Source organism: Rhodovulum visakhapatnamense, assembly GCF_004365965.1.
Lineage (GTDB): Bacteria > Pseudomonadota > Alphaproteobacteria > Rhodobacterales > Rhodobacteraceae > Rhodovulum > Rhodovulum visakhapatnamense.
The window spans coordinates 222,223-335,050 of sequence record NZ_SOEB01000001.1; the positions used below are offsets into that span (position 1 = coordinate 222,223).

Sequence of the window (112,828 nt, forward strand, 5' to 3'; positions counted from 1 at the left end):
AATGGTCGGTGAGGATTTCGGAATAGTCCAGCATCTCTCTCTCCGGGGGCATCAGCAGAAGGATTTGCCGCACCCGCAGCCGCTTTTGGCATTGGGATTGTCGAAGACGAAGCCCGAGCCCTCGAGCCCCGAGACGAAGTCGATGGTGGTGCCGAGCAGGTAGCCCTGGCTGTCCGGATCGATCAGCACGGTGACGCCGCCCGCGGCCTCGACCACGGCATCGGTCTCTTCGCGGGTCAGTTCGAGCGCCATGGCATATTGCAGCCCGGCGCAGCCGCCCGACTGCACCATCAGGCGCAATCCGGCGATCGGGCGTCCGGCGCCCTCGATTGCGCTGGCCATGGCGTCTCTGGCGGCTTCGGTGATCTGGATCATGGCTGTCTCCTGTCGGTCTCGGTCCCTGACAGGAATGAAGCAACGAGCGTGCCAAGATTTCATGGCATTGCTTTAAAAGAGATTTCCTGCCCCGCCTTTTACAGTGTCGGCTTTGTCGGTGGTGTCTTTGGCGGATATGCGACACGAGGGCTGCGACAGATTGTCAGAACCGGGAAGGCTCCCGCGCCCGGCCTGCGCGGGGCTTTCGCCCCGCTTGTCCGGCCTTGGGCCGGGCCGCGCCCCTGCGGGACGCGGCCGCTGCGCGGAGGGTATTTGCACCAAGAAGAACGGGACGTTTCGCATCTTCTTCTTGGCCGAAATACCCCGGGGGTCCGGGGGCAGCGCCCCCGGTTGGCGCGGTTCAGATGGTTTGATGTCGAGAAGAAAAATATCACGCCTTTTCAGTTGTTTGCAATAGGTGGGGGGGTCGCAGGGCTTGATGCCGATGGGGCCGATTTGGGAAGGAAACGCCGCAAGACACCCAAAAGTGCACTGAAAAATGCAATGATATCAATGAGGGCTTGCAAGGATCGTCAAGCAGACCCTCCTGCGCCACGTCCACCTCTACAACACCCGGCTCCCGCACTCAGCCCCGAAGCGGCGCCCCCCCCGTCGCAACCCTCAAGGACTGGCAACGTCACAGACCCGAGCTGTTCAGGCCGCGCGTCCACAATCTCGCGGGATGTGACAGCCAGGCGTCGTCCGCGTCGCGGTCGCGGGCGAATTGCGCGGCATCCGCGACGGTCCGCACCCAGCTTTCGCGGCGAATAGTCCAGGTCTCGTAGCTTGAACGAAAACACCGGGGGTATCGAGCGTGCCCAGATGCACCTCGATCTCATCGCCGCCTATCGCGCAGACCGATGCGCCGCAAACCGGGCAGAAATACCGCCCCCGGTCGTGGCTTGGGTCGCCCTGGATCGCGACTGCCGCCTCGGGAAAGATCGCCGCTGCGTAGAAGACGGCGCCATGATGCCTGCGGCAGTCCGGACAATGGCAGATGCCCACCCGCAGCGGCGGGCCGGAGGCCACAAGGCGGATCGCGCCGCAAAGGCAGCTGCCGGTGATCGGGGGCATGGCCTGTCTCCGTCGGTCCGGTTGCCCTGCGCCCGGGCAGGGGCAGGGGGCAGGGGCTTGAACAGATGGCCGGCCCTGCCGCCGATTGACATCGGGTCCGGGCGGCCTGCCCGAAACCGGCCCCCGGGACCGGCGTCCGGGGGACCAGCGGGGAACCCGCGCCCACGCCCGAACGTTGGCCGCCCGTAAGGGAATAATCGGGAAAGCGAGGGTCATGTCCGTCATCATTGCGATCAGTCTTTATCTTGTCACGGCGCTGGTGTTTCTCGCGCTCGATGCGCTGATGCTGCGCAAGGTCATGCAGCCGCTTTTCGCGCGCTATCTCGGCGACTGGATGCGGGACCGTCCGCGCATGGGGGCGGCGGCGGTCTTCTATCTGGCCTATGTGCTGGGGCTGGTCTGGCTGGTGTCCTGGCCTGCGCTGGTGCGCGGCAATCCGGGGCAGGCGCTGATCGAGGGCATGGTGGTCGGTGCGATGGCTTACGGCACCTATGAAGTCACCAACTATGCCACGCTGCGGCGCTGGTCGCCGGTTCAGGTGGCGCTCGATACCTGCTGGGGAACCTTGCTGACCGGGGTCTCGGCCTGCATCGGGGTCTATGTGGCGCGGATCTTCGTCTGACGCGCCGCCTTCCTCCGGCTCTTCCTCAGGTCAGGTTGTCGGGTAACGGTGGCAGCCGGCGCTGCCACCGCCCACAGGAGCGATCACAGGGCCCTGAGATCCCCGGCCGACTTGCGTCCGTCGCGGCCTTCGATCATTTCATAGGCAATCTTCTGGTTGTCCGTCAGGCCGGTCATGCCGGCCCGTTCGACGGCGGAAATGTGCACGAAAACGTCCTTGCCGCCATCGTCGGGCGCGATGAAGCCGTAGCCTTTGGTGGTATTGAACCATTTCACGGTGCCGGTGGGCATCGTCTGTCTCCTCGGTCGTTTCCGCGCCCGCGGGATTGCGGCGCGGCAGGTCACAGCCAGGTCTTCCAGTCTCCCGGCTGCCCCTGAAGGAGGAGCGGTCGTCCAGGTCGTCTGCCGTCACACAAGAAACAATGCAGTAAGATTCGTGAAAAAATCAAGAGCCCTGTAGATTGCGCCGTAATCTCGGCTAGGTTGCGCCCGGAAACAATCGAGGTTTGGAATGGTAATTTACGGTTTAAAAACCTGCGACACTTGCCGGAAAGCAAAGGCGGCGCTGGAGCGGACGGGCAAGCCGGTCGTATTTCACGACGTGCGCGACGCGCCATTGCCGCGGGCCGACATCGCGCGGTTTCTCCAGACGCTGGGGCCGGGGCTCGTGAACCGGCGGTCGACCACCTGGCGCGAGCTGGACGCGGCGGCGCGGGCGGCCGATCCGCTCGATCTGCTCTGCGCGCATCCGACGCTGATGAAACGCCCGGTGATTGAAGCCGAGGGTCGGCTTTTTCTGGGCTGGGACGCCGCGACCGCGCTGACGCTGGCAAGCTGACGCGGACCGTCCGCGTCCCTGGGCAAGCTGACGCGGACCGTCCGCGTCCCTGAACAGCAAAAAGGCGCCGGTCGTCCGGCGCCTTTCTCAGTGGTATGCCGCGCGGCTCAGGCCAGATCGGGCGCGCGCGCCTCGGCGGCCAGGTGCGCCAGCAGGCCGTCGAAGGCGGCGGTTTCGGTCCGGGTGTCGCCCAGACGGCGCACCGAGACGGTCCGCTCCTCGACCTCGCGCTGGCCGATGGCCAGGATCACCGGCACCTTCGCCAGCGAATGCTCGCGGACCTTGTAGTTGATCTTCTCGTTGCGGATATCGGCCTCGGCCCGCACGCCTGCCGCGCGCAGGGCCGCGACCACCTCCTGCACATAGGCATCGGCATCCGACACGATCGAGGCAACGACCACCTGCCGCGGCGCCAGCCAGAAGGGTAGCTTGCCGGCGTAGTTCTCGATCAATATGCCGATGAAGCGTTCGAACGAGCCCACGACCGCGCGGTGCAGCATGATGGGCCGGTGCTTTTCGCCATCGGCGCCGATATAGGAGGCATCCAGCCGTTCGGGCAGGTTCGGGTCGACCTGCAGCGTGCCGCATTGCCAGTCGCGCCCGATGGCATCGCGCAGCACGAATTCCAGCTTCGGCCCGTAGAACGCGCCTTCGCCCTCGTTGATCTCGTACTCATACCCCGCAGCACGGCAGGCAGAGCCCAGCGCGGCTTCGGTGCGGTCCCAGCTTTCGTCGCTGCCGATGCGTTTCTCGGGCCGGGTCGACAGCTTGACCCGCCAGTTCTCGAAGCCGAGATCGGCATAGATCTTCGCCAGGAAGTCGATGAACTTCTTCGCTTCGGCCTCGATCTGGTCCTCGGTGCAGAAGATATGCGCGTCATCCTGGGTAAAGCCGCGCACCCGCATGATGCCATGCAGCGCGCCCGAGGGCTCATAGCGGTTGCAGGACCCGAATTCGGCCATCCGCAACGGCAGGTCGCGATAGGATTTGAGCCCCTGGTTGAAGATCTGCACATGGCAGGGGCAGTTCATCGGCTTGAGCGCGTTGACGGCCTTCTGGCGGGCATGGTCCTCGTCGACTTCGACGATGAACATGTTTTCCTGGTAATTGTCCCAGTGGCCCGATTTTTCCCACAGCTTGCGGTCGACGACCTGCGGGGTGTTGACCTCGACATAGCCGTCGCGCTCCTGCTGGCGGCGCATGTAATCCTGAAGCGTGGTGTAGATCTTCCAGCCGTTCGGGTGCCAGAAGATCTGGCCCGGGGCTTCTTCCTGCAGGTGGAACAGATCCATCTCGCGGCCCAGACGGCGGTGGTCGCGCTTTTCGGCCTCTTCGAGGAAGGTCAGGTAATCCTTCAGCTCCTGCCGGGTGCGGAAGCCCACGCCATAGATCCGCTGCAGCATCGGCCGGTTGGAATCGCCCCGCCAATAGGCGCCCGCGACCTTCATCAGCTTGAAGGCATCGCCCGGCACCTGGCCCGTATGTTGCAGATGCGGCCCGCGGCAGAGGTCCTGCCACTCGCCATGCCAGTACATGCGGATCTGCTGATCCTCGGGGATCATGCCGACGAGTTCGACCTTGTAGGGCTCGTCATTGTCCTCGTAATGCTTGATCGCGCGGGCGCGGTCCCAGATCTCGGTGCGGACCGGGTCGCGGGCGTTGATGATCTCTTTCATCTTCGCCTCGATCTGGCCCAGATCCTCGGGGGTGAAGGGCTCGGCGCGGTCGAAATCGTAATACCAGCCGTTTTCGATGACCGGGCCGATGGTGACCTTCACATCGGGCCACAGCGCCTGCACCGCGCGCGCCATAATATGCGCCAGATCGTGCCGGATCAGCTCCAGCGCCGGGGCGTCGTCCTTCATGGTGTTGATGGCGATCGAGGCATCTTCGGTGATCGGCCATTGCAGGTCGAAATGGCGGCCATTGACCTGCGCCGAAATCGCCTTCTTGGCCAGGGAGTTCGAGATGCTCGCGGCAATCTCGGCGGGGGTGGTCCCGGCCTCGACCGCACGCTGATTGCCATCTGGGAAAGTGAGAGTGATCTGGCCCATGATCGGCCTCCTCGTCGGTTTGGCGCCCACGGAACGCCCGGTTGCGGGTTATGTCGGTTGGTCTAGTGAACCTGCGCGGGGCTCAAGTCAAGCCGCCCGGGCTGCGGCAGGGCAGCCCGGGCGGCAGGGGAGCCGCATGCGGCTCGGATCAGGCGAGTTCGGCCAGCCTTTCGAGCGCGACGCGCAGTTTCGCGGCCTCTTCGGTCTTGGCGGCAGCCAGATCCTTCGTTTCCTCGACCACGTCCTCGGGGGCGCTTTCGACGAATTTCGGGTTCTTCAGGCGGCCTTCGAGCCCCTTGAGGTCCTTTTCGAGCTTCGACAGCGTCTTTTCCAGCCGTGCCTTTTCCTCGGCCACGTCGATGATGCCCTCAAGCGGCAGCGCGAATGCGCCGCCCTCGACGGCGATGGTCACGCAGCCCTTGGGCAGGGTCTTCGCCTCGGTCAGGCTTTCGATCCGGGCCATGCGCTGGATCATCGCCTCGTTGCGCGCCCAGGCGGTTTTGCCCGCCTCGTCCAGCTCGGTGTAAAGCATCGCGATCTTGGCGCCCGCGGGCACGTTCATCTGAGCCCGGGCCGAGCGGATTTCCTCGATCAGCGCGATCACCCAGTTCATTTCGCGGTCGGCGCCCGCGTCGATCAGATCGACGCCGTAGGCGGGCCAGTCGGCATGGACCAGCATCTTGCGCCGGTCGGCGGTCGTGCCCCAGAGCTCCTCGGTGATATAGGGCATGATCGGGTGCAGCAGGATCAGGCACTGGTCGATGACCCAGGCCATGGTCGCCCGCGTCTCGGCCTTCTGCGCCTCGGTGCCGTCCATCAGCAGCGGTTTCGAGAATTCGACATACCAGTCGCAGACCTTGCCCCAGACGAAGGCGTAAAGCGCATTGGCCGCGTCGTTGAAGCGATAGGCCGCCAGCGCCTCGTCGACCGCCTCGCGGACGCGCGCGACCTCGCCCACGATCCATTTGTTCACGGTCTCGCCGGGGGCGGGAATGTCCCCGGTCGGCGCATAGCCTTGGAAGACGCCGTTCATCTCGGCAAAGCGGGTGGCGTTCCAGATCTTGGTGCCGAAGTTGCGATAGCCCGCGATCCGGCTGGTCGACAGCTTCAGATCGCGCCCCATGGCGGCCATGGCGGTCAGGGTGAAACGCACCGCATCGGCGCCGTATTCGTCGATCAGCTCCAGCGGGTCGAGCACGTTGCCCAGGGATTTCGACATCTTCTTGCCCTTCTCGTCGCGGACGAGGGCATGGACATAGACGGTGTGGAACGGGATCTGATCGACCACGGCGAGCTGCATCATCATCATCCGGGCGACCCAGAAGAAGATGATGTCGAAGCCGGTGATCAGCACGTCGGTCGGGAAGTATTTCGCCAGTTCCGGCGTGGTCTCGGGCCAGCCCAGCGTGCCGATGGGCCAGAGCCCCGACGAGAACCAGGTGTCGAGCACGTCGGGGTCGCGCCAGATCGGATAGACCAGCCTGGTCGGGTCCTGGCTGAGATTGTAGTCCGCGAGGCTCTCGGCCAGCACCTCTTCGGCGGCGGTGCGGCCGGAGACTTCGACCACCCGCATCGCATGCAGCGGCGCCGGCAGACCGGCGAGCACATCCTGGAACTGCGCCGTGACCGTCTCGAAATCGGCGGCGCAGTGATGGCGCGCGCCCCGCTGGACGAAGCCCTCGTTGAGCAGGCGGTAGAGTTCCACGTCATCGAGCGCGTTGTCGCCCTCGTCGTCGGCAAAATGGGACGCGTCGAGGTCGAGCCCGTACCAGACCGGGATCTGATGCCCCCACCAGAGCTGGCGGCTGATGCACCAGGGCTCGATATTCTCCAGCCAGTGGAAGTACGTCTTGGCGTCGCGTTCGGGCAGGATGCGGGTATATCCGGCCGTCTCGTCGAATGCGCCCGCTTCCTGGGCCGCCATTCCCTTGCGGACGGCGTCAAGCGCCGGGCCGACGATCTTCTGGGTATCGACGAACCACTGGTCGGTCAGCATCGGCTCGATCACCTGCTTCGAACGGTCGCCGAAGGGCTGCATGATCGGTTTCGCCTCGACCAGCGGCACAAGCGCGTCCGCGCCCTCCGCACCGGGCTCGAGGGCCGCCTTGCCCAGCCGGGGATCGTCGGCGCGGGTCATCACCGCCAGCATCTCGGCCGTGATCTCGTCGATCACGCGCTTGCGGGCCTCGAACCGGTCGAGCCCGCGCAGATGGTCGGGCACGAGGTTGATCGCGTCGATTTCCGCCTCGCTCGCCTCGGCGCCGCCGAGGATCGCCTGGGCCTGCCGCGCACAGTCGGCATAGGGGGCGCCGTCCTCGCGCAGATGCGCCCGGGTGTCCATCAGCCGGTATTTCGGGATGCCGTTGCGCTGCGCGACGCCGTAGTCGTTGAAGTCATGCGCCCCGGTGATCTTGACCGCGCCCGACCCGAAGGCGGGGTCGGGATAGTCGTCGGTGATGATCGGGATCAGGCGGCGGTGCTCCTTCGGCCCCACCGGGATCTCGCAGAGCTTGCCGACGATGGGCGCATAACGCTCGTCCGAGGGGTGCACGGCCACGGCGCCATCGCCCAGCATGGTCTCGGGCCGGGTCGTGGCGATCGAGATGTAGTCGCGTTCCTCCTCAAGGATAACGGTCCCGTTCTCGTCCTTCTCGACATAGGTATAGGTTTCGCCGCCGGCCAGCGGGTACTTGAAGTGCCACATGTGGCCGGGAACCTCGATGTTCTCGACCTCGAGGTCGGAAATCGCGGTCTCGAAATGCGGGTCCCAGTTCACCAGCCGCTTGCCGCGGTAGATGAGCCCATTGTTGTACATGTCCACGAAGACCTTGATGACGGCGTCGTGGAAATTGCCGTCCTCGCCCTCGGGCGCGCCGGGGGCGCCGGACATGGTGAAGGCGTTGCGCGACCAGTCGCAGGAGGCGCCCAGGCGCTTGAGCTGATTGACGATGGTGCCGCCCGACTGGCCCTTCCAGTCCCAGACCTTTTCAAGGAATTTCTCGCGGCCCATCTCGCGGCGGCCGGGATTGCCTTCCTTCGCCAGTTGCCGTTCCACGACCATCTGGGTGGCGATGCCCGCATGGTCCTGACCCGGCTGCCACAGCGTGTCGAAGCCGCGCATCCGGTGCCAGCGCACCAGGATGTCCTGCAGGGTGTTGTTGAAGGCGTGACCCATATGCAGGCTGCCGGTCACGTTCGGCGGCGGGATCATGATGCAGAAGGTCTCGGGGCGCGAGGCGTTCGCCCCGGCGGTAAAGCAGCCGGCCTTTTCCCAGGCCTCGTAGAGGCGCTGTTCGGCTTCGGCGGCGTCGAAAGTCTTTTCCATGGGCATCGGAGATCCCTTGCATCGAATTGGGCTGCGGCGTGATTAGCGAAAGGCGGCGCCAAGGCCAAGCCCTCTGGACAGATGCCCCGCCGCCGCTACCCTCGCCGCAACAGGGAGGACAGGACGGATGGACAGCAAATTCGGCAAGAGCCAGACCGGCGCGCGGTTCGAGGATCTGCGCTTTCTGACGGGGCAGGGGCGCTATGTGGACGATATCGCACCGGCCTCGGCATTGCATGCGGTGTTTCTGCGCAGCCCCGTCGCCCATGCCGAGATCCGCGCGCTGGATGTCGGCGCCGCGGCCGCAGCGCCCGGGGTCGTGGCGGTGCTGACTGCGGCCGATCTGACGGCGGCGGGGGTCGATCTGTCGATGCGCGCGACCGTGGTCACCAATCGCGACGGCAGCAAGGGGGCGGCGCCCGCGCGGCCCGTGCTGGCCCGGGACCGCGTGCGCTTCGTCGGCGAGGCGATGGCGGTGGTGATCGCCGAGACCCCGCTGGCCGCGAAGGACGCCGCCGAAGAGATCGAGTTCGATCTGCACGACCTCGATCCGCATCTGGCGCTGACCGTGGGCGGGCCGCAGATCCATCCCGAGGCGCCGCTGAACCTTGCCTATGACTGGGCCATGGGCGACGAGGCGGCGGTGCATGAGGCGTTTCGCGCGGCGGCGCGGACGGTGCGGCTGGAGGTCTCGGACCATCGCGTGATCGTCAATTCCATGGAACCGCGCGGGGCCTGGGCCGAGTGGTCGGACGGGCGGCTCCATCTTTGCGTGAACGGGCAGGGGGTCTGGGGCCAGAAGGCCAAGCTGGCCCGGATGCTGGGGCTGCCCGAAGACGCGGTGCGGGTGACCAACCCCGATGTCGGGGGCGGCTTCGGCATGAAGGCGATGAGCTATCCCGAGTATTACGTCATCGCCCATGCCGCGCGGGCGCTGGGCCGGCCGGTGCGCTGGATGTCGGACCGGACCGAGGCGATGCTGACCGACAATGCCGGCCGCGATCTCGTCTCGATGGTCGAGATGGCCTTCGATGCCGGCCACCGGATCACCGGCTACCGGGTCGAGACCCTCTCGAACCTTGGCGCCTACAATTCCGAATACGCCCAGCCGATCCAGTCAGAGCTGTTCTCGAAGGTGCTGACCGGCGTCTACGACATTCCGGCGGCCTATCTCGCGGTGAAAGGCGTCTATACAAACACCACCCAGGTCGATGCCTATCGCGGCGCCGGGCGGCCCGAGGCGATCTATGCGCTCGAACGCATGATGGATGTCGCGGCCCGCGAGCTGGGCGTCGATCCGTGGGATCTGCGGCGGCGGAACTTCATCGCGCCTGCAGCCTTCCCCTACCGCACCCCCACGGGCGAGACCTATGACGTGGGCGATTTCGCCCGGGTTCTGGCGCGGGTCGAGGCGGTCGCCGACCGGGCGGGCTTTGCCGCGCGAAAGGCTGAAAGTGCGGCGCGCGGGCGGCTTCGGGGGCTTGGGCTATGCTGTTACATCGAGGCGATCCTCGGCGATCCGACCGAAGGGGCCGAGATCGAGTTCTGCGCGGAAGGCACGGTCAATCTCTATGTCGGCACCCAGTCGAACGGGCAGGGGCACGAGACGGTCTATGCCCGCTTCCTGGCCGAACGGACCGGGCTTCCGGTCGCGGCGATCCGGGTGATCCAGGGCGACAGCGACCGCATCGCCTCGGGCGGCGGCACCGGCGGCTCGCGCTCGGTCACCACCCAGGCCAGCGCGACGCTGGCGGCGGTCGAGGTCATGGTCGCGGCCTTCACGCCCTTCCTGGCCGCCGAGATGGGGGTCGATCCCGGAGCCCTCGGCTTCGACGAGGGCCGGTTCCGGGCGCCGGGTTCGAACCTGACGCCGGGGCTGATCGAGGCGGCGGCGATGGCGCGGGCGGCGGGGCGGACGGATCTGTTGCGCCATCGCGCGGATTATACGCTGCCGGGACGCTCCTATCCCAACGGCGCCCATGTCGCCGAGGTCGAGATCGACCCCGAGACCGGCGAGACGCGGGTGCTGCGCTATGCGGTGACCGACGATTTCGGCAATCTGGTCAATCCGCGTCTGGCCGAGGGCCAGGTCCATGGCGGGGTGGCGCAGGGGCTTGGGCAGGCGATCTGCGAACGAGTGGTGCATGATGATTACGGCCAGCTTCTGACCGCGAGTTTCATGGATTATGCCATGCCGCGTGCCGCCGACTTGCCTTTCGTGACCTTCACGACCGAACCCGTGCCTTCGACGACGAATCGCCTGGGCATGAAGGGCTGCGGCGAGGCCGGGACGGTGGGGTCGATGGCGGCGGTCGGCAATGCGGTGCTGGACGCGCTCTGGGAAAAGGGGGTGCGCCGGGCCGACATGCCGTTCACCCCGGAACGGGTCTGGCGCCTGCTGCAGCCCGCAGCCTGACGCCCTCCCCGCGGGGCCACGAATTTTCGCAGAAAATTCGGACCGGTCGTCCGTGCCGGACGCCCGGTACAGCCACGCTCAGGCGACCTTTTCCAGATGCGCCTCGGGCAGCACACCCAGCGCGTGACAGATGTCGCGCGTCAGGTGCGGCTTGTTCAGCGTGTAGAAATGGAAATCCCGCACCCCCCCCTCCATCAGCTCGGTGCAAAGCTCGGTCGCCATCGCCTTGCCCAGAAGCTCTTCCCGGCCGTCGCGGATCGCGGTCTGGAAGGCCGCGTCGATGCCCGGCGGCACATGCGCCCCGCAGCGCTCGGCAAAGCGGCGCACGCCCGCCCATTTCTCGATCGGCAGGATGCCGGGGATGATCTTCGCGCCGTCGATCCCCTGCTTCTCGCAGGCATCGCGGAACCGGAAGAAGGTCTCGGCCTCGAAGAAGAACTGGGTGATGGCCGAATCCGCGCCCGCCTCGAACTTGCGTTTCAGCCAGAGCACATCGGCGTCGGCCGATCCCGCCTCGGGATGCGGGTCGGGATAGGCGCCGACGCGCAACCGGAAACTGCCGGTCGCGGCCAGCGCCTCGATCAGCTCGCAGGAATTGGCAAAGCCCTCGGGATGCGGACGGAACGCGCCCTGGTCCTTCGGCGGGTCGCCCCGCAGCGCGACGATCTCGGTAACGCCCGCCGCCGCATAGGCCTCGGCGATCTCCAGCGTTTCGGCCCGGGTCGCGTCAACGCAGGTCAGATGCGCCGCCACGTTCAGCTTGTAATGCGTATGGATCGTCTGCACCGCCTCATGGGTCAGCTTGCGGGTGGTCCCGCCCGCCCCGTAGGTCACCGACACGAAGGCGGGTTTCAGCGGCGCCAGCGCCTGAGCGGCCTCCCAGAGGCGAAAGCTCGCCTCCAGCGACTGGGGCGGAAAGAACTCGAAGGATACGCGCGGGGCAGTCATCGGCAGGCACTCCGTGGGGTCTCGAAGGGTGCAGCCTTGTCGCATGGCCGGGACTGTGAAACAAACTCATAGTTCTCAAGATCAATATGAGCCGGGCAACAGGATGTATCTGGAACTGCGCCATCTCAGGACCATCAAGGCCATCCATGACGCGGGCGGGCTGGCGCGTGCGGCCGACCGCCTGAACATCACCCAATCGGCCCTCAGCCACCAGGTGAAGGGCCTTGAAGAGCAGGTGGGCATGGAGCTTTTCGTGCGCCGCACCAAACCCTTGCGGCTGTCCGCGGCGGGGCTGAAACTCCTGCGCACCGCCGAGCGCGTGCTGCCCGAGATCGCCGCCCTGCAGGCCGATTTCGCGGGCATGACCTCGGGCCGGTCCGGGCGGCTGCATATCGCGCTTGAATGCCATGCCTGCTATGACTGGCTGCTGCCGGTGCTCGATAGCTTCCGCAAGGCCTGGCCCGAGATCGATGTCGACATCCGCCCCGGCCTGTCCTTCGACGCGATGCCCGCCCTCGCGCGCGAGGAGGTCGATCTGGTGCTGTCCTCTGATCCCGAGGACATCGACGGCATCGGTTTCGTGCCGCTTTTCGACTATGAACCGGTCTTCCTCTGCGCCGCCGGCCATCCGCTGGCCGAGAAGGCCTTCATCGAGGCCGAGGATTTCCGCGGCGAGACGCTGATCACCTATCCGGTCGAACGCGCGCGGCTTGACATCTTCACCGGGCTCCTGACGCCCGCCCGGGTCGAGCCGCTGGCCCAGCGCCAGGTCGAGCTGACCGCCGTGATCCTGATGCTGGTCGCCTCGGGCCGGGGCGTCACCGTTCTGCCCGACTGGGTGGTGCGCGAGGCCCGCGCCAGCGCCGATTTCGCGGTGCGGCCGCTGACCGGGACCGGGCTGACCAAGCGGATGTATGCCGCGACCCGGGCCGAGGATGCGGCGCGGCCCTTCATGGCGCATTTCGTGCGGCTGGCGCGCAGCGAGCCGGTCAAGCTGCAACGCGGCACGGCCGGCTAGCGCCGCCTGACAGGGCCGGACGGGGCCGGACGGGAGGCAGGCGCTTGCCATTTTCCTTGGCACCGGGCGCGCCCGCGTGTATGGCCCGCGGCAAGACCGAAGGAGACCCCCATGCAAGGCAGTGCAAACCTCAACATCATGATCAAGGCCGCCCGCAAGGCGGGGCGCGCCCTGGTCAAGGACTTCCGCGAGGTCGAGAACCTGCAGGTCTCGATGAAGGGGGCGGGCGATTTCGTCAGCCGGGCCGATACCGCCGCCGAGGAAATCCTGCGTCAGGAGCTGCGCGGCGCGCGCCCGACCTATGGCTGGCTCGGCGAAGAGACCGGCGGCGAGGATGGCGACGACCCGACGCGCCGCTGGATCGTCGATCCGCTGGACGGCACGACCAACTTCCTGCACGGGCTGCCGCACTGGGCGGTGTCGATCGCGCTGGAACACAAGGGCGAGATCGTCTCGGGCGTGGTCTTCGATGCCGCCAAGGACGAGCTTTTCTTCGCCGAGAAGGGCGCGGGCGCCTGGATGAACGACCGCCGCCTGCGGGTCTCGTCGCGCGCGCGGATGATCGAGGCGATCTTTGCCACCGGCGTCCCCTTCGCCGCCAAGCGCACGTTGCCCGCGACGCTGCAGGATCTGGCGCGGCTGATGCCCAATTGCGCGGGCGTCCGGCGCTGGGGGGCGGCATCGCTCGATCTGGCCTATGTGGCGGCCGGCCGCTACGACGGCTACTGGGAACGCGAACTGCACGCCTGGGACATTGCCGCGGGGCTTTTGCTGGTGCGCGAGGCGGGCGGCTTTGTCGGGCCGATCCATGAAGGGCGCAATCCGCTGGATCACGGCGAGCTTCTGGTCGCCAACGAGGCGATCTACGATCAGTTCGCCAAGGTCATCCGGGCCACCTGAAAGACCCGGCAGCGTCATTTTCCGGTCAGGTTTCAAGGCCATCCCTGACCCCCTGAACCGGGGGCAGAGGAGGCAGGCCATGACCCAGGACAAAGCGCGTCGGCAAAGCCGCAAGCGTGCGATGCGCCGTTTCGCGGCGTTCGCGTCCGACCGGTCGGGGGCCGTGACCGTCGATTGGGTGGTGCTGACCGCCGCCCTCGTCGGAGCCTGCATCGCGATGGTCTCGTCGATCCAGTCGGGCCTCGTGTCGCTGGGCGGGGATGTCGGCGGCGCGCTGACCAGCGCCAATGTGCAGACCCTCGACACGCTTGGCGGGACCGAGTGACGAACCGGGGCCGCGCCCAAACCCGGTGCGACGGCAGCCGGCCTAGGTGCGGTCGCTCGGATGGTTCACGCCGTCGCTCCAGGGCACCTCGCCCAGATCGCGCGGATTGACGCCCGCGAGAGCGCCGACATTGACGCCATATTCGTTGGGATCGGACCGCCTGCGGTGATGGGTGTAGATGCCGCAGGTCGGGCAGAAGTAATGTTTGGCGGTGCAGCTGCCCCATTGATACAGGCTCAGCCGGTCGGCGCCGCGCACCACCCGCAGCTTGTCAAGCGGCACCGTGGCCATGATCGCGCCGCGCCGTCGGCAATAGGAACAGTCGCAGCGTCGCGCCGTGGCCAGCCCCTCGGACAGCTCGACCTCAAGCTCGATGGCGCCGCAATGGCAGGTCAGGCGGGTCATCGGCGTCTCCGGACACGGGGGATGCTGGTCGGGCTGTAGACCGCGACCGGGTGGGGCGGTGACCCGGACGTACGGCCCCAGAACTCCGGGCCGCCCAGCCTCAGCCACAGCGGCAGCGTCAAGGCGAGCCCGGCGAGAAACCCGCCCGAATGCGCCCAGTAGGCGACCCCGCCTTCACCTGTCGGGGCCGAGACCCCCGAATAGAGCTGAAGCCCGAACCAGAGCCCCAGCATCAGCCAGGCGGGCACGGGGATCACCCGGAAGATCACGACGAGGATGATCAGGATATCGACGCGGGCCTTCGGGAACAGCAAGAGATAGCCGCCCATCACCGCCGCGATGGCCCCCGAGGCGCCCACCACCGGCACGGGCGAGCCCGGGTCGATGACATATTGAAACAGCGCCGCCGCGACCCCGCCCGCGAGATAGAACAGCAAGAAGCCCAGATGCCCGAACCGGTCTTCCATGTTGTCGCCGAAGATCCACAGAAACAGCATGTTGCCCGCCAGATGCAGCACCCCGCCATGCAGGAACATCGAGGTCACGAGCCCGGTCCAGTCCCCCGATTGCGACATCAGCGCGGGCACCATTCCCCAGGTCTGGAAGAAGGCGTTCAGCGCCCGCTGGTCGGAAAAGAGCGACAGATAGGACAGAAACACCGCCACATTCGCGCCGATCAGCGCCAGGGTGACGAAGGGAAAGCGGCTCGACGGGTTGTGGTCACGCAACGGGAACATGGCAGAAGGCTAGCGGGTGCGCCGGGGCCGTCAAGCGGAACCGGCGCGCGCCAGCAGGGCGGCATTGCCGCCCGCCGCCGTCGTGTCGACGCAAAGATGCCGTTCCTGCCGAACATGGGCCGGATCGGGCATCCCGGCGATCAGCGGCAGGATCGGCCCGTCGCGCTCGGCCAGCGCGCGCGCATAGGCGTGCCCGGTCTCGGCATCGCCCCACCAGAGCGCGCCCGAGATGCCCTCGGTTGCCGTCAGCGCGGCGGGGTCGAGCGCCCCCTCGACCGCGACCGCGGCCCCGCCGAGCGCGCGCACCGCCTCGGCCTGCGCCGCCGCCGCGTTCGGCCCCGGCCCGAGGCACAGAAGCGGCGGCCGCGACAGGGTCGTCAGCCGGTTCGACTCGCCGGTGGGTCCGGGCAGATCGAGCGTTTCGGGCCCGCGCGCCGGGCTGGCCTGCTGCACTGCCCTGGCGACCGCCTCGGGCGCGGCCGGCGCGCCGCCCGCGGGGGCGGACGCGCGCAGTGCCTCGGGGCCGGGGCGTTCGGTGAAGCGGGGCAGATAATGCGGCCCGCCCGCCTTGGGCCCGGTGCCCGACAGCCCCTCGCCGCCGAAGGGCTGGCTGCCGACCACCGCGCCGATCTGGTTGCGGTTGACGTAAAGATTGCCGACGCAGAGCCGGTCGGACAGATGCTGCACCCGGTCGTCGATCCGGCTGTGCAGCCCGAAGGTCAGGCCATAGCCGGTGGCGTTGATGGCCGCGATCACCCGGTCGAGATCGGCGCCCGCGAAGGTCGCCACATGCAGCACCGGGCCGAACACCTCGCGCTCGATCGCCTCGATGCCCGCGACCCGGATCGCGACCGGCGCCTGGAAATGTCCCTCGCGCGGGGCGGCACCCTCCCAGATCACCCGGCCCTGGCCCCGGGCGGCCGCCACATAGGCCGCGATCGCGGCATGGGCCTCGTCGTCGATCAGCGGGCCCAGATCGGTCGAGAGCGCCCAGGGATCGCCGACCCGCAATTCGGCCATCGCGCCCTTCAGCATCTCGAGAAAGCCGGGCGCGATGTCTTCCTGCACGTAAAGACAGCGCAGCGCCGAACAGCGTTGCCCGGCCGACTGGAAGGCCGAGGCGAGGACGTCGCGGACCGCCTGTTCGGGCAGGGCGGTGCTGTCGACGATCATGGCGTTCAGCCCGCCGGTCTCGGCGATCAGGGGCGTGCCGGGCGCCATGTGCTCTGCCATCGCGCGCTGGATCAGCCGGGCGGTCTCGGTCGAGCCGGTGAACGCCACGCCGGTGACGCGCGGGTCCGAGGTCAGCCGCGCGCCGATCTGCCCGTCGCCGGGCAGAAGCTGCAGGCATTCGGGCGGAACGCCTGCCTCGTGCAGCAGCCTGACCGCCAGATGCGCGATCAGCGGGGTCTGTTCGGCGGGCTTCGCGATTACCGCATTGCCCGCGGCCAGCGCCGCGGCGACCTGGCCGGTGAAGATCGCCAGCGGAAAGTTCCAGGGCGAGATGCAGACGAAAATCCCGCGCGCCGGGGCATCGAGCGTCTCGATCCGCGAGGCGTAGTAGCGCAGGAAATCGACCGCCTCGCGCAGCTCGCCCACCGCGTCGGGCAGGGTCTTGCCGGCCTCGCGCGCCAGAAGCGCGAAGATCTCGCCGAAATGCACCTCGTAAAGATCGGCCGCCTGGCGCAGGATCTCGGCGCAGCGGGTTTCGGGGATGTTCCAGGGCCGGGCATGGGCCAGCGCCGTGCCGACATCGCGCAGCGAGGCGTCCTGCACCCAGCCGACCAGATCCTTCGGGTCCGAGGGGCTGTGGCGCGGCCGGCCGGGCTCGGCGCGGACCGGTCCGGCAATCAGAGGGGCGGCATTGACATGGGTGGTGCGATGGGCCGCGCGCGCCTCCTCGATCCGGGCCAGATGCGGCCCGTGCGCCAGATCCCAGCCGCGCGAATTGCGCCGCTCGGGCGCGAACAGCGCAGGCCCCGGCAGGATCTCGGGGTTGGCGGGCTCGTCGAGCCGCGCCTCGAGCTCGGACAGCGGGTCGGCCACCACCACCTCTGGCGGGACGCTGGCATCGACGATGCGGTTGACGAAAGACGAATTGGCACCGTTTTCCAGCAGCCGCCGCACCAGATAGGCCAGCAGGTCGCGATGCGCGCCGACCGGGGCATAGATCCGGCAGCGCGTGCCCAGCCCCTTGTCCATGACGATCTGATGCAGCGCCTCGCCCATGCCGTGCAGGCGCTGGAACTCGAAGCTCTCGGGGTCGGGATCCATGTCGAGGATCGCCGTGACCGTATGGGCGTTATGGGTCGCGAATTGCGGATAGATCCGGTCGGTCATCCGCAACAGCTTGCGGGCATTGGCGATATAGCTGACATCGGTCGCGGCCTTGCGGGTGAAGACCGGAAAGCCCTCGACGCCCGCGACCTGGGCGCGCTTGATCTCGCTGTCCCAGTAGGCGCCCTTGACCAGCCGCACCATCAGCCGCCGGTCGTGCTTCTGCGCCAGCGCGTAAAGCGCGTCGATCACCAGGCCCGCGCGCGGGCCATAGGCCTGCACCACCACGCCGAACCCGTCCCATCCCGCCAGCCGCTCGTCGGCCAGCACCGCCGCGATCACGTCGAGCGACAGCACCAGCCGGTCGGCCTCCTCGGCGTCGATATTGAGCCCCATGCCCATCGTCCGTGCCTTCAGCGCAAGCTCCAGCAGGCGCGGCGCAAGCTCCGCCATCACCCGGTCGCGCTGGGCGACCTCATAGCGCGGATGCAGCGCCGAAAGCTTGATCGAGATGCCCGGATCGGCGCGCACGTCGCCCCGGGTCGCCGCCAGGCCGATGCGCGCGATGGCGCCGGAATAGGCGGTCATGTAGCGCCGGGCGTCGGCCTCGGTGCGGGCGGCCTCGCCCAGCATGTCGTAGGAATGGGTATATCCCTTCGCCTCCATCTCGGCGGCGCGGGCAAGCGCCGCGTCGATGGTTTCGCCCAGCACGAACTGGCGGCCCATCTCGCGCATGGCGCGGGCGGCCGCCGCGCGGATCACCGGCTCGCCCAGCCGCTTGACCGCGCCTTTCAGCGTCTTCACAAGCCCGCGCTCGTGGCGTTCCAGCACCCGCCCGGTCAACAGCAGCGCCCAGGTCGAGGCATTGACCATCGGCGAGGCCGACCGGCCCAGATGGCGGCCCCAGTCCGAGGGCGCGATCTTGTCCTCGATCAGCGCGTCCATGGTGGCCTCGTCGGGCACCCGCAGCAGGGCCTCGGCCAGGCACATCAGCGCGATGCCCTCGTCGGTCGACAACCCGTATTCGGCCAGAAACACCTCCATCAGCCCGGGCCGGTCCCCGGCGCGGATCTGGTGCACCAGCTCGGCCGCCGCCGCCTCGATCCGCGACCGGTCCTCGTCATTCAGCCCGGCCGCGGTCAGCAGCGCGTCAAGCGTCGGACCCTCGGGCGCATAGGTGGCCGCCTCGATCCGGTCGCGCAGCGGCAGGGTGTCGTCCAGCATGGAAGTCTCTCCGTTTTCCGGCCATGATAGCGGGAAAACAGCAGGCCGTTCGCCTGCATTTATCTGCGTTCTTGGGCGTTTCGCCCAAAGATGGGGTTTCGTTCATGCCGGATGGCCCGCTGTCCCTCGACCGCTACGACCGCGCGATTCTGCGGATTCTCTCTGCCGAGGGGCGGATCCCGGTGGCTGAACTGGCCCGCCGCATCGGTCTGTCCAAGACCCCGACCCAGGCCCGGCTGCGTCGGCTCGAGACCGAGGGCATCGTCACCGGCTACCGCGCGATGCTGAACCCCAACCGGCTGGGGCTGGCCCATGTGGCCTTTGTCGAGCTGCGGCTGTCCGATACACGCGAGGCGGCGCTGCGCGACTTCAACGCGGCCGTCCGCGCCATCCCAGAGGTCGAGGAATGCCACATGATCGCGGGCGGGTTCGACTATCTGCTGAAGGTGCGCACCGCCGACATGGCCTCCTATCGCGAGGTCATGGCCGAACGGATTTCGGCGCTGCCCCATGTCGCCAACAGCTCGACCTTCGTGGCGATGGAGGCGGTCAAGGACGCGGCCTTCTCCACGCTGCCCTGACCGGGACGGCCGGAGAAACGCAGGCGTCTCGCAGCAAGGCGCCCGGTGGCTTCGATCCCGCGCGACCCGTCTCAGGGGCCTGGCGGCTGTTGGCCCAGCAGAACCGCGCCCCGGCCGGACGCCGCCAGCCGGTCCGCCGGATTGCGCAGCGGGCAGTCGTCATGGGAAAGACAGCCGCAGCCGATGCAGCCGTCGAGCTTGTCGCGCAGCTCGGTCAGCCCGTCGATCCGCGCCTGCAGCGCCGCGCGCCATCCGGCGACCATGGCGCGGACATCGGCCGCGGTCGGCTGGCGCCCCGGCGGGATCGGTTTCAGCAATCCGGCGATTTCGGAAAGCGAAAACCCCAGCGACTGGGCGGTGCGCAGGATCGCGATCCGGCGCAGCACGTCGCGCGAATAGCGGCGCTGGTTGCCGCTGCTGCGATGCGCGCCGATCAGCCCCTTCGCCTCGTAGAAATGCAGCGCCGAGACCGGAACGCCGCTGCGTTCGGCCACCTCTCCGACGCTGAGGAAGCTGGGCGCATCTGTCGCTTTTGCCATGTCGATCCGGCCTTGACCTCAATTTAAGTTGAGGTTTTATACCGGCTGTCGGCTTGCCCATGCAAGCCCCCCGGCCGGGTCGGTGCGGGGTGTTTCCGGAGCCGACGCCGCCCTTTTCCGGCCGCTGCCGCTTCGGTCGGAAGGAGCAGACAAACAAATGGAACCAAAAAAGAGAATCGCGCTCGTCAGCGGCGCAAATCGCGGCATAGGGGCGGCGGTCGCGGCGCGGCTCGCCGAAAGCGGCGTGCTGGTCCTGATCGGCAGCCGGGATCTGGCGGCGGGGCAGGCCGTCGCGGCGCCCCTGGTTGCCGAGGGGGGCGAGGCGGTGGCGGTTCAGCTTGACGTGACCGACGATGCCAGCGTCGCCGCGCTGGCCGGGCGGATCGCCGAGACCTGGGGGCGGCTCGACATCCTTGTGAACAATGCCGGGATCGGGCTCGACCACGACACGCGCCTGACCCCGGTCGCGCGGATCGCGCGCACGCTGGAGGTGAACGTGACCGGCACGCTGCGGCTGACCGAGGCCATGGTGCCGCTGCTGGCCAGGGGCGTGTCTCCCAGGATCGTCAACATTTCATCGGAACTCGGCTCGTTCGCGCTGCGGCAGGACCCCGACTGGGAGCATGCCGACAAGATCATGCCGACCTATGCCACCTCGAAGGCCGCGGTGAATGCGCTGACGGTGGGCTATGCGCAAAGCCTCGCGGGGCAGGGGATCAAGGTCAATGCGATCTGCCCGGGCTATACCGCGACGGCCGCGACCAATTTCGGCCCCGACCGGACGCCCGGCGAGGCCGCGTCCGCGATCGCTGCGCTGGCGCTGGCGGACGCGGACGGCCCGACCGGCGGCTTCCTCAACGAGGCCGGTGCTCTGCCCTGGTAGGCGACGGCCCCGACAAGGCCCGCCCCGGTTGCGGGGCGGGCGAACCCGGTCGCCCCCCGGCGCGGGAAACTCGCACGGTCCCTGCACCCGCCGGGCGGCAATTTCGCGGAACGCTTCGCGCCCTCGGCAGTTGCGTGCTGGCCGGGGAATGGTAGACAGGTCGAAGGGACCGAGGGAGGCCGCCACCGGGAGATGCGGGTGCCGCCCTGTCCCTGCAACCGCCAGCCAACGCCAGGGAAGCGTCATGGTCTCACGCGTCATACCGGTCGATCCGTTCGATCTCGTCATCTTCGGCGCGACCGGAGATCTCTCTACCGGGAAGATCCTGCCCGGGCTTTTCCGCCGCGATGCCGACGGGCAATTGCCGGAGACCGCCCGGATCGTTGGCGCGGCCCGCAGTCCGATGGACGACGAGGGGTTCCGCACCCTGGTGCGCGCCGCGATCCATGCCGCGATCCCCGAGGGGCGGCGCGACGCCGAGGCCGTCGACCGCTTTCTGACGCGGCTGTCCTATGTGGCGGTCGATGCCACGGGCGAGGGCGGCTGGCCCGAGCTCGCTGCCAAGATGCGCCCCGAGGTGGTGCAGGCCTATTACTTCTCGGTCGGGCCGGGGCTTTTCGGGGCGCTGGCCGAGCGGTTGCATGCCCATGGCATGAATACCGAAGGCTGCCGGATCGTGATCGAGAAACCCTTCGGCCATGACCTGGCCTCGGCCCGGGCGCTGAACGCCACGCTGGCCGCGCATTTCGACGAACACCAGATCTACCGGATCGACCATTATCTGGGCAAGGAGACGGTGCAGAACCTGATGGCGGTCCGCTTCGCCAACATGCTGTTCGAACCGCTCTGGAACGCGCAATACGTCGATCACATCCAGATCACCGTGGCCGAGACCGTGGGCGTCGCGGGCCGGGGCGGTTATTACGACAAGTCGGGCGCGATGCGCGACATGGTGCAGAACCACATGATGCAGCTTCTGTGCCTGATGGCGATGGAGCCGCCCTATGCCTTCGAACCCGATGCCGTGCGCGACGAAAAGCTGAAGGTGATCCGCGCGCTCGACCCGGTGCGTCCGGCCGATATCGTGCGCGGCCAGTATCGGGGCGCGAACGGCAAGACCGGCTATCACGAGGATGTCGAGGACCCGTCAAGCCGCACCGAGAGCTTTATCGCGCTCAAGGCCCATGTCTCGTCCTGGCGCTGGAAGGGCACGGCCTTCTACCTGCGCACCGGCAAGCGGCTCAGGACCCGCACCTCGGAAATCGCGATCACCTTCAAGGATCCGCCGCATTCGATCTTCGGCGAACAGGAAGGCCACCGCGCCAATGTGCTGGTCATCCGGCTGCAACCCAATGAGGGCATCAAGCTGAAGGTCACCATCAAGGAACCGGGACCGGGCGGCATGCGTCTGATCGAGGTGCCTCTGGACATGTCCTTCGCCGAGGCACTCGGTCCCAGTGCGCAAGAGATCCCGGATGCCTATGAACGGCTCATCATGGATGTGATCCGCGGCAACCAGACGCTGTTCATGCGCGGCGACGAGGTCGAGGCCGCCTGGGCCTGGACCGATCCGATCATCGCCGCCTGGGAGGCGCGCGGCGACCGGCCCCAGCCCTACGATCCGGGCTCGTCGGGGCCCGAGGACGCGCTGATGCTGCTGCATCGCGACGGTCGGCGCTGGCGGGAGATCCGGCCGTGAAGCTGCTGACCTATCCCGATCTCGAGATGATGATGATCGCGCTGGCCAATGTGCTGGCGGGCGAATTGAACAACGCGCTGTTCCACGAGGACCGGGTCAGCATCGCGCTGCCCGGCGGCACGACGCCGGGGCCGCTTTACGACGATCTGTGCGCCAGCAGCCTTGATTGGTCCCGGGTCCGGGTGCTGCCAACCGACGAACGGCTGGTGGCGCCCGATCATCCCCGCTCGAACGAGGGCATGATCCGGGCGCGGCTGTTGACCGGCAAGGCGGCCGAGGCGCGGTTCATCGGGCTGAGGCCCGGCGCCGACGGCATGGACGGGCTGACCGAACGGGTGCGCCGCGCGCTGCCGCTGAACGTGCTGGTGCTGGGCATGGGGGACGACATGCATACCGCCTCGCTTTTCCCCGGCGCGCCCGAACTGGACGCGGCCCTCTCGCCCGAGGCGCCGCCGGTGATGCAGATCACCCCGCCGGGCCAGCCCGAGCCGCGCATCACCCTGACCGCGCCGGTTCTGCAGGGCGCGCTCAGCACCCATATCCTGATCACCGGGGCCGCCAAGCGCGCCGCGCTCGAACAGGCGGCCGAGCTGGCCGATCCGCATCTGGCGCCGGTCTGCACGGTGCTGAAGGACGCAACGGTCCATTGGACGGAGTAACGACGTGACCCTTTCGACGATCTGGGACCGGCTCGACGCCCAGGCGGGCCGGGTATCGGCACGCGCCATCGCGACGCTCTTTCACGACAGGAACCGTGCCGCGGCCTTCTCGGTCCGCTTCCCGGGTCCGTCTGCCGCCGCCGTCCATGGCGAAGAGATGCTGTTCGATTTCTCGAAGACCAATATCGACGAGGATACGCTGGAACTGCTGATCGAACTGGCCATCGCCGCCGGTGTGCAGGCCCGGCGCGACGCGATGTTCGCAGGCCGCCGGATCAACGAGACCGAGGGCCGGGCGGTGCTGCATACTGCGCTCCGGAACCCCGAGGGCAAGGTCGCGCTGGATGGCCAGGACGTGATGCCCGGCCTGCGCGAGACGCTTCTGAGGATGCGCGGCTTCGCGCGCGAGGTCCGGGGCGGCGGGTTCGTGGGGCAGGGCGGCGCGATCACCGATGTCGTCAATATCGGCATCGGCGGGTCGGATCTGGGTCCGGCCATGGCCTGCCTGGCGCTCGCGCCCTATCACGACGGTCCGCGCTGCCATTTCATCTCGAATGTCGACGGGGCCCATGCTGCCGACACGCTGAAGGACCTCGACCCCGAAACGACGCTGGTCATCGTCGCCTCGAAGACCTTCACCACCATCGAGACCATGACCAATGCCGAGACGGTGCGCGGCTGGATGGCGGCGCGGGTCTCGGACCCGGGCGCGCAATTCGCGGCGCTGTCCTCGGCGCTGGACCGGACGGCCGATTTCGGCATCGCGCCGGAACGGGTCTTCGGCTTCGAGGACTGGGTCGGCGGGCGCTATTCGATGTGGGGGCCGATCGGGCTGTCGCTGATGATCGCCATCGGGCCCGAGCGCTTCGACGACTTTCTCGCGGGCGGCGCGGCGATGGATGCGCATTTCCGCAGCGCGCCGCTGCGGGCGAACCTGCCGGTCCTGCTGGCGCTGGTGGGGATCTGGCATGCGCAGGTGCTGGGCCATGCGACGCGCGCGGTGCTGCCCTATGACCAGCGGCTGGCCCGGCTTCCGGCCTATCTCCAGCAGCTCGAGATGGAAAGCAACGGCAAGAGCGTGACCATGAGCGGCCAGGACGTCGCCCGGCCGACCGGCCCGGTGGTCTGGGGCGAGCCCGGCACCAACGGCCAGCATGCTTTCTATCAGCTGATCCATCAGGGCACCCAGGTCGTGCCGTGCGAATTTCTGGTCGCGGCGAAGGGCCATGAACCCGAGCTGGCCCACCACCACCGGCTGCTGCTGGCCAATGTGCTGGCCCAGTCGAAGGCATTGATGGAGGGGCGCGGGATCGAGGCCGCGCGCGCCATCGCCGAGAAGGCAGGCTTCGTGGGCGACGAGCTGGACCGGCAGGCGCGCCACCGGGTGTTTCCCGGCAACCGGCCTTCGACCACGCTGATCTATCCGCGGCTCACGCCGCGGATGCTGGGCCAGATCGTGGCGCTTTACGAACACCGTGTCTTCACCGAAGGGGTGATCCTCGGCATCAACTCCTTCGACCAATGGGGGGTCGAGCTTGGCAAGGAACTGGCCAAGTCGCTGGAGCCTCTGCTGGCGGGGGGCGCGCGTCCCGAGGCGCTGGACGGCTCGACCGCGCAGCTTCTCGATTTCGTCGCGGCAGTCAGGCTGAGCGTCTGACGCGGCGGGGGCCGTCCGGCGGGCGGCCCGGGATGGGGAAAGGATTCGTTTACGTTTTCGACCTAAGCTCGGCCCGGGTTGTGAGCGGAGCGAAGATGTCCACCTGTCGGGAATGCGGGAAAGTTCTGAGCGTGTTCGGTTCGGATGGCGACACGCTTTGCGAGCTTTGTGCCATGGTCCAGGATGCCGAGGTTCTGTTCCGCCAGATCCGGTCGCTGGAGGATGACGGCAAGACCCGCGCCGAGATCACCGAGGCCGTCTGGGACCGCTGGACCGCCGAAGAGCGCGCCGCCGGGTCCGAGGACCGCGCCAGGAAGGCGCTGACCGAGGCCGAACCGGCGGATCCCCGCCGGCGCCGCTGGCCGCGCCTGTCGCTGCGCTAGGACGGTCTGCCCGTTATCCCTCAGATTTCCGGCGGGCTGTGCCGCCCGTGGCGCCGGTCAGATCCAGTCGCGCGGCGCAAGCCCGCGGTCGGGTCCCGCCGTCGCGCCCGGTCCGAGGGCTTCGGCCCCCGCGGCTCGGGCAGGCTTCTGCCGAGGTCCGGCCCGGCTTCAGCCCGGGCTGCGGCGGCGGATCGGGTCGGCCAGCAGCCGCAGCCCGTTCAGCACCACCAGCACGGTGCCGCCCTCATGGCCGACCACCGCCACCGGCAGCGGCAGATCGAAGAACAGCCCCGAGGCGACCAGCACCGCCATCGCCCCCATGGCGAAGATCAGGTTCTGGCGAATGATCCGCGCCGTGCGCCGCGCCAGCGCATGGGCGGCGGCAAGCTGGCCCAGATCCTCGGACAGCAGCGCGACATCGGCGGCCTGCAGGGCCACCTCGGACCCGGCCGCCCCCATCGCGATCCCGACATCGGCCCGCGCGAGCGCCGCCGCGTCGTTGACCCCGTCGCCGACGAAGGCGACCCGGCCCGCCTCGGTCAGCCCGGCCACGATCCGCACCTTGTCCTCGGGGCGCAGATCGGCATGGATCTCGGAGGGCGCGATGCCCAGATCGCCGCCGATCCGTTCGGCCACCGCGCGCCGGTCGCCGGTCAGCATCGCGACACGCGCGACGCCCCGCGCGCGCAGCGCCGCAAGCCCGGGCCGGGCGGTCGGGCGCGGCTGATCCTCGACCGTGACAGCCCCCAGAAGCCGCGCGCCCCGTCCCAGCAGAACCAGCGTCTGGGTCCCGCGGTCGAGACCGCCGACCGGGGCGGGCCGGTCGTCCGGCGTGTCCCTGGCCCCCATCCGCGCCGCGAGCCGGGCGTTCCCGGCCCAAAGCACGCCCTCGTCGTCGACCCCCACCATGCCCTCGCCGGGCACCGCACGGGCCTCGCGCACGGGGACCGGCTTGAGCCCCCGAGCGGCGGCGGCGCGGCGGATCGCATCGGCGATCGGGTGTTCGGAATGGGCCTCGAGCCCGGCCAGCCGCGCGAGGAAGATATCGGGATCGCCCTCGCAGGCCAGGTCGACCACCTCCTGCCGCCCGGTGGTCAGGGTGCCGGTCTTGTCGAAGGCGAAACTGTCGACCCGGGCCAGCGTCTCGAGCGCGGCGCCGCCCTTGAACAGGACGCCGCCCCGCGCCGAGGCCGACAGCGCCGACAGGATCGCGGCCGGAACCGAGATCACGATGGCGCAGGGGCTGGCCGCGACCAGCAGCGTCGCCGCCTTGTAAAGCGCCGCGTGCCAGCCAAGGCCCAGCCAGACGAAAATCGCGAAGGCCAGCACCGCGCCCGCGAGCACGGCCACCGTATAGCGCTGGCCGAACCAGTCCGAGAAGCGTTCGGACGGCGCGCGGGCGGCCTGGGCCTCGGTGACCAGCGCGATCATCCGCGCGACGGTGCTTTCGGTCAGCGGCCGGGCGACCTCGATGGCCAGCACGCCATGCAGGTTCACCGTCGCCTCGAAGACCTGCGCGCCGGGCTGCTTGTGCACGGGGACGGATTCGCCGGTGATGGTGGATTCGTCGATCGCCCCCTCGCCCTCGCGGATCGTGCCATCGACCGGCACACGGGCGCCGGGGCGCAGGATCACGATGTCGCCCGGCATCAGATCGGCCACCGCGACCTCTTCGGTCTCGCCCGAGGCCCTGCGCCGCAAGGTGCGGTCGGGGCGCAGTTCCATCAACGCCTCGATGGCGCGGCGGGCGCGGCCCATGGCGCGGTGTTCCAGCGTGGTCGACAGGCTGAAAAGCGTCAGCAGCACCGCGCCCTCGGCGGTCGCGCCGACCGCCGCAGCCGCCAGCGCCGCGGTCACCATCAGGAGGTCGATATCGAGTTCGCGCTCGGTCCAGAACGCCCGCAGCGCCCGCATGGCCGCCGGAATGCCGCCCGCGGCATAGACCAGCGCCAGCGCCGCGGTGCCCGCGACCGCAGGCCAGCCGGTGTCGGGAAAGGGACCCCATCTGAGTGCGGCGGCCGTCAGCATCCCGGCCAGGGTCAGCCCGGTCAGGGCCAGGCGACGAAGGTCTTCGGTCGGCAACGTCATGATCGGGTCTTCCGGTCTGGCAGGCGCCCGGCCGCAGGTCGTGTCCCTGCGGCCCGGGCGGCCCATGGCTGGTCCGCGCCCGGGATATATCCTGTCGTGCGGCCTGCGTCAGCGGCCTTGAACGCGACGCGACCATGCGCCTCTTCGGGGCCGCGGGCGTCGGAGGCGGGGCGAAAAAGACATGCGGCCGGTCCTTTCGGACCGACCGCATGCCGGGGGAGACGCCCTTGGGAAGCTGCGGTCCCGGCGAGGGACTTGGGATTGGGACAGGATCGCCGGAACCGTCGAGGGGCGTCAGCGGGTGAGATCGAAGGAAATGTCGGTCTCGCCCAGGGTCCCCGTCTCGGTGTCGAGCTTGTCGAAAATCGTGTCGAGGATCTTGACCAGAACGGTCATGCCGCCCTGATAGCCGAAGGTCGGGAAGCGGTGATGGTGGTGACGGTCGAAGATCGGGAAGGTCAGCCGGATCAGCGGGATGTTCAGGTCACGTTCCAGATACTTGCCGTAGCTGTTGCCGATCAGCAGGTCGGTCGGCTCGGTCGCGAGGATCGAGCGCAGGTGCCACAGGTCCTTCCCGGCCCAGACCTGGCAGCCCTGCCCGTAGGGCGAGGAGGCCAGCAGCTCTTCCATCTTCTTGGCCCAGTCCTTCGAGCCGTTGGTCGCCAGGCAATGGGTCGGCTCGCCGCCGGTTTCCATGACGAACTTGGCCATCGCGTAAACGAAGTCCGGATCGCCGTAGATCGCGTAGGTCTTGCCGTGCAGATAGGCCTGGCTGTCGGCCATCGCATCGACGAGGCGGCCGCGCTCCAGCGTCAGGCAATCGGGAACCGCCTTGCCGGTCAGCTCCGAGACCGTCATCAGGAACTCGTCGGTGCCGGCGACGCCCATCGGATAGTGCAGGGCGGCGGTTTTCTGGCCCTTCTCTTCGCAGAATTCCAGCGTCCGGCGGGTGCAGTATTCCTGCAGCGACAGGGTCGCCTTGGCGTTGATCGCGGCCTTGACGTCATCCAGCTTGGTGCCGCCGGCATACATCTGGTAGTCGCCGTCCGAGGGGGTGTCGTAGACATCCGACACGTCCGACAGGATGGTGTATTCGACGCCCATGGCGGCCAGCATGCGGTTCATCTCTCGGATGTTGGCGACCGCGAAGCCGTCGAAGCCGGGGATGATGTTGATGCTGTCGGTCTCGGCCCGCTCGGCATCCTTCCAGAAGTGGGTCAGGATGCCTTTCTGCATGTTGTCGTAGCCGTCCACATGGCTGCCGACGAAGGCGGGGGTGTGGGCGAAGGGCACGTCGAAGTCCTCGGGCACCGAGCCCTTTTCCTTCGACTGGATGATGAACGAGTTGAGGTCGTCCCCGATCACCTCGGCCATGCAGGTGGTCGAGACGGCGATCATCTTCGGCTGGTAAAGCGCATAGGTGTTGGCCAGCCCGTCGACCATGTTCGTCAGCCCGCCGAACACGGCCGCGTCTTCGGTCATCGACGACGACACCGCCGAGGCCGGTTCCTTGAAGTGACGGCTGAGGTGCGAGCGGTAATAGGCGACGCAGCCCTGCGAGCCGTGCACGAAGCTCATGGTGCCTTCATAGCCCGCGGCGGCGAAGACGGCGCCCAGCGGCTGGCAGGCCTTGGCCGGGTTGATGACCAGCGCCTCGCGGGCGAGGTTCTTCTCGCGGTAGTCCCAGGACTTGGTCCAGTCGAGGATCTCGGTCACCTGGGGCGCGGTCGGCGCATTCTCGAACGTCGCCCGCTTGTTCTTGAACATTTCCTTGTATTCGGGCTCGTGGAACAGCTTGTTGTGGTCGAGCACCTTGTCTGCCGATTGGGGCATGGCTTGGGATCCTTCTTCGGGCCGTCCGCATTCCGAGACGCGGCCGAAAGGGTTGAGGGAGCTGGCGGGAGGTCTCGGCCCCCCGCCGAAGGGCGTCAGGCCGATTTCTTCCAGGGCGCGTCGAACAGGCCCCAGACCGGGTTGTTGATCGCCAGATCCATGTCGCGGGCGAAGATCGCGAAGCCGTCATAGCCGTGATAGGGGCCGGAATAGTCCCAGCTGTGCATCTGGCGGAACGGGATACCCATCTTCTGGACCGGGTACTTTTCCTTGATGCCCGAGCCCACGAGGTCGGGGCGCATGCCTTCGATGAATTTCTCGAGCTCGTAGCCGGTCACGTCATCGTAGATCAGCGTGCCTTCCTTGATGTACTCGCCGGTCCGCTTGTAGTCGTCGCCATGGGCGAATTCGTAGCCGGTGCCGACGATCTCCATGCCGAGGTCGTGATAGGCGTCGACCACGTGGCGCGGCCGCAGCCCGCCGACGTACAGCATGACCTTCTTGCCTTCGAGGCGGGGCTTGTACTTCGCCAGCACCGCGTCGACCAGCGGCTGGTACTTGGCGATGACCTCTTCGGCCTTGTCCTGGATGGTCTTGTCGAACTTGGCGGCGATGGCGCGCAGGCTTGCGGCGATCTGGGAGGGACCGAAGAAGTTGTATTCCATCCAGCCGACGCCGTAATTCTCTTCCATGTAGCGGCAGATGTAGTTCATCGACCGGTAGCAGTGGATGAGGTTCAGCTTGGCCTTCGGCGCGTTCTCGATCTCGGCAAGCGTCGCGTCGCCGGACCAGGACCCGACCACGTTCAGGCCGATTTCCTCCAGCAGCATCCGCGAGGCCCAGGCGTCGCCGCCGATATTGTAGTCGCCGATGATGTTGACGTCATAGGGGCCGGGCTGGTAGCTCGACTCTTCGCCGCCGTTGAACACCCAGTCGCGGATCGCGTCGTTGGCGATGTGGTGGCCCAGCGACTGCGACACGCCGCGGAAGCCTTCGCAGCGGACCGGCACGATGGTCTTGCCGATGTCCTTCTTCTTCTTCTTCGAGACGGCCTCGATATCGTCGCCGATCAGGCCGATCGGGCATTCCGACTGGACCGAGATGCCCTTGGCCAGCGGGAACAGCTCGTTGATCTCGTCGATCGTCTTTTCAAGCTTCTTGTCGCCGCCGAAGACGATGTCCTTTTCCTGGAAGTCGGTCGTGAACTGGAAGGTCACGAAGCTGTCGACGCCCGTGGTGCCGGTATAGTAGTTGCGGCGCTGGGACCAGGAATAGTGACCGCAGCCCACCGGGCCGTGGCTGATATGGACCATGTCCTTGACCGGACCCCAGACCACACCCTTCGAGCCGGCATAGGCACAGCCGCGGATGGTCATCACGCCGGGGACCGACTTGATGTTCGATTTGACCGTGTCGCATTTCGACACGATCTCGGTTTCTCCTTCGGCCACGGGGGCCGCCACGCCCAGGTGCTTGGCGCGTTTCTTGGCCGACTTGGCGGGATAGGCGGAGAGGACCTCTTCGATCAGCTTTTCGGGCGCGATCGGATCGGGAATGTCTTTAGCCATCTGGCAGGCTCCTTGGGGCGGGGTGGGGGGGCCGGCTGGCGCGCCGGCCCCGCGATACTCAGGCCTCGGACGCGGAGATCGCGGCGAGCCGGTCTTCCTCGGACTGCATGATGCCGAAATCCATCAGCATCTCTTCCAGCTCTTCCATGGTGATCGGGGTGGGGACGACGCCCTGGCCCGAGTTGTTATGGATCTTCTGGGCCAGCTGGCGGTACTCGTCCGCCTGGCTGCTGTCGGGGGCGTACTGGATCACGGTCTCGCGGCGCAGCTCGGCGTGCTGCACGATGTTGTTGCGCGGCACGAAGTGGATCATCTTGCAGCCGAGCTTCGAGGCCAGCGCCTCGGCCAGTTCCAGCTCGCGGTCGGTCTGACGTTCGTTGCAGATCAGGCCGCCCAGACGCACGCCGCCGGAGTTGGCGTATTTCAGGATGCCTTTCGAGATGTTGTTGGCGGCGTAAAGCGCCATCATCTCGCCCGACATGACGATGTAGATTTCCTGGGCCTTGTTCTCGCGGATCGGCATGGCGAAGCCGCCGCAGACCACGTCGCCGAGCACGTCGTAGGACACGTAGTCCACGTCATCGTAGGCGCCGTTTTCTTCCAGGAAGTTGATGGCGGTGATCACGCCGCGGCCGGCACAGCCGACGCCCGGCTCGGGGCCGCCGGCTTCGGTGCATTTGATGCCCTTGTAGCCGATTTTCATCACGTCTTCGAGTTCGAGATCCTCGACCGAGCCCGCTTCGGCGGCGAGGTGCAGCACGGTGTCCTGCAGCTTGGTGTTGAGGATCAGACGGGTCGAGTCCGCCTTGGGGTCGCAGCCGACGATCAGGATCTTCTGACCCATCTCGACCAGGGCGGCCAGCGTGTTTTGCGAGGTGGTCGACTTGCCGATCCCACCTTTACCGTAGAAGGCGATCTGTCTCAGAGAGCCCATGGGGATATCCTTTGCAGCTAGGTTCGTTTCCGTGTCGTGTCGCGAGAAGGCATCGCGGCCGCTCTCGAATGGAAATAAGCAGGAAGCGTGCCAAGCTGCTTCGGGGTTTAAAATCACATGAATACAAAGGTCTTTGGGGATTTCGTTGGCGGTGCCCCGATGTGTCGAACGCGACAAAGACCCGACAATTCCGCCCTGCTTCCGGCGTCTCGCCTGCGGCGGGTGTCCGGTCATGGGTATTTGGACCAAGAAGAAGCGGCAAAGGGGGGCATATTTCTTCTTGGCCGAAATACCCAAATGCAGACGGCCCCCGAAGGGGCCGCCAGGTGAAACCATGCGCGCGGGATGCGTGCGCCGCCGGATCTGTCGTCAGGCGGGGGCGGCCAGCGCCTCGGTCACCGCATCGAGCGGCAGGTCGAGCCGTTCGATCCCGAGTTCCTCGAGAAAGCGCGCCTCCATCCGGGTCAGATCGCCCTCGATGACCGCGGCATGGCCTTTGGCCGAGCGTTTGGCGATCTGGCGGGCGAAGGTTCTCAGCATCTGGTCGTCGAACCGGCAGCCCAGGAACAGGAAGGGGCGGCCGGTACGGCGGTTCTGCACCTCTTCGGGGATCGGCGACTGGATGTCGATCTCTGTCAGAACCTCGACATAGTCGTTGTCGGACATCAGGAAGGCATGGCCTTCGCGGATCAGCCCGTGGGGCTTGTAGATCAGCATGTCCCAGGCGGGATCGGGCTCTTCGCCCACAAGGCTGCCCGCCGCATCATAGGCGCGGGTCCAGATCTCGCTCCATTCGCCGTGGCGGCTGACGCCCTGAACGAAGCCCCACCCGCCGGAGCCCTCTGCGGCCGCGATCAGCGCGCCGTCATACCAGGCATCGACCACCAGCGGCGGACGGACCTGCGCGATCCAGCGATGCACCGGCCCGGGGTCGGGCCGTCCCGCGAAGGCTTCCTGCACGATGGCATCGAGGGTGCGGCGGAACCGCCGTCCCTCGACATATTGCGCCACCGACCACAGATTGCCCGAGGCGCGTTTCGGCGCGCGCACCCTGGCCTCGATCGCGGCACAGAGCGCCCCGGGCGAGGCGGGCTGGCCGCCGGCGGCGGTGGCGGCGACGCCCGCGCCCAGATAGGGCACGCGGCGCCCGGCCGCGACCTCGTCGAGCAGGGCGGACAGCCGGTCCGCGGCCGCCATCCCGCTCACTCCGTCGAGAGGCGGCGCGCCTCGATCGTGATCGGCAGCGAAGGCGGCGTGTCATAGGCGGGCATGTCGAACACCCAGCCATTGGTCAGCTTCGCCCAGCCGCCCCAGATCCCGGGATGCTCGGAATCGACGATCAGCTCTTCGAGGTCCTTCTTGGCCACGTAGACTTCCATGCCCTTGGGCGTGTCGCGAACGGTGATCTTCATGCGGTCTTCTCCTTGGCGGGGGTGTCGAGGCTGTCGAGTTCGTCGCGGCGCATGCCGACGATCGAGCGGCTGTCGATGAATTCGACCGCGTAGACGTAGAACTGCTGCAGGAAGGTGCCGATGTCGCGCACATAGCCGACCTCGCCCTTCCTGACCACGAATTCGCCGATCTCGCGGCCGGGCACGGTGCCGTCGTTGCGGATATGCTTGCGCGCGCGAACCTTCTCGCCGGGCTGGAAGGCGGGCGGGCCGTAAATCTCGATTTCCTTGTCATCCGTCGACATCGCTGTTCCTTTCGGCGGGAGGGGCGGCGGCACCGATTTCGGCCAGCCGGTCGGCGGCGGCCTGACGGACCGGCGCTTCGGGGTCGTCCAGAAGCCTGCGGGCAAGCGCGGCCCCGGCGCGTTCGGCCACCGCGTGACGGACCCTGAGGTCGCTGTCCTCGGCGAGCGGCCCGAGCCGGGCGGGGTCGATCCGATGGGCCACGGCGCGGCGCACCGCAGGGTCGGGGTCGACGATCAGCGGACCCAGCCAGCGCGGCGCCACCCGCTCGGCGACCAGCTTGCGGATCTCGGGGGCGGGGTCACGGGTCAGGATCGGCAGCACACCGGGATCGGCGCGCCGGGCCGCGACCTGCCGCACGAACGGATCGGGGTCGCGCAGAAGCGGCACCAGATCGGCAAAGGGCATCCGCCAGGCCAGCGCGATCCGCACCTCGCGGTCGGGATCGTCGAGCGCGGCCTTCGACTGCGCGGCGGGCAGGCGGACCGCCGCGACCGCGCGCACCCCCGGATCGGGGTCGTTCAGCAGCGGGCGCAGGCGGAAGATGTTGGCGATCCGCGCGGCATGGGCGCGGGTCTCCGAATAGGGATCGTCGAGACAGCTGTCGGCCGTGTCGGGGTTCATCATGAAGAACCGCGCGATCCTTGCCGCATAGCGGTCGAAGGCGCAGGACCAGCCCGGGCCGCATTGCCGACGGGCCAGAAGCCCGGAAAACCGGCAGGCGGCGCAGTCAAGCGCCGTTCCCTGCCAGTCGACCGGGTCTGGACCGCCGGTCATGGGCGGGCTCAGGCCGGAACGCAGGTGTTCGGCACCGGGCAGACGGCCGCGCATTGCGGGGCGTCGAACTGGCCTTCGCATTCGGTGCATTTCTCGGCATCGATGATATAGGCGTCGCCCTTGAACTTGATAGCGGCGTTCGGGCATTCGAATTCGCAGGCGCCGCAGACGGTGCATTGCGATTTGACGATTTTCAGGGCCATGGGAGTCTCCTTGGGTTTGGTCTTGGTCGGGTCACGCGCTCTCGGCAGTCCGTCCGGGGTGCGCGGTTTTCGAGTGCAGGACGGCGGCGATGGCCGTCTCGATGTAATCCTGGGCGAGGCCGTCGATCGCCTCGATACCTGCCTCGGCCAGGCGTTTCTTCGGACCGGCTCCGATCTTGGAACAGAGCACGTAGGGCACATCCTCAAGCACCCTCAGGATCTCGTCCATGCGCGCTTTGTCGCCATGCCCGCCCAGGCAGTAATTGTCGGCGCGGCGGTGGCCGACAAAGCGGATGCCCTCGGCATCGGCTTCGTAGATCTGGAATTCGGTCACCTTGCCGAAATGCATGTTGATGCGGCCCGAGCCGCGGGTGCAGACCGCAAAAAGCGTCGATTTCCCGGTCTCGGCCACGGTCGCCTCGGCCTGCGCCGCGGCGGCGGCGCGGTCGCGGCGTTCATCGGCCACCCAGTCGCGATAGGCGGTGCGGGCTTCGGTCGCGTCCGCGATCACCTCGGGCAGCTTGTCCAGCGTGAAGTCCTGGCCCCGGTCCTCGCCCAGAAGACCGACCGCATCGGCGCGGCACTGGCGGCAATGGCGCATCAGGTTGGCGCCGCCCGCGCAGGCGTCCTGCACCTTCTTCAGCTCGGCGCCGGTCGGCCCGCGCTGCCCGGTCAGGCCGAAATGGGTGCCATGGGCCGGGTCCGAGATCAGCGGCATGATGTTGTGCAGGAAGGCGCCGCGCGCCTTCACGGCCTTGTTCACCTCGATCAGGTGGTCGTCGTTGATGCCGGGGATCAGGACCGAGTTGACCTTCACCAGGACGCCGCGCGCCTTCAGCATCTCGAGGCTCAGCAACTGGCGGTCGCGCAGGATGGTGGCGGCCTCGATCCCGGTGCGGCGCTTGCCGTCGTAGAAGATCCAGGGATAGATGTGCTGCCCGATTTCGGGGTCGATGGCGTTGATGGTGATGGTGACGTGGTCGATGTTCATCGCCACGATCTCGTCGATATGATCGGGCAGGGCGAGCCCGTTCGAGCTGAGGCACAGCTTGATGTCGGGCAGGTCCTTCGAGACCAGATCGAAGGTGGCCTTGGTGCGGCGCCAGTCATAGGCCGCATCGCCCGGGCCTGCGATCCCCAGCACCGACAGCTGCGGCACCGAGGCCGCGACCGCCAGCACCTTGCGGGCTGCCTGTTCGGGCGTCAGTCGTTCCGACACCACGCCGGGGCGGCTTTCATTGGCGCAGTCGTACTTGCGGTTGCAGTAGTTGCACTGGATGTTGCAGGCGGGCGCGACCGCCACATGCATCCTGGCGAAGTAGTGATGCGCCTCTTCCGAATAACAGGGGTGATCCTTGACCTTGGCCCAGGTCTCGGGGTCCATGTCGGCCGGGCCCTGCGACGATCCGCAAGAGCCCGAGGAACAGCCGCCGCCCTTGGCCATCGCCTCGCCCATGTCCTTGCGGGACGCGACCTGAAGGCCGGAAATCGGGATCAGAGTGGCGGACATCGGCACGTCTCCTCGCAGAAATCGGGTTCCGGGTAGGTAGAAGCATTCAGCGTGCCAAGTCTTGTGGGCAGACCGGACCCCTTGTTTGCAGTGCGTTCGGGCGCTGCGGCGCGGGCGGCGACGGAACAACGATCCGACAGAACGTCCGAAACCCGACAAAGAGGTGTGGGCGGTGCTGGGGCGCACACGAAAGGGGCGGCCCCGTCCGGGACCGCCCCTCGTTTCGTCTGCGTCGGTGTCGAGGCCCGCCTAGAACCGGCGCAGCGGAATGTTGTGCTTTTTCAGCGCATAGCCGATCTGGCGCGGGGTCAGGCCCAGAAGCCGCGCGGCCTTGGCCTGCACCCAGCCCGCGCGTTCCATCGCGTCGACCAGCCGGGCACGCTCGTCCTGGGGCTCGGGCTCGGGCGGACGCGCCGCGGCGGCAGGCGCCTGGCAGGCGGGGGCCGCCGCCGGTCCCTCGCCAAAGCCGATCGGACAGGCGGTCGCCGGCGGGCGCTGGCCCGACCCGCTGTCGATCACCGGCAGGGGCGTGCGCACGGCAGCCAGCCCGCCGATCGGAGACTGCTCGCCCGTCTGCATCCGCCACAGCTCGGCCGAGAGGCAGGTACCCTGATGGCAGGCCAGTTCCTGCGCGCCGATCTCGCTGCCCGAGGACAGCGCCGCCACCCGGCTGATGCAGTTTTCCAGCTCGCGCACATTGCCCGGGAACTGACAGCGCGCCAGCGCCGAGACGGCCTGCGGCGTCATCCGCTTGTTCATGCCGTTCTGTTCGTTGAACCGGTCGAGGAAGGCCTGCGCCAGTTTCGGAACGTCCTCCAGCCGGTCGCGCAGCGGCGGCAGCAGGATCGGCACCACGCAGATCCGGAAGTACAGATCGGCCCGGAACGCACCGCGCGCCACCGCCGCCTCGAGATCGCGGTTGGTGGCCGTCACCAGCCGCACGTCGACGCGCAGCGTCTTGGCGCCGCCCACGCGTTCGAATTCGCCCTCCTGCAGGATGCGCAGCAGCTTGGCCTGGAATTCGGGGCCGATCTCGCCGATCTCGTCAAGGAACAGCGTCCCCTTGTCGGCCAGTTCGAACCGCCCCTTCTTCTGCGCCACGGCGCCGGTGAAGGACCCTTTCTCATGGCCGAACAGCTCGGATTCCAGCAGCGACTGGCTCAGCGCGGCGCAGTTGACCTTGACGAAGGGCTTGTCCTTGCGGTCCGACAGCGCATGCACCGCGCGGGCGAAAAGCTCCTTGCCGGTGCCGCTTTCGCCGCGCAGAAGCACCGGCGTCCGGGTCGTCGCCACCTTGCGGATCTGCGCGATCACCGACTTGATCGCCGGGCTGTCGCCGATGATGCCCCGGATCGGTTCGGCCGGAACCCGCGCCTCGGCCACGGATTTCTCGTTGGCATGGCGCAGCGCCAGCCGCGCCTCTTCCATCAGCCGTTCGCGGTCGCGCGCGACCAGACGGCGGAACTTGACCGACTGTTCGAGGATCGCGGCGACCATGGTCATCACCCGCTGGTCCTCGTCGATATTGGGGTAAAGCTCTTCGGTCAGGTCGCGCCAGGCGCCGAGCACGCCGATCACATAGGGCGAATGCACCTGTTCGCGGATCGGCACGGCGATGAAGGCAAAGCGGTCATGCGGCGCCTGCGGCGGCAGCGCCTCGGGGCCAAGCTCGCCCGCCACGTCGCAGGAGACAAGCGCCACCCCGGTCCGGAACACCGCCCTTGTGGCGGCGACCGGCATCGCGCGGCTGGCCGCGGGCGCGCTGGCCGCCCCGCGCGAGGTGGCCGCGATCACGAAGGGGTTGACCTTGCCGGATGCGGTCTGGCCGGCGCCGCTGTCGTCGAGCAGCGCCAGAGCACCCATTTGAAGGCCCATGAACGAGGACAGGACGTTCAGGACGGACGGCATGGCCGCGACCGGGTCGCTTGCGCCGGTCAGGATCTTGGCGGCCTCGCAGACGGTATCGAGCGGAAACCGCTCGCGGACGTCAAACTTGGGCAGCGCGGGGCTGCCGCTCAGAGTGATACTGGTGGAGGACATCGCGCATCTCTATGCTTCTGATTGAATAATTCCAACGCTTTGCGCGCTTGTCCAATGGATTGTCGGAAACGGGACAAAATGACAGGTTACTTTCCGTTTTCTTTAATCGCCCTGCCTGAATGAAAGACAGTTGATGTCGCGCTGCCGCATATTTCGGCGGTCGTTTGAAATGAATCGGACATGATTTGTCATTGGCGGCGCAATCTTTTCACCCCGTGCCCGCCGGGACGGGTCTTGGCCGAGTCGAAACCGGGGCGGGGCCTGCAAAGGGAAGGGCCGGCGCGATGGCCGGCCCTTCCGAGGTTCGCGGAGACAGACGGCCGGGCTAGCGTTGCATCACCTCGGCGGTCGGGCGCGGCGTGGCATCGGTTTCCGGCGGCAGCACCGGCGTGGTGATCGCGGGCATGGTGCCGGTCAGGCTGTCGAGGAAGGCCACGATCCGGGTCGCTTCCTCGTCCGAGACATCCTCGCCCAGCTGGGCCGCGCCCATCACCTGCACGGCGGTCTTCAGGTCCCAGACCTTGCCCGAATGGAAATAGGGCGCGGTCAGCGCGACGTTGCGCAGCGGGGCCGCGCGGAACACGTATTCGTCGCTGGCCGTGGCGGTCACCGAATAGCGGCCCTTGTCGCCCTCGGGCAGGATGTCGGCGCCGGGTTTCTCGACCAGACCGAAGGGGAAATAGCCGTTCCCGCCCAGGTTGACGCCGTTGTGGCAGGTCACGCAGCCCTTGTCGACAAAGAGCTGAAGCCCCTCTTTCTGGGTGTCATCCAGCGCCATCTCGTCGCCGTTCAGGAAGGCGTCGAAGGGGGCGGGGGTGATCAGCGTGGCCTCGAAAGCCTCGATGGCGCGGGCCATGTTGTCGAAGCTGACGGCATCGGCCTCGCCCGGGAAGGCGGCCTCGAACCAGTCGACATACTGCCCCATGGATTTCAGCGTCACGACCACGTTGTCGGGGGTGTTGGCCATCTCGACCCCGGCCTGCACCGGCCCCTTGGCCTGGGCCTTCAGGTCTTCGGCGCGGCCATCCCAGAACTGGGCGATGTTCAGCACCGCGTTCAGCACGGTGGGCGCGTTGCGCGGGCCTTTCTGCCAGCCATGGCCGATCGAGGTTTCCAGGTTGTCGTCGCCGCCGGTGGTCAGGTTGTGACAGGAATAGCAGGAAAAGACGCCCGAGGCCGACAGGCGCGGGTCGAAGAACAATGCCTTGCCGAGGTCGATCTTTTGAGGCGTCACGCGGTTGTCGGCCATTTGCGGCACGGTCGAGGGCAGGGGCTCGAAATAGTCGAGCGCCATGTCGCGCAATTCGGACGCCGAGGCCGGAACGGCGAGTGCGGTGGAGAGAAGGGCTGTTGCAAGGAGGCGTGTCATGGGAGGAACCGTTTCTTTTTGGATGGCGCGCGCAAGGTTGAAATTAGAAGACTTCCAGATGGAAGCTTTGACCTGCATCAAGTTTGCCCGCCATTGCGGTCGCTGCGGCCGCAGGTCGCAATCGGGTGCGGTGCCGGGGCGTGGTGGCAGGGTCGAGCCGACCGGGAAAACGGTTCGGAATCAGGATGCTCAACCGGGTTCCGCATGTTGCGCACAAGCCGGACGTGTCGCGCGGCCTTCAACCGGCGGCGACATCGCCGCATGGGACTTGCCCCGGCAGGGGGGGCTGAGATGCACGAAAGCCTCCGGGCGTCCGGTGGTGGCTTGACCGGCCGGCATCCGCTGGCGCCTGCACGCTCGTTCCCGGCGCCCCGGTCAGACCGCGCCGATCGGACCCATCAGTGCGGCGAGGACCTGTTCGACCGACCGGTTTTCCGCGGCGGGCGGGTCTGCGATCCAGAGCCCGGGTTCGGGGTCGATGCCGCGCGCGGGGGGCAGTGCCTCGAGGGCCGCGCCAAGGCTGCCCGGCGACAGCGCTCCCGCGACCGCCGCCCGCGCGGTCGGCAGCGCGGCGTCGCACCATTCCTCGGCCGCGTCCCAGTCGAGGCCGGGCAGCCTGCAGCAGGCCAGCGGGAAGGCCCGGCCCGACCTGTCGCGGCTGGGCAGGATCAGCGCGGTCAATGTTCCCTTGCCCAGCTCCAGCGTGGCCCTGAGCCCGGTTTCGGGCCAGGACCCGGGCCAGGCCGAGCGCGTCGCCAGATGCGCCGTCATCCAGCGGTCGAGCGCGATCCGCATCATCCCGGGCACGCCCTGGGTGACGAAATCGCCCGCGCTCGGGATCTTTCCGAAGAAACCGGTGGCAGGGGTCACGGGGCCTCCGGACCGACAAGAGCCGCGATGGCCCGGCATGTCGCCGCGCCCGCAAGCGTCACACTGATACGCGATGGCCCGGGACATGACGGCCCGCGACATGACAGCCCGCGCGGACCCGCGTCGGCACGGGGCGGATGCGACCGGGACCCGCCCACCTCAGGCGCGGGCCCCGATATCATGGCCGATTTCGTGCCCGTTCCCGGACGAATGGCCGGCGGCCTGCCCGGTATGGCGGATGTTGGCCGCCTCGAAGACCAGATCGAGCCGCTCCTGCAGGACCGCGGGGTCCCCGTCGGCTCCGACGATCTCGTAATGGCTGACCGTCGCATTGCTCAGGGTGATTGTCAGATCGTCCAGATCCATGTCGTTGGAGGGCGTCCGCAGCATGATCGCCGCCTCGGGGAAGGACTTGCCGAGAAGAAGCGCCAGCGCGAGATGCGGCGAGGCGGCGTCGTCCCATTTCCAGACCGCAAGCGGACCCACGCCGGGGCGGCCGCGCACACGCCCGGTTCCGGCGCGGGTGCGCAGGTCGCGGCCGAGCGCCCATTGGATGTCGAAGACGTCGATTTCGCGTTCATGCCCGACGCGGACCGATTCCCCCTCGACATCCGGCAGCTTCATGAAGGCGGTCAGGGTCATGGCGGTCCTCCCGGGAAAAAGGCGCTGAGGGGACAAGGGCTTCCGGAACGCGCCGCCGTTGCCGGATCCGCAATCCGGTTCCGGCAGTGCCCTCAAACGGCACCGGGCACGCAAACGAGTCGATCAACGCCTAAATCCGTAAAAACAGTTTCAATCCGGCGATAATCTCAGAATCATGCGTGCACTGCAACGGTGCGGAAATTTTGTTGCTGACCCTGTGTCGCGGCCTGGGGGGGGCGCGTTCCTTGGAGGCGAAAGATCCGCCCGCACCGGAGGGTGCGAGCCGCAAGGGGCCCCGCCGTCTGCCTCGGGAGCCCCTGCCCGGGTCCGGTCTGCATTCAGCGGCTTCGCATCTGCCTGGGGTCTCGCTCAAGATCGTGACCGGAGGCGATCTTCTGCGGGCGAGCGCTGACCGACGCGCAAGGGGCGCGGATCGGGGGGCATCCGTCCGGGCGCGATGGGGGCCGGAGCGGCGGAGACACCTGGTTGTTTGCGGACGCGGTGCGGCGAACGCCCCTTCGGCCGCCGCACCGTTCGACGGGATCGAGGGCGTTTCCTCCCCCTCTCGATCCGCTCCGATCAGCTCCGATCCGCGCAGACGGGGTCTAGCGCGCGTTCAGGATCTTCGCCGCGGCGGGGGCGAAATAGGTCAGGATGCCGTCGCAGCCCGCGCGTTTGAACGCCATCAGGCTTTCCATCATCACCTTGTCATGGTCGAGCCAGCCGTTCTGGATCGCGGCCATCAGCATCGCGTATTCGCCCGAGACCTGATAGGCATAGGTCGGCACGCCGAATTCGGTCTTCACCCGGCGGCAGATGTCGAGATAGGGCATGCCGGGTTTCACCATGACCATATCGGCGCCCTCCATCAGGTCGCGCTCGATCAGCCGCACCGCCTCGTCGGAATTGGCCGGGTCCATCTGATAGGTCTTCTTGTCACCCGTAAGCGCCCCCGAGGCGCCGACCGCGTCGCGGAACGGACCGTAGAAGGCCGAGGCGTATTTCGCCGAATAGGACATGATGGTCACGTCCTGATGGCCGTTTTCCTCTAGCGCCTTGCGGATCGCGCCGATCCGGCCGTCCATCATGTCCGAGGGCCCCAGGATATCGGCCCCGGCCTCGGCCTGGGCCAGCGCCATCTTGACCAGCGCTTCGACGGTTTCGTCGTTCACGATCACGCCGTCCCGCACGATGCCGTCATGGCCGTTCGAATTGTAGGGGTCGAGCGCGATATCGGTCATCACCGCGATTTCGGGAACTTCCGCCTTGATCGCGCGGATCAGCCGGTTCGACAGGTTGTCGGGGTTCCAGGCCTCTTCGCAAAGCTCGGTCTTCAGCGAGACGTCGGTATAGGGAAAGATGCAGACCGCCGGGATGCCCAGCGCGGCCGCCTCCTTGACCGCCGCGACCGACAGATCGACCGACCGCCGCATCACGCCCGGCATCGAGGGCACCGGCTCTTCGACACCCTCGCCCGCGCGCACGAAGATCGGCCAGATCAGATCGCCCACCGACAGCGTGGTCTCGCTGGTCAGCGCACGCAGCGCCGCAGTGCGGCGGGTCCGGCGCAGGCGCGTGGTCGGGAAGGGGGCAACGGTCGGGCGCATGGCAAGGGCTCCTTCAACATTTTCTGCGACTGCGTTACACCCAACCGGGCCCCTCTTAAAGGGCGGGAATCGTCCCAGGCCTCAGCACAGAGGAAAGGCGCGCCAGGTGGATCTTTGCGGCAGAGTTTTCGATCTGATCGACATGCGGTCCTTTTCGAACCTGTGGTACTGGATCGCGCTGGCCGTGCTGTGGTCGACCTCCAGCCACTGGGTGCTGGGCGTGCCCTTCGACCTGATCCAGCGGGCGCGCCGCCGGGGCGGTCAGGCGGCCGAGGATGTGGCGACGCTGGTGGGCGTGAACGCGCGGCGGTATCTTTACATCGCGTCCGAGGCCGGGCTCTGGATCGCCGCGTTCACCGGCTTTGCGCTGGCGGTGCTTTTCGTGCTGGGCTTCGGCTACGGGGTCGAATTCTGCCAGGCGGTGTTTCTGCTGGTCGCGCCGACGACGCTGGTCGGGCTCTGGTCGGTGCGGACCGCGCGCCGCTATGCCAAACGCGCCCCCTCGGGCGAGGCGCTGTACCGGATGCTGCGCTGGCACCGTCTGGGGGTGCAGGCGATGGGCATCGTTTCGGTCTTCGTCACCGCGATGTGGGGCATGTGGATGAACATGGTGGTCACCGGGCTCTGAGTGCCGCGCCCGGCTTCGGGCGGGTTGCGGTTGACACCGCCCGCGCCGCACGTATCTGAACCTTCCCATGGAAGATCCGCGTCACATCACCGCCGGCGGTGCCCCCGAAGGGTTCGATGCCCGGCTTCTGGCCCGCGAGCTGACCCGAAGCGGCCGGCCCATCGTTCATGTCGCCCGCGACGACAAGCGGCTGGCGGCGATGCGCGCGGCGCTGGCCTTCTTCGCGCCCGAGGCGGTGGTGCTGGACTTTCCGGCCTGGGACTGCCTGCCCTATGACCGGATCTCGCCCAATGCCGATGTCGAGGCGGCGCGGATGGCGACGCTGGCCACGCTGGCGGCGGGGCTCTCGGGTCGGTTCATCCTGCTGACCACGCTTGGCGCCGCGACCCAGCGCGTCCCCGCGCGCGAGGTGCTGCAGGGCGCCTCCTTCACCGCGCGGGTCGGCATGCAGATCGACGAGGCGGCGCTGAAGGCCTTCCTTGTCCGCATGGGCTTCACCCAGGCGCCGACGGTGATGGAACCCGGCGACTATGCGATCCGGGGCGGGATCGTCGATATCTACCCGCCGGGCGAGGCCGGGCCGGTGCGGCTCGATCTTTTCGGCGACGTGCTCGATGGCGCGCGCCGCTTCGATCCGGCGACCCAGCGCACGACCGAGAAACTGAAATCGGTCGAACTGGCGCCGGTGTCCGAGGTCATTCTGGACGAGGCCGCGATCACCCGCTTCCGGCAGAATTACCGGATCGAGTTCGGCGCGGCGGGCACGGACGACCCGCTTTACGAGGCCGTCAGCGCGGGGCGCAAGCATGCCGGGGCCGAGCATTGGCTGCCCTTCTTCCACGACCGTCTGGAAACGATCTTCGACTATCTGCCCGGGGCCGCGATCTATCTGGACGATCAGGTCACGCCCGCGCGGCTGTCGCGTTGGGAGACCATCGAGGACCAGTACCAGACCCGGCGCGAGGCGATGGCGCAGAAGGGCCGGATCGACACGGTCTACAAGCCCTGTCCGCCGGGGCTGATGTATCTGGACGACACCGCCTGGGAGGCGGCCGTGGCGGGCCACCGGGTGGTACAGCTGGCGCCGTTGCAGCAGGGGCTGGGGCCGGGCGTCATCGACGCGGGCGGCCGGATCGGGCGCAATTTCGCACCCGAGCGAAAGCTGGAACAGGTCAGTCTTTTCAGTGCCTTGAAAGACCATATTCAGACTCGGCGCGAAGAGGGTGCGGTGGTCGTCGCGTCCTATTCCGAAGGCGCGCGCGAACGGTTGCAGGGGCTTCTCGAGGATGAGGGGCTGAGCGAGGCCACGCTGATCTCGGACATTCGCGAGGTGGCCGAGGGGCGCGGGCTCTATCTGACGGTCTGGGCGCTGGAACATGGCTTCGAGGGGCCGGGCCTGACCGTCATCTCGGAACAGGACGTGCTGGGCGAGCGGCTGATCCGCGGCCCGAAGAAACGCCGCCGGGCCGAGAATTTCCTGACCGAGACGCAGTCGCTTTCGCCGGGCGATCTGGTCGTGCATGTCGAGCATGGGGTCGGGCGCTATACCGGGCTCGAGACCATTGCCGCGGCGGGCGCGCCGCATGAATGTCTGGCGCTCGAATACGCGGGCGGCGACCGTCTGTATCTGCCGGTCGAGAATATCGAACTGCTCAGCCGCTACGGCCATGACGAAGGGCTTCTGGACAAGCTGGGCGGCGGCGCCTGGCAAGCCAAGAAGGCCAAGCTCAAGGAACGCATCCGCGAGATGGCCGACAAGCTGATCCGGGTGGCGGCCGAGCGTGTGCTGCGCCACGCCCCGATCCTTGAGCCCGCCCATCACATGTGGGAGGCGTTCTCGGCGCGCTTTCCCTATCAGGAGACCGACGACCAGCTGGCCGCCATCGAGGATGTGCTGACCGACATGGCCTCGGGCACGCCGATGGACCGGCTGATCTGCGGCGATGTGGGCTTCGGCAAGACCGAGGTCGCGATGCGCGCGGCTTTCGTCGCGGCGATGTCGGGGGTGCAGGTCGCGGTTGTGGCGCCGACCACGCTGCTGGCGCGCCAGCATGCCAAGGGCTTTGCCGAACGCTTCCGGGGGTTCCCGGTCGAGGTGCGGCAGCTGTCGCGCTTCGTGCCCGCGAAGGAGGCCGCCGCGACGCGCGCCGGGCTGGCCGAGGGCACGGTCGATATCTGCATCGGCACCCATGCGTTGCTGGCCAAGGGCGTCAGGTTCCGAAATCTGGGCCTGCTGATCATCGACGAGGAACAGCATTTCGGCGTCGCCCACAAGGAGCGGCTGAAACAGATGCGGTCCGACGTGCATGTGCTGACCCTGACCGCGACCCCGATCCCGCGCACCCTGCAGATGAGCCTGACCGGCGTGCGCGATCTGTCGATCATCGGCACGCCGCCGGTCGACCGGCTGTCGATCCGCACCTATGTCAGCGAATTCGACACGGTCACCGTCCGCGAGGCGCTTCTGCGCGAACATTATCGCGGCGGGCAAAGCTTCTTCGTGGTGCCGCGCGTCAAGGACCTGCCCGAGATGGAGCATTTCCTGCGCGAACAGGTACCCGAGGTCAGCTTCATCACCGCCCATGGCCAGCTGGCGGCGGGCGATCTCGACGAGCGGATGAATGCCTTCTACGACGGCAAGTACGATGTGCTGCTGGCCACCACCATCGTCGAATCCGGGCTCGACATCCCGACCGCCAATACCATGATCGTGCACCGCGCCGACATGTTCGGGCTGGCGCAGCTGTACCAGATCCGGGGCCGGGTCGGGCGCTCGAAGGCGCGGGCCTATGCCTATCTCACCACGAAGCCCCGCGCGCCGCTGACGCCGCAGGCGCAGAAACGGCTGCGCGTGCTGGGCTCGCTCGACACGCTGGGGGCGGGCTTCACGCTGGCCAGCCAGGATCTCGACATCCGCGGCGCGGGCAACCTGATTGGCGAGGAGCAGTCTGGCCATGTCCGCGAGGTGGGCTTCGAGCTTTACCAGTCGATGCTGGAAGAGGCGATCGCCCGCATCAAGTCGGGCGAGCTGGAGGGAATGGCCGATACCGACAGCGACTGGTCGCCCCAGATCAATCTGGGCGTGCCGGTGCTGATCCCGGACGATTACGTGCCCGATCTCGACGTGCGGCTGGGGCTTTACCGGCGGCTCTCGACGCTCTCGACCAAGGTCGAGCTGGAAGGCTTTGCCGCCGAACTGATCGACCGTTTCGGCAAGCTGCCGAAAGAGGTCAACACGCTTCTGCTGGTGGTCCGCATCAAGGCGATGTGCAAGGCTGCGGGCATCGCCCGGCTCGACGGCGGGCCGAAGGGCGCGACCGTGCAGTTTCACAACGACAAGTTCGCCAATCCCGCCGGGCTGGTGGCCTTCATCCAGGACCAGCAGGGGCTGGCCAAGGTCAAGGACAACAAGATCATCCTGCGCCGCGACTGGAAGAAGGACAGCGACAAGATCAAGGGCGCCTTCGCCATCGCTCGCGATCTGGCCGAAAAGGTGCGCCAGACCGCCTGAGCGGAGCCCTAACGCTTCGGCACGGTCAGCATCACGGCAAGCGCCGCGCCCACGGCGATGAAACAGCCGGTGGCCAGCGGCCGCGGCGTGCCGTCGAAAAGAAGCCCGATGGGCGAGGCCAGAAGCGCCGACAACGCGGTCGCGAAGGCGCCGATGATCGAGGCCGCCATCCCCGCCACATGGCCGAGCGGCTCCATCGCCAATGCGTTCAGGTTGCCGATGGTCAGTGCGTTCATCCCGAAGAAGGTGATCGACCACAGGATATAGGCCGGAAACTCGGCCCAGCCCGGCAAGAGGTGCAGCCAGAACGCGGCCATCATGACCCCCGACAGGACGAATTGCGCCATCAGCGCGGTCCGGATCAGGTAGCGCATGCCCAGCCGCCCGACCAGCATCGCGTTGAGAAAGCTCGCAGATCCGGCGCAGACAGCGACCACGCCGAACCAGACGGGAAAGCTGTCGCCCTTGTCGAAATAGATGTCATAGACCTGCTGGGTCGAGGTCAGGAACCCGAAGAACCCGGCGAAGATGAAGGTCTGCACCAGCGTCGCGCTACGCGCGACCGGCGAGCCCAGCACCTCGCGCGCCGCCGCCAGAAGCGGGCCGGGGCGCAACGGGCGGCGCGACTCGGGCGGCAGGGTTTCGGCCTGGCGCAGCCCGAACCAGCCCATCGAGACGACCGAAAAGACGAGGAAGGCGCCGAAGATCCCGCGCCAGCCGAAGCCCGCCATGATCACCGCGCCGACCGAGGGCGCCAGCGCCGGCAGCAGCGTGAAGATCGTCATGACGAAAGAGACGATCTTCGCCATGTCGCGCCCCGAATACAGGTCGCGCACCACGGCCAGCGCCACCACCCGGACGCCCGCCGCGCCGAAGCCCTGGATCGCCCGGCCGATCAGCAGCCATTCGAGGCTTTGTCCAAGCCCCGCGATGGCCGCGCCCAGCATATAGGCCAGCGCGGTGCCGAGGATCACCGGCTTTCGCCCGAAACAGTCCGACAGCGGCCCCATGATCAGCGTACCCGCCCCCATGCCCAGCATGAAGCTCGTGACCACGAATTGCGCTCGGTTCAGCGTCTCGGGCGTCAGTTCGGCGCCGATCTCGGGCAGGGCGGGCAGCATCGCGTCGATCGAGAAGGCGACGGTTGCAAAAAGCAACGCCGTCATGGCGACGAATTCGACCCGCGAGAGACGCCGTGCGGCCATGAGCTGTCCTTTCCTGCTGAGGGATTAGATCCGGGCGGGCGAAGCGCCCGAAAGCCGCCGGTCCGGCCTCTCGCCCTTAGACGATCCTGCGAGGTCGGACAAGGCAGCGCCACTGTGCGTCAGTGCACAACTTGCGGGACCTGCTGCGGATCAGTGCGGCCCGGCGGCGGTCGGCGCGCCTGAGAGCTCGGCGATGACGTCGAGCCAAAGCTCGGTCGGCTGGGCGCCCACCAGCACATGCGTATCGGCCAGGATGAAGGTCGGTACCCCGCTCACGCCCCGCTCGCGCGCATGGGCGTCGCGGGCGCGCACCCCGTCCAGATCGGCGTCACTGGCCAGAAGCCGCGCGATCATCGTCCCGTCGAGCCCGGCCGAGGCGGCCAGGTCGGTCAGCACCTCCGGGTCGCCAATGTCGCGGCCCTGCTGGAAATAGGCCTCGAAAAGCGCGGTCACGACCTCGGTCTGGCGGTGTTCGATCCCGGCCCAGTGGATCAGCCGGTGTGCGTCGAGCGTGTTCGGTGTGCGGGCGATGGCGGCAAGGTTCAGCTCGATCCCGGTCTCGCGGGCGCGGCGGTCGATTTCGGCATAGGCGCGAACGGCCTCGGTCTGGCCGCCGAACTTGGCCTCGAGATAGGCGCGCCGGTCCATGCCCGCGCGCGGCATGCCGGGGTTCAGCTGGAAGGGCTGCCAGGCGATGGTGAAGGGATGGTCGGGGCGCTCGGCCAGGGCCGCGTCCAGCAGCCGCTTGCCGATCAGGCACCAGGGGCAGATCGGATCCGAGAAGATATCAAGCCGGATCATGCGCGGCCTCATGGCGTTGCCGGATCAGGCGGCGGTTGAGCTTGCCATTGGGGTTCTTCGGCAATTCGTCGAGATGGACGTAAAGCCGGGGCTGCTTGTAGCGCGCCAGCCGCTCGGCGGCAAAGGCGGCCAGCTCGGCCTCGTCCAGCGGCGTGCCGGTATAGAAGGCGGCAATCACGGTGGTGTCGGCCTTGACCGCAATCTCGGTCGCGGCGACCTCGTGGATGGCGGGGTGTTCCATCAAGGCGCGTTCGACCTCCAGCGGCGAGACCCGCACGCCGCCCGCGTTCAGCATGTCGTCGCCGCGCCCCAGATAGGTGATGGCGCCATCCTGGGCCATTTCGACCATGTCGCCGGTCAGGAACCATTCGCCCGCGAACCGCGCGCGGGTCTCGGCCTCGGCCTTGAGATAGCCCAGCATCACCCCCGGATCGCGGTTCGAGACCGCGAGCTGCCCGGGCTCGCCGCGCGCGACGGGGGCGTTGTCGGGGCCCAGAACGGCGATGCGGCGCCCGGCCTGCGGATAGCCCGAGGCCGGAAGCGGCGCGGGACGCGCGGGGCTGCCCGAGACGAAGGTCGAGCATTCGGACATGCCGAGCGCCTCATAGACGAAGGTGCCGGTCGCCTCGCGCCAGGCGGCCCGGGTGGCTTCGGGCATCTTCTCGCCCGCCGACAGCCCGTGGCGCAGCTTCGGCAGCACGATTTGCGGATGCGCCTTCAGCATCTGCCGGTAAACCCCCGGCGCGGCGGCGAAGAGGGTTGCATCGAAGCGGCGCAGCAACAGCGGCAGGTCGCCCGGCTGCACCCCCGGGGCCGGGATCAGCGCCGTCGCGCCGATGGCCCAGGGATCGAGAAGCCCGGTGCCCAGCGTATAGGTCCAGTTGAAGGCTCCGGCATGCAGCAGCCGGTCCTCGGCCGAAAGCCCGTACCAGCCGTCCCACATCATCCGCCGCGCCCAGACGGCGCGGTGCCCATGGATCACGCCGCGCGGCTGGCCCGAGGTGCCCGAGGTATAGACCACATAGGCGGGCCGGTCCGGATCGCCCAGCACATAGTCGGCGGGCGCGTGAGTGTAAAACCCGCGCTGGGTCTCGATATCCAGCACCGGCGCGGGGCAGTCCTCGGGCAGCGCCACGTTCGGCCCGGCGAAGATCGCCACCGGCTCGATCTCGGCGGCGAGCTTGCCGATCTCGATGCGCGTCAGCATCGCCGAGGTCGGCACCGGCACCAGCCCGGCGGCGATGGCCGCCAGATAGGCGATCGGGAACTCGACCCCGTTGCCCAGCCGCAGCAGCACCCGGCCGCCCTCCGGCAGGCCCATTGCCAGAAGGCCTGCGGCAAGGCCGCGCACTGCGGCCTCGAGCCGGGCATAGGACCAGCGCTCGGCGCCATGCGGGCCGACGATGGCCAGCGCCACCTTGTCGGGCGACAGCGCGGCGGGGGCCAGCACATAGGCGGCCAGGTTGAACGGGGCGGGGCAAGGCGCGGGCGCGCCCTCATCGAAGATCGCGTGCATGCCAGAGGTGCTAGCCGCGCGACCTTGCGGTTGCAAGGGGCAAGCTCTAAGAGCGGAGCGCATGGACGAGCAGAGCGAACACAGCCTGATCCGCATCGCCCGCGCCCAGGGAGAGGCCGAGGCGGCCGAACCGCTGGATCTGGGGCGCCGGGTGCGCGAGCTGCGCACCGAGAAGGGCTGGACGCTGGAACAGGCGGCCCGCCAGGCGGGTCTTGCGCGCTCGACCCTGTCCAAGATCGAAAACGACCAGATGTCGCCGACCTATGACGCGCTGAAGAAGCTTGCGACCGGGCTGGGCGTGTCGGTGCCGCAGCTGTTCACGCCGATGCGGGGCGCGCGGGCGGGCGGGCGGATGGCGGTGACGCGCACCGGCGAGGGCGCGGCCCATGCCACCGCCACCTACGAGCACGAGCTGATGGCGGGCGCGCTGGCGCGCAAGCGCATGATGCCCTACCGGACCCGGATCCGCGCCCGCGACGTGGCCGAGTTCGACGGCTGGGTGCGGCACGAGGGCGAAGAGTTCCTTTATGTGCTGACCGGCGTCGTGCGGCTTTACACCGAATTCTACGCGTCGGTGGACATGCGGCGGGGCGACAGCGCCTATTACGATGCGACCATGGGGCACAATCTGGTCTCGGTCAGCCAGGAGGACGCGACCGTGCTTTGGGTGACCTCGGTCGATTGACGCGTCCGGCGCGGGTCCTAAAGCGCGTTCCGAACGGCGCGGGCGCTGGCCGAGATGTCCTTGCCCACCCCCTCGACGGTCGAGCATCCGGCCATCGCGAGCGCCAGCGCGACAAGAAGCAGACGGGGAAGAATACGGGCCATCTCAGTTCTCCTCGGACCACCAGACATCGGGCAGGAAGCCGACCCAGTCGCCATAGACCGGGATCGTCCCGGGGTAGTGCAGCCGGGCGGCATGGGCAAGATGCGAGCTGGGCGCGTACCAGATCGGGATGACATAGCGCCCGGTGGTCAGCACCCGGTCAAGCGCGCGGGTCGCGGCGATGAAGTCGTCTCTCCCGGTGGCGTTCAGAAGGGACCGGATCATCGCCTCGGCGGCGGGGCTGTCGATGCCCATCCAGTTGCCGGTGCCGGGCTGGGTCACGCCCGCCGCCCCCCAGTACAGCCATTGCTCGTTGCCCGGAGACAGCGACAGCGCGCGGGCGTAGACCGTCATGTCGAAATCGTAGGACGCGGTGCGCTGGACATATTGCGCCGCATCGACCTGGGTCACGCGGACCTCGATGCCCATCCGCTGCAGCGCATCGGCAAACAGGGTCACGATGCGTTCGCTGTCCGAGGCGCCCTGCACCAGCAGGATCTCGAACCGGAAGGGCGCGCCCTTATCGTTTCTGAGCCTGCCCCCGGGGCCGACCGTCCACCCGGCTTCGGCCAGCCGCGCCAGCGCCGCGCGCAGGTTCCGGCGGTTCTGCGGCCGCCCGTCCGAGACCGGCAGCGCATAGCCGTCCAGCGCGCCGGGCAACAGGCTGTCGGCAAAGGGGGCCAGAAGCGCGCGCACCTTTCCCTCGGCCGGACCCGGACGCATGCCGAGTTCGGAATTCGAGAAATAGGACGCGATCCGGGGCTGGGTGCCGCCGGTCAGGGTCTGGTTGATGAATTCGAAGTTGAACGCGAGGATCATCGCGTCGCGCACCCGCCAGTCGGCGAAGACCGGCCGCCGCGTGTTCATCGCGAGGCCCGAAATGCCCGAGGGCCGGTGGTGCGGGATCTCGGCCTTGACGATGCGGCCGTCGCGGACCGCCGGAAAGTCATAGGCGCTTTGCCAGCGGGCATCGTTCGTTTCGCGGTAGATGTCGACCTCGCCCGCGGTGAAGGCCGCGAACAGCGCGGCCCCGTCGGCGTAGTAGTCGTGGCGGATCACGTCGAAATTGTGCTGGCCGCGGTTGAAGGGCAGGTCGCGCCCCCAATAGTCGGGATTGCGGCGCAGGCTGACGAAGCGGCCCGGCTCGACTTCCGAGACGACGTAAGGCCCGCTGCCGATGGGCGGCTCAAGCCCGCTGCGGGTGAAGTCGCGGCCTTCCCATTGCGCCTTCTTCAGGATCGGTCTCAGCCCCAGGATCAGCGGCAATTCGCGGTCGGGCGCGTTGAAGGTGAACCGCACGCTGCGCGGCCCCACGGCCTCGGCCCGGGCGATCTTCTCATAGCCGTTGCGATAGCGCGGATGACCCAGCGTGCCCAGCGTCTCGACCGACCAGAGCACATCCTCGACCGTGACCGGGCTGCCATCCGAGAACCGGGCCTCGGGCCGCAGGGTGAATTCGACCCAGTCGCGATTCGGGCCGGTGGTGACGGTTTCGGCCAGAAGCCCGTAAAGCGTAAAGGGCTCGTCCCAGGATCGGCCCATCAGGCTTTCGTAGCTTTCATGGCCCAGCGCCCAGGGCGCGGTGCCTTTCAGCAGGAACGGGTTCAGGCTGTCGAAACTGCCGGTCTCGCCCAGCACGATTCGCCCGCCCTTGGGCGCGTCGGGATTGGCATAGGGCAGGGCCACAAAATCCGGTGGGAGAGCCGGGTCGCCATACATAGCGATGCCATGGGCGGGGGCAGGCGCGGCGGCCTCGGCCAGGCCGAGACCGGCCGAGAGAATCACGCCGAGTGCTGCGCCTGCGACTCGCGCCGCGCGAAGGGGGATGCCTGTCATGGTGCTCGGGCCTTGTTCCGGCTGGGCCTTGTTTTGCTTGACCGCGAGCCTACGCGGAGCACCGTGGCTTTTCAAACTTTTAGCTTGGCCCTCGGCGCCGGATTGCGTATAAAGAACCCACTGCTCGATAGGTTTCTTGCCTGTATGAAACCTGCCTCAATAACTTAACGCCCGCCTTGTGCGGGCGTTTTTTTCTGCGCGTTCGATGGATATCCCGGGCAAGAGAATCGACCGGGCGCGGGGCGCATCGGGTCCCGGCCGCAGCGGCCTCCGCCTACAGGCCGCAGCCGGTCGAGCCAATTCACTTCGGCTCCCGTTCGCGTGTGTTTCCCTGCTATGCCGCCGTCCCCGCGCCATGTAGGATTTCTGCAACTGCAGCATTCACGAAAGGGGTTTCAAATGTCGCTTTCCGGAAAAACCGCCATCGTCACCGGGTCGAACTCGGGCATCGGGCTTGGCGTGGCGCATGAGCTGGCCCGGGCGGGCGCCGATGTTGTGCTGAATTCGTTCACCGACCGCGACGAGGATCACAAGCTGGCCGAAGAGATGGCCGCGCAGCACGGGGTGAAGGTGCGCTACATCAAGGCCGACATGTCCAGCGGCGAGGAATGCCGCGCGCTGATCGAAAAGGCGGGCGCCTGCGATATCCTGGTCAACAATGCCGGCATCCAGCATGTCGCCCGGATCGACGAATTTCCGGTCGCCAAGTGGGATGCGATCATCGCCATCAACCTCAGCTCGGCCTTCCACACCACCGCCGCGGCGCTGCCGGTGATGCGCAAGGCGGGCTGGGGGCGGATCGTCAACATCGCCTCGGCCCATGGCCTGACTGCCAGCCCCTTCAAAAGCGCCTATGTCGCCGCCAAGCACGGCATCGTGGGCTTCACCAAGGTGACCGCGCTGGAAACGGCCGAAGAGCCCATCACCTGCAACGCGATCTGCCCGGGCTATGTGCTGACGCCGCTGGTCGAGGCGCAGATCCCCGACCAGATGAAGACCCACAACATGGACCGCGAGACGGTGATCCGCGAGGTGATGCTGGACCGCCAGCCCTCGAAGGAATTCGCCACGGTCGAGGAGATCGGCGGCACGGCCGTGTTCCTCTGTTCGGACGCCGCCAAACAGATCACCGGCACGACGATCAGCGTCGACGGCGGCTGGACCGCGCTGTGAGGGCGCGATGACGACCCGGCGCATCAACCTGGCGCTGCAGGGCGGGGGCGCGCATGGCGCCTTCACCTGGGGCGTGCTGGACCGGCTGCTGCTGGACCCCGAGATCGAGATTGCGGCGATCTCGGGCGCCTCGGCGGGCGCGATGAACGGCGCGGCGGTCAAGGCCGGGCTGGTCTCGGGCGGCCGCGAGGCCGCGCGCGAGAATCTCGACTGGTTCTGGGAACAGGTGGGGGCGGTCGGCGACATGCGGCTGACCAGCTGGATGGCGGCCTTCCTGCCGGGCGCGGGGGCGGTGGCGCAGTTCATGGAACACGCCCTGCCGATCTCGCTGATCGACAATGCCAGCCGCTCGGTCAGCCCCTATGCGCTGGGGCCGTTCTACCGCAACCCGCTGGAACGGGTGGTGCGCCGCTTCGATTACGGCAAGGTCTGCGCCAAGGCCGAACCGCTTCTGTTCGTCGGCGCCACCAATGTGCGCACCGGCAAGGTGCGGGTCTTCCGCGGCGACGAAATCGACGGCGACGTGTTACTGGCCTCGGCCTGCCTGCCGACGCTGTTTCAGGCGGTCGAGATCGACGACCCCGACACCGGCCGGACCGAGGCCTACTGGGATGGCGGCTATACCGGCAACCCGGCACTCTTTCCGCTGTTCGCGCCGGAACTGCCCGAGGACATCGTGGTGGTGTCCATCAATCCGATGGAACGCGACGAGGTGCCCCGGACGCCGCAGGACATCCAGAACCGGATCAACGAGATCAGCTTCAACTCGTCGCTGCTGCGGGAGCTCAGGGCGATTTCGCAACTCGAACAGCTGATCGCCGAGGGCCGGATCGATGCAGGCTCGCTGAAGGTGCCGCGGATTCACATGATCTCGGATGACGGGCTGATGAACAGCCTCAGCATCGTCACCAAGCTGATGCCAAGCCCGATCGTGCTGGCCGAACTGAAAGAGGCCGGACGGGCGGCGGCGGACCGGTTTCTGCGCGAGGTCAAGCCCGCCTTGCAGACCGCCAGCAGCGTGAACCTCAAGCGGATGTGCGAAGGGACCTGAGCCGCCGGTCAGGTCCCGAGGATCAGCCGCGCCGCGATGGCCCACATCACCGCGGCGATCAGCGCGTCAAGCACCCGCCAGGCGACGGGGCGCGCCATCGCCGGGGCAAGGACGCGCGCGCCGTAGCCGAGCGCGAAGAAGAAACAGAACGAGGCCAGCACCGCCCCCAGCGCAAAGGCCTCGCGCGCGGCGCCGGGGTCGAATTCGGTCGAGACGGCGCCGATCAGGCCCAGAGTGTCCAGATAGACATGCGGGTTCAGCCAGGTCAGCGCGGCGGCCGTGCCCAGCACCGCCCAGACGCTGCCCGCCCGGCCCTCGGCGGTCAGCCGGTGCCCGCCCTGCCAGGCGGCGCGGGCGCGAAGCGCGCCATAGACGATCAGGAAGGCCGCCCCGCCAAGGCTCAGCGCCTGCGGCAGCCAGGGCAGGGCGCCGGTCACCGCGCCGAAGCCTGCGACCCCGGCCGCGATCAGCACCGCGTCCGACAGCGCGCAGAAAAGACACAGCGCAAAGACATGGCAGCCCAGAAGCCCCTGGCGCAGAACGAAGGCGTTCTGCGCCCCGATGGCGAGGATCAGCGACAGCGAGGTCGCGAATCCGGTCAGTGCCGGTCCCAGAACGGTCACGCTGCGGGCGCCTTCAGGCGCCGAGCCGTTCGCGCTGGCGCGGGCGCCGGGCGGCCTCCTGCACGGCGCGAGGGGCGGCGGCGGCGGCCGCGGCCAGAACCCGGGGGTCTTCGGGCGCCACCAGCCCGGCCGAGATCACCAGCTTGGCGGCTTCCTCGACGCTCATCTCAAGCTCGATCACCTCGCTTTGCGGCACGAACAGCAGAAAGCCCGAGGTCGGGTTGGGCGTGGTCGGCAGAAAGACCGACAATAGGGGTTCTTCGCCCGGGATCACGCGCTTGATCTCGCCTTTGGCGCTGGTCGAGACGAAGGCCAGCGCCCAGATCCCCGGGCGCGGATATTGCACCAGCACGACCCGGTCGAAGCTGGTCTCGGTCTGGGCGAAGACGGTCTCGGCGATCTGCTTGAGCCCGTTATAGACCGACCGGATCACCGGCATCTGCCCGACGACCCGTTCGCCCCAGCCGATGAAGGACCGCCCGACCATGCCCTTGGCCATCCAGCCGACAACCAGGGTGAAGATCAGGAAGAAGATCACGCCAAGGCCGCGGATGTCGATGCCGATATATTGCTCGGGCTGGAACTTCTGCGGCACGAAGGGCAGCACGAAGCCGTCGATCCAGCCGGTCACGGTCCAGATCAGCCAGACGGTCAGGCCGACCGGGGCGATCACCACCAGCCCGGCCAGGAAGTTGTTGCGAAGCCGCGCGAGGACGCCGCGCCAGAAGGGGCGCGGATGCGGGTCCTGCGGTTCGGGATGGTCGGCAGAGGGCTCTTTGGTCTCGAACATGTGTGGCTGAAATCTCCCGTGTCGGACCATACCTAGGCAGGGGCCTGCCGCCCGGCAATAGCCGCGCCGAGAAGCGGCGAGGATTTCGGCGCCAGAGGGGCGCCGACCGGGCATTCCGCCATCGGTCTGCCTCTTCGCCGGGCGATCCGGAGCCGGCGGCAGGCGGCGTGTCCGCTCAGGCCAGGCGGAGGGCGATTTCGGCCGCGAGCCGGGCGTTCGCGCGCACCAGCGCGATATTGGCCTCGAGCGTGCGCCCACCGCTGAGTTCATAAAGCCGGGCCAGCAGGGCCGGGGTCACGTCCTTGCCCGAGGCCCCGGCCGTGTCGGCCATCGCCCGGGCGATCATCGGCTCGATCTCGGCGCGGGGGATTTCGTCTTCCTCGGGGATCGGGTTGCCGACAAGCTGGCCGCCCGGCAGGCCCAAGAGCCCGCGCATCCGGTGGGCGGCGGCGATTTCGGCGGCGCTGTCCATCCGGAGCGGCGCGGCCAGACCGGACGAGCGCGACCAGAAGGCCGGGAAGGCGTCGCTTTGATAGCCGATGACCGGCACGCCGAGGGTTTCCAGCACTTCCAGCGTCTTCGGCAGGTCGAGGATCGCCTTGGCCCCGGCGGAAACCACGGTCACCGGCGTCTGCGCCAGTTCCTGCAGGTCGGCCGAGACGTCGAAGCTGGTTTCGGCGCCGCGATGCACGCCGCCGATGCCGCCGGTCGCGAAGACCGCGATCCCGGCCAGGCGGGCGCAGATCATCGTGGCCGCGACCGTGGTCGAGCCGGTGATGCCGCGCGCCAGTGCCGCCGCCAGATCGGCCCGGCTGAGCTTGGCCACGCCCCCGGCCCGGGCCAGCGCCTCAAGCGCGTCGGGCGCCAGTCCGGCATGGATGCGCCCCTCGATGACGGCGATGGTGGCGGGCACCGCACCCGCCGCGCGCACCTCGGCCTCGACCGCCAGCGCGGTTTCGAGATTGCGCGGCCAGGGCATGCCGTGGGTGACGATGGTGCTTTCCAGCGCGACGATGGGCGCGAAGGCGGCCTTGGCGTCGGAAACTTCGGGCGAGTAGCTCAGCGAGAGGGGCATGGATCGGCCTCGGCGGTGACATGACGGGTGGCGGCGGCAAGAGCTGCGGCAAGCGCCGCCTCGGCAGGGACGCCGCCCAGTTCGGCGGCGATATGGGCGGCCATCAGCGCGTCGCCCGCGCCAGTGACATGGGCGGCCTCGACAGGCGCCGGGCAGGCCGCGACAAGCCGGTCGTCCGACGCGAAGGCGGCCGCTTTGGAGCCATCGGTGACCAGCACCCGCGCCGCGCCTGCGGCCCGGAGCGTGGCGGCCGCCGTCGGCGCGTCGGCAAGCTCGCGCCCCAGGATCAGCCCCGCCTCGGCCCGGTTCAGATAGAGCGTCGCCCCGGGCCGGGCAAGGAAGGGCGCGATCCGCTCGGCCTTGCCGGGGCTTGCGGGCGCCACGCGCAGATCGGCGGCGGCGAAGGCCGGATGGGCGGCGATCTTGGCCAGAAGCCCGGGCAGCAGGTTGCCGTCCAGCACCACGGTGCCCGCGAAGGGCCGGTCGGGCGTGCCGAGCGGACCCTCGATCAACGGCGCCAGCACCGCGGCTCCGGCGGCCTCCAGCCCGCCCGCATCGGCGATCGCGGCCACGAGCCCGGTCGCATCCTCGATCGCCATATAGATGTCGGTGGGCTGCGCGCCGCGGCAAAGCCAGCGGGTCTCGATCCCCAGCGCGGCCGTCGCCGCGATCAATGCTTCGCCCTCGGCGTCGCGCCCGACCGCGCCCAGGACCGCCGGGCGGAGACCGTGCCGCGCCAGAGCCGCCGCCACGTTCAGCGCCACGCCGCCGGGGCGGCGCGAGATCCGGCCCGGGCGGTCGTCGCCCGGCGCCATCGGGCGGGGCGCGCGGCCGATCACGTCCCAGAGGACGGCACCGATGCAGAGAAGGAGAAGATCCGCGCTCATGGCGCCTTTCTGATCCGCGTCCCGGCCGGTGACAAGTCGCGGGATTTGGGTATTTTCGCCAGAAAGAAGCGGCAGGGCTTGTGCGGGCGGCCGAATGACGGTATTCGCGCGCTACTTCGACAGGCGGGGCTGGGCCCTGCGGGGAGACATCCCGCAGCGGTCCGCCGGTTGGGCATTTGCCCTTGACGTCCCGCCCAGGCGCAAACCGGAAAGGACAAGGACATGGCGCTTCCCGATTTCTCCATGCGTCAGCTGCTGGAAGCTGGCGTTCACTTCGGTCACCAAACGCAGCGGTGGAACCCCCGCATGGCGCCCTTCATCTATGGCGACCGCAACGGCATTCACATCATCGACCTGACCCAGACCGTTCCGATGCTGGACCAGGCGCTGAACGTGATCCGCGATACCGTGGCGCGCGGCGGCCGCATCCTCTTCGTCGGCACCAAGCGGCAGGCGCAGAAATCGGTGGCCGAGGCGGCCGAGAAATGCGCCCAATACTACATGAACCACCGCTGGCTCGGCGGTACGCTGACCAACTGGAAGACCGTGTCGCAGTCGATCAAGCGTCTGAACGAGATCGACGAGCGCATGTCTGCCGGCGCCGAGGGCCTGACCAAGAAGGAACGGCTGCACATGGAGCGCGAGCAGACCAAGCTGCAGGCGTCTCTGGGCGGGATCCGCGAAATGGGCGGTCTGCCGGATCTGCTGTTCGTCATCGACGTGCGCAAGGAAGACCTGGCGATCCTCGAAGCCCGCAAGCTGGGCATTCCGGTGGTCGCGGTGGTCGATACCAACTGCTCGCCCGACGGCGTGGACTATATCATCCCGGGCAATGACGACGCGGCCCGCGCGATCCAGCTGTATTGCGACCTGGCCAGCCGTGCCGCGCTGGACGGCATGAGCGCGCAGATGGATGCCGCCGGCGTCGATATCGGCGCGCTGGAAGAGGCGCCGGTCGAGGAACTGCTGGCCGAGGCCCGGACCGAGGAAGAGGCCTGAGCCTCATCCGCTGTCACGGAATCGATACCGGGCGCGGCTAGAGCCCGCCCGGTCACCCAACGACTATCGAGGAGAGCCGAACCATGGCGATCACCGCTGCACTGGTGAAGGAACTGCGCGACAAGACCGGCGCGGGCATGATGGATGCCAAGAAGGCGCTGACCGAAACCGATGGCGACATGGACGCCGCGGTCGACTGGCTGCGCACCAAGGGTCTGGCCAAGGCCGCTAAGAAATCCGGCCGCACCGCCGCCGAGGGCCTGGTGGCCGTCGTCGTCGAGGGGGGCAAGGGCGTCGCGGTCGAGGTGAACTCGGAAACCGACTTCGTGGCCAAGAACGCCGAATTCCAGGCGATGGTCGCGGAGATCGCCAAGGCGGCCATCGGCGTCGATGACATCGAGGCGCTGAAAGCGGCCGATCTGGGCGGCAAGTCGGTGGCCGACACGCTGACCGACAAGATCGCCACCGTCGGCGAGAACATGACGCTGCGCCGGATGGCGAAGATCGAGGGCGACCAGCTCGTGGCCTATGTCCATAACGCGGCCGCCGACGGCATGGGCAAGATCGGCGTTCTGGTCGCGATGACCGGCGGCGACGAGGCCTTCGGGCGTCAGGTGGCGATGCACGTCGCCGCGGCGAATCCGGCGGCGCTGTCCGAGGCCCAGATGGACCCGGCCGTGATCGAGAAGGAACTCGCCGTCCAGACCGCCAAGGCTCTGGAAGAAAACGCGGGCGCCGCGAAACCGAAGCCCGAGGCGGTGATCACCAACAACATCATCCCGGGCCGGATGAAGAAGTTCATCGCGGAATCGACCCTGATGGGTCAGGCCTTCGTGGTGAACCCCGACCTGACCGTCGAGGCGGCCGCCCAGGCCGCCGGTGCCACCATCACCGGCTTTGTCCGGATCGAGGTCGGCGAAGGCATCGAGAAGGCCGAAGAGGACTTCGCGGCCGAAGTGGCGAAAGTCGCGCAAGGCTGATCTGGCGCTGATCCTGTCCGCCGGGGCCGCAAGGCCCGGACGATCAAACGACGACACGGCCCAAGACAAGGCGGCGCGGCACCCGGACGGGGCCGCGCCGTTTTCGTACCCCGACGCGGGGGGCACGCGGGCTTGCGCGGGCGGGGGCCGTTTCAGGACACCAGCCGCGCCGGCTCGATCGGGGCGACGGCGGGCAGCGTGCCGGGATCGGCCTCGCAGAGCGCGGCGGCCGAAAAGACGCGGTTGCGGCCGCGGATCTTGGCGGCATAAAGCGCCTCGTCGGCCCGGCGGATCGCCGCGGCGATGCCGGTCTCGCCGGGATGCGCCATGCTGACGCCGAAGGAGGCCGTCACCGGGCGGGTGGTGGCGCCGATCCGCATCGGGGTATGGGCGGCGATGGCCTGTCGCAGGCGTTCGGCGGTCTGCACCAGCAGCACCTCGGCCGAACTGGTCATCACCACCAGGAATTCCTCGCCGCCCCAGCGCACCAGAAGGTCGCTGTCGCGCACGTTCCGGGTCACGATTTCTGCGATGTCGCGCAAAAGCTGGTCGCCTGCGTCATGGCCAAGCGCATCGTTGACCGCCTTGAAGTGATCGAGGTCGAACAGCACGACCCCGCGCGCCTCGTCGCGGCTGCCCAGCGCCGCTGACAGGCCGCGCCGGTTCAGGGCGCCGGTCAGCGGGTCGTGACGCGCGGCGTGTTCCAGCGCGAGGCTCGATTTCTCCATCAGATGACCGATGCTCAGCACCAGCGCCAGCATGATCCAGCCGATGAAGCCGAAGGCAAGCTCCAGCGCCAGATGGGTGGCGGGATCGGGCCGCACGTTGAGGAAATAAAGAAAGCCCGACATCCAGGGAACGACCAGTGCCCCGGTGACCAGCGCGCGGGTATAGGTGCCATAGCTGGTCTGGGCGAAAAGCGGCCGCAGGAACGGCTGGTCGCGCAGCTTCAGCGTCTGGGCCGAGCAGACCAGCACCATGGTCGCGAGCGCATAGGGCGACATTTCTCCGCGCCAGAGCGTCAGATTGAAGGCGAGCTTGAGGACGCCCATGGTGGTCGCGACCCAGGCCGCGGCCAGGAACAGCAGCGAGGCCTGACGCTGATGCGGCTCGGCCAGCAGGCCCAGATTGAGCACGGCAAGCGCGAAGGAGGTTTCGACCGACAGCACGCCACGCAGCCCCACCCCTTCGATCGCGGACTCGATCCGGGGATGACCCACGATCTGCATCCAGCCCGGAACCGATGCCTCCAGGAGGTGCTCGATCGCCAGAAGCGCGACGATGGCGGCCATCATGCGGATCGGGGCGTTGCGGTTCAGGATCTGCGGGCCGGTCAGGAAGACCAGCCCGAAAAGCGCAAAGCCGATGGCCGGCAGGGGATGGAGCGCCGCCGCGCTGTCGTCGGGGGGAGACACGAGATTCTGAATGAGCCCGAAACCGATCACCAGAAGGATGGCAAGGCCCAGAACGCGCATCGCTCCGGATTTCCGCATTGTCAGGCCACTGGTCCACATCGTACCGCTCGCTCGTCACCATTTATGCGGCGGAATTGGGCAGCGATAGGTTTAATATTTGGTTACGCGCCGCACGTTATTTCGTCCTATCGCGCAATCTTATTAACCTTAACTGCGGATTAGGGTCAAAACATTACGGTTTTTGCGCCGAGATTTCCCAGCCTTGGGGGCCAGACCGTGCCGAGCCTCGCCGCCTTTCCCGCCCATGCCCTGTCGCGTCAGGCGCTTCGCCTGCTTGGCCTGGCCATGCTGGTCGCGGCCCTGGCCGGCGCGCTGCCGGTGTCGCTGTTCCCGCCGCAGCGCGAGGCGGCCGCGCTTCATCCTGCCGCCGCCGCCGGTTTCATGCTGTTTGCGCTGTCGCTGCTCGGGCGTCGGCCCGCCGGACGGTCGCTGAAGATCTGGACCGGGCTCGGGCTTGGCGCCGCGCTGATCGGCGCGCAGGGGCTTCTTGAGGCCCTGCTGCCCGGCTGGCCGCAGGCACTCTCGGGCACGTCGCTGCCGGGGATGCTGGCAACCGGCGCCGGTTTCGACCTGCCATCGGCCTATGCGGTGCTGACCCTGAACCTCGGCCTCGCGGTCAAGCCCTTCAGCCGGGGCGCGGCGCTCGCGCTGCTGGCGGCCGCCTGGGCGGGGATCTGGTGGTTTCTGATGGGCACCGTCCTGTCGGCCGCGGACGGCCGCCAGCCGGTCGCGGCCTTCGGACTTGTCTGCATGCTGTTGGGCGGTCTTGCCCTGGGCCATGTGCTGCGGGCCGATCCCGTCCTGCACCCGTTGTTCGCGCGGGGGCGCCACGGGCTCCGGGCGCGCGGGCTTCTCGGGCTGGCGCTGGCGATGCCCTGGCTGGCTGGCCTGGCGGCCGAGCGGCTCTTTCCCGAAGCCCGAGCGGCCCGGCCCGCGCTCGAACTGCTGATCGCGCTTCTGGGGGCGGCGCAGGTCGCGCTGGTGCTGGCGCTGGCCGCCAGCATCGACCGCGCCGTGCGCGCCGAGGCCCGGACCGAGCGCTTCGACCCGGTCGCCGGGCGCACCAGCCGGTTCCGGCCCGACCGCGACCTGCTGGACGGCAAGGGACCGGTCGGGGTGATCCTCTGTGCGCCTGCCGGTCACGGGACGGCGACCGATCCTGACGACCGGACGATGGGCCGCGCGCTTCAGAGGGCCACGCGCCATCTCAGGGACGAGGACAGCGTCGGCCGCTGGCGCGGGCGGAACCTTCTGGTGGTGGCCAATGTGCCCAGCGAGACCGAGCTTGCCCGGATGGCCGAGCGTCTGGCCCTGGTGCTGGCGCCGGACCTGCCGGAGGCTGCCATCGGGCTCAGCATGGCCGCTTTCGACGAGCCAAGCGTCGAGGCCGCGCTGCGCCGGGCCGAAGGCGCGCTTTACATCGCCGAACGCCGCAGTTCCCGGCACCCGGTCCGCGCCTCGGGCCTGGCGGACGGGGCCGACCCGTCGTCACGGCGGCCCGACAGCGATCCGGAGGGGCAGGGGGGGTGCACGGGTGGGTCGGGCCCGTCCGCGCCGCGACCCTGAAAGGTGGAAGAGATCCGGGAATCTGCGAGAGGAATGAAAGGGGCGGCAAACCCCCCTTAACTTGCTTGCCGCCCCTCGAACCCTTTCGCGAGCCGCCCGCTGGGGTGGACGACCCTGCCGAAAAGGTGCAGGTCGCGACCGCCGAAAAAGGACGACCACAACCTGCTCCGGTTTCCCGGTTCGGCGCTCTCCGCGAAATTGCGCGGTTCCTCGCCGAGACTGTTCCTTGGCCCAAGGCCACCACTCACGGAACGGCAGAAACTTGCCGATCTGGCGGCCAAAAGTGTAGTCAGGGAATCCGTACTTCCGGGGAAGCTGAAAATTAAGGAAATTCAACCCAAAGGCGACGACTCTTCGCGCATTGCGACCTTCGATGTAACCTTACGTCACTTCGGGATGGGCAAGCCCGGTCAAGGGGCTGGGTCTGGGTCTGGATCTCGGGCGACGTTTATGGCGACTCGGCGCGGAAGATCTGGTTCTGGAACCAGGCCTTCAGAACCGCCTGGGCGGTCGTCTCGACATCCAGCGCCTCGCGGGCCAGACGCAGGTGCTTTTCCACCGTGGCCTGGGTGACCCCGAGGATGGTGGCGATGTCGAGCGTGGACTTGCCGTCGCCGACCCATTCCAGCACCTCGCGCTGGCGCGGGGTCAGCGGCGGGCGCTGTGCGGCATAGGGCAGGTTGTGCACCTTCAGGTGCATCACGTCGTTCATCAGCTGGATCACGTCGCCATGTTCGGCCCAGATCCGGTCGACATCGTCCTGATCGAGCCCCGGCCGGGCCGCAAGCCCGATGGCGCCCTTGGCGCGGACCGAGATTTCGCTGAAGCTGATCGTGTAGCCCGCGACCACGCCCATGGAGCGGTTGAATTGCAACACTTCCAGCTCTTCGGGCGGAAGTTCGCCCCGGGCCATCCGCTCGGTGATGATCCGCCAGCTGCTGGTGCCTTCGTTCCGCGAGGCCCAGCGGACCATCGGGGCATTCATGTAAAGGCCCTTGTCGACAAAGGCGCGGACATAGTCCGGCGAATGGTTCGACAGGACGATGACGTCATCGCGGTCGCCGAAGCTGTTGGCGGCGCGGAATCGCGTGAATCCGTAGATCAGACGGTCAAACCCGAAATCGGCCATCTTCTGGGTGTGCAGCGCCCAAAGCTCTTCGACGCTACGCGCAGCGATCAAGGCGCTCAGATGTTCAAGGCTCATGAAGACCTCGACCTCGCGGTTCCGGAAGCGCACAGACGCACGGACACGGTTTGCCGAACTCGACCCATCATGACTGACCCTCCACACATGCCTTTTTGTTAGTTCAGGTAAGCGGCTCCTGTCGAGCGCCGCCGTGCAGCGTAACGGTGGGCAAAACCGGGCGCGCAACGTCCCGTTTTCCGGGTCCGGTCTTGCAGACGGCGCGGCGGCCGCAGTCTAGCCTTTGTTATCACGGCACTTTGTTCCACTCAACGGAACTTGCCGCGAGTGACGCTGGGAAACGGCCTGATGGATCCGGGGTTGAATTGGTCGCAGTCGCAGTCGCGCGTCTCGCAAAGTGTTTAAGTAACATAATCATGATTATCGGCTTTGTGCTACCGCGCAGTTGTGGCGCCCGTTCGGCGCCGGTCCATGTACCACCCTGACGCTGGCCCTCAAGACCGTGATCCCGGCGCTTCCGGGCGCCGCTGGCTCGCTGGCGGCGGTCGCCCACTCTGACGCCTATCGCGTGTTCTGCGGGAACGTCCGAGATGCAGGCCGACCGTTCTCTGATCTCGACCTATGAACAAGCCGTCTTCGGGCTTGTTCGCCTGACCGGATCGGCGCGTTTGAAGACTTCTTCACGCCGCAACGGCGTCTTGCCGTCGCGCGTGAGATCGCGTCGCTCGACGGCATCGGCGTGGTGTCCGGTCATGGCGATCACGCGGCGAAGCTGTGTCCGGGCTTCAAGGTCGATCCCGAACCTGTCGGATCTGCGATGAGTGCATCGCGACATATCGAGCCGGATCGGCTGCGCGAGACCCTCTGCTTGACCCTCTGCTTGCGCGACGAACGCTATGTCAGTCAGCAGCCTGTCTTCTCCGACGATCGCTGGCGGATCACCCTTCAGGAAAGCGCATCACACGGGCGCTGCCAGGCAAGTCCGTCGACACCTAAGAGTTTGCCGATGGCAGCCTCGAGGGTCGCTGGAAGCGTTTCCGGCTGCCCTGCTCTGCCTTCGACAAGAACCAGCGCGTGACCCATGCGGCGATCGCCGAAAACAAGCGCCTCGGCGCGGCGCTGGCCGACCTCAAGGAGGGGCATGAAAAGACGCCACCAAGGAAACGCCGGGCCGGCCAACAACGCACCCGCTGCGAGCCGGCCGGTCGCCGCAACGACGGCTGGAACTCATTGGCCGCCCGGCGCGCAAAGGGACCCGCATAGCCAGCCAGGGCTGCGATATCCGAGGTCTCCGCCCTGTCAGGCTGTGCTCTCCTCTGCGCCCGGGTGGAACATTTCCGTTTTGCGGAAAGCGGAACATTTCAAAGCGGTTGCAACAGTGTGACCGCGCAAGAGCCGCTGCCCCGGCTGTTTTCAACGGCTCCGTCCGGCATTACGTTCCAGGGACCGCCCCTCTCACTTCAGCAGATCCTCATAGCGGCGGTCGGTCAGCGTTCCCAGAAACGCCACCAGCGCGTCGATCCGTTCGTCGTCAAGCGCAGGTCCGGTCGTCAGTTCGTCCATCGACAGCGTGTCCGGCACTTCTGGCGCGGCCCAGGGTGCGCCCGTTTCCGGGTTGATCTGCCGCGCCGCCGCCTTGCTGTTGTATTTGTTGTAGAACAGGATCACGGTCCGCAGATCCTCGAAGACGCCGTTATGCATGTAAGGCCCGGTCACAGCGACGTTGCGCAGCCCGGGCACCTTGAACTTGCCCGCCTCCGCCGGATCGTCGACCGCCGGATTGGCCAGAAGCCCAAGATCGGTCGCGGTGATGCCGGTGACCGCGCGCGCGGCCGTATTCGCCGGGACGCCGATATTGTGATAGCTGTAATCGGTGAAGGTCTCGTCCGCCGCCATGGGAGACCGGCGCAGCTGGTGGCAGAGATTGCAATTGGTGAACTGCTGCGAAAAGAACAGGACACGGCCCAGCTCTTCTTCATCCGTCAGCTGAACTTCGCCCCGCAAGTATCTGTCATACCTGGAATCGAAGGGCGCGAAGAGATCGGTTGCCTCGAAGGCCGCGATGGCCGAGGTCGCGGCGCGATAGACGGCTTCGGGGTCCGAGGCGGTCCCGGGGCCGTAAAGCGCGTCGAGCGTCGCGCCGTAACGCGGGTTTACCAGGATGCGCGCGGCGGCCTCGTTCACATCGGCCAGCCCCATCTCGATCGGGTTCAGCGGCGGTCCGCCCGCCTGCTCGGCCAGACCGGCGGCGCGGCCGTCATGGAACTGGCCGCCGACATAGCTGCCATCGGCGCGCCGGGCGAAGGTCGGCGAGAACATGGCATAGGCGGCGGTCGGTGCGTTGCGGTCGCCCAGCGACTGCCCGTCGGCCCCCAGCGACACCGCCCGCCCCGCCGCGGTCGGCCGCGGATCGATGAAGGCATGGGCCGGATCGTGGCAGGTGGCGCAGGCCTGGCTGCGGGTCTTCGAGAGGTTGACGTCAAAGAACAGCGCCTCGCCGAAGGCTTCGGGCGTGGCATAGGGACCGGCGGTCGCGCCCCCCTCCTCGGCCGACGCCATCCCCGACGCAAATACCAAAACTGCCGCGGCGGTCGCGATGCCCGCTGATCCCATGCGCATGTACCTGTCTTCCCGGAGCCTCGGCGCCAAGTTTCTCGATCCCTGCGCCGCAGGGAAAACGGCCCTGCGACACCGGGCCACCATAGGTCGGCCTCGGTCGAGGATCAATTCCCGACCAAAAAAATCGGATAAAAACCAAGCCCCGCCGCTTGCGCGCTGGCCGTCAGGACAGGACAGACGGGCTCAGCCCAGCGCGTAGCCCGCGCCGCGCACGGTGCGGACCGGATCGGACCCGCCATGCTGGCACAGCGCCTTCCTCAGACGCCCGATATGGACGTCCACGGTGCGCGTGTCGACATAGATGTCGCGCCCCCAGACCCGGTCGAGCAATTGCTCGCGGCTCCAGACCCGGCCGGGCTTTTCCATGAAGGTCGAGAGCAGCCGGAATTCGGTCGGCCCGAGCTTCAGCGGCTTGTCGGACCGGAACACCTTGTGGGTTTCGGCATCCAGCAGGATGTCCTCGAATTCCAGCCGCTGGCCGACGGCCGCCGGGCGCGTGCGCCGCAGCTGGGCGCGCACCCGGGCCATCAGCTCGACCACCGAATAGGGCTTCACCACATAGTCGTCGGCGCCGGTTTCCAGCCCCCTCACCCGGTCGACCTCTTCCGACCGGGCCGACAGCATGATGATCGGCACGCCACGGGTATCGGCGCGCGATTTCAGCCGACGGCAGACCTCGATGCCCGAGACCGAGGGCAGCATCCAGTCGAGAACGATGATGTCGGGCGCCTGCTCGTCCACGAGCAAAAGCGCCTCTTCGCCGTTCTCGGCCTTCGAGACCCGAAAGCCCTCGGCCTGAAGGTTGTAGGCCAGGACTTCACGCTGGGCGGGCTCGTCCTCGACGATCAGGACCGTGGGCTGTTCGGTCGGGCTCATGCGGTCAGCTCCGGCCGGCATCGACCGAGGTCCGGTCGGCTTTCGGGCGTTCGTCCTCGGGCAGATGGCCGGTCGCCAGATAGATCACCTGCTCGGCCATCGAGGTCACGTGATCGCCCATCCGCTCGATGTTCTTGGCGATGAAATGCAGATGCATGCAGGCGGTGATGTTGCGCGGGTCTTCCATCATGAAGGTCAGGAATTCGCGGAACAGCGCATTGTACATCTGGTCGACCTCCAGATCGCGCTGGCGCACGTCCTCGGCCAGTTCGGCGTCGCGCTGGATATAAGCGTCCAGCGCGTCCTTCAGCATCAGCTCGACCGCCTTGGCCATCCGCCGGATCGCGCCGGCCGAACCTTCCATCGGCGCCATCTGCACCAGCACGCCGGTGCGCTTGGCCATGTTCTTGGCATAGTCGCCGCAGCGTTCCAGATTGGCCGAGATCTTCATCACCGACAGCACGGTGCGCAGATCGCCCGCCGAGGGCTGGCGCAGCGCCAGAAGCCGCGCGGCCTCTTCGTTGACCTTCTCTTCCAGCGCGTCGATGGCCTTGTCGCCCTTGCGCACCTGTTCGGCCAGTTCCTCGTCCCGGGTCTCGAGCGAATTCGCGGCCTCCAGGATCGCGGTCTCGACCAGACCGCCCATCTTCATGATGAGAGCCTGGATCGATTCGAGATCGCGGTCGTAGGATTTGACGATATGCGGGTCCTTCATCACGTCCGACATTCTGGAACCTTTCTCAGCCGATCCGGCCGGTGATGTAGCTTTCGGTGCGGGGGTCTGTCGGATTGGTGAAGATGTGCCCCGTCTCGCCGTATTCCACCAGGCTGCCCAGATGGAAGAAGGCCGTCTTCTGGCTGACCCGCGCCGCCTGCTGCATCGAGTGGGTCACGATGACCACCGAATACTGGCTGCGCAGTTCGTCGATCAGTTCCTCGACCTGGGCGGTCGCAATCGGGTCGAGCGCCGAACAGGGCTCGTCCATCAGCAGCACCTCGGGTTCGGTCGCGACGGCCCGCGCGATGCAAAGCCGCTGTTGCTGGCCGCCCGACAGCCCGGTGCCGGGCGCATCGAGCCGGTCCTTGACTTCCTCCCAGATCGCGGCACGCCGCAGCGAGCTTTCGACGATCTCGTCGAGATCGGCCTTGCCGCGCGCCAGCCCGTGGATGCGCGGCCCGTAGGCCACGTTGTCGTAGATCGATTTCGGGAAGGGGTTCGGCTTCTGGAACACCATGCCGACCTTGGCGCGCAGCTGCACCGGATCGACCCGTTTGTCGTAGATATCCTCGCCGTCCAGACGGATGTCGCCCACGACCCGGCAGATGTCGATGGTGTCGTTCATCCGGTTGAGGCAGCGCAGGAAGGTGGACTTGCCGCAGCCCGAGGGGCCGATGAAGGCGGTGACCGTCTTGTCCTCGATGTCGATATCGACATCCTTGATCGCATGGGTATCGCCGTAGAAGACTTGGCATCCATGGGCCGCGATCTTGATGTCCCTCGTCACCGTCGTCCTCGCAAGATCTGGATTGTCGTACATGTCTTAGATGTCCTTTCGCGGCGATCTACCAGCGGCGCTCGAAGCGGCGGCGCAGGATGATGGCGATGATGTTCATGGTCATCAGGAACAGAAGCAGGATGATGATGCCGCCCCAGGCCCGTTCGTAGAAGGCCGGGTCGGCCCGTTTGGCCCATTCGTAGATCTGCGCGGGCATGGCCGAGTTCGGCGCGAGAAAGCCCGAGATCGCGCCGTCGGGATAGTTCGAGGCGATGAAGCCCACCATCCCGATCAGCAGAAGCGGCGCGGTTTCGCCCAGCGCCTGCGCCAGCCCGATGATGGTGCCCGTGAGGATGCCGGGCATCGCCAGCGGCAGCACATGGTGGAACACCGCCTGCATCTTCGAGGCCCCTACCCCCAGCGCCGCGTCCCGGATCGAGGGCGGCACCGCCTTCAGCGAGGCCCGGGTCGAGATGATGATCGTGGGCAGGGTCATCAGCGACAGCACCAGCCCGCCGACCAGCGGTGCCGATTGCGGCAGGTGCACGAACTGGATGAAGACCGCCAGCCCGAGGATCCCGAAGACGATCGAGGGCACCGCCGCGAGGTTCGAGATATTGACCTCGATGATGTCGGTAAAGCGGTTCTGGGGGGCGAATTCCTCCAGATAGATCGAGGCCGCGACCCCGATGGGCAAGGACAGCAGAAGCACCACGATCATCATGTAAAGCGAGCCCAGCATCGCCACGCCCAGCCCCGCCTGTTCCGGACGCGCGTCCGAGGCGTCGGGCCCGGTGATGAAGGCCAGGTTGAAGCCCTTGGTCGCGACGCCCGCATCGCGCAGCTTGTCGATCAGGTCCAGATGGACCGCGTCGAGGTTCTTGTCGCGCTCGATCGACTCGCGGCTGACGCGCCCCTTGAGATAGCCGTCGACCCGTGACGAGGCGAGGATCCGCACCGCGACCGTCTGCCCGATCAGGCTTGGATCGGCCAGCACCATGTCGCGCAAGGTCGAGCGGGCGCCATCGGAAAACAGCTTGTCGAGCGGCGAGGAAAAGCCGGTGACCTTGGCATCGGCCAGCGGCGTGTCGATCCCGTGCGTCTCGATCTCGCGCAGCATCGCCGCGCGCAGCAGCGGCGAATAGGCGAAGGTCTTGACCGACTTGATATCTTCGAGGTCGCGATTGCCGGTCTTGTCCAGAACGTCCTCGCGGAATTCGACCTGCAGCGTGTAGCCGGTCTGCTGGAAGGCGCCGATGCCGTTCGAGAAGATGGCGTAAAGCAGCGCCGCCAGGAAGAACAGGCCGACCCCGACCGCGGCGATCCCGTAAAGCCGGAACCGGGCTTCGGCGGCGTTGCGGCGGCGGGTGCGCGCGTCGGCCTCGAGCAGCGAGCCGGTGCGGGCGGGCCGGGCCGGGCCGGACGATGCGTCGGTGAAGGGGACGTCGGTCATTCGTACTGCTCCCGGTACTTGCGCACGATGTAAAGGGCGAAGACGTTCAGCCCAAGGGTGATGACGAACAGCGTCATGCCAAGCGCGAAGGCGACCAGTGCCTCGGGGCTGGCGAAGTCCGCGTCACCGGTCAGCTGGCTGACGATCTTGGCGGTGACCGTGGTCATCGCCTCGAACGGGTTCAGCGACAGGTTGGCCGCGGCCCCTGCCCCCAGCACCACGATCATGGTCTCGCCGATGGCGCGGCTCGCGGCCAGCAGGATGGCGCCGACGATGCCCGGCAGCGCCGCCGGAAGGACAACCTGGCGAACGGTTTCCGACCGGGTGGCGCCAAGCCCCAGCGAGCCGTCGCGCATCGACTGCGGCACCGCGTTGATGATGTCGTCCGACAGCGAGCTGACGAAGGGGATCAGCATGATGCCCATCACCAGCCCTGCGGTCACGACGGCCGTGCCCGCCTGCATGAGGCCGACCCCGTCCTGACCGAAAACCTTCAGCAAGAGGGGCCCCACCGTCAGCAGCGCGAAGAGGCCGTAAACGATGGTGGGAATGCCCGCCAGCACCTCGATCATGGGCTTGGCGAAGGCGCGGACATGCGGTGTGGCGTATTCCGACAGGTAGATCGCCGCGAACAGCCCGATCGGCACCGACACCGCCAGCGCGATGATCGAGATATAGAAGGTGCCCCACAGAAGCGGCAGGATGCCAAGGTCGGACCCGCCGCCGAAGCTGGGGCTCCAGGTCGTGCCGAAGAAGAAGTCCCAGGCGGGATAAAGCCGGAAGAAATCGATGGTGTTGAAGACCAGAGACAGCACGATGCCGATGGTGGTCAGGACCGCGATGGTCGCCGCGAAGATCAGCACATAGCGGATGCCGGTCTCGACCGAGTTCCGCGCCCGGAAGCTGGGCGTCGTGCGGATCAGCGACAGCGCGAAGCCCCCCAGCGCCAGCGCCAGAACCGCGCCGGTCATCGCCAGACTGCCCTCGCCCGCAATCCTGCGGTAGCGCTGGGCGGCGAAAAGCTCGGGCGCGCCGACCCTCGAACCCAGCGCCACGCCGACCGCGCCAAGCCGGTTGCGGACATCGGTAAACTCGGCCCGGATGTCGCGCGCCTGGGCATGGGTCATCGCGCCCTCGGCCACCGCCTTGTCGAGCCCCTCGGCGATGCGGCGCACGTCGCTCATCACCAGATCGCGGGTGGTGCCTTCGGAAATGGCGCTGTCGGGCAGCAAGGCCGACACTTTCGCATCGACCACGATCGGCTGCACCAGAAGCCAGATGCCCAGAAGGAACAGAGCCGGGACGACGGTCAGCAAGGCGACATTGGTGCCGTAGTAAGAGGGCAGCGAATGCAGCAGGCGAATGTCGCCCCCCGCCCCGCCAAGGGCGCGGCGCCGGCCCAGCACGAAGCCGAGGGCGCCGAGGGCGAACACGATGAGCACGAGCCAGAGAACAGGCATGACCGCTCCGTCTGTGGGATGAAACAACCTAAAAGACGGAAGGGCGGCGTGGGGGCCGCCCTTCCGGACCTGCCGAGCTTAGTTGCTCATGGTCTCTTCGTTGGCAACCTTCGCCTGGGTCGCCGCCAGTTCCGGGTCCGACACCAGGCCATAGGCGGCCAGCGGGCCGTCGGGGCCGGCCATTTCGTCCGACACGAAGAATTCGGCGAATTCCTTCAGGCCGGGGATCACGCCGATATGGGCCTTCTTGATGTAGAAGAACAGCGGACGCGACACCGGATATTCGCCCGAGGCAATGGTCTCGGTCGAGGGCGCGATGCCCGACATGGTCGCCACTTTCAGCTTGTCGGTGTTGTTCTCGTAGAAGGCCAGTCCGAACACGCCGACGCCGTTCGGGTTGGTGTCGATGCGGGCCAGCGTCTCGGTGTAGTCGCCGTCGATATCGACCGACTTGCCGTCGGTGCGCACCGCCTTGCAGGCCTTCTCGGCGTCTTTCTCGTCCATGCCCATGCCGACCATCGCCTCAAGCGCGCCGGTGGCCTTGCAGCCCTCGATCAGCACCTTCTCTTCGAAGACTTCGCGGGTGCCATGCTTGGTGCCGGGGATGAAGGCGGCGATATCGACCGCGGGCAGCTCGGGATTGGCATCGGCCCAGGTCGAGGCGGTGTTCGCGACCATCTTGCCGTCGACCGGCAGTTCGGCGGCCAGCGCCTTGAAAAGGTCCGAGGGCGTGAAGGCGGTGAAGGCCGGGCCGTTCAGCTGGCTGGCGAAGACGATCCCGTCATAGCCGATGCGGACCTCGATGATGTCCGAGACGCCATTGGCCTTGCAGGTTTCGATTTCCTTGTCCTTGATCGGACGCGAGGCGTTCGCGATGTCGATCGAGGTTTCGCCGACGCCTTCGCAGAAGCGTTTCAGACCGGCCGACGACCCGCCCGATTCCACGACCGGGGTCGGGAAGTCGAAGTTTTCGCCGAAGGCTTCGGCGACGATCGAGGCGTAAGGCAGCACGGTCGAGGACCCGGCAACCTGAACGTTGTCGCGCGCCGCGGCGGCGGTCGCCGAAACGGCAGCGATGGCGAGCGCCGAGGCGGTCAGTTTCGCAAAGGACATGAATAGCTCCTGATTGGTTTCGGCCGCGGGACTGCGGGCGGCCTCGGCCCGGGTCCTAGACCTGCGGCGCCAACCTTTTGTGACACTGAGGTAACGGTTTTATGACAGTCGTCATATTCGGCTGCGACATCTCGGGGTCCCGCTTTCGCATTGCCACCATGGGTTGTCAGGCCATCGGCAGCATCACCGAAAACGTGCTTCCCTCGCCCGGAACGCTGTCGATCCGGAATCGGCCGCGATGGCGGTTCACGATATGCTTGACGATGGCCAGCCCCAGCCCGGTGCCGCCCATCTCGCGCGAGCGGTGGCTGTCGACCCGGTAGAACCGTTCGGTCAGGCGCGGGATATGGACCGGATCGAACCCCTCGCCCCGGTCGATCACGTCGATCCGCACGCCGGGGCCGCGAAACGCCAGCTCGCGCTCGGACCGGGTCAGGACCAGCCGCAGCACCCCGCCCGAGCCGCCATACTTGATGCCGTTCTCGATCAGGTTGTGAAACACCTGGGTCAGCTGATCCTCGTCGCCCAGCACATGGGTCGCCTCCTCGGCCCCCTCCAGCGTCATCTCGACCCCGGCGCCGCGCGCCAGCGCCCGCAGGGTCTGCACCGAGGTCCGCAACAGCGCGGCGACATCGACCCGCGCGCCGGGCCGCATCCGCTCTTCGGCCTCGACCCGGCTCAGCGACAGCAGATCGCTGACCAGCCGGTTCATCCGTTCCGCCTCGCGCGCCATGATGTCGAGAAACCGCTCGCGCGCGGCCGCGTCGTCCCGGGCCGGGCCGCGCAAGGTCTCGATAAAGCCCATCAGCGCGGTCAGCGGGGTTTTCAGCTCGTGGCTGACATTGGCCACGAAATCGCGGCGGATCTGCCCGGCCTGCTCGCGGTCGGAAATATCGGCAAAGCTGAGAACGACGCCGCCCGCTGCCACGCCTTCAAGCGGGCTGGCGGTCACGTCATAGGTCGAATCGCGCCCCAGATCGCTGCGCAGATAGCGCGCGCGGCGCGGCTGGCGCAGCCGAAGCGCCTCTTCCACACAATCGAGAAGCGCCGGATGGCGCAGCACGGTCACATAGTGCCGACCGGTTCCGCTGGGGCCGAACAGGGCCATGGCCGCATCATTGAGGGCGCTGACGCGCTCGTCCCGTCCGATCAGCACCACCGGAACGGGAACGCCGGCAATAATTGACAACCCTAAAGAATCGTTCACTTTTCACCCCATCCCTGAAGACCGGCCCCGGCCCGGCCATGACGGCTGGACGTTACGGAATCGACCTTTGGGCAATTGCCAGATTGCCCACCCGCGCGCTATAGGCAGACTTGTGTACATGGCGTAATGAACAGCTTGACAGTGTTGTTGACGAGGTTTTCCGAAATTCGGCCGTGATGGCCAGTCGCCAAAAGGAGCGCGGCTATGGATTATACAGGCCCCGGACAAGCCCCTCATGCCGAACCCGGCCCCGGCCGTGGCGGAATGGCGCTTCTGATCGGTTTCGATCGGGTCGATCAGCCCGAAATCGGCATGCCCTTTGCCAGCGCGCGCGTCGAGCGGCTGCCCTACGGTCTGGTTCAGGCCGCGCTGTCCTCGGTGCAATCGGTCGACATGGTGGTCTCGCCGCTTCTGACCGAACAGTTCGACGCGATGGATCTGGCCACGCAGCTGGAACTTGGCGGTTATCGCGGGCTTTATGTCGTGGTGACGCCCGTCGTGCCCAACCCCGAAATCATCCGGCGCGAAATCGCGGCACTTTGCCCGGGCATCACGGTTCAGCTGATCCCCCGCGCGCGGCACTAGCGCCCCTCGCGTGGCGGAACGGGCCGCCCGGTCGGTCTCATATCGCGACAAGACCCGCCCGGTAGCGGCGCGCGTTTTCCTGATAGTGCAGCGCCGACTGCCGCAGCCGCTCGATGGCCGCCTCATCCAGCTGCCGCACGAACTTGCCCGGCGCGCCCATCACCAGGCTGTTATCGGGGATCGCCTTGCCCTCGGTGATCAGGGCCGAGGCGCCGATCAGGCAGTTCCGGCCGATCCGGGCGCCGTTCAGCACCGTGGCGCCCATCCCGATCAGGGTGTTCTCGCCGATGGTGCAGCCATGCAGCATCGCCTTGTGGCCGATGGTGCAGCCCGCGCCGATGGTCAGCGGATAGCCCATATCGGTATGGCAGACGGTGTTTTCCTGGATATTGGTCCTGGCGCCGACGGTGATCGGCTCGTTATCGCCCCGAAGCGTGCTGCCGAACCAGATCGAGGCGCCCGCGCCGAGGATCACGTTGCCGATCACGTTGGCGTCGGAGGCAACCCAGTAGTCGCCGTCCTCGGGCAGGGTGGGGGCAAGTCCGTCAAGCGCGTAAAGGGTCATGGCAGGGCCTCGAATTCGGCCTGCAACGCGCGCACATGCTCGGTCAGACCGGGCTGCTGGCTGCGCCGCAGGCGGGTGGCGGTGAGGATGGTCTTCAGCTTCTCTTCGGTGGCGTCGAGATCGTCGTTCACCAGCACGAAATCGTAGCCGTCCCAGTGGCTGATCTCGTCCCAGCTTTTCTGCATGCGCCCGGCGATGGTCTCGGCGGTGTCCTGACCCCGGCTGACCAGACGCCGGCGCAGCTCGGCGATCGAGGGCGGCAGCAGGAAGATCGACAGCGTGTGCTGGCCAAGCGACGAATTGCGGATCTGTTGCGCGCCCTGCCAGTCGATGTCGAACAGCACATCCTGCCCGGCCTCGATGGCGGCACGCACCGGCGCCTCGGGCGAGCCGTAGAAATTGCCGAAGACGAAGGCGTGTTCCAGCATGGCCCCGCGCGCGACCTGCGCCTTGAAGGCCTGTTCCGACAGGAAATGATAGTCGTGCCCGTCGACCTCGCCCGGCCGCGGCGCCCGGGTGGTGGCCGAGACCGAAAAGGCAATCGCCGGGTCCCAGTCGCGCAACCGGCGCGCCAGCGTCGACTTGCCCGCGCCCGAGGGCGAGGACAGGATGATCAGCAATCCGCGCCGTGCCGCCATCGGCTCTTACTCCACGTTCTGGACCTGTTCGCGCATCTGATCGATGACCGCCTTGAGGTCAAGCCCGACCCGGGTCAGATCGGCCGATTGCGCCTTGGAGCACAGCGTGTTGGCCTCGCGGTTGAATTCCTGCATCAGGAAATCGAGCTTGCGCCCGGCCGGTTCGCCCGCCGCCATCAGTGCCCGGGCCGCCGCCACATGGGCCCTGAGCCGGTCGATCTCTTCGGTGACGTCGGTCTTGACCGCGATCAGCGCCAGTTCCTGCGCGACCCGGTCGGGATCGGCGCCCGCCGCGCCCTCCAGCACCCGAGCAAGCGCGGTCATCAGTGTGTCTTCCATCTGCCCGCGCCGGGCCTCGGCCGCACGGGCGGCGGTCTCGGCCAGTGACGAAATTGTGGCGAGATGGTCGCAAAGCACGGTGGTCAACGCCCGGCCCTCGGCCGCCCGCATCGCCACAAAGTCGTCAAGAAGCGGGCCGAGATCGGCGGTCAGCGCCGCCAGCAGCGGGCCGGTATCGGGGTCGGGCGCGGCGCTGTCGGCAAGCCCCCGCATCGCCAGGATCTCGACCGCGCTCGAGGGCGCCAGACGAAGCCCCTGCCGCGCCGCCTCGGCCTCGACCCGGGCCAGCAGCGTCAGCGCCGCCGTCAGCGCGGCCGGGTCCACATGCAGGGCATTATGGGCCGAATCGCGGGCCGTGAGTCGCAGCCCCAGGGTCACGCTGCCGCGCGCCACCCGCCCCTGCACCGCCGTCCGCACCGCCTGTTCCAGCCCGGACACCCAGTCCGGCAGCCTCAGGCGCAGGTCCAGCCCCTTCCCGTTCACGCCCCGCAACTCCCATGTCCAGACATGCGTTTCCGTCTGTCCGGAGCGGGACGCGAAGGCGGTCATCGACTGCAACATGAACCCGTTAACCTTCGGTATAAAAAAGGCGCGAATAAGTGGCCATTTTGTGGCAAATTCCTTTCAACAGAGGTCGTATCGCGATAGCACTTCGATCGGGTGGCGACAACGCCGCGGACAGGGTGCCCGCGGCGATACCGAGATGCAAGGAGACTGCCATGGTGGAGTCCGAAACCCGTCCCCGCGCTGCGGTGATCGCCCTGTCGGGATACCGAACCGGAGGCGCCCTGTCCGCCCTGGACGACGTCGAAACCTATTGGGCCGGGCTGCGTGACGATCAGGGCACATTGCCCAGCCGGGCCCAGCTCGATCCGCGCGGCTTCTCGCGCGCGCTGTCGAACTGCTTCGTGGCCGAGGCGATGGCGCCGCGCCACCTGCGGCTGCGGCTGACCGGCCAGCACATGACCGACCTGATGGGCATGGACATGCGCGGCATGCCGCTGTCGGCGATGATCCTGCCGGAATCGCGCCCGGTGCTGGAAGACAAGATCGAGGCGCTTCTGGCGGGCGACGGGGCGGGCGTGCGGCTGACGCTGATCTCGCCGCGCAGCTACAACCGCCAGGCCCTGTTCGCCGGGATGATCCTGCTGCCGCTGGCCCGCGAGAACGGCTCGCCCACCAAGATCCTCGGCGCGCTGGCCACGGTCGGCACCGTGGGCTGGACGCCCCGCCGGTTCCAGATCCTCGGCGAAACCGCCAATCCCGAACCGCGCCCCGCGCAGGACGCGGGCGAGGCGCGCCGCCCGGCACTGACGGTCATTCAGGGCGGGATCGTCGAACCGGAACCGGCGTTCTGACATCAAGGAATGGTCCTCTCCGGACGCCGGGCGACGGGTATCGCCTGTCCGGAGGAAACGTCCCGTCCGCCAGAAGGCGGGCGGGATTTTTTTGTTGTTCTGGAATAGGTTGCCGGGTGGTCTTGCGCCCTTGCATGAAGCGTCGTCCGGCAGGGGCACTGTGCCCCCGCCGGCCAGAGCGGATCACATGGCGGCTGCGGCCGCGGCCGCGTCGTTGCGCGCCGACAGTTCCTCGGCGACGAGGAAGGCCAGTTCCAGCGCCTGGCTGGCATTGAGCCGCGGGTCGCAGGCGGTGTGATAGCGCGAGGACAGGTCCTCGTCGGTCACCGCGCGCACGCCGCCGGTGCATTCGGTCACGTCCTTGCCGGTCATCTCGAAATGCACCCCGCCGGGGATCGTGCCCTCGGCCTTGTGGACGGCGAAGAACTCCTGCACCTCGCACAGCACCGCGTCGAAGGGCCGGGTCTTGAAGCCGCTCGGCGACTTGATGGTGTTGCCATGCATCGGGTCGCAGACCCAAAGCACCTCGGCCCCCATCTCGCGCACCACCTTGATCAGCCGCGGCAGGTGATCGCCCACCTTGCCCGCCCCGAAGCGCGAGATCAGCGTCAGCCGCCCCGGCACGTTCTTCGGGTTCAGCTTCTCGATCAGGATCTTCAGGTCGTCCTCGGCCATCGAGGGCCCGCATTTCAGCCCGATCGGGTTCATCACACCCTGGCAGAAGGCGACATGGGCACCATCGACCTGACGGGTGCGGTCGCCGATCCAGATCATGTGGCCCGAGCCCGCGATCCAGTTGCCCGAGGTCGAGTCGACCCGGGTCAGCGCCTCTTCGTATTCCAGCAGAAGCGCCTCGTGCGAGGTGAAGAAATCGACCGTCGAGAGCCCGTTCATGGTCTCGCCGTTGACGCCCGCCGCGGTCATGAAGGCCAGCGTGTCGCTGATCCGGTTGGCCATGTCGCGGTATTTCTCGGCCTCGTCGCGTTCGAGGAAGCCCAGCGTCCAGGCATGCACCCGGTGGATATCGGCGAACCCGCCCTTGGAAAAGGCGCGCAGCAGATTCAGCGAGGCGGCGGCCTGGGTATAGGCCTGCAGCATCCGCGCCGGATCGGGGATCCGCGCCTCGGGGGTGAAGTCGAAGCCGTTGATGATGTCGCCGCGATAGCTGGGCAGCTCGACCCCGTTCATCGTCTCGGTGGGGGCCGAGCGCGGCTTGGCGAACTGGCCCGCCATCCGGCCGACCTTGATCACCGGCACCTTGGCGCCCCAGGTCAGCACGATGGCCATCTGCAACAGCACCTTGAAGGTGTCGCGGATGGTGTCGGCGGAAAATTCGGCGAAGCTTTCGGCGCAGTCGCCGCCCTGCAACAGGAAGGCCTTGCCCTGCGCCGCCTGTCCGAGCTTGGCGGTGAGGTTGCGCGCCTCGCCCGCAAAGACCAGCGGCGGATACTTGGCAAGCTGCGCCTCGACGGCCGTCAGGGCCGCCGCATCGGTGTAGTCGGGCATCTGCACCCGCGGGCGGGCACGCCAATCCGATTTCTGCCAGGGGGTCATCGTCGTGGTTCCATGCTCTTCGTCAATTGGCGCCTTATAAGAGCTGAGACCGCATCCGGCTACCCGGAATTCGCCGCGCCTCCCCGGCCGTGCCGCCGCCCGCCCGTCGGCGCGCCCGTCAGCCGCGCGGTCATACCCCCTGCCCGCCCGCGCCTGCGCGCGCAGGCCTTGATCCCGACGGACAATTCTGTATCGCTGATCGACACGACGCGCGGAGGGATGCTTGGCCCCGGTTCCCGACAGATCCAGCACCGCACTCGCGGCCGCCTCCGGGCGGAAACCGCAGGACGTCGTCTTCGTCCTGCTCGACCGCTTCACAATGATGAGTTTCGCGGGCGTCATCGAGCCGTTTCGCATCGCCAACCGCATGGCCGGGCAGACGCTTTACCGCTGGCGGCTGGCGGGCGAAGGCGGCGGCGAGGCGGCCTGTTCGAACGGCAGCCGGGTGCTGCTTGACATCGGCCTCGAGCCGCTGGGGCGCGACGAGATCGTCATCGTCTGCGGCGGCATCGACGTGCAGAAGGCCACCACCCGGACGCTGGTCGGCTGGCTCCGGCGCGAGGCGCGCAAGGGGCTGATCGTGGCCGGGCTGTGCACCGCGGCCCATGCGCTGGCCAGGGCCGGGCTGCTCGACGGCAAGCGCGCCACCATCCACTGGGAAAACCAGGACGGCTTTCTGGAGGATTTCCCCGAGATCGAGCTGACGCGCTCCGTCTTCGTGATCGATGGCAACCGGATGACCACGGCGGGCGGCACCGCCTCGATCGACCTCGCGCTGACGCTGATCGCGCAGACCCATGGCCAGGATCTGGCCAATGCGGTGGCCGACCAGTTGATCTATTCCTCGATCCGCACCGATCAGGACACCCAGCGGCTGTCGATCCCGACCCGGATCGGGGTCCGCCATCCCAAGCTGAGCCAGGTCATCCAGGTGATGGAGAAAAACCTCGAGGACCCGATCTCGCCCGCGACGCTGGCGCGCGATGTGGGCATGTCGACGCGCCAGCTCGAACGGCTGTTCCGGCGCTATCTGAACCGCAGCCCGAAACGCTACTACATGGAACTGCGGCTGTCGAAGGCGCGCAACCTGCTGATGCAGACCGACATGAGCGTGATCAACGTGGCGCTGGCCTGCGGCTTTGCCTCGCCCAGCCATTTTTCGAAATGCTACCGCGCCCATTACGACACCACGCCCTACCGCGAACGCGGCAGCCGCGGCGGGAGGCTCGAGGCGTGAGGCGCCGGACGGGCGCGGGCGGGCTGTCCTGCGGGCCGGGATCCCGGGGCGCCGAGGCACGCCCTTTTCTTTTTCTTGCGCGGCTTTTACGGTCACGATGAATTTCGTTCCAACACGGGAGTTCTAAGAATGAAGAAACTGCTTCTGGCCAGCGCGGCCACGCTGGCCCTCGCTGGCGTCGCGAACGCCGAAGAGGTCAAGATCGGCATCCTTCTGGGCTTTACCGGCCCGCTGGAATCGATCACGCCGAACATGGCCGCGGGCGCGGAACTGGCGATTGCCGAGGTCAACAAGGCCGGCACGCTGCTGGACGGCGCCACGGTGAGCTCGGTGCGGGCCGACTCGACCTGCGTCGACGCCGCCGCCGCCACCGCCTCGGGCGAACGGCTGGTCACCTCGGACAAGGTGAACGGCATCGTCGGCGCCGACTGTTCAGGCGTGTCCGGTGCGGTGCTGCAGAACGTCGCCCGGCCGAACGGCGTGGTGATGATCTCGCCCTCCTCGACTTCGCCTGCCCTGTCGACCGCCGAGGATGACGGGCTGTTCTTCCGCACCGCGCCGTCGGACGCGCGCCAGGGCGAGGTGATCGCCGACGTGCTGAAGGAACGCGGCATTTCCTCGGTCGCGATTTCCTACACCAACAACGATTACGGCAAGGGTCTGGCCGACTCGATCCAGTCCGCCTTCGAGGCCGCCGGCGGCACGGTCACGATCTCGGCCGCGCATGAGGACGGCAAGGCCGACTATTCGGCCGAGGTCGCGGCGCTGGCCTCGGCGGGCGGCGACATGCTGGTCGTGGCGGGCTATGTCGATCAGGGCGGCAAGGGCATCATCCAGGCTTCGGTCGATACCGGCGCCTTCGACACCTTCTTCCTGCCCGACGGCATGTATGGCGACTCGCTGATCGAGGCCATCGGCTCGCCGCTCGACGGCTCGTTCGGCACCGTGCCCGGCACCGACAGCGACGGCGCGCAGACCATCCTCGACATGGCGGCCGAGGCGGGCTTCGACGGCACCTCGTCCTATGTGGCCGAAGACTATGACGCGGCTGCGCTGATGTTGCTGGCGATGCAGGCGGCAGGCTCGTCGGCGCCTGCGGACTACAAGGGCAAGATCATGGACGTGGCCAACGCGCCCGGCGAGAAGATCCTGCCCGGCGAGCTGGCCAGGGGGCTCGAACTGCTCAAGGCGGGCGAGGACATCGACTATGTCGGCGCCACCAATGTCGAGATGATCGGGTCGGGCGAAAGCGCGGGCAGCTTCCGAGAGTTCACCATCACCGACGGCAAGGCGGTCACCGACCGGTTCCGCTGAGCCGCGCCGCGACATTAAGGCCGGACGGCCCGGGGCTGAAAAAGGTTGCCCCGGGCCGTGCCATTCGCTAAGCGCCCGCCGCCGGGCAAGGACGCGGCGGCAAAGGGAAACACCGATGATCAAGGTCGAAAACCTGCACAAGCATTTCGGCGGCTTTCATGCCGTCGACGGTGCCTCGATCGAGATCGAGACCGGCTCGATCACCGGGCTGATCGGGCCGAACGGTGCGGGCAAGTCGACCCTGTTCAACGTGATCGCGGGGGTGCTGCCGCCGACCTCGGGCCGGGTCCTGATGGATGGCGAGGACATCACCGGGCTGAAACCGCACGAGCTGTTTCACAAGGGCCTGCTCAGGACCTTCCAGATCGCCCATGAATTTTCCTCGATGACGGTGCGCGAGAACCTGATGATGGTGCCCGCGGGCCAGTCGGGCGAAGGCCTGTGGTCGGCCTGGTTCCGGCGCGGCCGGATCGCCCAAGAGGAACGCGCGCTGGCGCGCAAGGCCGACGAGGTGCTCGAGTTCCTGACGATCTCGCATGTCGCCGACGAGAAGGCGGGCAATCTTTCGGGCGGGCAGAAGAAGCTGCTGGAGCTGGGCCGGACGATGATGGTCGATGCCAAGATCGTCTTCCTCGACGAGGTCGGCGCGGGCGTCAACCGCACGCTTCTGAACACCATCGGCGAGGCCATCGTCCGGCTGAACAAGGAACGCGGCTACACCTTCTGCGTGATCGAGCATGACATGGACTTCATCGGCCGGCTTTGCGATCCGGTGATCGTGATGGCCGAGGGCAAGGTGCTGGCCCAGGGCAAGGCCGACGAGATCATGCAGAACGAGGCGGTGATCGAGGCCTATCTGGGCACCGGGCTGAAGAACAAGATGAAGGCGGGTGCCAATGCCTGAAACAGCGCCAGAGACTGGCGCCTGCTGAGACCGGCGTCCGACAAACCGCCCGGCCGGTGCCTCTGGCGGGCCCGGGCATGGGTATTTGAACCAAGAAGAAGAACGGAAGCGCGCGCATGGCAGAGCCTTTCCTGATCGGGGACCGGATGACCGGCGGCTATGGCGGGGCCGATATCCTGCACGGCTGCACGGTGGCGGTCGAGAAGGGCGAGATCGCCGTGATCGTGGGCCCCAACGGGGCGGGCAAGTCGACCGCGATGAAGGCGGTCTTCGGGATGCTGAACGTGCATGCCGGGGCGGTACGGCTGAACGGCGAGGACATCACCCGCCTCAGCCCCCAGGCCCGCGTCGCCAAGGGCATGGCCTTCGTGCCGCAGACCCACAACATCTTCACCTCGATGACGGTCGAGGAGAACCTCGAGATGGGCGCCTTCCTGCGCCGCGACGACATTTCGGGCACCATCGACGAGGTCTACCGGCTGTTCCCGATCCTCAAGGAAAAGCGGCGGCAGGCGGCGGGCGAGCTGTCGGGCGGCCAGCGCCAGCAGGTGGCCGTCGGCCGCGCGCTGATGACCCGGCCCTCGGTGCTGATGCTCGATGAGCCGACCGCGGGCGTCAGCCCGATCGTGATGGACGAGCTCTTCGACCGGATCATCGAGGTGGCGCGGACCGGCATTTCCATCCTGATGGTCGAACAGAACGCGCGTCAGGCGCTGGAGATCGCCGACAAGGGCTATGTGCTGGTCCAGGGCCGCAACGCCTATACCGATACCGGCCGGGCGTTGCTCGACGATCCCGAGGTGCGACGCACCTTTCTGGGGGGCTGAGCATGCGACATCTGGCAATCCTTGCGGGATCCCTGGTGGCGCTATCGGCCGACGCGGCGGGGGCGGCGGCCGTCAGCCTCGACTGCGTGGCGCGGCTGACCTGCGTCAGCAATCTGGACGCGGGCCGCGCGGGCTGTCAGCCGACCGAGCTGCGCTATGCGCTGGAGGTCGGGCGCAAGACCGGCGCCAAGGTGGTGATGACGCCCGAGGGCGCCGACGAGACCGGGCGGTTCTACGAATTCCGCCGCCTGCCCGGCACCGAGGGCGTGCGCCTGCAGGCCAGCGGCGGCGGGCTGGAGCCCGGCCAGGGTGCGGGCGTGCTGACCGTCTTCGAGACGCTCGATTTCGTGCTGACGCGGCATGACGCGGTGCTGCTCGATCCCGAGGGCGGCACGCCCCGGGCGATTGCCGTCACCGTGCATGGCACCTGTGCCGAAAAGGACTGAAGCCTGTCCGGGCGCAGAGGCGCGCGCCCCGGACCCGTTCGAAGGAGTCACGCCGTGACCCACGCCCCCGAGATCGCGCCCCGGCCGCAGAGACTGGCCGCGCTGGCCGGGCTGCTCGCCCTCTGGGCCGCGCTTGCCCTGCCCGCCGCGGCCCAGACCGCCGAGCGGACCGCCCCTGATCCCGGCCCCAACGGGTTCGAGATGCGCTGTCATTTCGCCACCGCCTGCAGCGAGGCCGCGCCCTGCGAGGCGACCGATGTGACGGCTGCGCTCAGCGGACGGATCGGCGGCCTGGGGGCGGGGCTTCAACTGGCGCGCGCCGATCTGAGCCTTGCCGGCCGTCGCGTCGAGGCCATCGGCACGCTGAGCGGCCCCGGAACCGGCGGCACGCTCTTCCTGCAAGGCGGCGCCGGGACCGAGCGGCACTATCTGGCCATCGCCCGCTCCGCCGCGCGCTATACCGTTCATGCGGCCGAGGGGCCGGTTTCCACGACCTATATCGGGACCTGCGAGTGATGGAATTCCTCAACGCCCTTGTGGCTTTCGCCAATTTCGTGCTGGTCCCGGCCACCGCCTATGGCGCGCAGCTCGCGCTTGGCGCGCTGGGGGTCACGCTGATCTACGGCATCCTGCGTTTTTCGAACTTCGCCCATGGCGACACGATGGCCTTCGGGACCATGGTCACGATCCTCGTCACCTGGGCTTTGCAGGCGGCAGGGGTTTCGTTCGGGCCGCTGCCCACGGCCCTGCTGGCCCTGCCCTTCGGGATCGCCGGAACCGCGCTGATGGTGCTTGGCACCGACCGGCTGGTCTATCGCTTCTACCGCGAACAGCGCGCCAAGCCGGTGATCCTGGTCATCGTCTCGATGGGGGTGATGTTCATCCTCAACGGCGTCGTGCGTATCATCATCGGGCCGGGCGAACAGAACTTCGCCGATGGCGAGCGTTTCATCGTCACCGCGCGCGAGTTCAAGACGATGACCGGGCTCGACGAGGGGCTGGCGATCCGCAGCACCCAGGGGCTGACCATCGTCACGGCGGTGATCGTGGTGGCGCTTCTGTTCTGGTTCCTGACCTATACCCGCACCGGCAAGTCGATGCGGGCCTTTTCCGACAACGAGGATCTGGCGCTGCTGTCGGGGATCAACCCCGAACGCGTGGTGGCGATCACCTGGATCATCGTGGCGGCGCTGGCGACCATCGCGGGCGTGCTGTACGGGCTCGACAAGTCGTTCAAGCCCTTCACCTACTTCCAGCTTCTGCTGCCGATCTTCGCCTCGGCCATCGTCGGCGGCATCGGCAGCCCGCTGGGCGCCATCGCGGGCGGCTTCCTGATCGCCTATTCCGAGGTGATGGTCACCTATGCCTGGAAGAAGGTGCTGACCTATACCCTGCCCGACAATCTGGCGCCTGACGGGCTCGTGCAGCTTCTGAGCACCGACTACAAGTTCGCGGTCAGCTTCGTGATCCTGGTGATCGTGCTGCTGTTCCGGCCGACGGGGCTTTTCCGGGGGAAATCCATATGACCATGCGTGACCGGGCGCTTTTCGCGCTGGTGGCCCTTCTGATTGCGGGCACGGGCTTTCTGCAAAGCTGGAACGCCGCGCTCTTCATCCTGAATTACGGGCTGATCTCGGCGGTGATGGCGCTGGGGGTCAACCTGCAATGGGGCTATGCGGGGCTTTTCAACATCGGCGTCATGGGCTTTTCGGCGATGGGCGGGCTGGCCGTGGTGCTGATCGCGATGCCCCCCGTGCCCGAGGCCTGGGCCGCGGGCGGGGTCCGCGTCTGGGCCGGGCTGGCCGTGGGGCTCGGCGTCATTGCCGGGGCCATCGCGATCTGGCGGAAGATGGCAAAAGGCCGTCTGCGCGGGCTAGCCATGATCGTCTGGCTGATCGCGGGCTTCTTTCTCTACCGCGCGATCTTCGACCCGGCGGTCGAGGCGATCGAGGCCATCGACCCGGCCGCGACCGGCTATCTGGGCGGGCTCGGTCTGCCGGTGCTGATCGGCTGGCCGGTCGGCGCCCTGCTGGCGGCGGGGGCTGCCTGGGTGATCGGCAAGACCGCGCTGGGGCTTCGGTCGGACTATCTGGCCATCGCCACGCTCGGGATCGCCGAGATCATCATCGCGGTCCTGAAGAACGAGGACTGGCTGAGCCGCGGCGTGAAGAACGTCAACGGCATCCCGCGCCCGGTGCCCTACGAGGTCGACCTGCAATCGAGCGCCGAATTCGTCGCCCGGGCTCAGGAGCTTGGGCTGGACCCGCTGACCGCCTCGACCATCTTCGTCAAGCTGCTTTATGCGGGGCTCTTCGCCCTTGTGCTGGTGGTCCTGCTCTGGCTTTGCGAGAAGGCGCTGAAATCGCCCTGGGGCCGGATGATGCGCGCGATCCGCGACAACGAGACCGCCGCCGCCGCCATGGGCAAGGACGTCACCCGCCGGCATCTGCAGATCTTCATCCTCGGTTCGGCCATCTGCGGGCTCGCAGGCGCGATGATGATCACCTATGACAGCCAGCTCACCCCCAGCTCGTTCCAGCCGCTGCGCTTTACCTTCCTGATCTGGGTGATGGTGATCGTCGGCGGGTCGGGCAACAACTGGGGCTCGGTGCTGGGCGGCTTCCTGATCTGGTTCCTCTGGGTGCAGGTGGAACCCTTTGGCGCCTGGCTGATGGGCGCGATCACTTCGGGCATGGCCGACGGCTCGGCGCTGAAGACGCATCTTCTGGACAGCGTCGCGCATATGCGGCTTCTGACCATGGGGGTGGTGCTGCTGGTGGTGCTGCGCTTCAGCCCGCGCGGGCTGATCCCCGAACGCTAGGCCAGCGCTAGCCGTCGCAGGCGCAGCCGGGCCCGACATGGCAGGACCGGCTGCGGCTGATGCAGCTGTCGCCGCAGGCCTTGCCCTTGCTGCAGACCTTGCAGCAATAGATCGGCTGTACCGGCGGCGGGGCCAGCAAAAGCAGCCGCGCCGTCGGCGTCAGAGGCGTGACCCGTCCCTGCCCTTGCGCCAGAGCCTCCCCTGCCCCTAGGATAAGCACCAGGGCGCACAGCGCCCGCATGACCCGTCTGCCCATCGGCATCTCCTCCGTCTTCGGCCCGGTCGTTAATCTTTGTTACCGTCACGGACCGCAGCGGAGCAGTCGGGTTTCATGACCTTGACGGCGGCCGCGCGGGGGCGGCAGGCCGTTCACAAAGAGGGGGACCGGCAAAGATGACCGACATCCTGATCCTCATGCCCGCCGCCGGCGCCTCGTCGCGGATGCGCGGGCGGGACAAGCTGCTCGAGACGGTCGACGGCGAGGCGCTCTTGCGCCGTCAGGCCCGCCGGGCCGGAGCCAGCGGTGCCCCGGTTCTGGTCACCCTGCCCCGCCATGCGGGCGGTCCCAGAGCCGAACAGCTGGACGGGCTGCCACGCCTCAGGGTCACCCATGTCGACCCGGCCGAGGGCATGGCGGCCTCGCTGCGGGCCGGGGCTGAGGCCGCAGCCGCCGCAGGCGCGCGCGGGCTGATGGTGATGCTGCCCGACCTGCCCGAGATCGGGACGGAGGATCTCCTCCGCCTGATCGAGAGCTTCGCCGAGGCCCCCGACAGCTGCCTGCGCGCCACAGCCGAAGACGGGCGCCCGGGCCATCCGGTGGTGTTTCCGGCGCGGCTTTTCCCCGCGCTTGAAACGGTGGCGGGCGATGTCGGCGGCCGCGACCTGCTGGCCCGCGAGACGGTGCGCACCCTGGCCCTGCCGGGCGGACGCGCCGTCACCGATCTCGACACGCCCGAAGACTGGACCGACTGGCGCGCCCGGGCGGGGCGCTAAAGCTCGCCCAGAACCCGCATCCGGCGGGCATAGGCATAGAACAGGATCGCCATCGCCGCCGCCCCGGCAATCATCGCGTCGCCGAAATAGCCCGCGACCTCGGTCAGGCCGGGCGTCGCGAAGCCGATCAGCCAGACCGCCGCCGTGGTCATCCCCAGCGCCGAGAACCCCAGCACCCAGGGCGCCGCGCCGACCCTGAGAAACAGCAGCACCGCGCCGATCAGCCCGCCCCAGACCGCCACCGCCCAGGCGCCGTCGACAAAGGCGGGAACGGACGTGAAATAGGCCGCCTGCGTCTGGGTGAAGAGCTGCAGATACGGCGCCACGCCATATTGAGTCATCACGTAATCGGCGCATCCGGCAAGGTTCCAGAGGATTGCCAGGATTGCCACCGGCATCATGTGCCAGGCCTCGGACTCGTCGGACATTTTCTTTCCCCGGGTTCTCTCACGCGCGCCGCCGGATCGTGCCGCGTACTGTGGCACCTGTCCAGCGGGTGCGACGTTTTGCAGGGGAAACGCTCCGGGCGCAAGAGCCCGGAGTTCATCTGTCGCGGGGCCATGGCCTAAACCAGTGGCACAATCGCCTGCGGAACGCGCACGGGACGCAGGCGACCCGAGCTGCCCTGGTTGGATCGGCGCCGACCGACCCGATTTGCCGGTCCCGCGCACGTCCCGCCCTGCGATCGGCCAAGCCCCCGCACAGCCGCCCGACCGCCCCCGGATCGGTTGACAGAACCTTAACCCGGGACGCCTTGGGGGGCTACGGTCGAGTATGGCCTAAAGAAGGCATGGGTCTGCCCCGACCTGCGGCGGGAGCTCCCGCGCCGGGCAAGCCCGGGGGTTTTACCGGCGAAATCGGAAACGATGGGGGCGGTTCGGCGGGGAATCGCCGGGAAAACCCGGCGAACCGGAAACGATGACCCGCCGCGATCCGGCACGCTCCGGTTCGGCCTGTCTGACAAAACCGGCCACCGCACCCGACAAGGGGCGAAACAATGCGCACCATTCGGCCGGATCGTTTCGCAAGCTTGCCTTCGTCAAAGCACCGTCCGGGACTCGCCGCGCCCTATTCCGATACGTAGACCTTGAGATTGGTCAGCGAGATCGGCGGCAGCCCCAGCGCCTGCAGCGCCTGCATCGAGACCCGCGTGCCCGCCCCGGGCGAGCTGTCGCTGGGTCTCAGCTCGACCTGCACGCTGGCGCCCGAGACCGGATCGGCCAGACGGCCGCGCCGGGTCTCGTCGACCAGCGGCGTCACCGCCCAGAACCCCGCCTCGTTCGGATCGCCCAGCGAGGCGGTCGTCACGCCCAGCTCGCGTTCAAGCCCGAAGACCGGCGCGGTGGCCTCGGCCAGCCCGGAAGGGGCGGTCGGCACCGCGCCCGATCCGGCACCCGATCCGGTACCCGCCCCGGCCTCGGGACCGGTGGCCTCGGGGACCCCGTCGGTCGGCAGGGTCTCAAGCGCCGAAAGCGGCGCGCCGGGATCGGCCGGGATCTCCTCGGCGGGCGGCGCGGCGCCGCCGCCAAGCGGAATTCCGGCCCCGTTGCACCCGGCCAGCACCAGAGCCAGTCCCAAACCCGGTCCCAGTTTTCTGGCGGCCGTCCGGCCCCGGGTCGTTCCGTCTGCGCGCCCCATCGGCGGTCTCCTCGATCCAAGCATCGCGCCCCAGCCTAGCGGCTTCGCGCGGGCCCCGAAAGGTTCTTGCCGCGCGTCCCCCCTGCCCTTACCTTCTGCGACATGATGCAGCAGCCGCCCCTGATCGACCCTTTCGCCCGCGCCATCACCTATCTGCGTGTGTCGGTCACCGACCGCTGCGACTTCCGCTGCGTCTATTGCATGGCCGAGAACATGGCCTTCCTGCCCAAGAAGGACCTGCTGACGCTGGAGGAACTCGACCGGCTCTGTTCGGCCTTCATCGGGCTCGGGGTCAGGAAGCTCCGGATCACCGGCGGCGAGCCGCTGGTCCGCCGCGACATCCTGACCTTCTTCCGTGCCATGGGGCGGCATCTGGACAGCGGCGCGCTGGACGAACTGACCGTCACGACCAACGGCTCGCAGCTGGAAAAGCACGCCACCGCGCTCTGGGAGGCCGGGGTCCGGCGGGTCAATGTCAGCCTCGACACGCTCGACCCCGACAAGTTCGCCCGCGTCACCCGCTGGGGGCGGCTCGATCAGGTCCGGCGCGGGATCGAGGCGGCGCAGGCCGCGGGGCTCCGGGTCAAGATCAACACCGTCGCGCTGAAGGGCTTCAACGAGGACGAGCTGTTCGATCTGGTCGACTGGTGCGCCGCAGGCGACATGGACCTGACCTTCATCGAGGTCATGCCGATGGGCGATCTGGGCAACGACTACCGGGTCGATCAGTACTGGTCGGTGCGCGACGTGCGCGCGCGGCTGGAAGAGCGGTTCACCACGGTCGATCTGGCCGAACGCACCGGCGGGCCCGCGCGCTATGTGCGGCTGGCCGAGACCGGGCAGAAGATCGGCTTCATCACGCCGCTGTCGCATAACTTCTGCGAAAGCTGCAACCGGGTGCGGGTGACCTGCACGGGCGAGCTTTACATGTGCCTCGGTCAGGAAGACCGCGCCGATCTGCGCGCGCCGCTGCGCGCCCATCCGGGCGACGACGGCGCGCTGGTCGGGGCGATCCGCGCCGCGATCGCCGCCAAGCCCAGGGGCCACGATTTCGACTATTCGCGCCAGCGCGCCGACGGCCAGGTCAGCCGCCACATGAGCCATACCGGCGGCTAGGCCGCGAACCGGTCTCAGGCGATCTCGACCACCGCGTCGATCTCGACCAGCGCATTGGCGGGCAGCGACGCCACGCAGACCGCCGTCCGGGCATGCTGTCCGGCCGTCCCCCAGAGGTCGATGAAAAGCTGCGAGGCGCCGTTGACGACCATCGGCCCGGCCTCGAAGCCCGGCCGGGCCGAGACGAAGCCACCGACCCGCACGACCTCGCGCACCCGGCCAAGCGAGCCGACCACGGCGCGGATCGAGAACAGAAGGTTCAGCGCGCAGATCCGCGCCGCCGCCTGCGCCTCGGCCAGATCCAGACTGTCATCGGCCGGGCCGAAATAGCGCGGGACGCCCTCCCATTCGCAGATCTGCCCCGACAGGAACAGCAGGTTGCCGCTGAGCTTGCCCGGCAGGAACATCGCCCGCGACGGCGCGCTGTCGGGCAGACTGTGGCCCAGCTCTCGCAGCCGTGCTTCGACCGGACAGGCGGTCATGGATGCGCCTCGGGCGCCAGCCGCCGGGCCAGCGCGACCAGCGACAGGTCCGACCCGCGCGGCCCGATCAGCGACACCCCGCAGGGCGCGCCCTCGACCATGCCCGCAGGCAGCACCACCTGCGGCAGCCCGGCCAGCCCCGCGACGCACAGAAGCCGCATCGCGTCATGGCGGAAGCCCTCCAAGACCTCGTCCGGCGCATCGAGCGCGAAGGGGGCCGCATGGACCGCGGGCGCCAGCAGGACGGCATCGACCAGCAGTTCCTCGAGATGGGCGGCAAAGGCATGACGGGTGGCGCGGGCCTTGTCGATCTCGGCCTCCTCCAGCGCCGCGGCCGCTGCCACGCGCCCGTCGATGCCGCGCGCCAGCGGCATGCCCGAGCGGCGGATGAACGGCAGAACCGTCTCTTGGGCCTCGCCGCCATTGGTCACCCGGTAGGCGGCATAGGCCGCGTCCGCGCCCTCGGGATAGACCTCGACCTCGCGCGAGGGCATGGTGCCGAAGGCCGCCTCCAGCACCGCGCGCGGCGCCTCGTCAAGCTGGGCCACCATGTCGGCGGGCCAGAGCAGATCGGGCATCTCGGGCAGCGGCACCGGGTCGGGGTCCATCAGCGCCCCGGCCGCGGCCAGAAGCGTCGCGCCGTCCCGCGCGAACAGCCCGGCGGTGTCGTAGCTGGGGGCCAGCGCCATCGCGCCTGCCAGCGGCACCCGGCCATGGGTCGGCCGAAGCCCCCAGGTGCCGCAAAAGCTTGCCGGGGCCCGGACCGACCCGCCGGTATCGGTGCCAAGCGCGATATCCGCCAGCCCCGCCGCGACCGCGACCGCAGACCCCGACGAGGACCCGCCCGGAATGCGGTCGGGGGCCTTCGGGTTCACCGGCGTGCCGAAATGCGGGTTCATGCCATAAAGCGCCCAGGCCAGTTCGTCGGTATGGGTCTTGCCGACGAAGCGCGCCCCCGCCTCCAGCAGCCGCTGGACGGCCGGGGCGGTGGTTTCGGCCTCGCGGCTTGCGGCCAGTTTCAGCGGACAGCCGCAGCCGGTGCGGTAGCCCCGGACATCGAACAGGTCCTTGACCGCCAGCGTCAGCCCGGACAGCGGACCCTGGGGGGCGTTTTCCACCGAAACGGCGGGATAGGGCATGAAGGCATGATAGGCATCTTCTTCGATCAGCATCCGGTCACTCGGCAGGAACGGCCTCGTCGGCGCGCAGACAGGCCACGCGGCGCCGCGGCGCAGGGGTCACGACGGGCGGCAGCCCGGCCCGGCAATCGGGTCCGGCCAGCGCACAGCGCGGCGCGAAGGAACAGGAGGCAGGCCGGGTTTCCAGCGCGGGCGGCGCGCCGGGGATCGCGGCCAGCCGTTCTCCCCGTGCCACATCGTGCAGGTTTGCCGCCAGAAGACCGCGCGTATAGGGGTGACGCGGGTCCTTGATGATCTCGCGGGTGGTGCCCTCCTCGACGATCTGACCGGCATACATCACCGCGATCCGTTCCGAAATTTCCACCGCCACGCCGATATCGTGGGTGACGAAAATCACCCCCATTCCGAATTCCTTCTGAAGCTCGCGCAACAAAAGCAGAATCTGGATCTGGACGGTGGCGTCAAGGGCCGTTGTCGGCTCGTCGGCCAGCAAAAGCCGCGGACGGCAGGCCAGAGCCAGCGCGATCATCACCCGCTGGCGCATGCCCCCCGACAATTCATGCGGATAGTTCTGCAGCCGCCGTTCGGGCGACGGGATCTTGACCCGCTTCAACATGTCCAGAGCGACCTCCATCGCCTCGGACCGGCTGACGCCCTTGTGGCGCATCACCGTCTCGGCGATCTGGGCGCCCACCGTATAGACCGGGTCCAGCGCCAGCGCCGGTTCCTGAAACACCATCGACACGTCGCCGCCGCGATAGCGCTGCAGCGACCGGCCGGAAAGCCGCAGGATGTCGGTGCCCCCGACCCGAATGTCGCCCTCGATCTCGGTCCGTTTCGGCGGCAGAAGCCGCAACAGCGCCTTCAGCGTCACGCTTTTCCCCGAGCCGCTTTCGCCCAGCAGCGCCAGCGTCTCGCCCTCCCCCAGCGACAGCGACAGGTCGTTGATGGCATGGATCGTCCGCGCGCCCTTGAAGCGCACCGTCAGATGGTCGATTTCAAGCAGCTTGTCGGTCATGCGATCTTCCCCGCCTTGGGATGGCCGGACGTCGGGTCATGCAGATGGCAGGCGGCCAGGTGGCCATCCGCGCCGATCTTGCGCAGCTGCGGGGCCTTGCGCCCGCACAGCGTCGCCGCAAAGGGACAGCGGGTATGAAACCGGCAGCCCTCGGGCGGGTCGATGGGGTTCGGCGGATCGCCGGTCAGCGGCGGTTCCTCGGTGCGGTTGTCCGGGTCCATCGAGGGCATCGCCGAGAACAGCGAGCGGGTATAGGGGTGCGCTTGCCGCGCCCAGATCGCCGCGACCGGCGCGACCTCGACCACCTCGCCCAGATACATCACCAGCACCCGGTCCGAGATATAGCGCACCACGTTCAGGTCGTGGCTGATGAAGATATAGGTCAGCCCGAATTCGGCGCGCAGGTCCGACAGCAGGTTCAGCACCTGCGCCTCGACCGACTTGTCCAGCGCCGAGACCGCCTCGTCCAGCACCACCAGCCGGGGCGACATCGCCAGCGCCCGGGCGATGTTCACCCGCTGCCGCTGGCCGCCCGACAGCTCGTGCGGATAGCGCTGGGCAAAGCGCGCAGGATCAAGACCCACCCGCGCCAGCAGCCCGTGCGCGCGTCCCATCGGATCGGACAGCCCCTGCACCCGGGCGCCGAAGGCCACCGACTCCTCGATGGTCAGCCGCGGGTTCAGCGAGGCATAGCTGTCCTGGAACACCATCTGGATGCCGCGGCGCAGCTCGCGCAGGCTCAGCGTGTCGCCCAGCGCGTCGCCGTCGAAGATGATGTCGCCCTCGTCGCGGTCGATCAGCCCGACCGCCAGCCGCGCCGTGGTGGACTTGCCGCAGCCGGATTCGCCGACGATGCCAAGCGTCTCGCCCTTGCGGACCTCGAAGGACACGCCGTCGACCGCCTGCACCATCGCGCGGGTGCGGCCGAGGATGCCGCCCCGGATCGGAAAGTACTTCTTCAGGCCCCGCACCGTCAGCAGGGGTTGGGCGGGGCCGCCGCGATCGGGCAGCCGGTCGTAAAGCTCAGTCGCGGACATTCATGGCACTCCTCACGCCGTCGCTCAGCAGGTTGAGGCACAGCGAGGTGACGAAGATCATCACGCCGGGCAACGCCGAGAGCCACGGATCGACATAGATCGCCGAGCGCAGCGTGTTCAGCATCAGGCCCCATTCCGGCTCCGGCGGACGGACCCCGATCCCGAGGAAGGACAGCCCCGCCGCGAGGATCATGCAGACGCTGGTCAGCGAGGTGGCATAGACGAAGATCGGCGACAGCACATTGCCGATCACATGGACCCGGATCACCGTCAGCGCGCTGGCCCCGGTGGCACGGGCCGCGTCGATGTAATCGAGGCTGCGCACGCCCGAGGTCACCGCCTCGGCGACGCGGGTGATCGGCGGCACGAAGACGATGGTCAGCGAGACCAGCGAATTGACGATCCCCGCCCCCAGCGCGCCCGAAATGGCAATGGCCAGCAGCACCGAGGGGAAGGCGAAGAAGACATCGACCACCCGCATGATGAGGGTGTTGAGCCGGCCGCCGACATAGCCCGCGACGACGCCGAGGATCGACCCGATGAAGAAGGCGAAGACCACCGGCATCAGCCCGATGAAGAGCGTCAGCCGCCCGCCATGGATCAGCCTTGCCAGCATGTCCCGGCCCTGCTCGTCGGTGCCGAGGATGTGGCCCGGCGTGCCGATGGGCTTGAGCCGCGCGATCATCGAGCCCTTGTAGGGATCGGCCAGCCCCAGCCAGGGCGCGAAGATCGCAGCCAGGATGAGGGCCGCCACGACCGCGAGGCAGAGCATCGAGACCGGGTCGCGCGCCAGCCGCCCGGCGACGCCCGCCCAGTAGCCCTTGCGCGCCTCGGGCGCCGGGGCCGAGGTGAGGGGTTCGGTCAGCGTCATCGGCTCAGCTCCTCTTGATCCGCGGGTCGATGGCGGCCTGGGCCACGTCGACGATGAGGTTCATGGCAACGAAGAACAGCGCCAGCACCAGGATCGTGCCCTGCAGAAGCGGCAGGTCGCGCTGGAAGATGGCATTCGACAGCAAGAAGCCCGAGCCCGGCCAGTTGAACACGGTCTCGATCAGGATCGAGCCGCCCAGCAGATAGCCCAGCTGCAGCCCCATCACCGACAGCGCGGTCGCGGCGGCATTGCGGCCGACATGGATCAGCACGTCGAACCGGGTCATGCCCTTGGCGTAAAGCGCCTGCACGAAATCCATGCTGAGAATGTCGCCCGACAGCGCCCGGACGGTGCGGGAGACGATGCCGATGGGTACAACGGCCAGCGTCACCGCGGGCAGGACCAGATGGCGCATATGCTCCCAGTTCCAGGACCAGTCGCGCGAGCCGCCCGGCCCCGCCCCCATCGAGGGCAGCCAGCCCAGATTGACCGAGAAGATGATCACCAGAACGATCCCGAGCCAGTAATTGGGCACCGACACGCCCGCGATGGAGACCGCCGTGACCGCCTTGTCGAGCGCGCTGTCGCGGAAATAGCCCGCGAGGAAGCCGAGGAAGATGCCGATCGGGAAGGCGATGACGGCCGCACTGACCGCGAGCAGCAACGAATTCTGCACCGCGCCGAAGACCTCGCCCGCGACCGGGCGTCCGGTCGCGATCGACCGGCCCATGTCGCCCTGCGCGAGATTGCCGACCCAGATCGCGTATTGCACCGGCAGGGGCTTGTCCAACCCGTAGGCCGCCCGCATCGCCGCCTGTTCCTCGGCCGTGGCATCGACCGGCATGATCGCGGTCAGCGGGTCGCCGGGCGCGATCTGCACCAAGAGGAAGCAGATCACCGAAACGCCGAACGCCACCGGCAGCACGAGGATCAGCCGCCTGAGAAGATAGCTGAACATGAAAGGTTTCTCCTTCGGGAAAAGCCCCGCCGCGCGCCTGCGGCGGGGCTCCCGGACCCGGACGGGTCGTTTATTCCATCGTGATCGACGAGAAGTTCTGGTACCAGTTCTGCGCCTGCACGAAGCCCTTGACCCTCGGGCTCATCGCGCGCGGCGCCACGTCATGGGTCACCATCAGGAACAGCGCGTCATCGACGAATTTCTCATGCGTCCGGCGCATCACCTCGTCCTGTTCTGCCGGATCGAAGGTGTTGCGGATCTTCGTGAACAGCTCTTCCATCCCGGGGTCGCAATAATGCCCCCAGTTGGTGCCGTTCGGCGCGATCAGGTCGCAGGACAGGTGCCGGATCAGCCCGGTGAAGGGGTCCTGGATGAAGTAGGTGAAGTTGATCGACTGGCTGCCCTCGACCGCCGGATCGGCGGCGCCCGCGCGCCACAGATTGATCATCTGGTTCCACTCGACCACCATGAATTCCACATCGATGCCGACCTCGGCAAGGCTTTGCTGGATGTATTCGTTCATCGGCAGCGGCAGCATCTGGCCCGAGCCCGAGGGCGAGATCAGCGCCTTGACCTTCAGCGGCTTGTCGGGACCGTAGCCCGCCTCGGCCAGCAGGCGCCTGGCCTCTTCGGGGTCATAGCGCACATCGAAGCTGGGCTTGCCGAACCATTGCGAGCCGGGCGGCAGGAAGCCCTTGGCAGGCACCATCAGCCCGCCCAGAAGCGCGCCCATCCCCTCGCGGTCGATGGCGAGGTTCGCGGCCTTGCGGACGCGGATGTCGTTCCAGGGCGACCCTTCCAGCCGCGACAGGTGCCAGGTCCAGTTATGCGGATAGGCGTTCGACGAGATCACGAAGCCGTTCGCGGTCATCGCCGGGATGGTGTCGGGCGCGGGCGCCTCGATCCAGTCGACCTGCCCCGACAGAAGCGCGGCCGAGCGGGCATTGGGCTCGGGCAGCGGGATCAGCACCATCTTGTCGAGCTTCGGCACCCGGGTGTCGTCCCAGTATTCGGCGAAGGGCACCATCTCGGCGCGCTCGCGCGGCACGAATTCCTCAAGCTTCCAGGGGCCGGTGCCCGAGGGCTCCAACGCGACCTGTTCCCAGTCCTTGCCATGGGCCTCCCAGTTGGCCTTCGACGACATCAGGATCCAGGCCAGCTGATAGGGCAGCGTGGCGTCGGGGGTCTTGGTGGTGATTTCCAGCGTCAGCGGGTCGATCGCACGGTAGCTCGCCACCGCCGGGATCCGCGACTTGCCCTGCGCCGCCTGGCGCGGGTCGTATTGTTCCGACGTGTCGTCCAGCAGCTTGTCGAGGTTCCAGACCACGTCTTCGGCAGTGAAGTCCGACCCGTCATGGAACGTGACGCCCTCGCGGATCTTGAAGATCCACTTGGTCTTGTCCTCGGCATCGACCGCCCATTCGGTGGCCAGCCCCGGGATCAGGGTCGAGGGCTTGTCGGCCGAGGTCAGGTCCCACTCGATGAGCGAGTCGTAGACCGTGTAGCCCATGAAGCGCATGCCCTCGCCGCCCTGGTCGGTCTGGCCGGTGGTCAGCGGAATGTCGGCTGCGGTCATGCCGATGCGCAGCGTGCCCTGCGCCAGTGCCGTCTGCGCCGAAAGCAGCCCCGCCGTCAGCATCAGCGCGGAAAAACTTTTCTTTATTTCAAGCAACTTGGGCCTCCTTGTTACCGTCCAAGGGCGATCCCTCCGCCCCGTCCCGGCGCCACTGTGCCCGAGAGGGTCCGGAACGGCAGGCGCAAGCGGGCGCGACCCGCCGGGAACCAGCATCGAAAACCGGCAATTGCCTAAAATTCAGTCGGTCTGGTGCCATGTGCTGAAATGGAATGCCACCCGGGCGGCGTCCGGAACCGTCCCGAATCAAACCTTCCCCAAGGGGAAGGTCCTCCGTGCTGCGGCAAGATGTCCTTCCGGACGCGCCTCAGGCCTCGTGCCGGCGGTCGCTGCCGCGCCGCTCGGCGCTCCGCCGGTCGCTGCGCCCGCCGATCAGCCGCGCGGCATCGGCCAGCGTCAACAGGGGCGGCAGCGCCGAGGGGGCGGCCAGATAGCGCGGCCGCCAGTCGGGGTCGAACTTGGCCTTGAAGGCGCGCAGCCCCTCGAAATTGTAAAAGCTCCGCCCGTGCCGGTAGATCAGCGCGCCGAACCGGTCCCACAGCCTGCGGCTGCGTTCCGGGCTCAGCCCCGACAGCGGCGCCATGCCCAGCGAGAAAGCGGCATAGCCCTCGTCCTTCAGCCGCAGCATCAGCGCGGTGAAGAGAAACTCCATGGTGCAGGGCGGCGCCGTCTCGACCTGGCGCATCAGGTCGATGCTGGCCTGGGTCCGGCTGTCGGTGACCAGCACATTGGCAAAGGCCACGACCCGGCCCGCGTGGCGCACCGTCGCCACCGGCCAGCGGTTCAGCCAGGCCGGATCGAACCGCCCGACCGAGAAGCCCTTTTCATGGGCGCGCTTGGCCGCAAGCCAGGCCTCCGACACGGTGCCCAGCTCGGCCAGAAGCGGAGCCGTATGGGGCGGCTCGGTCCAGTCGAGCGACAGCCCGTCGCGCAGCGCCCGCGCATGGGTCGTCCGCAGCTTCTTGCGGGCCGAGCCCTCCAGCGAAAACCGGGTGAGATCGACAACCGCCTCCTCGCCCATCTTGTGCAGCGACAGCCCCAGATCCAGCATGATCGGCACATCGGCCGCGCGCACCTCGTAGAAGGCCGGGCGCGCGCCCTCGCGCCGGGCGGCATCGACGAAGGCGAAGGCCACGTCCTCGGCGGCATCGGCGGGGCCGACCGGGCCGCCATAGGCGATCCAGGACCGGCCCGAGGCCGCGAACATCACGAAGGCGCGGCCATCGTCCGAGACGAGGATCGACTTGTCGCCGGTCAGCGCAAAGCCCGCATCGGGGTTGTCGCCGCCCCCCGCGATCCGCGCCGCGGCCGCCAGATCCTCGGCATCGGGCGGGTCGGGCACCACGCGGGGCGCGCGCAACAGCATCAGAAGCGCCCCGAGCCCCAGCACGAGACTGCCCAGCAGCACGGCCCTCAGCGCGCGCGGCGCGCGTTCGTTGACCGCGAACTGCCACCAGAGCTCATGCGCATAAGGGGTCTGCTTGTGGGCGAAGAACAGCACGAAGCCGAAGCCCGCGATCAGTGCCACGATCAGCGCGACCCAGGCGGGCGTCAGCGTCGCATGGCTCAGCATCGTGTGGCGGTGGAAGGCATGGCGGAACGGCAGCAACAGCAGCGCGCCCGCCGCAAGAAACACCGCCCGGTCCAGATCGACGCCCTGGATCAGCGCCACCGCCGCGCCGGTCTCCATCACCACCAGCGCCAGCCAGAAGGCCGCCAGCGCCCGGCGCATCACCCCGAAGGACAGCAGCACCAGCGCCGCCCCGATCACGCTCGAGGCCAGGGCCGAGCCCTCGATGAAGGGCAGCGGGAACAGCGCCTCGGCGGCGCGGGCGGCCTCGGTCGTGGGCGGCAGGATCGACGAGACGCTCATCCAGAGCCCGGCGCCCAGGATCATCGAGCCCAGCACCAGCGGCGCGATCCCCTCGACCGCGCGAAAGCCCGGATCGGCGGCCGCGACCGCCCGCCCCCACTGGCCGCGCGGCAGATGCGCGCCCGCCGAGCGGAACAGCTCGTAGCTGGCCAGCGCCAGCAGGGCCACGCTGAACGGCACCAGGAAGTAGATCAGCCGGTAAAGAAGCAACGAGGCCGCCACTGCCTCGATCGAGGTCGAGGCCGGCATCGCGGCGATCATCACCGCCTCGAAGACGCCGACGCCGCCCGGCACATGGCTCAGCACCCCGGCCATGGTCGCGGCGGCAAAGAGCGCGAGGAAAGTGGCAAAGCCCAGATCGTTCGCCGGCATCAGCAGATAAAGCGTCGCGGCGGCGAAGCCGATATCGCCCAGGCAAAAGACGATCTGCGCCGCCAGATCCCCCGGCGCCGGGGCGCGCAGGGAAAAGCGGCCGAGCTTCACGCAGCCTTGCCGCAGCGAGGCCCACAAAAGCGGCAGCGCGATCAGCGCCACACCGGCCAGCGCCAGCATGCGGACCGTGCCCGGCGCAAGCGGCAGCACCGCAGCCAGCGCGCCCGGATGGACCGCCAGCGCACCCAGCCCGACCACCGTCGCCGCCACCCCGAACGACACCGCCGCGAAGGTCGAGACCGCGGCCACGTCGTAGCCGTCGAGCCCCAGCGCCGAATAGACCCGCCAGCGCACCGCCCCGCCCGACACCGCCGACAGCCCGATGGTGTTGCCGAAGGCATAGGCCATGAACCCGCCCGCCAGCACCACGGGTAACTTCAGCGGCTTGCCGATGAAGCGCAGCGCCGACCAGTCATAACCCACCAGCGAGATATAGCTGGCCGCCGTCGCCGCCAGCGCCAGACCCACTGTCGACCAGGGCGTGGCGCGGACCTGCGCCACCACATCGGCGAAATCGACCGCCGCCAGCAGCTTGTAAAGCGCCACCAGCCCCAGGACGAACAGGCCTGCGGCCAGGAGATAGGGAAAGCCCGCACGCAGGCGGGCCCAGGTGCCGGCAGAGCCGGCCTCGGGCTTGGGGTCCTCGGTCAAGGCTTCACCTTGCTCCCGTTCCGGTTGTATTCCGTTCTAGCATTTTCCGGGGCGCGGCGACACCGCCAATCCTCGGCGGGCGGACTCGCAGCGTCCCGGCGGGCGCCGCTTTCGCTTTGCCGGGCGCCTTTGGCCACCCGGCGCGACCGCGACAGCGGTGCCGTTCCTGCCAGCTACCGCGCCCGGCGGCCGATGGCCAGCCTTCTGCGACCGGAGGGACTTGAAAGATCCCGCCGCGCGGGCCTGTTGTCGCGCAGGCCATGCCGGAACCATCCCGGCCCAAGGCCCGCGCTACCAGCTCGCGGTGGCCTCCATCGCGACCGGGCCGCCTGCCTGCGCCGTCCAGAGCCGCAGGCTGTCGCCCTCGCAACTGGCATGCATCTCCATTTCGGCGGTATCGAACACGGTGGAGACGCTGCGAAAGGCAAAGCGCGACGGGCAACTGCCCTTGAGATCGGCCGCGAATTGCAGAAGCAGCGTCGCCTGCATCGGACCATGGACCACGAGTCCGGGATAGCCCTCGACCTCGCGCGCATAGGGGGCGTCATAATGGATGCGGTGGCCGTTGAAGGTCAGGGCCGAATAGCGAAACAGCATCACCGGCCCGGGCATCAGCCGCCGGATCGAGCTGCCTTCGGCCGCCGGGTCCGCCTTCGGCCGCCGGAACGGGGCGGCGGCGCGATAGACCAGATCCTGCCGTTCGGTCAGCGCCAGCCGCCCGCGGGCGCGGATCTTGTGGTCAACCGTCACGAACAGCAGCGGCCCCGAACGGCCGTGTTTCAGCGTGACATCGACGATGGTGGACCGCCGGGTCACGCTGTCCCCGATGCGCAGCGGCGTGTGAAAGCGGAATGCGCCTCCCGCCCACATCCGCCGGGGCAGCGGCACCGGCGGCAGGAACCCGCCCCGCGCCGGATGGCCGTCGGGGCCAAGCCCGGCGCCCGGCACCGTCGGCTGCGCGAGGCAGAAATGGATCAGCAGCGGCGCCTCGTTGCCGGGCTGCAGCGGCCAGGTGCGGTCGAAGGTGGCGGCGAAGCGGCGGACCAGTTCGGGGGTCAGCCGCTCGGTCGCGGTCTCTTCCCGGCCGATCCAGCCGCGCAGATGCTCGATATCGAGATCCATTCAGGTCTCCCGGGGTTTCAGGGCGGGCACCGGGCCATAGCGGCGCGTCTCGCCCTCGACCCGGGCGGCGGGCGCGGGCATCGCGACCGGGCCGTTCGGGCTGTCGACCTCGATCCGGCGCAGGTGCGGATGGTTGGAAAGCCCGGCCATGTCATTGACCGAGGCAAAGGCGATGTCGGCGGCGACCAGGGCCGCCACGGCCTCCGCACCGTTGCGCCGGGCAAAGGCCTCGGCGACGATGCGGTCGGTCTCGGCGCGGTTCTGGACCCGCGCCACATTGGTCGCAAAGCGCGGATCGGTGCCCAGCCCGGGCGCGTCAAGGAAGCGCTCGGCCAGCTGGCGCCATTCGCGGTCGCTCTGGATCGAGATCAGGATCGGGCGGCCGTCCTTCGGATGGAACACCCCGTAGGGCGCGATCGAGGGATGGGCCAGCCCGACCCGCCCCGGCGTGCGTCCGGCCTCGTGGTTCAGCAGCGGCACGGTCAGCCATTCGGCCATGACATCGAACATCGACACCGAAATCCGCGCCCCCTGCCCGGTCGCGCCGCGGCGGATCAGCGCCTCGAGGATCGCGGCATGGGCCGTGGCCCCGGTCGCGATATCGACGATCGAGACCCCCACCCGCGCCGGTTCCTCCGGTCCTCCGGTGATCGAGGACAGCCCCGATTCCGCCTGGATCAGCAGGTCATAGGCCTTGCGCCCGGCCAGCGGCCCCTCGCTGCCGTAGCCTGAAATGGCGCAAGAGATCAGCCGCGGATAGTCGCGCGCCAGCACCTCGTCGGAAAAGCCAAGCCGCGCCAGCGCGCCGGGCTTGAGGTTCTGCACCAGCACATCGGCCCCGGCCAGCAGGCCCGCCAGCGCCGCGCGCCCGGGCTCGCTGGCCAGATCCAGCGTCCGGGTCTCCTTGCCGCGGTTGAGCCAGACGAAATAGCTGGACTGTCCGGCCGCGGCATCGTCATAGCCGCGCGCGAAATCGCCGCCGGGCCGTTCGATCTTGACGACATGGGCGCCCGCATCGGCCAGCCGCGCGGTCGCGAAGGGCGCGGCCACCGCCTGCTCGACCGCCACCACCTCGATCCCTTCGAGCGGGCGCATCAGAACGACCTCGGCAGGCCCAGCACGTGTTCGGCCACATAGCTGAGGATGAGATTGGTCGAGATCGGCGCCACCTGATACAGCCGGGTTTCGCGGAACTTGCGTTCGACATCGTATTCGCAGGCAAAGCCGAAGCCGCCATGGAATTGCAGGCAGGCATTGGCCGCCTCCCACGACGCCTTCGCGGCGAGATACTTTGCCATGTTGGCCTGGGCACCGCAGGGCTGACCGGCATCGTAAAGCCGGCAGGCCTCGAACCGCATCAGGCTGGCGGCCTCGACTTCGATGAAGGCCTCGGCAATCGGGAACTGCACGCCCTGGTTCTGGCCGATGGGGCGGCCGAAGACCTGGCGTTCGCGGACATAGTCGCTGACCTTGTCGGTGAACCAGTAGCCGTCGCCGATGCATTCGGCCGCGATCAGCGTGCGTTCGGCATTGAGCCCGGTCAGGATGTACTTGAACCCCTGCCCCTCCTCGCCGATCAGGTTCTCGGCCGGGATCTCGAGATTGTCGAAGAACAGCTCGTTGGTCTCGTGATTGACCATGTTGGGGATCGGCCGCACCGTCATGCCCGCCCCCATCGCCTCGCGGATATCGACGAGGAAGATCGACAGGCCCTCGGATTTCTTCGCGACCTCGGCCAGCGGCGTCGTGCGGGCCAGCAGGATCATCAGGTCGGAATGCTGGACCCGGCTGATCCAGACCTTCTGGCCATTGATGACATAGCGGTCGCCCTTCTTCACCGCCGTGGTCTTGATCCGGGTGGTGTCGGTGCCGGTGGTGGGCTCGGTCACGCCCATCGACTGCAGCCGCAAATCGCCCGCCGCGATCTTCGGCAGGTAGCGGCGGCGCTGCTCTTCCGAGCCGTGCCGGACCAGCGTCGTCATGTTGTACATCTGGCCGTGACAGGCGCCGGAATTGCCGCCCGAGCGGTTGATCTCTTCCATGATGACCGAGGCCTCGGTCAGCCCCAGCCCCGAGCCGCCATACTCTTCCGGGATCAGCGCCGCCATCCATCCGGCTTCGGTCAGGGCCTGCACGAAGGCCTCGGGATAGCCGCGCTCGGCGTCGATCCGGCGGTGATAGTCGGACGGAAAGGTCGCGCACAGCGCGCGAATGGCGTCGCGGATGTCCTGGTGGGGGTCGGTCTGCATGGAGTGTCCTGCCTGGGGCATTTGAGCCAGAAATGCGCACGTCCCCCCATCATGCAAATATATTCTTTGCCTGACTGCCATATGTTTTCTATATGGGCAGCGGATTGGACCCTTCGGGCACGGGCATGGATCTGCGGCAGCTGCGCTATTTCATCGAAATCGTCGAACGCGGGTCGATCACCCGGGCCGCGGGTACGCTGAACGTGGCCCAGCCCGCGCTGTCGCTGCATGTGCGCAACCTTGAGGACCGGCTTGGCACCCGGCTTCTGCTGCGCCGTCCGACCGGGGTGGTGCCGACCGAGGCGGGCGAGCTTCTGGCGCGGCGGGCGCGGTCGATCCTCGACGAGGTGGCCCGGACCGAGGCCGAGATCCGCGGGCTCGAGACCGACCCCTCGGGGCGGGTCGCGATCGGGCTGACCGGGACCATCGGCGGGCTTCTGGCGGTGCCGCTGATCGAGGCGCTGCGCGAGCGCTATCCGCGGATCACGCTGCAGATCGCCGAGGCGATGAGCGGGTTTGTCGCCGGATGGCTGTCCGAAGGCCGGGTCGATCTGGCGGTGCTTTACGAGGCCCCGGCCGATCCGGGGCTGGCCTGCGATCCGCTGCTGGAAGAGGAACTGGTCGTGCTCTGGCCGCCCGACTGGCCCGCCCCGCCGGAAATCGCGCTGGCCGCGCTTGAGGACGTGCCGCTGGTGCTGCCGAGCCGGGCGCATGGGTTGCGCCGGATGATCGACGCCCGGCTCGCGACCGACGGGATTGCGCCGGAACTGGCCGTCGAGATCGATTCCTATGCCAATATCAAGAACCTGGTCGCGGCGGGCTTCGGCGCCTCGGTGCTGCCCTGGCACGCGGTCGCGCCCGAGGCCGAGGCCCGCGCGCTGAGCGTCAGCCGGATCGCGACGCCGGGGCTCTGGCGCGGGGCCTGGCTGATCCGCCCGGCCGCGCGCCCGGTGACCCGCGCCCAGGAGGCCGTGGCCGAGACCCTGCGCGCGGTGGTGGGGGACCTTCTGGCGGGCGGGGTCTGGGCGGCGGCGCGCGCCCCTAGCCTGCCGCCGGACCGCGCCGGAACAGCCGCGCCGACATCGGCTGGGTCAGGGTGAAGGCTGCGCCCTCGCGGCCCGCGCGCGCCAGAAACGCCGCGCGCAGCGCCTCGGTCAGATCCTCGCTCAGCCCACCGCGCTCGGGCGCGAAGGACGAGATCCGGCCGACGAAGGCGTCGAAATCGTCATAGACCTCGCGCCGCACATAGTCGAAGGCGCGGGTTTCGGTCAGCACCCCCGACCCCACCGCGGCATCAAGCGCGGCCTGCGCCGCGGTGCGGATCTCGGTCTCGTCATCGACGGTCGCGATCACCTGGCTCAGATCGCCCTCGACGCGCGGCTCGATCACCACCAGCGGCGCCTCGGGCGCGATCACCCGCGCCGCCTCGGCCAGCGCGTCGCCCATGCCTCCGACCGGGATGTGATGCAGCGCATTGACGATCACCGCGATGTCGAAGGCACCCGAGGGATAGGGCATCGCCTCGGCCTGGGCCACGTCGATGCCGGGCGCGCCGCCCGCCTGCGGGAAGGGTTCCAGCCCGCGCCACTCGGCCCCGGCCGCGCGGAAGGGTCCGGCCAACCCGCCCCGGCCGCAGCCGATATCAAGCACGCACCGCCCGTCAAGCGGCGCCAGGATCTCGAGAAGAACGTCAAGCGTGGTGCGGATCGGGTCGGTCATGCGGGGGCGGCCTTTCGCAACGGGGACATGCCCGATCCCTAGGCGACTTCGCCCCGCCCCGCAATTCGGCCGAGCGGCGCAGCCCGGTCCGGCTTGCCAGGACGTTGCGGCGCGGGGAACATTCGGCCCGACCGACGGAGAGCCCGATGACCAACGATCCCCTGCTTTCGCCCTTCCAGCTGCGCCACCTGACGCTGAAGAACCGGATCTTCCTGTCCGCGCACGAACCCGCCTATGCCGAGGACGGCCTGCCCAAGGACCGCTACCGCGCCTATCACGTCGAACGCGCCCGGGCCGGGGTCGCGCTGACCATGACGGCGGGGTCGGCCTCGGTCTCGCGCGACAGCCCGCCCGCCTTCAACAACATCCTCGCCTGGAAGGACGAGGTGGTGGGCTGGATGAAACGGCTGACCGACGACTGCCACGCGCACGGCACGGCGGTGATGATCCAGCTGACCCATCTGGGCCGCCGCACCCGCTGGGATCGCGGCGACTGGCTGCCGGTGGTCTCGGCCGGGCCCGCCCGCGAGGTCGCGCACCGGGCCTTTCCCAAGACCGCCGAAGATTGGGACATCGCCCGCATCGTGGCCGACTATGCCGATGCCGCCGAGCGGATGCAGGCGGCCGGGCTCGACGGGATCGAGCTTGAGGCCTATGGCCATCTGCTCGACCAGTTCTGGTCGCCCCTGACCAATGCGCTTGAACCGCCCTGGGGCGGCGATCTCGACGACCGGATGCGCCTGTCGATGGAGGTGCTGCGGGCGATCCGCGACCGGGTCGGCCCCGATTTCATCGTCGGCATCCGCCATGTCGCCGACGAGGCGCTGCCCGGCGGGATCGGCGCGGCCGAGGGGCTTGAGATTGCCCGGCGGCTGAAGGCAAGCGGGCTGGTCGATTTCCTGAACGTGATCCGCGGCCATATCGACACCGATGCCGGGCTGACCGACGTGATCCCGGTGCAGGGGATGAAAAGCGCGCCGCATCTCGATTTCGCGGGCGGCATCCGGGCCGCGACCGGGCTGCCCACCCTGCATGCCGCGCGCATCCCCGATCTGGCGACCGCGCGGCACGCCATCGCCGAGGGCAAGCTCGACATGGTCGGCATGACCCGTGCCCATCTGGCCGACCCGCATCTGATCGCCAAGCTGGTGGCGGGCGCCGAGGACCGCATCCGCCCCTGCGTCGGCGCCAATTACTGTCTCGACCGGATCTATCAGGGCGGGTCCGCCTATTGCCTGCACAACCCCGCGACCGGGCGCGAGCTGACCATGCCGCATCTGGTGCCGAAGGCCGCCGCGCCTTTGAAGGTCGTCGTGGTCGGCGCCGGGCCCGGCGGGCTCGAAGCCGCGCGGGTCGCGGCCGAACGCGGCCACGAGGTCGTCCTGCACGAGGCCGCGAACGATCCCGGCGGTCAGGTCCGGCTGCTGGCGCGCCACCCGCGCCGGGCCGAGATGATGGCGGTGATCGACTGGCGCATGGCCGAATGCACCCGGCTTGGCGTCAGCTTCCGGTTCAATTCCTGGGCCGAGCCCGAAACGGTGCAGGCCGAGGCGCCCGATGTGGCGATCGTCGCCACCGGCGGCCTGCCGCCCGAGCCGGGTCTGGCCGAGGGCGACGGGCTTGCGGTGTCAGCCTGGGACATCCTGTCGGGCGCCGTGCGGCCGGGCACGAACGTGCTCTTGTGGGACGATGCGGGCGATCACGCCGGGCTGCAGACCGCCGAGACGCTGGCCGCGTCCGGCGCGCGGGTCGAGATCGTCTGCCGCGACCGGGGGCTGGTGCCCGAGGTGATGGCGATGTCGCTGACCCCGGCGATCCGGGCCTTGCAGCGGGCCGATGTGGTCTGGACCCCGACCTGGCGGCTCGACGCGATCCGGCGGACAGGGAATGCGCTGACCGCGCGGCTTGGCAGCGATTACGGCCCCGAGACACGCGAACGGCAGGTCGATCAGGTGGTGGTCAATACGGGCACGCATCCGCTTGACGATCTTTATTTCGGGCTGCGGCCGGGCGCGTCGAACCTGGGAGAGGTCGATTACCCCGCGCTGATCGAAGGGCGGCCGCAGGCGCTCAACCGCAATCCCGAGGGGCGCTATCGGCTGTTCCGCATTGGCGACGCGGTGGCCGCGCGCAATGTGCATGCCGCGATCTACGACGCGCTGCGGCTGGTGAAGGACCTGTAGACCGGGCGCCGCCGGAAGTTCACGCGTCACATGAGCCGCGCGTTTTAAGCGTATGCTTTGAAATGTTTAAGGGCGATTCTCATACCCCGAGATGGCGCCGCAGGAGATCGGGGTCGGTCCGCAGCCGCGCGGCGTCGGCCTCGGCCCGGACGGCGCCGGTCTCGAGGATCACCGCCCGGTCGGCCGTGGCCAGAACGGCGTCGAGCCGCTGTTCGACCAGCAGGATCGCGACGCCTTCGTCGCGCAGCCTGAGCACGGTGTCGCGGATCAGCGCGATCATCGAGGGCTGAAGCCCCTCGGTCGGCTCGTCCAGCAACAGGACCCGTGGGGCGAGGCACAGCGCCCGCGCGGTGGCCAGCATCTGCTGTTCGCCCCCCGACAGGGTTCCGGCCCGCTGGCCCATCCGGTCGGCAAGCCGCGGGAACATCGCCAGCACCCGGTCGCGCACCTCGGGCGGGCTTTTGCGGCAGCGCATCCCGATCTCGAGGTTCTGCGCGACCGTCAGATCCGCGAAGAGACGTCGCCCCTGCGGGATATAGCCGATGCCCCGGCGCGGCACCTCATGGGCCGGCAGCCTGCCGATATCCTCGCCGTCCAGAAGCACCTGGCCACCCGACAGCGGCAGAAGCCCCATGATCGCCTTCATCGCCGTGGTCTTGCCTGCGCCGTTCCGGCCCAGAAGGCAGGTGATCTCGCCCGGCCGGACGGTCAGGCTGAGCCCGCGCAGCACCCGGACCGGCCCGTAGCCCGCCGCGATGTTCCTGACCTCAAGCATCGGCCGAGCGTCCCAGATAGGCGGCCTGCACCCGCGCATCGGCCCGGATCGCGGCGGGTGCGCCCTCGGCCAGCACGACCCCCGCATCGAGCACGGTGATGCGGTCGGCCAGGTCCATCACGACGCCCATGTTATGCTCGATCAGCAGGATCGCGGTCTCGCCCGCAAGGGCGCGGACCAGCGCCTTGAAGGTCTCGATCTCGGGCTCGGACAAGCCTTGCGTCGGTTCGTCGAGGATGAGAACGCGCGGCGCTTGCGCGAGCCCCATCGCCAGTTCCAGCAGGCGCTGATGGCCATAGCTCAGATCGCCCGCCGCGCTGTCGTCGCGCCCGGTCAGGCCGACCCGGCCCAGCGTCCGGGCGACCTCGGCGGCAACGGCGGCGCGGTCGCGGCCGAACCGGCGGCGGGCGGCCAGCGCCACGTTCTCGGCGACCGGAAGCCGGGCGAAGACCGAGGTGATCTGGAAGGTATAGGCCAGCCCAAGCCGCACCCGGGCATGGGCGGGCAGCCGGGTGATGTCCTGGCCGTCGAAGACGATACGTCCCGACGAGGGCGCGACACGGCCGATCAGCATCGACACGAAGGTGGTCTTGCCTGCGCCATTCGGCCCGATCAGCGCCCGGACCTCGCCGGGGCCGAGGTCCAGATCGACCTCATGGACGGCGCGCAGCCCGCCGAAGCTGCGCGAGAGCGCCCGGGTCGACAGAAGCGCGCTCATGGCAGGCCCCGCCACCAGCGGCGCCGGATCTCGCCCGCCAGCCCCTGCGGGGCGAACAGCGTCAACAGAACCAGCGCCACGCCCGCGATCAGCATGTAGGCGGGCGTCAGCCCCGAGGCGAGGTCGATCAGGTAGAACATGAAGAGCGTGCCGAGAAACGGCCCGATCACCGTGCCCGCGCCGCCCAGCAGGACCCAGAGCAACGGAAAGATCGAATAGTGCGTTTCGGCGAAGCTGGCCCCGGCATAGCCGAAGAAAAGCCCGTAGGCCGCGCCCGCCGCCCCCGAGACCGTGCCCGACAGCACGACCGCGCCCAGCTTGTGGCGGAAGGTGTCATAGCCCAGAAGCTCGGCCCGGTCCTCGTTCTCGCGGATCGCGACCAGCACCCGGCCCATCGGCTGGCGGACCAGCCAGAGCGTACCGAAAAGGACGGCCGAGAACAGCGCAAGCGCCGCCAGATAGCGGGTCTGCGGGTCGGAGAGGTCGAGCCCCAGCAGAACCCGGTCGGCCTGCGGGATCACCACGCCCTCGTCGCCCCGGGTCCAGCGCCCCGCGAGAAGGATCGTCAGCCAGGCGGCCTGCGCGAACATCAGCGTCACGATCATGAAGGCGACGCCCCTGGTGCGCAGCGCCAGGAGCCCCACGCCCAGCGACAGGACCGCCGCGGCACCGATGCCGGTCAGAAGCGCAGGCCCCGCGCCAAGGCCCAGATGCGTCATCGGCATCGCAAGCCCGTACATGCCCGCGGCAAAGAACATCGCGTGGCCGAGGCTGAGCAGCCCGGTATAGCCGAAGAGGATGTTGTAGCCCATCGCATAGGTCGCCAGCACCATCACCCGGGCGACGGTGCCATGGCTGTAGGCGGGCAGCAGGAAGTTCAGTGCAAAAAGGACCGCGATCAGCCCCAGATGCAGCCCGATGATGCGCCCGCCCCTCATCGCGCGGCCTTGCCCCTCAGGCCCTCGGGCCGGAACACCAGTACCAGCGCCACCAGCAGCGTGGCGAGGATCTTGGCCAGCGTCGGCGAGAAGAAGACCGAGACGATGCCGTCGGACAGCCCGATCAGCAGCGCCGCGATCACCGTGCCGCCAAGGCTGCCGAGCCCGCCGATGATGACCACGATGAAGGACAGCAGAAGCGCGTCGCCCCCCATCAGGTAATGCGCCTGCTGGATCGGCACGATCAGCACGCCCGCAAGGGCGGCCAGTGCCGCCCCCAGCCCGAAAACCCCGGCATAGACCCGTTCGACCGGAATGCCGAAGGCCTGCGCGGTCTCGCGGTCCAACTGGGTCGCGCGCATCACCAGCCCGATCCCGGTCCTGGTCATCAGCGCCCAGAGCCCGGCCAGCACCGCCGCCGCGGCCCCCATCACGAAAAGCTTGTAGGAGGTGATCGACAGCCCCCAGGGCCAGATCAGCCTAGGTCCCTCCGGGCCGAACGCGACCCAGGGCAGCGCGAGGCGGTCGTTGAAGGGCGGCGCCACCGGGCGCGCCTCGGGGCCATAGGTCATCAGCGCGGCCTGCTGCAGGATGTACAGCAGCCCGATGGTGGCGACGATGGTCCGTTCGGGGTCGTAGCCCACGCGCTTGAGCACCGTCAGGTCGGCCGCGACCGCCAGCGCCCCGGCGATGACCGGCGCCAGCAGGACTGCCGCGACAAAGCCGAAGGCCCCGCCCCCCAGAGCCGAGGACACCGCCGAGGACACCGCCCAGGCCAGCACCGCGCCCAGCATGAAGAACTGGCCATGGGCGACATTGACGACGCGCATCACCCCGAAGACGAGGCTGAGCCCCGAGGCCATCAGCGCCAGCACCGCGGCGGTGACCGCGCCCTCCAGCACGGCAAGCATCAGATGTGGGCCGAATTCCATGCGCGCTCCGGAACGGGAGGGGGCCGGGTGAAGACCCCGGACCCTTGAGGACTGGAAAAGCGCGCGCCGGCGCCCGGTCGCGGGCCCCGGCGCGCGCAACGACCCCTGCCTAGAGCGATTGCGTCGTGTAGTCGACCTCGTCGGGATAGAACCCGGCCTCGATCGGGGTTTCCGCCTGCACGACCAGCCGCCCGTTCTCGACCTTCGAGATGTATTGCGGCCCGAAGACCTGGTGCGTCCGACCGTTGAAGAGCTTGGCGCCCTGCGGATGTTCGTTCGACAGCGGCATCTCGGTCATCGCCTCGACCGCCTCGACCAGCGCCGCGCGGTCGTCGGGGCCGCGGTAGCCGCAGGCCTCCATCCCGGCCTTGATGACGTAAAGCGTCTCCCAGCAGCCGAACATGTGGGCATAGGCCGAGACATCGGACGGATCGGCGGCCAGCGCGCCGTTCTCGTCGATGCCGATGGCCGCGCGGTAATGGCGGTCGAACTCGGTCTGGTCGGGCTGGACGTAGCGGGGCATGCCCTCCCAGAAATAGGTGCCTTCCAGGAAGTCGAGCCCCGGGCTTTGCAGATCGACCGACTCGAGGCTGTCGATGAAGCCGAAGATCTCGGGCCGCGACGGACCGAAGAATTCGCCCATCTCCTTGACGAAGGTCAGGACCGAGGGGCCGACCATGACATGGTAGATCACCTCGGTCTCGCGCGGGATCTTGGCGAAATACTTGGTGAAGGAGGTTTCGGTGGGCGGGATCGCCAGCTTTGCCACCACCTCGCCGCCCTGGGCCTCGATCGCCTCGCTGAAGAAGTCGCGATGGTCATGGCCGAAGGCGTAGTCGGGGAAGATCATCGTGACCTTGCGCCCGAGATTTTCGCGCACGAAGGGGGCCATCGCCAGCACCTGGCTTTTGACATCGGTGATGCCGGGCTGCAGGGTCCAGCGGTTGAGCGCACCCGAGGCCACGTGATGGCCTTCGGAGACCACGAAATAGGGCAGCTTCAGCTCGCCCGCACGGGGCGCCGAACCCATCACCACATGGCTGAAAAGCGTGCCATAGCCGACATCGCAGCGGTGCAGGCTGGCGAATTTCTCGACCACCTCGGCGCCGCGCTTGGGATCGGTGCCGTCATCCTCGGTGACCAGCTCGACCGGCCGACCGTTGATGCCGCCCGCCTCGTTGATCAGCCGCAGCGCGGCCCGGGTGGTGCGGTCGTACCAGCGGCCATAGGCAGCGCCGATGCCGGTCGCATGCATCTGGAACCCGATCCGGATCGGCGCGGCGCTTTCGGCCCCGGCATAGCGCGCCCAGAGCGGCAGGCTCGCGGTGCCGGCAGCGGCGGCGGCGAGCGTCTTGATCGCGGAGCGGCGGGCGGGGCTCC

General features: G+C 68.1%; 104 protein-coding genes and 1 pseudogene (2 of these 105 running past the window's edge). 35 read left to right on the forward strand and 70 right to left on the reverse strand.

Annotated features, from left to right (window positions below):
- The 3 genes and pseudogenes from EV657_RS01055 to EV657_RS01065 form a co-directional block, all read right to left on the reverse strand.
- Positions 1–34 carry the 5' portion of a NifU family protein gene (locus tag EV657_RS01055; protein ID WP_134076860.1) on the reverse strand. It extends 668 nt beyond the left edge of the window, so only the first 34 of its 702 coding nucleotides appear in the window; its start codon is at positions 32–34; its stop codon lies beyond the left edge, outside the window.
- 17 nt (positions 35–51) lie between these two features.
- Positions 52–375 (reverse strand): HesB/IscA family protein, encoded by a 324-nt coding sequence (locus EV657_RS01060; RefSeq protein ID WP_075786430.1) that lies wholly within the window; start codon positions 373–375, stop codon positions 52–54.
- 637 nt (positions 376–1,012) lie between these two features.
- Positions 1,013–1,449: pseudogene (locus tag EV657_RS01065) on the reverse strand (GFA family protein).
- A gap of 223 nt (positions 1,450–1,672) precedes the next feature.
- On the opposite strand from EV657_RS01065, the gene EV657_RS01070 reads away from it, so the two are divergent.
- Entirely contained in the window at positions 1,673–2,071 is a 399-nt protein-coding gene (locus EV657_RS01070; protein WP_420029467.1) for a DUF2177 family protein, read from the forward strand.
- A gap of 83 nt (positions 2,072–2,154) precedes the next feature.
- Here EV657_RS01070 and EV657_RS01075 read toward each other — a convergent pair whose 3' ends face one another.
- The gene (locus EV657_RS01075; protein WP_075786427.1) at positions 2,155–2,361 is read right to left on the reverse strand and encodes a cold-shock protein; all 207 of its coding nucleotides are present in this window, start codon (positions 2,359–2,361) and stop codon (positions 2,155–2,157) included.
- 220 nt (positions 2,362–2,581) lie between these two features.
- On the opposite strand from EV657_RS01075, the gene EV657_RS01080 reads away from it, so the two are divergent.
- Positions 2,582–2,908, forward strand: coding sequence for an arsenate reductase family protein (locus tag EV657_RS01080; protein WP_075786426.1), 327 nt, complete (start codon positions 2,582–2,584; stop codon positions 2,906–2,908).
- A 107-nt stretch (positions 2,909–3,015) separates the two neighbouring features.
- On the opposite strand, the gene thrS is transcribed toward EV657_RS01080, so the two are convergent.
- Positions 3,016–4,962 (reverse strand): threonine--tRNA ligase, encoded by a 1,947-nt coding sequence (gene thrS / locus EV657_RS01085; protein ID WP_113669583.1) that lies wholly within the window; start codon positions 4,960–4,962, stop codon positions 3,016–3,018.
- Between the two features lie 148 nt (positions 4,963–5,110).
- Positions 5,111–8,293: a valine--tRNA ligase gene (locus EV657_RS01090; RefSeq protein ID WP_134076861.1), complete on the reverse strand. Its 3,183-nt coding sequence runs from the start codon at positions 8,291–8,293 to the stop codon at positions 5,111–5,113.
- A 121-nt stretch (positions 8,294–8,414) separates the two neighbouring features.
- Between EV657_RS01090 and EV657_RS01095 the strand changes: the two genes are divergently transcribed.
- The gene (locus EV657_RS01095; RefSeq protein WP_134076862.1) at positions 8,415–10,703 is read left to right on the forward strand and encodes a xanthine dehydrogenase family protein molybdopterin-binding subunit; all 2,289 of its coding nucleotides are present in this window, start codon (positions 8,415–8,417) and stop codon (positions 10,701–10,703) included.
- 78 nt (positions 10,704–10,781) lie between these two features.
- Here EV657_RS01095 and metF read toward each other — a convergent pair whose 3' ends face one another.
- Positions 10,782–11,651: a methylenetetrahydrofolate reductase [NAD(P)H] gene (gene metF / locus EV657_RS01100; RefSeq protein ID WP_134076863.1), complete on the reverse strand. Its 870-nt coding sequence runs from the start codon at positions 11,649–11,651 to the stop codon at positions 10,782–10,784.
- A 103-nt stretch (positions 11,652–11,754) separates the two neighbouring features.
- Here metF and EV657_RS01105 point away from each other — a divergent pair, with 103 nt between their 5' ends.
- The 3 genes from EV657_RS01105 to EV657_RS01115 all read left to right on the forward strand — a co-directional run bounded on the left by EV657_RS01105 (position 11,755) and on the right by EV657_RS01115 (position 13,894).
- On the forward strand, positions 11,755–12,669 hold the full coding sequence (locus EV657_RS01105; RefSeq protein ID WP_134076864.1) for a LysR family transcriptional regulator: 915 nt from the start codon (positions 11,755–11,757) through the stop codon (positions 12,667–12,669).
- Between the two features lie 111 nt (positions 12,670–12,780).
- The gene (locus EV657_RS01110; protein ID WP_134076865.1) at positions 12,781–13,569 is read left to right on the forward strand and encodes an inositol monophosphatase family protein; all 789 of its coding nucleotides are present in this window, start codon (positions 12,781–12,783) and stop codon (positions 13,567–13,569) included.
- Positions 13,570–13,648: 79 nt separating this feature from the next.
- The gene (locus tag EV657_RS01115; protein WP_243627889.1) at positions 13,649–13,894 is read left to right on the forward strand and encodes a hypothetical protein; all 246 of its coding nucleotides are present in this window, start codon (positions 13,649–13,651) and stop codon (positions 13,892–13,894) included.
- Positions 13,895–13,936: 42 nt separating this feature from the next.
- On the opposite strand, the gene EV657_RS01120 is transcribed toward EV657_RS01115, so the two are convergent.
- From EV657_RS01120 to putA, 3 genes are read right to left on the reverse strand one after another with little or no spacing between them, the layout of a single operon-like run.
- Positions 13,937–14,299, reverse strand: coding sequence for a GFA family protein (locus EV657_RS01120; protein WP_075786419.1), 363 nt, complete (start codon positions 14,297–14,299; stop codon positions 13,937–13,939).
- On the reverse strand, positions 14,296–15,036 hold the full coding sequence (locus tag EV657_RS01125; RefSeq protein ID WP_134076866.1) for a rhomboid family intramembrane serine protease: 741 nt from the start codon (positions 15,034–15,036) through the stop codon (positions 14,296–14,298). Before EV657_RS01125 ends, EV657_RS01120 begins: the two co-directional genes overlap by 4 nt.
- A gap of 30 nt (positions 15,037–15,066) precedes the next feature.
- Positions 15,067–18,537: a bifunctional proline dehydrogenase/L-glutamate gamma-semialdehyde dehydrogenase PutA gene (putA, locus tag EV657_RS01130; RefSeq protein WP_134076867.1), complete on the reverse strand. Its 3,471-nt coding sequence runs from the start codon at positions 18,535–18,537 to the stop codon at positions 15,067–15,069.
- A gap of 104 nt (positions 18,538–18,641) precedes the next feature.
- On the opposite strand from putA, the gene EV657_RS01135 reads away from it, so the two are divergent.
- Complete coding sequence (locus EV657_RS01135; protein ID WP_075786416.1) at positions 18,642–19,118, forward strand: Lrp/AsnC family transcriptional regulator; 477 nt, start codon at positions 18,642–18,644, stop codon at positions 19,116–19,118.
- A gap of 71 nt (positions 19,119–19,189) precedes the next feature.
- On the opposite strand, the gene soxR is transcribed toward EV657_RS01135, so the two are convergent.
- Positions 19,190–19,657, reverse strand: coding sequence for a redox-sensitive transcriptional activator SoxR (gene soxR / locus EV657_RS01140; protein ID WP_134076868.1), 468 nt, complete (start codon positions 19,655–19,657; stop codon positions 19,190–19,192).
- A gap of 157 nt (positions 19,658–19,814) precedes the next feature.
- On the opposite strand from soxR, the gene EV657_RS01145 reads away from it, so the two are divergent.
- The 5 genes from EV657_RS01145 to EV657_RS01165 all read left to right on the forward strand — a co-directional run bounded on the left by EV657_RS01145 (position 19,815) and on the right by EV657_RS01165 (position 24,938).
- On the forward strand, positions 19,815–20,540 hold the full coding sequence (locus EV657_RS01145; RefSeq protein WP_134076869.1) for an SDR family NAD(P)-dependent oxidoreductase: 726 nt from the start codon (positions 19,815–19,817) through the stop codon (positions 20,538–20,540).
- Between the two features lie 244 nt (positions 20,541–20,784).
- On the forward strand, positions 20,785–22,239 hold the full coding sequence (gene zwf, locus EV657_RS01150; RefSeq protein WP_113669590.1) for a glucose-6-phosphate dehydrogenase: 1,455 nt from the start codon (positions 20,785–20,787) through the stop codon (positions 22,237–22,239).
- Positions 22,236–22,898: a 6-phosphogluconolactonase gene (gene pgl, locus EV657_RS01155; protein WP_134076870.1), complete on the forward strand. Its 663-nt coding sequence runs from the start codon at positions 22,236–22,238 to the stop codon at positions 22,896–22,898. The genes zwf and pgl overlap by 4 nt, the downstream gene beginning before the upstream one ends.
- Before the next feature lie 4 nt (positions 22,899–22,902).
- Positions 22,903–24,555: a glucose-6-phosphate isomerase gene (gene pgi / locus EV657_RS01160; RefSeq protein ID WP_134076871.1), complete on the forward strand. Its 1,653-nt coding sequence runs from the start codon at positions 22,903–22,905 to the stop codon at positions 24,553–24,555.
- A gap of 95 nt (positions 24,556–24,650) precedes the next feature.
- Positions 24,651–24,938, forward strand: a complete 288-nt coding sequence (locus tag EV657_RS01165; RefSeq protein ID WP_134076872.1) for a hypothetical protein — start codon at positions 24,651–24,653, stop codon at positions 24,936–24,938.
- A 168-nt stretch (positions 24,939–25,106) separates the two neighbouring features.
- On the opposite strand, the gene EV657_RS01170 is transcribed toward EV657_RS01165, so the two are convergent.
- The 15 genes from EV657_RS01170 to hemB form a co-directional block, all read right to left on the reverse strand.
- Positions 25,107–27,026, reverse strand: coding sequence for a heavy metal translocating P-type ATPase (locus tag EV657_RS01170; protein ID WP_134076873.1), 1,920 nt, complete (start codon positions 27,024–27,026; stop codon positions 25,107–25,109).
- A gap of 294 nt (positions 27,027–27,320) precedes the next feature.
- Positions 27,321–28,859, reverse strand: coding sequence for a nitrogenase molybdenum-iron protein subunit beta (nifK, locus tag EV657_RS01175; RefSeq protein ID WP_134076874.1), 1,539 nt, complete (start codon positions 28,857–28,859; stop codon positions 27,321–27,323).
- 95 nt (positions 28,860–28,954) lie between these two features.
- Positions 28,955–30,427 (reverse strand): nitrogenase molybdenum-iron protein alpha chain, encoded by a 1,473-nt coding sequence (gene nifD / locus EV657_RS01180; RefSeq protein ID WP_075786407.1) that lies wholly within the window; start codon positions 30,425–30,427, stop codon positions 28,955–28,957.
- Between the two features lie 58 nt (positions 30,428–30,485).
- Positions 30,486–31,361 (reverse strand): nitrogenase iron protein, encoded by an 876-nt coding sequence (gene nifH / locus EV657_RS01185; protein ID WP_134076875.1) that lies wholly within the window; start codon positions 31,359–31,361, stop codon positions 30,486–30,488.
- 369 nt (positions 31,362–31,730) lie between these two features.
- A complete protein-coding gene (locus EV657_RS01190; RefSeq protein WP_134076876.1) occupies positions 31,731–32,558 on the reverse strand; it encodes an SIR2 family NAD-dependent protein deacylase in 828 nt (275 codons plus the stop codon).
- 5 nt (positions 32,559–32,563) lie between these two features.
- A complete protein-coding gene (gene nifT / locus EV657_RS01195) occupies positions 32,564–32,773 on the reverse strand; it encodes a putative nitrogen fixation protein NifT (protein ID WP_075786404.1) in 210 nt (69 codons plus the stop codon).
- Positions 32,770–33,057, reverse strand: a complete 288-nt coding sequence (locus EV657_RS01200) for a nitrogen fixation protein NifZ (protein WP_075786403.1) — start codon at positions 33,055–33,057, stop codon at positions 32,770–32,772. The genes nifT and EV657_RS01200 overlap by 4 nt, the downstream gene beginning before the upstream one ends.
- A complete protein-coding gene (locus tag EV657_RS01205; RefSeq protein WP_134076877.1) occupies positions 33,044–33,832 on the reverse strand; it encodes a 4Fe4S-binding leucine-rich repeat protein in 789 nt (262 codons plus the stop codon). Before EV657_RS01205 ends, EV657_RS01200 begins: the two co-directional genes overlap by 14 nt.
- A gap of 8 nt (positions 33,833–33,840) precedes the next feature.
- Entirely contained in the window at positions 33,841–34,035 is a 195-nt protein-coding gene (locus EV657_RS01210; protein WP_075786401.1) for a 4Fe-4S dicluster domain-containing protein, read from the reverse strand.
- A gap of 31 nt (positions 34,036–34,066) precedes the next feature.
- Positions 34,067–35,545, reverse strand: coding sequence for a nitrogenase cofactor biosynthesis protein NifB (nifB, locus tag EV657_RS01215; RefSeq protein ID WP_134076878.1), 1,479 nt, complete (start codon positions 35,543–35,545; stop codon positions 34,067–34,069).
- 249 nt (positions 35,546–35,794) lie between these two features.
- Entirely contained in the window at positions 35,795–37,585 is a 1,791-nt protein-coding gene (nifA, locus tag EV657_RS01220) for a nif-specific transcriptional activator NifA (RefSeq protein ID WP_134076879.1), read from the reverse strand.
- Positions 37,586–37,910: 325 nt separating this feature from the next.
- Positions 37,911–38,954, reverse strand: a complete 1,044-nt coding sequence (locus EV657_RS01225) for a cytochrome-c peroxidase (RefSeq protein ID WP_134076880.1) — start codon at positions 38,952–38,954, stop codon at positions 37,911–37,913.
- Positions 38,955–39,329: 375 nt separating this feature from the next.
- Positions 39,330–39,824, reverse strand: a complete 495-nt coding sequence (tagF, locus tag EV657_RS01230) for a type VI secretion system-associated protein TagF (RefSeq protein ID WP_165828109.1) — start codon at positions 39,822–39,824, stop codon at positions 39,330–39,332.
- 159 nt (positions 39,825–39,983) lie between these two features.
- On the reverse strand, positions 39,984–40,466 hold the full coding sequence (locus EV657_RS01235) for an Hcp family type VI secretion system effector (RefSeq protein WP_134076882.1): 483 nt from the start codon (positions 40,464–40,466) through the stop codon (positions 39,984–39,986).
- Between the two features lie 605 nt (positions 40,467–41,071).
- The gene (gene hemB, locus EV657_RS01240; protein WP_134076883.1) at positions 41,072–42,073 is read right to left on the reverse strand and encodes a porphobilinogen synthase; all 1,002 of its coding nucleotides are present in this window, start codon (positions 42,071–42,073) and stop codon (positions 41,072–41,074) included.
- 106 nt (positions 42,074–42,179) lie between these two features.
- Between hemB and EV657_RS01245 the strand changes: the two genes are divergently transcribed.
- Complete coding sequence (locus tag EV657_RS01245) at positions 42,180–42,701, forward strand: component of SufBCD complex (protein WP_243837455.1); 522 nt, start codon at positions 42,180–42,182, stop codon at positions 42,699–42,701.
- 67 nt (positions 42,702–42,768) lie between these two features.
- On the forward strand, positions 42,769–46,212 hold the full coding sequence (gene mfd, locus EV657_RS01250; protein ID WP_134076884.1) for a transcription-repair coupling factor: 3,444 nt from the start codon (positions 42,769–42,771) through the stop codon (positions 46,210–46,212).
- Positions 46,213–46,220: 8 nt separating this feature from the next.
- On the opposite strand, the gene EV657_RS01255 is transcribed toward mfd, so the two are convergent.
- The 3 genes from EV657_RS01255 to EV657_RS01265 all read right to left on the reverse strand — a co-directional run bounded on the left by EV657_RS01255 (position 46,221) and on the right by EV657_RS01265 (position 49,734).
- Complete coding sequence (locus EV657_RS01255) at positions 46,221–47,417, reverse strand: multidrug effflux MFS transporter (protein WP_113669604.1); 1,197 nt, start codon at positions 47,415–47,417, stop codon at positions 46,221–46,223.
- 150 nt (positions 47,418–47,567) lie between these two features.
- Complete coding sequence (locus EV657_RS01260; RefSeq protein ID WP_113669605.1) at positions 47,568–48,218, reverse strand: DsbA family oxidoreductase; 651 nt, start codon at positions 48,216–48,218, stop codon at positions 47,568–47,570.
- Entirely contained in the window at positions 48,205–49,734 is a 1,530-nt protein-coding gene (locus EV657_RS01265; RefSeq protein WP_134076885.1) for a class I adenylate-forming enzyme family protein, read from the reverse strand. The genes EV657_RS01260 and EV657_RS01265 overlap by 14 nt, the downstream gene beginning before the upstream one ends.
- A 61-nt stretch (positions 49,735–49,795) precedes the next feature.
- Here EV657_RS01265 and EV657_RS01270 point away from each other — a divergent pair, with 61 nt between their 5' ends.
- Positions 49,796–50,419: a helix-turn-helix domain-containing protein gene (locus tag EV657_RS01270; RefSeq protein WP_134076886.1), complete on the forward strand. Its 624-nt coding sequence runs from the start codon at positions 49,796–49,798 to the stop codon at positions 50,417–50,419.
- Positions 50,420–50,436: 17 nt separating this feature from the next.
- Here EV657_RS01270 and EV657_RS21830 read toward each other — a convergent pair whose 3' ends face one another.
- Positions 50,437–50,562 (reverse strand): entericidin EcnA/B family protein, encoded by a 126-nt coding sequence (locus EV657_RS21830; protein WP_202241669.1) that lies wholly within the window; start codon positions 50,560–50,562, stop codon positions 50,437–50,439.
- A 1-nt stretch (position 50,563) separates the two neighbouring features.
- Positions 50,564–52,396, reverse strand: a complete 1,833-nt coding sequence (locus EV657_RS01275) for an extracellular solute-binding protein (protein ID WP_134076887.1) — start codon at positions 52,394–52,396, stop codon at positions 50,564–50,566.
- 399 nt (positions 52,397–52,795) lie between these two features.
- Between EV657_RS01275 and EV657_RS01280 the strand changes: the two genes are divergently transcribed.
- Both EV657_RS01280 and EV657_RS01285 read left to right on the forward strand, forming a co-directional pair.
- Entirely contained in the window at positions 52,796–53,569 is a 774-nt protein-coding gene (locus tag EV657_RS01280) for a 3-hydroxybutyrate dehydrogenase (RefSeq protein ID WP_075786387.1), read from the forward strand.
- Positions 53,570–53,576: 7 nt separating this feature from the next.
- On the forward strand, positions 53,577–54,620 hold the full coding sequence (locus tag EV657_RS01285) for a patatin-like phospholipase family protein (RefSeq protein ID WP_134076888.1): 1,044 nt from the start codon (positions 53,577–53,579) through the stop codon (positions 54,618–54,620).
- Between the two features lie 8 nt (positions 54,621–54,628).
- On the opposite strand, the gene EV657_RS01290 is transcribed toward EV657_RS01285, so the two are convergent.
- From EV657_RS01290 to EV657_RS01305, 4 genes are all read right to left on the reverse strand, one after another.
- The gene (locus tag EV657_RS01290) at positions 54,629–55,234 is read right to left on the reverse strand and encodes a LysE/ArgO family amino acid transporter (RefSeq protein ID WP_113669646.1); all 606 of its coding nucleotides are present in this window, start codon (positions 55,232–55,234) and stop codon (positions 54,629–54,631) included.
- Positions 55,235–55,256: 22 nt separating this feature from the next.
- On the reverse strand, positions 55,257–56,033 hold the full coding sequence (locus EV657_RS01295) for a DUF502 domain-containing protein (RefSeq protein WP_113669609.1): 777 nt from the start codon (positions 56,031–56,033) through the stop codon (positions 55,257–55,259).
- Positions 56,034–56,208: 175 nt separating this feature from the next.
- The gene (locus tag EV657_RS01300) at positions 56,209–57,108 is read right to left on the reverse strand and encodes a pseudouridine-5'-phosphate glycosidase (protein ID WP_134076889.1); all 900 of its coding nucleotides are present in this window, start codon (positions 57,106–57,108) and stop codon (positions 56,209–56,211) included.
- Positions 57,093–57,995 (reverse strand): PfkB family carbohydrate kinase, encoded by a 903-nt coding sequence (locus EV657_RS01305; protein ID WP_134076890.1) that lies wholly within the window; start codon positions 57,993–57,995, stop codon positions 57,093–57,095. The genes EV657_RS01300 and EV657_RS01305 overlap by 16 nt, the downstream gene beginning before the upstream one ends.
- A gap of 222 nt (positions 57,996–58,217) precedes the next feature.
- Between EV657_RS01305 and rpsB the strand changes: the two genes are divergently transcribed.
- Together rpsB and tsf are read left to right on the forward strand one after the other, a co-directional pair.
- Positions 58,218–58,994 carry a 30S ribosomal protein S2 gene (gene rpsB, locus EV657_RS01310; protein ID WP_075786382.1) on the forward strand — a complete coding sequence of 259 codons (777 nt, stop codon included), beginning with the start codon at positions 58,218–58,220 and terminating at the stop codon, positions 58,992–58,994.
- A gap of 83 nt (positions 58,995–59,077) precedes the next feature.
- Positions 59,078–59,974 (forward strand): translation elongation factor Ts, encoded by an 897-nt coding sequence (gene tsf / locus EV657_RS01315; protein ID WP_075786381.1) that lies wholly within the window; start codon positions 59,078–59,080, stop codon positions 59,972–59,974.
- 152 nt (positions 59,975–60,126) lie between these two features.
- Here tsf and EV657_RS01320 read toward each other — a convergent pair whose 3' ends face one another.
- The gene (locus tag EV657_RS01320; protein WP_113669613.1) at positions 60,127–61,488 is read right to left on the reverse strand and encodes a GGDEF domain-containing protein; all 1,362 of its coding nucleotides are present in this window, start codon (positions 61,486–61,488) and stop codon (positions 60,127–60,129) included.
- A 177-nt stretch (positions 61,489–61,665) separates the two neighbouring features.
- Between EV657_RS01320 and EV657_RS01325 the strand changes: the two genes are divergently transcribed.
- Positions 61,666–63,015 (forward strand): nucleotidyl cyclase domain-containing protein, encoded by a 1,350-nt coding sequence (locus EV657_RS01325; protein ID WP_134076891.1) that lies wholly within the window; start codon positions 61,666–61,668, stop codon positions 63,013–63,015.
- A gap of 448 nt (positions 63,016–63,463) precedes the next feature.
- On the opposite strand, the gene EV657_RS01330 is transcribed toward EV657_RS01325, so the two are convergent.
- Together EV657_RS01330 and EV657_RS21410 are read right to left on the reverse strand one after the other, a co-directional pair.
- Positions 63,464–64,219: a LuxR family transcriptional regulator gene (locus EV657_RS01330; protein WP_075787625.1), complete on the reverse strand. Its 756-nt coding sequence runs from the start codon at positions 64,217–64,219 to the stop codon at positions 63,464–63,466.
- A gap of 559 nt (positions 64,220–64,778) precedes the next feature.
- The gene (locus EV657_RS21410) at positions 64,779–64,922 is read right to left on the reverse strand and encodes a hypothetical protein (protein ID WP_166673616.1); all 144 of its coding nucleotides are present in this window, start codon (positions 64,920–64,922) and stop codon (positions 64,779–64,781) included.
- Positions 64,923–65,233: 311 nt separating this feature from the next.
- Here EV657_RS21410 and EV657_RS01335 point away from each other — a divergent pair, with 311 nt between their 5' ends.
- Positions 65,234–65,422 (forward strand): hypothetical protein, encoded by a 189-nt coding sequence (locus EV657_RS01335; RefSeq protein WP_134076892.1) that lies wholly within the window; start codon positions 65,234–65,236, stop codon positions 65,420–65,422.
- Positions 65,423–65,614: 192 nt separating this feature from the next.
- Here EV657_RS01335 and EV657_RS01340 read toward each other — a convergent pair whose 3' ends face one another.
- From EV657_RS01340 to EV657_RS01375, 8 genes are all read right to left on the reverse strand, one after another.
- Entirely contained in the window at positions 65,615–66,772 is a 1,158-nt protein-coding gene (locus EV657_RS01340) for a cytochrome-c peroxidase (protein ID WP_134076957.1), read from the reverse strand.
- Positions 66,773–66,961: 189 nt separating this feature from the next.
- Entirely contained in the window at positions 66,962–67,654 is a 693-nt protein-coding gene (gene phoB / locus EV657_RS01345) for a phosphate regulon transcriptional regulator PhoB (RefSeq protein ID WP_075786378.1), read from the reverse strand.
- Between the two features lie 4 nt (positions 67,655–67,658).
- The gene (phoU, locus tag EV657_RS01350) at positions 67,659–68,369 is read right to left on the reverse strand and encodes a phosphate signaling complex protein PhoU (RefSeq protein WP_237399714.1); all 711 of its coding nucleotides are present in this window, start codon (positions 68,367–68,369) and stop codon (positions 67,659–67,661) included.
- Between the two features lie 25 nt (positions 68,370–68,394).
- Positions 68,395–69,192 (reverse strand): phosphate ABC transporter ATP-binding protein PstB, encoded by a 798-nt coding sequence (pstB, locus tag EV657_RS01355; RefSeq protein ID WP_075786377.1) that lies wholly within the window; start codon positions 69,190–69,192, stop codon positions 68,395–68,397.
- 25 nt (positions 69,193–69,217) lie between these two features.
- The gene (pstA, locus tag EV657_RS01360; protein WP_134076893.1) at positions 69,218–70,603 is read right to left on the reverse strand and encodes a phosphate ABC transporter permease PstA; all 1,386 of its coding nucleotides are present in this window, start codon (positions 70,601–70,603) and stop codon (positions 69,218–69,220) included.
- Positions 70,600–72,063, reverse strand: a complete 1,464-nt coding sequence (gene pstC, locus EV657_RS01365; protein ID WP_113669616.1) for a phosphate ABC transporter permease subunit PstC — start codon at positions 72,061–72,063, stop codon at positions 70,600–70,602. Before pstC ends, pstA begins: the two co-directional genes overlap by 4 nt.
- Before the next feature lie 78 nt (positions 72,064–72,141).
- The gene (locus EV657_RS01370; RefSeq protein WP_075786374.1) at positions 72,142–73,176 is read right to left on the reverse strand and encodes a substrate-binding domain-containing protein; all 1,035 of its coding nucleotides are present in this window, start codon (positions 73,174–73,176) and stop codon (positions 72,142–72,144) included.
- Between the two features lie 166 nt (positions 73,177–73,342).
- Positions 73,343–74,383 carry an ATP-binding protein gene (locus EV657_RS01375; RefSeq protein WP_166673617.1) on the reverse strand — a complete coding sequence of 347 codons (1,041 nt, stop codon included), beginning with the start codon at positions 74,381–74,383 and terminating at the stop codon, positions 73,343–73,345.
- Between the two features lie 204 nt (positions 74,384–74,587).
- Here EV657_RS01375 and EV657_RS01380 point away from each other — a divergent pair, with 204 nt between their 5' ends.
- On the forward strand, positions 74,588–74,968 hold the full coding sequence (locus tag EV657_RS01380; RefSeq protein WP_075786372.1) for a hypothetical protein: 381 nt from the start codon (positions 74,588–74,590) through the stop codon (positions 74,966–74,968).
- A gap of 37 nt (positions 74,969–75,005) precedes the next feature.
- Here EV657_RS01380 and EV657_RS01385 read toward each other — a convergent pair whose 3' ends face one another.
- The 3 genes from EV657_RS01385 to EV657_RS01395 are packed head-to-tail and all read right to left on the reverse strand — an operon-like array spanning position 75,006 to position 77,071.
- Positions 75,006–75,533, reverse strand: coding sequence for a gamma carbonic anhydrase family protein (locus EV657_RS01385; protein WP_134076894.1), 528 nt, complete (start codon positions 75,531–75,533; stop codon positions 75,006–75,008).
- Positions 75,530–76,171: a guanylate kinase gene (gene gmk / locus EV657_RS01390; RefSeq protein ID WP_075786370.1), complete on the reverse strand. Its 642-nt coding sequence runs from the start codon at positions 76,169–76,171 to the stop codon at positions 75,530–75,532. The genes EV657_RS01385 and gmk overlap by 4 nt, the downstream gene beginning before the upstream one ends.
- 6 nt (positions 76,172–76,177) lie before the next feature.
- On the reverse strand, positions 76,178–77,071 hold the full coding sequence (locus EV657_RS01395; protein WP_134076895.1) for a YicC/YloC family endoribonuclease: 894 nt from the start codon (positions 77,069–77,071) through the stop codon (positions 76,178–76,180).
- A gap of 158 nt (positions 77,072–77,229) precedes the next feature.
- Between EV657_RS01395 and EV657_RS01400 the strand changes: the two genes are divergently transcribed.
- Complete coding sequence (locus EV657_RS01400; RefSeq protein ID WP_075786368.1) at positions 77,230–77,868, forward strand: PAS domain-containing protein; 639 nt, start codon at positions 77,230–77,232, stop codon at positions 77,866–77,868.
- Positions 77,869–78,051: 183 nt separating this feature from the next.
- On the opposite strand, the gene EV657_RS01405 is transcribed toward EV657_RS01400, so the two are convergent.
- Positions 78,052–79,422, reverse strand: coding sequence for a class II 3-deoxy-7-phosphoheptulonate synthase (locus EV657_RS01405; RefSeq protein ID WP_075786367.1), 1,371 nt, complete (start codon positions 79,420–79,422; stop codon positions 78,052–78,054).
- A 319-nt stretch (positions 79,423–79,741) separates the two neighbouring features.
- Here EV657_RS01405 and EV657_RS01410 point away from each other — a divergent pair, with 319 nt between their 5' ends.
- From EV657_RS01410 to EV657_RS01445, 8 genes are all read left to right on the forward strand, one after another.
- Entirely contained in the window at positions 79,742–80,659 is a 918-nt protein-coding gene (locus EV657_RS01410) for a GlxA family transcriptional regulator (protein WP_113669649.1), read from the forward strand.
- 129 nt (positions 80,660–80,788) lie between these two features.
- On the forward strand, positions 80,789–81,973 hold the full coding sequence (locus tag EV657_RS01415) for an ABC transporter substrate-binding protein (protein ID WP_134076896.1): 1,185 nt from the start codon (positions 80,789–80,791) through the stop codon (positions 81,971–81,973).
- A gap of 115 nt (positions 81,974–82,088) precedes the next feature.
- Positions 82,089–82,877 carry an ABC transporter ATP-binding protein gene (locus tag EV657_RS01420; RefSeq protein ID WP_075786364.1) on the forward strand — a complete coding sequence of 263 codons (789 nt, stop codon included), beginning with the start codon at positions 82,089–82,091 and terminating at the stop codon, positions 82,875–82,877.
- Between the two features lie 116 nt (positions 82,878–82,993).
- Complete coding sequence (locus EV657_RS01425; RefSeq protein WP_075786363.1) at positions 82,994–83,704, forward strand: ABC transporter ATP-binding protein; 711 nt, start codon at positions 82,994–82,996, stop codon at positions 83,702–83,704.
- Positions 83,705–83,706: 2 nt separating this feature from the next.
- Positions 83,707–84,150 (forward strand): hypothetical protein, encoded by a 444-nt coding sequence (locus EV657_RS01430; RefSeq protein WP_134076897.1) that lies wholly within the window; start codon positions 83,707–83,709, stop codon positions 84,148–84,150.
- A gap of 54 nt (positions 84,151–84,204) precedes the next feature.
- A complete protein-coding gene (locus tag EV657_RS01435; protein WP_134076898.1) occupies positions 84,205–84,666 on the forward strand; it encodes a hypothetical protein in 462 nt (153 codons plus the stop codon).
- On the forward strand, positions 84,666–85,676 hold the full coding sequence (locus tag EV657_RS01440; RefSeq protein ID WP_134076899.1) for a branched-chain amino acid ABC transporter permease: 1,011 nt from the start codon (positions 84,666–84,668) through the stop codon (positions 85,674–85,676). Before EV657_RS01435 ends, EV657_RS01440 begins: the two co-directional genes overlap by 1 nt.
- A 2-nt stretch (positions 85,677–85,678) precedes the next feature.
- Positions 85,679–86,971, forward strand: a complete 1,293-nt coding sequence (locus EV657_RS01445) for a branched-chain amino acid ABC transporter permease (RefSeq protein WP_134076959.1) — start codon at positions 85,679–85,681, stop codon at positions 86,969–86,971.
- Positions 86,972–86,978: 7 nt separating this feature from the next.
- On the opposite strand, the gene EV657_RS01450 is transcribed toward EV657_RS01445, so the two are convergent.
- Positions 86,979–87,227, reverse strand: a complete 249-nt coding sequence (locus EV657_RS01450; protein ID WP_113669624.1) for a hypothetical protein — start codon at positions 87,225–87,227, stop codon at positions 86,979–86,981.
- 137 nt (positions 87,228–87,364) lie between these two features.
- Between EV657_RS01450 and EV657_RS01455 the strand changes: the two genes are divergently transcribed.
- A complete protein-coding gene (locus EV657_RS01455) occupies positions 87,365–87,964 on the forward strand; it encodes a nucleotidyltransferase family protein (protein ID WP_113669625.1) in 600 nt (199 codons plus the stop codon).
- Here EV657_RS01455 and EV657_RS01460 read toward each other — a convergent pair.
- Positions 87,961–88,392, reverse strand: coding sequence for a hypothetical protein (locus tag EV657_RS01460; protein WP_075786357.1), 432 nt, complete (start codon positions 88,390–88,392; stop codon positions 87,961–87,963). The genes EV657_RS01455 and EV657_RS01460 overlap by 4 nt on opposite strands.
- A gap of 640 nt (positions 88,393–89,032) precedes the next feature.
- On the reverse strand, positions 89,033–89,602 hold the full coding sequence (locus tag EV657_RS01465; protein WP_113669626.1) for a hypothetical protein: 570 nt from the start codon (positions 89,600–89,602) through the stop codon (positions 89,033–89,035).
- A 105-nt stretch (positions 89,603–89,707) separates the two neighbouring features.
- Here EV657_RS01465 and moaA point away from each other — a divergent pair, with 105 nt between their 5' ends.
- Positions 89,708–90,718, forward strand: coding sequence for a GTP 3',8-cyclase MoaA (gene moaA / locus EV657_RS01470; RefSeq protein ID WP_134076900.1), 1,011 nt, complete (start codon positions 89,708–89,710; stop codon positions 90,716–90,718).
- 14 nt (positions 90,719–90,732) lie between these two features.
- Here moaA and EV657_RS01475 read toward each other — a convergent pair whose 3' ends face one another.
- The 11 genes from EV657_RS01475 to EV657_RS01525 form a co-directional block, all read right to left on the reverse strand.
- Positions 90,733–91,200 carry a RidA family protein gene (locus tag EV657_RS01475; RefSeq protein ID WP_134076901.1) on the reverse strand — a complete coding sequence of 156 codons (468 nt, stop codon included), beginning with the start codon at positions 91,198–91,200 and terminating at the stop codon, positions 90,733–90,735.
- A complete protein-coding gene (locus tag EV657_RS01480; protein WP_134076902.1) occupies positions 91,197–92,372 on the reverse strand; it encodes an amidase in 1,176 nt (391 codons plus the stop codon). The genes EV657_RS01475 and EV657_RS01480 overlap by 4 nt, the downstream gene beginning before the upstream one ends.
- Before the next feature lie 4 nt (positions 92,373–92,376).
- Entirely contained in the window at positions 92,377–93,357 is a 981-nt protein-coding gene (locus EV657_RS01485; RefSeq protein ID WP_134076903.1) for an ABC transporter ATP-binding protein, read from the reverse strand.
- Complete coding sequence (locus tag EV657_RS01490) at positions 93,354–94,394, reverse strand: ABC transporter ATP-binding protein (RefSeq protein ID WP_134076904.1); 1,041 nt, start codon at positions 94,392–94,394, stop codon at positions 93,354–93,356. The genes EV657_RS01485 and EV657_RS01490 overlap by 4 nt, the downstream gene beginning before the upstream one ends.
- Positions 94,381–95,265 carry an ABC transporter permease gene (locus EV657_RS01495; RefSeq protein ID WP_134076905.1) on the reverse strand — a complete coding sequence of 295 codons (885 nt, stop codon included), beginning with the start codon at positions 95,263–95,265 and terminating at the stop codon, positions 94,381–94,383. The genes EV657_RS01490 and EV657_RS01495 overlap by 14 nt, the downstream gene beginning before the upstream one ends.
- Before the next feature lie 4 nt (positions 95,266–95,269).
- Positions 95,270–96,223, reverse strand: coding sequence for an ABC transporter permease (locus EV657_RS01500; RefSeq protein WP_134076906.1), 954 nt, complete (start codon positions 96,221–96,223; stop codon positions 95,270–95,272).
- Between the two features lie 70 nt (positions 96,224–96,293).
- Positions 96,294–97,895: an ABC transporter substrate-binding protein gene (locus EV657_RS01505; protein WP_341800893.1), complete on the reverse strand. Its 1,602-nt coding sequence runs from the start codon at positions 97,893–97,895 to the stop codon at positions 96,294–96,296.
- A gap of 268 nt (positions 97,896–98,163) precedes the next feature.
- The gene (gene mprF / locus EV657_RS01510; RefSeq protein WP_166673618.1) at positions 98,164–100,812 is read right to left on the reverse strand and encodes a bifunctional lysylphosphatidylglycerol flippase/synthetase MprF; all 2,649 of its coding nucleotides are present in this window, start codon (positions 100,810–100,812) and stop codon (positions 98,164–98,166) included.
- Positions 100,813–101,103: 291 nt separating this feature from the next.
- A complete protein-coding gene (locus tag EV657_RS01515; RefSeq protein ID WP_075786348.1) occupies positions 101,104–101,934 on the reverse strand; it encodes an HTD2 family dehydratase in 831 nt (276 codons plus the stop codon).
- A complete protein-coding gene (locus EV657_RS01520; protein WP_134076908.1) occupies positions 101,935–103,029 on the reverse strand; it encodes a CaiB/BaiF CoA transferase family protein in 1,095 nt (364 codons plus the stop codon).
- Positions 103,029–104,183, reverse strand: a complete 1,155-nt coding sequence (locus tag EV657_RS01525; RefSeq protein WP_134076909.1) for an acyl-CoA dehydrogenase family protein — start codon at positions 104,181–104,183, stop codon at positions 103,029–103,031. The genes EV657_RS01520 and EV657_RS01525 overlap by 1 nt, the downstream gene beginning before the upstream one ends.
- Positions 104,184–104,308: 125 nt before the next feature.
- Between EV657_RS01525 and EV657_RS01530 the strand changes: the two genes are divergently transcribed.
- The gene (locus tag EV657_RS01530; protein ID WP_165828112.1) at positions 104,309–105,283 is read left to right on the forward strand and encodes a LysR family transcriptional regulator; all 975 of its coding nucleotides are present in this window, start codon (positions 104,309–104,311) and stop codon (positions 105,281–105,283) included.
- Here the strand turns inward: EV657_RS01530 and EV657_RS01535 are convergent.
- Entirely contained in the window at positions 105,225–105,902 is a 678-nt protein-coding gene (locus EV657_RS01535) for a class I SAM-dependent methyltransferase (protein ID WP_134076911.1), read from the reverse strand. The two genes, EV657_RS01530 and EV657_RS01535, sit on opposite strands and share 59 nt — an antisense overlap.
- A 146-nt stretch (positions 105,903–106,048) precedes the next feature.
- Here EV657_RS01535 and EV657_RS01540 point away from each other — a divergent pair, with 146 nt between their 5' ends.
- The gene (locus tag EV657_RS01540) at positions 106,049–108,085 is read left to right on the forward strand and encodes an oxidoreductase (protein ID WP_134076912.1); all 2,037 of its coding nucleotides are present in this window, start codon (positions 106,049–106,051) and stop codon (positions 108,083–108,085) included.
- Between the two features lie 79 nt (positions 108,086–108,164).
- On the opposite strand, the gene EV657_RS01545 is transcribed toward EV657_RS01540, so the two are convergent.
- From EV657_RS01545 to EV657_RS01565, 5 genes are all read right to left on the reverse strand, one after another.
- Positions 108,165–108,860, reverse strand: coding sequence for an ABC transporter ATP-binding protein (locus tag EV657_RS01545; protein ID WP_113669638.1), 696 nt, complete (start codon positions 108,858–108,860; stop codon positions 108,165–108,167).
- Positions 108,853–109,578 carry an ABC transporter ATP-binding protein gene (locus EV657_RS01550; protein WP_113669639.1) on the reverse strand — a complete coding sequence of 242 codons (726 nt, stop codon included), beginning with the start codon at positions 109,576–109,578 and terminating at the stop codon, positions 108,853–108,855. The genes EV657_RS01545 and EV657_RS01550 overlap by 8 nt, the downstream gene beginning before the upstream one ends.
- Entirely contained in the window at positions 109,575–110,516 is a 942-nt protein-coding gene (locus EV657_RS01555; protein WP_134076913.1) for a branched-chain amino acid ABC transporter permease, read from the reverse strand. The genes EV657_RS01550 and EV657_RS01555 overlap by 4 nt, the downstream gene beginning before the upstream one ends.
- The gene (locus EV657_RS01560) at positions 110,513–111,448 is read right to left on the reverse strand and encodes a branched-chain amino acid ABC transporter permease (protein ID WP_134076914.1); all 936 of its coding nucleotides are present in this window, start codon (positions 111,446–111,448) and stop codon (positions 110,513–110,515) included. The genes EV657_RS01555 and EV657_RS01560 overlap by 4 nt, the downstream gene beginning before the upstream one ends.
- 109 nt (positions 111,449–111,557) lie before the next feature.
- On the reverse strand, positions 111,558–112,828 hold the 3' portion of the coding sequence (locus EV657_RS01565) for an ABC transporter substrate-binding protein (RefSeq protein WP_134076915.1). The gene runs 31 nt beyond the window's last position; the window shows 1,271 of its 1,302 coding nt (coding positions 32–1,302); its start codon lies beyond the right edge, outside the window; the stop codon is at positions 111,558–111,560.

Coding starts and splice junctions, on each gene's coding strand:
- gmk (WP_075786370.1), bottom strand. CDS start 76,171: ATGGCGGCACGGCGCGGATTGCTGATCATCCTGTCCTCGCCCTCGGGC.
- EV657_RS01425 (WP_075786363.1), top strand. CDS start 82,994: ATGGCAGAGCCTTTCCTGATCGGGGACCGGATGACCGGCGGCTATGGC.
- EV657_RS01515 (WP_075786348.1), bottom strand. CDS start 101,934: ATGGATCTCGATATCGAGCATCTGCGCGGCTGGATCGGCCGGGAAGAG.
- EV657_RS01115 (WP_243627889.1), top strand. CDS start 13,649: ATGACCCAGGACAAAGCGCGTCGGCAAAGCCGCAAGCGTGCGATGCGC.
- EV657_RS01535 (WP_134076911.1), bottom strand. CDS start 105,902: ATGACCGACCCGATCCGCACCACGCTTGACGTTCTTCTCGAGATCCTG.
- EV657_RS01170 (WP_134076873.1), bottom strand. CDS start 27,026: ATGACGTTGCCGACCGAAGACCTTCGTCGCCTGGCCCTGACCGGGCTG.
- EV657_RS01495 (WP_134076905.1), bottom strand. CDS start 95,265: ATGACGCTGACCGAACCCCTCACCTCGGCCCCGGCGCCCGAGGCGCGC.
- EV657_RS01225 (WP_134076880.1), bottom strand. CDS start 38,954: ATGACACGCCTCCTTGCAACAGCCCTTCTCTCCACCGCACTCGCCGTT.
- EV657_RS01420 (WP_075786364.1), top strand. CDS start 82,089: ATGATCAAGGTCGAAAACCTGCACAAGCATTTCGGCGGCTTTCATGCC.
- EV657_RS01280 (WP_075786387.1), top strand. CDS start 52,796: ATGTCGCTTTCCGGAAAAACCGCCATCGTCACCGGGTCGAACTCGGGC.
- EV657_RS01135 (WP_075786416.1), top strand. CDS start 18,642: ATGCCGGATGGCCCGCTGTCCCTCGACCGCTACGACCGCGCGATTCTG.
- thrS (WP_113669583.1), bottom strand. CDS start 4,962: ATGGGCCAGATCACTCTCACTTTCCCAGATGGCAATCAGCGTGCGGTC.
- EV657_RS01460 (WP_075786357.1), bottom strand. CDS start 88,392: ATGTCCGACGAGTCCGAGGCCTGGCACATGATGCCGGTGGCAATCCTG.
- EV657_RS01560 (WP_134076914.1), bottom strand. CDS start 111,448: ATGGAATTCGGCCCACATCTGATGCTTGCCGTGCTGGAGGGCGCGGTC.
- nifK (WP_134076874.1), bottom strand. CDS start 28,859: ATGCCCCAATCGGCAGACAAGGTGCTCGACCACAACAAGCTGTTCCAC.
- EV657_RS01200 (WP_075786403.1), bottom strand. CDS start 33,057: ATGTCGACGGATGACAAGGAAATCGAGATTTACGGCCCGCCCGCCTTC.
- EV657_RS01485 (WP_134076903.1), bottom strand. CDS start 93,357: ATGACCGACAAGCTGCTTGAAATCGACCATCTGACGGTGCGCTTCAAG.
- EV657_RS01205 (WP_134076877.1), bottom strand. CDS start 33,832: ATGACCGGCGGTCCAGACCCGGTCGACTGGCAGGGAACGGCGCTTGAC.
- EV657_RS01320 (WP_113669613.1), bottom strand. CDS start 61,488: ATGTGGACCAGTGGCCTGACAATGCGGAAATCCGGAGCGATGCGCGTT.
- nifA (WP_134076879.1), bottom strand. CDS start 37,585: ATGTCCTCCACCAGTATCACTCTGAGCGGCAGCCCCGCGCTGCCCAAG.
- EV657_RS01300 (WP_134076889.1), bottom strand. CDS start 57,108: ATGCCCCTCTCGCTGAGCTACTCGCCCGAAGTTTCCGACGCCAAGGCC.
- EV657_RS01465 (WP_113669626.1), bottom strand. CDS start 89,602: ATGGGGCGCGCAGACGGAACGACCCGGGGCCGGACGGCCGCCAGAAAA.
- tsf (WP_075786381.1), top strand. CDS start 59,078: ATGGCGATCACCGCTGCACTGGTGAAGGAACTGCGCGACAAGACCGGC.
- EV657_RS01295 (WP_113669609.1), bottom strand. CDS start 56,033: ATGTTCGAGACCAAAGAGCCCTCTGCCGACCATCCCGAACCGCAGGAC.
- EV657_RS01440 (WP_134076899.1), top strand. CDS start 84,666: ATGGAATTCCTCAACGCCCTTGTGGCTTTCGCCAATTTCGTGCTGGTC.
- EV657_RS01330 (WP_075787625.1), bottom strand. CDS start 64,219: ATGAGCCTTGAACATCTGAGCGCCTTGATCGCTGCGCGTAGCGTCGAA.
- EV657_RS01260 (WP_113669605.1), bottom strand. CDS start 48,218: ATGATCCGGCTTGATATCTTCTCGGATCCGATCTGCCCCTGGTGCCTG.
- nifB (WP_134076878.1), bottom strand. CDS start 35,545: ATGTCCGCCACTCTGATCCCGATTTCCGGCCTTCAGGTCGCGTCCCGC.
- EV657_RS01340 (WP_134076957.1), bottom strand. CDS start 66,772: ATGGGATCAGCGGGCATCGCGACCGCCGCGGCAGTTTTGGTATTTGCG.
- EV657_RS01265 (WP_134076885.1), bottom strand. CDS start 49,734: ATGCACGCGATCTTCGATGAGGGCGCGCCCGCGCCTTGCCCCGCCCCG.
- EV657_RS01445 (WP_134076959.1), top strand. CDS start 85,679: ATGCGTGACCGGGCGCTTTTCGCGCTGGTGGCCCTTCTGATTGCGGGC.
- EV657_RS01270 (WP_134076886.1), top strand. CDS start 49,796: ATGGACGAGCAGAGCGAACACAGCCTGATCCGCATCGCCCGCGCCCAG.
- EV657_RS21830 (WP_202241669.1), bottom strand. CDS start 50,562: ATGGCCCGTATTCTTCCCCGTCTGCTTCTTGTCGCGCTGGCGCTCGCG.
- EV657_RS01545 (WP_113669638.1), bottom strand. CDS start 108,860: ATGCTTGAGGTCAGGAACATCGCGGCGGGCTACGGGCCGGTCCGGGTG.
- pstA (WP_134076893.1), bottom strand. CDS start 70,603: ATGACCGACGTCCCCTTCACCGACGCATCGTCCGGCCCGGCCCGGCCC.
- EV657_RS01305 (WP_134076890.1), bottom strand. CDS start 57,995: ATGAGCGCGGATCTTCTCCTTCTCTGCATCGGTGCCGTCCTCTGGGAC.
- EV657_RS01285 (WP_134076888.1), top strand. CDS start 53,577: ATGACGACCCGGCGCATCAACCTGGCGCTGCAGGGCGGGGGCGCGCAT.
- putA (WP_134076867.1), bottom strand. CDS start 18,537: ATGCTGGACGACACCCTGCCGCTGCGCGACCGGATCGAGGCGGCCACC.
- EV657_RS01450 (WP_113669624.1), bottom strand. CDS start 87,227: ATGGGCAGACGGGTCATGCGGGCGCTGTGCGCCCTGGTGCTTATCCTA.
- EV657_RS01555 (WP_134076913.1), bottom strand. CDS start 110,516: ATGAGGGGCGGGCGCATCATCGGGCTGCATCTGGGGCTGATCGCGGTC.
- rpsB (WP_075786382.1), top strand. CDS start 58,218: ATGGCGCTTCCCGATTTCTCCATGCGTCAGCTGCTGGAAGCTGGCGTT.
- EV657_RS01455 (WP_113669625.1), top strand. CDS start 87,365: ATGACCGACATCCTGATCCTCATGCCCGCCGCCGGCGCCTCGTCGCGG.
- EV657_RS01415 (WP_134076896.1), top strand. CDS start 80,789: ATGAAGAAACTGCTTCTGGCCAGCGCGGCCACGCTGGCCCTCGCTGGC.
- EV657_RS01190 (WP_134076876.1), bottom strand. CDS start 32,558: ATGGCGGCCGCGGACCGGCTGTCCGCCCTGCTCGACGAGGTCGCGGCC.
- EV657_RS01110 (WP_134076865.1), top strand. CDS start 12,781: ATGCAAGGCAGTGCAAACCTCAACATCATGATCAAGGCCGCCCGCAAG.
- EV657_RS01405 (WP_075786367.1), bottom strand. CDS start 79,422: ATGACCCCCTGGCAGAAATCGGATTGGCGTGCCCGCCCGCGGGTGCAG.
- EV657_RS01125 (WP_134076866.1), bottom strand. CDS start 15,036: ATGTTCCCGTTGCGTGACCACAACCCGTCGAGCCGCTTTCCCTTCGTC.
- EV657_RS01095 (WP_134076862.1), top strand. CDS start 8,415: ATGGACAGCAAATTCGGCAAGAGCCAGACCGGCGCGCGGTTCGAGGAT.
- EV657_RS01370 (WP_075786374.1), bottom strand. CDS start 73,176: ATGTCCTTTGCGAAACTGACCGCCTCGGCGCTCGCCATCGCTGCCGTT.
- EV657_RS01395 (WP_134076895.1), bottom strand. CDS start 77,071: ATGTTGCAGTCGATGACCGCCTTCGCGTCCCGCTCCGGACAGACGGAA.
- EV657_RS01075 (WP_075786427.1), bottom strand. CDS start 2,361: ATGCCCACCGGCACCGTGAAATGGTTCAATACCACCAAAGGCTACGGC.
- EV657_RS01090 (WP_134076861.1), bottom strand. CDS start 8,293: ATGCCCATGGAAAAGACTTTCGACGCCGCCGAAGCCGAACAGCGCCTC.
- EV657_RS01210 (WP_075786401.1), bottom strand. CDS start 34,035: ATGGCCCTGAAAATCGTCAAATCGCAATGCACCGTCTGCGGCGCCTGC.
- EV657_RS01255 (WP_113669604.1), bottom strand. CDS start 47,417: ATGGCCGCACGGCGTCTCTCGCGGGTCGAATTCGTCGCCATGACGGCG.
- EV657_RS01520 (WP_134076908.1), bottom strand. CDS start 103,029: ATGCGCCCGCTCGAAGGGATCGAGGTGGTGGCGGTCGAGCAGGCGGTG.
- EV657_RS01060 (WP_075786430.1), bottom strand. CDS start 375: ATGATCCAGATCACCGAAGCCGCCAGAGACGCCATGGCCAGCGCAATC.
- EV657_RS01530 (WP_165828112.1), top strand. CDS start 104,309: ATGGATCTGCGGCAGCTGCGCTATTTCATCGAAATCGTCGAACGCGGG.
- EV657_RS01410 (WP_113669649.1), top strand. CDS start 79,742: ATGATGAGTTTCGCGGGCGTCATCGAGCCGTTTCGCATCGCCAACCGC.
- EV657_RS01235 (WP_134076882.1), bottom strand. CDS start 40,466: ATGACCCTGACCGCCTTCATGAAGCTGCCGGATGTCGAGGGGGAATCG.
- soxR (WP_134076868.1), bottom strand. CDS start 19,657: ATGGCAAAAGCGACAGATGCGCCCAGCTTCCTCAGCGTCGGAGAGGTG.
- metF (WP_134076863.1), bottom strand. CDS start 11,651: ATGACTGCCCCGCGCGTATCCTTCGAGTTCTTTCCGCCCCAGTCGCTG.
- EV657_RS01490 (WP_134076904.1), bottom strand. CDS start 94,394: ATGTCCGCGACTGAGCTTTACGACCGGCTGCCCGATCGCGGCGGCCCC.
- moaA (WP_134076900.1), top strand. CDS start 89,708: ATGCAGCAGCCGCCCCTGATCGACCCTTTCGCCCGCGCCATCACCTAT.
- nifH (WP_134076875.1), bottom strand. CDS start 31,361: ATGGGCTCTCTGAGACAGATCGCCTTCTACGGTAAAGGTGGGATCGGC.
- hemB (WP_134076883.1), bottom strand. CDS start 42,073: ATGCGCCCGACCGTTGCCCCCTTCCCGACCACGCGCCTGCGCCGGACC.
- EV657_RS01380 (WP_075786372.1), top strand. CDS start 74,588: ATGGATTATACAGGCCCCGGACAAGCCCCTCATGCCGAACCCGGCCCC.
- EV657_RS01385 (WP_134076894.1), bottom strand. CDS start 75,533: ATGACCCTTTACGCGCTTGACGGACTTGCCCCCACCCTGCCCGAGGAC.
- nifT (WP_075786404.1), bottom strand. CDS start 32,773: ATGAAGATCACCGTTCGCGACACGCCCAAGGGCATGGAAGTCTACGTG.
- EV657_RS01145 (WP_134076869.1), top strand. CDS start 19,815: ATGGAACCAAAAAAGAGAATCGCGCTCGTCAGCGGCGCAAATCGCGGC.
- EV657_RS01480 (WP_134076902.1), bottom strand. CDS start 92,372: ATGCTGATCGAAGAAGATGCCTATCATGCCTTCATGCCCTATCCCGCC.
- EV657_RS01275 (WP_134076887.1), bottom strand. CDS start 52,396: ATGACAGGCATCCCCCTTCGCGCGGCGCGAGTCGCAGGCGCAGCACTC.
- zwf (WP_113669590.1), top strand. CDS start 20,785: ATGGTCTCACGCGTCATACCGGTCGATCCGTTCGATCTCGTCATCTTC.
- EV657_RS01430 (WP_134076897.1), top strand. CDS start 83,707: ATGCGACATCTGGCAATCCTTGCGGGATCCCTGGTGGCGCTATCGGCC.
- phoB (WP_075786378.1), bottom strand. CDS start 67,654: ATGAGCCCGACCGAACAGCCCACGGTCCTGATCGTCGAGGACGAGCCC.
- nifD (WP_075786407.1), bottom strand. CDS start 30,427: ATGGCTAAAGACATTCCCGATCCGATCGCGCCCGAAAAGCTGATCGAA.
- pstC (WP_113669616.1), bottom strand. CDS start 72,063: ATGCCTGTTCTCTGGCTCGTGCTCATCGTGTTCGCCCTCGGCGCCCTC.
- EV657_RS01540 (WP_134076912.1), top strand. CDS start 106,049: ATGACCAACGATCCCCTGCTTTCGCCCTTCCAGCTGCGCCACCTGACG.
- EV657_RS01120 (WP_075786419.1), bottom strand. CDS start 14,299: ATGACCCGCCTGACCTGCCATTGCGGCGCCATCGAGCTTGAGGTCGAG.
- EV657_RS01080 (WP_075786426.1), top strand. CDS start 2,582: ATGGTAATTTACGGTTTAAAAACCTGCGACACTTGCCGGAAAGCAAAG.
- EV657_RS01475 (WP_134076901.1), bottom strand. CDS start 91,200: ATGACCGCCTGTCCGGTCGAAGCACGGCTGCGAGAGCTGGGCCACAGT.
- EV657_RS01400 (WP_075786368.1), top strand. CDS start 77,230: ATGGTGGAGTCCGAAACCCGTCCCCGCGCTGCGGTGATCGCCCTGTCG.
- EV657_RS01550 (WP_113669639.1), bottom strand. CDS start 109,578: ATGAGCGCGCTTCTGTCGACCCGGGCGCTCTCGCGCAGCTTCGGCGGG.
- pstB (WP_075786377.1), bottom strand. CDS start 69,192: ATGTACGACAATCCAGATCTTGCGAGGACGACGGTGACGAGGGACATC.
- EV657_RS01165 (WP_134076872.1), top strand. CDS start 24,651: ATGTCCACCTGTCGGGAATGCGGGAAAGTTCTGAGCGTGTTCGGTTCG.
- EV657_RS01105 (WP_134076864.1), top strand. CDS start 11,755: ATGTATCTGGAACTGCGCCATCTCAGGACCATCAAGGCCATCCATGAC.
- EV657_RS01525 (WP_134076909.1), bottom strand. CDS start 104,183: ATGCAGACCGACCCCCACCAGGACATCCGCGACGCCATTCGCGCGCTG.
- phoU (WP_237399714.1), bottom strand. CDS start 68,369: ATGAAGGACCCGCATATCGTCAAATCCTACGACCGCGATCTCGAATCG.
- EV657_RS01500 (WP_134076906.1), bottom strand. CDS start 96,223: ATGTTCAGCTATCTTCTCAGGCGGCTGATCCTCGTGCTGCCGGTGGCG.
- mfd (WP_134076884.1), top strand. CDS start 42,769: ATGGAAGATCCGCGTCACATCACCGCCGGCGGTGCCCCCGAAGGGTTC.